This window comes from Cohnella boryungensis (assembly GCF_042651945.1).
Taxonomy (GTDB): Bacteria; Bacillota; Bacilli; order Paenibacillales; family Paenibacillaceae; genus Cohnella; species Cohnella boryungensis.
Genome location: NZ_JBHSED010000005.1, coordinates 170,204 through 269,633, shown reverse-complemented (window position 1 = coordinate 269,633; position 99,430 = coordinate 170,204). Strand labels below are relative to the sequence as shown.

At 56.1% G+C, this 99,430-nt stretch carries 77 protein-coding genes and 1 pseudogene (1 of these 78 only partly in view); 23 read left to right on the top strand and 55 right to left on the bottom strand.

Going from position 1 to position 99,430, the window contains the following annotated elements; translation table 11 throughout:
- From ACFO1S_RS05730 to ACFO1S_RS05685, 10 genes are all read right to left on the bottom strand, one after another.
- The coding region (locus ACFO1S_RS05730; RefSeq protein ID WP_378126389.1) for a condensation domain-containing protein at positions 1-3,516 on the bottom strand (3,516 nt) is incomplete at its 3' end.
- A 12-nt stretch (positions 3,517-3,528) separates the two neighbouring features.
- Positions 3,529-4,254, bottom strand: coding sequence for a thioesterase II family protein (locus ACFO1S_RS05725; RefSeq protein WP_204603195.1), 726 nt, complete (start codon positions 4,252-4,254; stop codon positions 3,529-3,531).
- The gene (locus ACFO1S_RS05720) at positions 4,251-6,116 is read right to left on the bottom strand and encodes a cyclic peptide export ABC transporter (RefSeq protein ID WP_204603196.1); all 1,866 of its coding nucleotides are present in this window, start codon (positions 6,114-6,116) and stop codon (positions 4,251-4,253) included. Before ACFO1S_RS05720 ends, ACFO1S_RS05725 begins: the two co-directional genes overlap by 4 nt.
- Positions 6,113-6,886 (bottom strand): 4'-phosphopantetheinyl transferase family protein, encoded by a 774-nt coding sequence (locus tag ACFO1S_RS05715; protein ID WP_204603197.1) that lies wholly within the window; start codon positions 6,884-6,886, stop codon positions 6,113-6,115. Before ACFO1S_RS05715 ends, ACFO1S_RS05720 begins: the two co-directional genes overlap by 4 nt.
- A complete protein-coding gene (locus ACFO1S_RS05710; protein ID WP_204603198.1) occupies positions 6,873-10,286 on the bottom strand; it encodes a non-ribosomal peptide synthetase in 3,414 nt (1,137 codons plus the stop codon). Before ACFO1S_RS05710 ends, ACFO1S_RS05715 begins: the two co-directional genes overlap by 14 nt.
- Positions 10,286-11,353 (bottom strand): hypothetical protein, encoded by a 1,068-nt coding sequence (locus tag ACFO1S_RS05705; RefSeq protein ID WP_204603199.1) that lies wholly within the window; start codon positions 11,351-11,353, stop codon positions 10,286-10,288. The genes ACFO1S_RS05710 and ACFO1S_RS05705 overlap by 1 nt, the downstream gene beginning before the upstream one ends.
- A gap of 14 nt (positions 11,354-11,367) precedes the next feature.
- Positions 11,368-12,390, bottom strand: a complete 1,023-nt coding sequence (locus ACFO1S_RS05700; RefSeq protein WP_204603200.1) for a hypothetical protein — start codon at positions 12,388-12,390, stop codon at positions 11,368-11,370.
- A gap of 14 nt (positions 12,391-12,404) precedes the next feature.
- A complete protein-coding gene (locus tag ACFO1S_RS05695; protein WP_204603201.1) occupies positions 12,405-16,283 on the bottom strand; it encodes a non-ribosomal peptide synthetase in 3,879 nt (1,292 codons plus the stop codon).
- A 312-nt stretch (positions 16,284-16,595) separates the two neighbouring features.
- Positions 16,596-18,065, bottom strand: coding sequence for a protein adenylyltransferase SelO (locus ACFO1S_RS05690; protein WP_378126386.1), 1,470 nt, complete (start codon positions 18,063-18,065; stop codon positions 16,596-16,598).
- A 36-nt stretch (positions 18,066-18,101) separates the two neighbouring features.
- Positions 18,102-19,166: an ankyrin repeat domain-containing protein gene (locus tag ACFO1S_RS05685; RefSeq protein ID WP_204603203.1), complete on the bottom strand. Its 1,065-nt coding sequence runs from the start codon at positions 19,164-19,166 to the stop codon at positions 18,102-18,104.
- A 151-nt stretch (positions 19,167-19,317) separates the two neighbouring features.
- On the opposite strand from ACFO1S_RS05685, the gene ACFO1S_RS05680 reads away from it, so the two are divergent.
- From ACFO1S_RS05680 to ACFO1S_RS05665, 4 genes are read left to right on the top strand one after another with little or no spacing between them, the layout of a single operon-like run.
- On the top strand, positions 19,318-20,862 hold the full coding sequence (locus ACFO1S_RS05680) for a spore germination protein (protein ID WP_204603204.1): 1,545 nt from the start codon (positions 19,318-19,320) through the stop codon (positions 20,860-20,862).
- A complete protein-coding gene (locus ACFO1S_RS05675; protein ID WP_204603205.1) occupies positions 20,846-21,946 on the top strand; it encodes a GerAB/ArcD/ProY family transporter in 1,101 nt (366 codons plus the stop codon). The genes ACFO1S_RS05680 and ACFO1S_RS05675 overlap by 17 nt, the downstream gene beginning before the upstream one ends.
- Complete coding sequence (locus ACFO1S_RS05670) at positions 21,943-23,166, top strand: Ger(x)C family spore germination protein (protein WP_378126383.1); 1,224 nt, start codon at positions 21,943-21,945, stop codon at positions 23,164-23,166. The genes ACFO1S_RS05675 and ACFO1S_RS05670 overlap by 4 nt, the downstream gene beginning before the upstream one ends.
- A 12-nt stretch (positions 23,167-23,178) precedes the next feature.
- The gene (locus ACFO1S_RS05665) at positions 23,179-23,409 is read left to right on the top strand and encodes a hypothetical protein (RefSeq protein ID WP_204603207.1); all 231 of its coding nucleotides are present in this window, start codon (positions 23,179-23,181) and stop codon (positions 23,407-23,409) included.
- A gap of 316 nt (positions 23,410-23,725) precedes the next feature.
- Here the strand turns inward: ACFO1S_RS05665 and modB are convergent, their stop codons facing one another.
- Both modB and modA read right to left on the bottom strand, forming a co-directional pair.
- A complete protein-coding gene (modB, locus tag ACFO1S_RS05660; RefSeq protein ID WP_204603208.1) occupies positions 23,726-24,388 on the bottom strand; it encodes a molybdate ABC transporter permease subunit in 663 nt (220 codons plus the stop codon).
- A gap of 18 nt (positions 24,389-24,406) precedes the next feature.
- Positions 24,407-25,180, bottom strand: coding sequence for a molybdate ABC transporter substrate-binding protein (gene modA, locus ACFO1S_RS05655; RefSeq protein WP_204603209.1), 774 nt, complete (start codon positions 25,178-25,180; stop codon positions 24,407-24,409).
- A 162-nt stretch (positions 25,181-25,342) separates the two neighbouring features.
- Here modA and ACFO1S_RS05650 point away from each other — a divergent pair, with 162 nt between their 5' ends.
- From ACFO1S_RS05650 to ACFO1S_RS05640, 3 genes and pseudogenes are all read left to right on the top strand, one after another.
- Positions 25,343-26,299 (top strand): substrate-binding domain-containing protein, encoded by a 957-nt coding sequence (locus tag ACFO1S_RS05650; RefSeq protein WP_204603210.1) that lies wholly within the window; start codon positions 25,343-25,345, stop codon positions 26,297-26,299.
- 223 nt (positions 26,300-26,522) lie between these two features.
- Positions 26,523-27,335, top strand: coding sequence for a MerR family transcriptional regulator (locus tag ACFO1S_RS05645; RefSeq protein ID WP_204603211.1), 813 nt, complete (start codon positions 26,523-26,525; stop codon positions 27,333-27,335).
- A gap of 25 nt (positions 27,336-27,360) precedes the next feature.
- Positions 27,361-28,535 (top strand): annotated as a pseudogene (locus tag ACFO1S_RS05640) (MFS transporter).
- 187 nt (positions 28,536-28,722) lie between these two features.
- Here ACFO1S_RS05640 and ACFO1S_RS05635 read toward each other — a convergent pair.
- Entirely contained in the window at positions 28,723-30,414 is a 1,692-nt protein-coding gene (locus ACFO1S_RS05635) for a methyl-accepting chemotaxis protein (RefSeq protein ID WP_204603212.1), read from the bottom strand.
- 213 nt (positions 30,415-30,627) lie between these two features.
- Between ACFO1S_RS05635 and ACFO1S_RS05630 the strand changes: the two genes are divergently transcribed.
- Entirely contained in the window at positions 30,628-31,056 is a 429-nt protein-coding gene (locus tag ACFO1S_RS05630) for a VOC family protein (RefSeq protein WP_204603213.1), read from the top strand.
- 75 nt (positions 31,057-31,131) lie between these two features.
- Here the strand turns inward: ACFO1S_RS05630 and ACFO1S_RS05625 are convergent, their stop codons facing one another.
- The 4 genes from ACFO1S_RS05625 to ACFO1S_RS05610 form a co-directional block, all read right to left on the bottom strand.
- Positions 31,132-33,570: a heavy metal translocating P-type ATPase gene (locus tag ACFO1S_RS05625; protein WP_204603214.1), complete on the bottom strand. Its 2,439-nt coding sequence runs from the start codon at positions 33,568-33,570 to the stop codon at positions 31,132-31,134.
- 29 nt (positions 33,571-33,599) lie between these two features.
- Positions 33,600-33,803, bottom strand: a complete 204-nt coding sequence (locus tag ACFO1S_RS05620; protein WP_204603215.1) for a copper ion binding protein — start codon at positions 33,801-33,803, stop codon at positions 33,600-33,602.
- 142 nt (positions 33,804-33,945) lie between these two features.
- The gene (locus tag ACFO1S_RS05615; RefSeq protein ID WP_204603216.1) at positions 33,946-34,296 is read right to left on the bottom strand and encodes a metal-sensitive transcriptional regulator; all 351 of its coding nucleotides are present in this window, start codon (positions 34,294-34,296) and stop codon (positions 33,946-33,948) included.
- A gap of 73 nt (positions 34,297-34,369) precedes the next feature.
- On the bottom strand, positions 34,370-35,635 hold the full coding sequence (locus ACFO1S_RS05610) for a serpin family protein (protein ID WP_204603217.1): 1,266 nt from the start codon (positions 35,633-35,635) through the stop codon (positions 34,370-34,372).
- Between the two features lie 193 nt (positions 35,636-35,828).
- On the opposite strand from ACFO1S_RS05610, the gene ACFO1S_RS05605 reads away from it, so the two are divergent.
- Both ACFO1S_RS05605 and ACFO1S_RS05600 read left to right on the top strand, forming a co-directional pair.
- On the top strand, positions 35,829-38,651 hold the full coding sequence (locus tag ACFO1S_RS05605) for a glycoside hydrolase family 3 C-terminal domain-containing protein (protein ID WP_204603218.1): 2,823 nt from the start codon (positions 35,829-35,831) through the stop codon (positions 38,649-38,651).
- Between the two features lie 57 nt (positions 38,652-38,708).
- Positions 38,709-39,014 carry a Dabb family protein gene (locus ACFO1S_RS05600; RefSeq protein ID WP_204603219.1) on the top strand — a complete coding sequence of 102 codons (306 nt, stop codon included), beginning with the start codon at positions 38,709-38,711 and terminating at the stop codon, positions 39,012-39,014.
- Positions 39,015-39,230: 216 nt separating this feature from the next.
- On the opposite strand, the gene ACFO1S_RS05595 is transcribed toward ACFO1S_RS05600, so the two are convergent.
- Positions 39,231-39,506, bottom strand: a complete 276-nt coding sequence (locus tag ACFO1S_RS05595) for a CIA30 family protein (protein ID WP_204603220.1) — start codon at positions 39,504-39,506, stop codon at positions 39,231-39,233.
- A 198-nt stretch (positions 39,507-39,704) separates the two neighbouring features.
- On the opposite strand from ACFO1S_RS05595, the gene ACFO1S_RS05590 reads away from it, so the two are divergent.
- Positions 39,705-40,052, top strand: a complete 348-nt coding sequence (locus ACFO1S_RS05590) for a helix-turn-helix domain-containing protein (RefSeq protein ID WP_204603221.1) — start codon at positions 39,705-39,707, stop codon at positions 40,050-40,052.
- 1 nt (position 40,053) lies between these two features.
- Here ACFO1S_RS05590 and ACFO1S_RS05585 read toward each other — a convergent pair whose 3' ends face one another.
- Complete coding sequence (locus ACFO1S_RS05585) at positions 40,054-42,189, bottom strand: sensor histidine kinase (RefSeq protein ID WP_378126377.1); 2,136 nt, start codon at positions 42,187-42,189, stop codon at positions 40,054-40,056.
- Positions 42,190-42,322: 133 nt separating this feature from the next.
- On the opposite strand from ACFO1S_RS05585, the gene ACFO1S_RS05580 reads away from it, so the two are divergent.
- Genes ACFO1S_RS05580 through ACFO1S_RS05570 form a run of 3 tightly spaced genes read left to right on the top strand, consistent with a single transcriptional unit; the run spans position 42,323 to position 45,249 of the window.
- Positions 42,323-43,066 carry a response regulator transcription factor gene (locus ACFO1S_RS05580; protein WP_204603223.1) on the top strand — a complete coding sequence of 248 codons (744 nt, stop codon included), beginning with the start codon at positions 42,323-42,325 and terminating at the stop codon, positions 43,064-43,066.
- A gap of 21 nt (positions 43,067-43,087) precedes the next feature.
- A complete protein-coding gene (locus tag ACFO1S_RS05575) occupies positions 43,088-43,957 on the top strand; it encodes a class I SAM-dependent methyltransferase (protein ID WP_204603224.1) in 870 nt (289 codons plus the stop codon).
- Complete coding sequence (locus tag ACFO1S_RS05570; protein WP_204603225.1) at positions 43,873-45,249, top strand: CapA family protein; 1,377 nt, start codon at positions 43,873-43,875, stop codon at positions 45,247-45,249. Before ACFO1S_RS05575 ends, ACFO1S_RS05570 begins: the two co-directional genes overlap by 85 nt.
- A 132-nt stretch (positions 45,250-45,381) precedes the next feature.
- Here ACFO1S_RS05570 and ACFO1S_RS05565 read toward each other — a convergent pair whose 3' ends face one another.
- Positions 45,382-45,870, bottom strand: a complete 489-nt coding sequence (locus ACFO1S_RS05565) for a MarR family winged helix-turn-helix transcriptional regulator (protein ID WP_204603226.1) — start codon at positions 45,868-45,870, stop codon at positions 45,382-45,384.
- Between the two features lie 196 nt (positions 45,871-46,066).
- Between ACFO1S_RS05565 and ACFO1S_RS05560 the strand changes: the two genes are divergently transcribed.
- Entirely contained in the window at positions 46,067-46,243 is a 177-nt protein-coding gene (locus ACFO1S_RS05560; protein ID WP_204603227.1) for a hypothetical protein, read from the top strand.
- Positions 46,244-46,252: 9 nt separating this feature from the next.
- Here ACFO1S_RS05560 and gyrA read toward each other — a convergent pair whose 3' ends face one another.
- From gyrA to leuC, 13 genes are all read right to left on the bottom strand, one after another.
- Positions 46,253-48,733, bottom strand: a complete 2,481-nt coding sequence (gyrA, locus tag ACFO1S_RS05555; protein WP_204603228.1) for a DNA gyrase subunit A — start codon at positions 48,731-48,733, stop codon at positions 46,253-46,255.
- Between the two features lie 45 nt (positions 48,734-48,778).
- Positions 48,779-50,761 (bottom strand): DNA topoisomerase IV subunit B, encoded by a 1,983-nt coding sequence (gene parE, locus ACFO1S_RS05550; protein WP_204603229.1) that lies wholly within the window; start codon positions 50,759-50,761, stop codon positions 48,779-48,781.
- A 278-nt stretch (positions 50,762-51,039) separates the two neighbouring features.
- Positions 51,040-52,029: an ABC transporter permease gene (locus ACFO1S_RS05545; protein WP_204603230.1), complete on the bottom strand. Its 990-nt coding sequence runs from the start codon at positions 52,027-52,029 to the stop codon at positions 51,040-51,042.
- Positions 52,022-52,987 (bottom strand): ABC transporter ATP-binding protein, encoded by a 966-nt coding sequence (locus ACFO1S_RS05540; RefSeq protein ID WP_204603231.1) that lies wholly within the window; start codon positions 52,985-52,987, stop codon positions 52,022-52,024. The genes ACFO1S_RS05545 and ACFO1S_RS05540 overlap by 8 nt, the downstream gene beginning before the upstream one ends.
- Positions 52,988-53,014: 27 nt before the next feature.
- Positions 53,015-53,833, bottom strand: a complete 819-nt coding sequence (locus tag ACFO1S_RS05535; protein WP_204603232.1) for a GDSL-type esterase/lipase family protein — start codon at positions 53,831-53,833, stop codon at positions 53,015-53,017.
- A gap of 263 nt (positions 53,834-54,096) precedes the next feature.
- Positions 54,097-55,896, bottom strand: a complete 1,800-nt coding sequence (locus ACFO1S_RS05530; RefSeq protein WP_204603233.1) for an ABC transporter ATP-binding protein — start codon at positions 55,894-55,896, stop codon at positions 54,097-54,099.
- A complete protein-coding gene (locus ACFO1S_RS05525) occupies positions 55,893-57,695 on the bottom strand; it encodes an ABC transporter ATP-binding protein (protein WP_204603234.1) in 1,803 nt (600 codons plus the stop codon). The genes ACFO1S_RS05530 and ACFO1S_RS05525 overlap by 4 nt, the downstream gene beginning before the upstream one ends.
- 258 nt (positions 57,696-57,953) lie before the next feature.
- Positions 57,954-61,667, bottom strand: coding sequence for a dynamin family protein (locus tag ACFO1S_RS05520; RefSeq protein ID WP_204603235.1), 3,714 nt, complete (start codon positions 61,665-61,667; stop codon positions 57,954-57,956).
- Complete coding sequence (nth, locus tag ACFO1S_RS05515; RefSeq protein WP_204603236.1) at positions 61,664-62,332, bottom strand: endonuclease III; 669 nt, start codon at positions 62,330-62,332, stop codon at positions 61,664-61,666. The genes ACFO1S_RS05520 and nth overlap by 4 nt, the downstream gene beginning before the upstream one ends.
- A 129-nt stretch (positions 62,333-62,461) precedes the next feature.
- Positions 62,462-65,170 (bottom strand): S-layer homology domain-containing protein, encoded by a 2,709-nt coding sequence (locus ACFO1S_RS05510; protein WP_204603237.1) that lies wholly within the window; start codon positions 65,168-65,170, stop codon positions 62,462-62,464.
- Positions 65,171-65,228: 58 nt separating this feature from the next.
- Complete coding sequence (locus tag ACFO1S_RS05505; protein ID WP_204603238.1) at positions 65,229-66,686, bottom strand: N-acetylmuramoyl-L-alanine amidase; 1,458 nt, start codon at positions 66,684-66,686, stop codon at positions 65,229-65,231.
- A gap of 204 nt (positions 66,687-66,890) precedes the next feature.
- Positions 66,891-67,493 carry a 3-isopropylmalate dehydratase small subunit gene (gene leuD, locus ACFO1S_RS05500; protein WP_204603239.1) on the bottom strand — a complete coding sequence of 201 codons (603 nt, stop codon included), beginning with the start codon at positions 67,491-67,493 and terminating at the stop codon, positions 66,891-66,893.
- A 72-nt stretch (positions 67,494-67,565) separates the two neighbouring features.
- Positions 67,566-68,987 carry a 3-isopropylmalate dehydratase large subunit gene (leuC, locus tag ACFO1S_RS05495; protein WP_204603240.1) on the bottom strand — a complete coding sequence of 474 codons (1,422 nt, stop codon included), beginning with the start codon at positions 68,985-68,987 and terminating at the stop codon, positions 67,566-67,568.
- Positions 68,988-69,109: 122 nt separating this feature from the next.
- Between leuC and ACFO1S_RS05490 the strand changes: the two genes are divergently transcribed.
- The gene (locus ACFO1S_RS05490) at positions 69,110-70,021 is read left to right on the top strand and encodes a LysR family transcriptional regulator (protein ID WP_204603241.1); all 912 of its coding nucleotides are present in this window, start codon (positions 69,110-69,112) and stop codon (positions 70,019-70,021) included.
- Between the two features lie 18 nt (positions 70,022-70,039).
- Here ACFO1S_RS05490 and ACFO1S_RS05485 read toward each other — a convergent pair whose 3' ends face one another.
- Complete coding sequence (locus ACFO1S_RS05485) at positions 70,040-70,837, bottom strand: carbon-nitrogen family hydrolase (RefSeq protein WP_204603418.1); 798 nt, start codon at positions 70,835-70,837, stop codon at positions 70,040-70,042.
- Between the two features lie 249 nt (positions 70,838-71,086).
- Here ACFO1S_RS05485 and ACFO1S_RS05480 point away from each other — a divergent pair, with 249 nt between their 5' ends.
- The 7 genes from ACFO1S_RS05480 (at position 71,087) to mtnB (ending at position 78,484) form a co-directional block, all read left to right on the top strand.
- On the top strand, positions 71,087-72,262 hold the full coding sequence (locus tag ACFO1S_RS05480) for a pyridoxal phosphate-dependent aminotransferase (RefSeq protein WP_204603242.1): 1,176 nt from the start codon (positions 71,087-71,089) through the stop codon (positions 72,260-72,262).
- Positions 72,263-72,619: 357 nt separating this feature from the next.
- A complete protein-coding gene (gene proB, locus ACFO1S_RS05475) occupies positions 72,620-73,747 on the top strand; it encodes a glutamate 5-kinase (RefSeq protein ID WP_204603243.1) in 1,128 nt (375 codons plus the stop codon).
- Complete coding sequence (locus tag ACFO1S_RS05470; protein ID WP_204603244.1) at positions 73,740-74,987, top strand: glutamate-5-semialdehyde dehydrogenase; 1,248 nt, start codon at positions 73,740-73,742, stop codon at positions 74,985-74,987. The genes proB and ACFO1S_RS05470 overlap by 8 nt, the downstream gene beginning before the upstream one ends.
- Positions 74,988-74,997: 10 nt before the next feature.
- On the top strand, positions 74,998-75,870 hold the full coding sequence (gene proC, locus ACFO1S_RS05465; RefSeq protein ID WP_204603245.1) for a pyrroline-5-carboxylate reductase: 873 nt from the start codon (positions 74,998-75,000) through the stop codon (positions 75,868-75,870).
- 57 nt (positions 75,871-75,927) lie between these two features.
- Complete coding sequence (locus ACFO1S_RS05460; RefSeq protein WP_204603246.1) at positions 75,928-77,157, top strand: 2,3-diketo-5-methylthiopentyl-1-phosphate enolase; 1,230 nt, start codon at positions 75,928-75,930, stop codon at positions 77,155-77,157.
- Complete coding sequence (locus tag ACFO1S_RS05455; RefSeq protein WP_204603247.1) at positions 77,154-77,843, top strand: 2-hydroxy-3-keto-5-methylthiopentenyl-1-phosphate phosphatase; 690 nt, start codon at positions 77,154-77,156, stop codon at positions 77,841-77,843. Before ACFO1S_RS05460 ends, ACFO1S_RS05455 begins: the two co-directional genes overlap by 4 nt.
- Positions 77,840-78,484: a methylthioribulose 1-phosphate dehydratase gene (gene mtnB, locus ACFO1S_RS05450; protein ID WP_204603248.1), complete on the top strand. Its 645-nt coding sequence runs from the start codon at positions 77,840-77,842 to the stop codon at positions 78,482-78,484. Before ACFO1S_RS05455 ends, mtnB begins: the two co-directional genes overlap by 4 nt.
- Before the next feature lie 79 nt (positions 78,485-78,563).
- Here mtnB and ACFO1S_RS05445 read toward each other — a convergent pair whose 3' ends face one another.
- The 21 genes from ACFO1S_RS05445 to ACFO1S_RS05345 all read right to left on the bottom strand — a co-directional run.
- Positions 78,564-79,937 carry an ArsB/NhaD family transporter gene (locus ACFO1S_RS05445; protein ID WP_204603249.1) on the bottom strand — a complete coding sequence of 458 codons (1,374 nt, stop codon included), beginning with the start codon at positions 79,935-79,937 and terminating at the stop codon, positions 78,564-78,566.
- A gap of 47 nt (positions 79,938-79,984) precedes the next feature.
- Positions 79,985-80,185: a hypothetical protein gene (locus tag ACFO1S_RS05440; protein WP_204603250.1), complete on the bottom strand. Its 201-nt coding sequence runs from the start codon at positions 80,183-80,185 to the stop codon at positions 79,985-79,987.
- A 238-nt stretch (positions 80,186-80,423) separates the two neighbouring features.
- Complete coding sequence (locus ACFO1S_RS05435) at positions 80,424-81,119, bottom strand: DnaD domain-containing protein (protein WP_204603251.1); 696 nt, start codon at positions 81,117-81,119, stop codon at positions 80,424-80,426.
- A 37-nt stretch (positions 81,120-81,156) separates the two neighbouring features.
- Entirely contained in the window at positions 81,157-82,449 is a 1,293-nt protein-coding gene (gene asnS / locus ACFO1S_RS05430) for an asparagine--tRNA ligase (RefSeq protein WP_204603252.1), read from the bottom strand.
- A gap of 15 nt (positions 82,450-82,464) precedes the next feature.
- On the bottom strand, positions 82,465-83,691 hold the full coding sequence (locus ACFO1S_RS05425) for an acetate kinase (protein ID WP_204603253.1): 1,227 nt from the start codon (positions 83,689-83,691) through the stop codon (positions 82,465-82,467).
- Positions 83,688-84,560 carry a 3-hydroxyacyl-CoA dehydrogenase family protein gene (locus ACFO1S_RS05420; RefSeq protein ID WP_204603254.1) on the bottom strand — a complete coding sequence of 291 codons (873 nt, stop codon included), beginning with the start codon at positions 84,558-84,560 and terminating at the stop codon, positions 83,688-83,690. The genes ACFO1S_RS05425 and ACFO1S_RS05420 overlap by 4 nt, the downstream gene beginning before the upstream one ends.
- A 129-nt stretch (positions 84,561-84,689) precedes the next feature.
- The gene (locus tag ACFO1S_RS05415) at positions 84,690-85,895 is read right to left on the bottom strand and encodes a hypothetical protein (RefSeq protein WP_204603255.1); all 1,206 of its coding nucleotides are present in this window, start codon (positions 85,893-85,895) and stop codon (positions 84,690-84,692) included.
- A complete protein-coding gene (locus tag ACFO1S_RS05410) occupies positions 85,888-86,442 on the bottom strand; it encodes an RNA polymerase sigma factor (RefSeq protein ID WP_378126371.1) in 555 nt (184 codons plus the stop codon). The genes ACFO1S_RS05415 and ACFO1S_RS05410 overlap by 8 nt, the downstream gene beginning before the upstream one ends.
- 151 nt (positions 86,443-86,593) lie before the next feature.
- Positions 86,594-88,093 carry an AAA family ATPase gene (locus ACFO1S_RS05405; RefSeq protein WP_204603257.1) on the bottom strand — a complete coding sequence of 500 codons (1,500 nt, stop codon included), beginning with the start codon at positions 88,091-88,093 and terminating at the stop codon, positions 86,594-86,596.
- The gene (locus ACFO1S_RS05400) at positions 88,086-88,622 is read right to left on the bottom strand and encodes a hypothetical protein (protein WP_204603258.1); all 537 of its coding nucleotides are present in this window, start codon (positions 88,620-88,622) and stop codon (positions 88,086-88,088) included. The genes ACFO1S_RS05405 and ACFO1S_RS05400 overlap by 8 nt, the downstream gene beginning before the upstream one ends.
- A gap of 189 nt (positions 88,623-88,811) precedes the next feature.
- A complete protein-coding gene (locus tag ACFO1S_RS05395) occupies positions 88,812-89,330 on the bottom strand; it encodes a cell wall elongation regulator TseB-like domain-containing protein (protein ID WP_204603259.1) in 519 nt (172 codons plus the stop codon).
- Complete coding sequence (locus ACFO1S_RS05390; protein ID WP_204603260.1) at positions 89,327-90,634, bottom strand: amidohydrolase; 1,308 nt, start codon at positions 90,632-90,634, stop codon at positions 89,327-89,329. Before ACFO1S_RS05390 ends, ACFO1S_RS05395 begins: the two co-directional genes overlap by 4 nt.
- The gene (locus tag ACFO1S_RS05385; protein ID WP_204603261.1) at positions 90,631-91,287 is read right to left on the bottom strand and encodes a redox-sensing transcriptional repressor Rex; all 657 of its coding nucleotides are present in this window, start codon (positions 91,285-91,287) and stop codon (positions 90,631-90,633) included. The genes ACFO1S_RS05390 and ACFO1S_RS05385 overlap by 4 nt, the downstream gene beginning before the upstream one ends.
- Positions 91,284-94,163 (bottom strand): ATP-dependent DNA helicase DinG, encoded by a 2,880-nt coding sequence (gene dinG, locus ACFO1S_RS05380; RefSeq protein WP_204603262.1) that lies wholly within the window; start codon positions 94,161-94,163, stop codon positions 91,284-91,286. The genes ACFO1S_RS05385 and dinG overlap by 4 nt, the downstream gene beginning before the upstream one ends.
- A gap of 59 nt (positions 94,164-94,222) precedes the next feature.
- The gene (locus ACFO1S_RS05375; protein WP_204603263.1) at positions 94,223-94,858 is read right to left on the bottom strand and encodes a hypothetical protein; all 636 of its coding nucleotides are present in this window, start codon (positions 94,856-94,858) and stop codon (positions 94,223-94,225) included.
- Positions 94,859-94,929: 71 nt separating this feature from the next.
- Entirely contained in the window at positions 94,930-95,313 is a 384-nt protein-coding gene (panD, locus tag ACFO1S_RS05370) for an aspartate 1-decarboxylase (RefSeq protein WP_204603264.1), read from the bottom strand.
- Positions 95,298-96,209 carry a pantoate--beta-alanine ligase gene (gene panC / locus ACFO1S_RS05365; RefSeq protein WP_204603265.1) on the bottom strand — a complete coding sequence of 304 codons (912 nt, stop codon included), beginning with the start codon at positions 96,207-96,209 and terminating at the stop codon, positions 95,298-95,300. Before panC ends, panD begins: the two co-directional genes overlap by 16 nt.
- Positions 96,206-97,078: a 3-methyl-2-oxobutanoate hydroxymethyltransferase gene (gene panB / locus ACFO1S_RS05360; RefSeq protein ID WP_204603266.1), complete on the bottom strand. Its 873-nt coding sequence runs from the start codon at positions 97,076-97,078 to the stop codon at positions 96,206-96,208. The genes panC and panB overlap by 4 nt, the downstream gene beginning before the upstream one ends.
- Before the next feature lie 419 nt (positions 97,079-97,497).
- On the bottom strand, positions 97,498-97,647 hold the full coding sequence (rpmG, locus tag ACFO1S_RS05355; RefSeq protein WP_204603267.1) for a 50S ribosomal protein L33: 150 nt from the start codon (positions 97,645-97,647) through the stop codon (positions 97,498-97,500).
- A 36-nt stretch (positions 97,648-97,683) separates the two neighbouring features.
- Complete coding sequence (locus ACFO1S_RS05350; RefSeq protein ID WP_204603268.1) at positions 97,684-98,901, bottom strand: GTP-binding protein; 1,218 nt, start codon at positions 98,899-98,901, stop codon at positions 97,684-97,686.
- A gap of 222 nt (positions 98,902-99,123) precedes the next feature.
- Positions 99,124-99,430, bottom strand: the 3' portion of a protein-coding gene (locus ACFO1S_RS05345) for a Fur family transcriptional regulator (protein WP_378126394.1). The gene runs 101 nt beyond the window's last position; only the last 307 of its 408 coding nucleotides appear in the window; its start codon lies off the right edge, out of view — the gene reads right to left on this strand; its stop codon occupies positions 99,124-99,126.

The following is a 99,430-nucleotide window of genomic DNA, read 5'->3' as shown; positions in this document are numbered from 1 at the left end:
GGCAATGCGATTCGCCCGCGTTTCCAGCTCGCCATACGTCAGCCGCTCCGCGCCGAAGACGGCCGCGATGCGATCCGGCGTCCGCTCCGCCTGCCGCCGGAACAGCTCGGGCAGCGTCAGCTCGGACGGGAACGACGCCTCCGTGGCGTTGAACGTCTCCACCACTTGTCTGCGCTCTTCCTCCGTCAGCAGGCTGATGTCGTCCAGCCTCTGCTCCGGATCGCTTGCCGCCTGCTCCGCCAAGCGCAGGAAGTGGCGTGCCATTCTTTCTACCGTTTCTCTGCGGAACAGCTGCTCATTATATTCCCATACACAGGACAGCGATCCCGTTGGCTCAGGGTAGACATCCAGCTTCAAATCCAGCTTCGCCGTCCCCGTCTCCAGCGGAAGCTGCGTGAACCAGCAGCCGGCTGCCGCGAAACGCGCTTGCGCCTCCTGTGCTTGATTGTGGTAAACCAGCATCGTGTCAAACAACGGATTCCTCGATCGATCTACCCCGCGGCCCGACCATTCTATCAGCTCCTCATAGGAAACGTTCGAATGGTTGAGCGCATCCCAAAGCCGGTCTCCCGTGCCGCTCAGTAATTCGCCGAACGCCGCTGCTCCGTCGACGTTCACGCGAACGGGAACGTAATTGTTGAACATCCCGACCATATTATGCGTCTCGGGGTGAGCCCTTCCCGCCAGCAGCATGCCGATCGAGAAATCGCGCTGCCTGCTGTAGCGGCTGACAATGGCGGCATGAAGGGCCAGCAGTAGAGACGAAATCGTTCCCTTGCGTCCCAGCAGTAGCCTCTGCCAATTGCCCATCAGCTCTGCAGGAAGCTCCAGCCGCACCGTTCCTCCCCGAAAGCTTCGCTTATCCGGCCGCGCCGCGACATCCGGCCAATCCAGCGCTGAGACCGAAGCCTCCAGCTCCTTGCGCCAATAAGCCTCGCTGTCCGGCTTCACGCTTCCGCGCTGCCGCGCCCACTCCGAGTATGCGACATAGGGCTTGCCCGGCGACGGCAGCGTCTCTCCGTTCAACAACGCCGAGAACTCCTTCATCAGCACGTTCATGCCGATTCCGTCGGAGGCGATATGATGTATGTTCAGGAGCAGCACATGCCGATCGTTCCCATCCGTCCACATTCCTGCTCTTAACGGCTGCGGCCGGTCAAGCTCAAACGGAGCCAGCAACGCGTTGGCTTCCGAATTCGCTAACGCGGCCACATCGTTCAGATGCTCGGTTTGAACCGAATACACGCTCAGCTCGAAACGAACCGTTTCCCCGTTGTGTACCTGCTGAACAAGCTTGTCGTCTTCCCAATGATAGGAGGTCCGAAGCGTCGCATGCCGCTGGATCAGCTGCCCGATGGCGCTTTGTACCGCTTCCGGCCGCAGCGTGCCTTCGATCCGGAAAGCCAGGGGAATGTGATAGGCGCTTCCTATGCCTTCCGCCTGCTCGACGAATGCCATTCGCAGCTGCGCCACCGACGCCGGATAATGGCCGTCGGCTGAGTCGGTCGGCTCGGATACCTCGGGCAGAGCTTCCATTATCGGTGAACTCCCCGCTGCCGCGCTTTGCTGGATTCTAGCCAGAAGCAGGCTCGGCGTCGGATGATCGAACAGCTCGCGGATGGTCAGCTCGGCTCCCCATTCCTTCTGAATGAGCGCCAGCAGCCGAGCGGCCTTTAACGAATTCCCTCCCAGCTCCTGAAAATGATCGTGAGACCGCACATCCGCCGCTCCCAGCGCTTCGCGCCAGATTTGCTTGAGCGCGGTCATCTCCGGAGCGTCGTGCTCCTCCGAAGCGGCTTGAGCCTCTTCATTGGCATTCGCGGCCATCAGCTCGGCAAGCTCGCGCAGCGTTTCGTCCCACTCCCCGGACCTTAAACGGTCGGACAGCTTATAACGCTGGATTTTGCCGCTGGTCGTGCGGGGGATTTGGCGAATCGGCAGCACGAGTCCGATATCGAAGCCCGTTTCCCGGGCCAGGCGGCGCTTGACTTTGTCCGCGACCTGAGCGAACTTCTCCAGCTTCCCCCGATGCTGGACGAATATCACGATGTCCTCCTCGCCCGTATCGGGGTGCGGCGCGCCGCACGCCGCCGCTTTGCCGTAGCCGATGCCGTCAATCGCCTCGACCCGCTTCTCCAGATCGTGCGGATAGACGTTCTGTCCCCGAACGAAAATAATATCTTTATGTCGGCCGGTAATGACGAGCCGTCCTGCGCGCATGAAGCCGAGATCGCCGGTTCTCAGCCAGCCTCCGGAGGCGAAAGACTTCTCTGTCTGCTGCGGCGCATTATAGTAGCCCTTCGTCACGTTCAGCCCGCGAATGAGAATATGTCCCGTCAATCCGTCGCCCAGCTCGTCGTCATCCTCGCCGCGTATGGAAACCTCGCAATCCTCGACCGGGTAGCCGACGTCGACGAACACGATTGCCCGCTCATCTCCCTGATCCGCCAGTCGGGTTTCATCGCCGATGCCCAACGTTCGCGGATCGACCCGTACAGGCACAAGGGGCTCTCCAACCGGCGGGAAGGTGACGGCCAGCGTCGCTTCCGCCATGCCGTACACGGGAAACATCGCTTCCTCGCGCAGGCCGAACGGAGATAGCGCAGCCGTGAATTTATCTGCCCATTCGGCAGAGATCGGCTCTGCCCCGTTAAAGATCAGACGGATGCAGCTCAAATCCCAGCCCTCGGCTTCCGCCGGCTTGAAGCAGCCTAGAAAATGCTTGTATCCGAAATTCGGGGAAGCGATGGAGGTAATGCGATGCTCGTTCGCCTTGGAGAGCCATAGCATCGGATCGAGCATAAACTGGGCCGGCTGCATGAGGTACTGCTCCATTCCGGCATAAATCGGGGCGAGATGGAAACCGATCAGCCCCATATCGTGGGTGAGCGGCATCCAGCTTAAGGAAGTATCGTCCGAAGTCGTGCCCGAACGGGTGACGATGGCTTTCATATTCGACAGCAGATTGCTGTGCGTAAGCATAACGCCTTTCGGATCTCCGGTAGAGCCGGAGGAAAATTGCAGGAAAGCGAGATCATCCCCCGAGGCTTTATAAAGCAGGTCATCCGGACGGCTTGGACCGATTTCCGGGAAAGCTGCATCAGGGTCGATACGGTACACGGAGCCGTTCAACCTCTCCGCTCCGATCGTCTCCTCGGCGTCGGCGGCGCCCGCTGCATCCGCGAGCAGCCTTGGCCGGCGCAGAGTCCCCCACACCTGCAGCAGCTTGGTTCGATTTTCTTCGCTGCCGCCCGCCGTCACCGGAACGGGAACCCAGCCCCCGAGCACGCAGCCCCAGAACGCCACGACGAATGTCCGCGGATCGTCGATCCGAATGACCACTTCCTCTCTCGTTTGCCAGCCTTGGGCAAGCAACTGGGCGGCCAAAGCCAGCCCTTCTTCATACAATTGCCGATAGGTCAACCGGGATTCCGATTTCTTATGTATAAACACGATGCCTTTCCCGCTACCCGCCGCGCTTTCCAGCATTTCCGCCAAATGGGTGAACGGCTTCATCGCGCGCCTCCTCTATGCATAATTCGTTTCAACTAAGGGTGATGCCGACAGCTCCTCCCGCAGCAACGCATGCAGCGTCTGCAGCGAATCGGGGCGGTCTTGCCAGTAAAAGTGGCCTCCAGGCAGCCGTACGACACCGCAATCCGCGGACGTATGGCTTCTCCAGCCCTCCACCTCCGCCGGCGTCCACTTCTCCTCTTCTCCCGCAATGGCCGTGATTTCCCATGGCAGCGGGGGCTTCGCTTCGTATTTGTACGTTTCGACCAGGCGGAAATCCGCCCTTAAGATCGGCATAAACACGTCTCTAAGGGGCTTGTTTGCAAAAATCTCCGATGAGGTGGCTCCCATCTCCAATATCCGCTTGGAGAACTCCTCGTCCGGCAGACGATGAATCGGACTGTCCGGGGCGGGAGTTTCAGGAGCGGGACGCCCCGAGAAAACAAGCTTGACCGGGGCCGGAAGCTTGCGGTCACGGATCAGCCGCGCGGTTTCATACAGAATCATGCCGCCCATGGAGTGTCCGAACAGGGCATAAGGCGTTCCGTCCATTCGCTCCTCCAGCAGGCGTAGGACATCCTCCCTTGCATCCTCCATGCCTTCATAGAAGCGCTCTCCCGAACGCGTCCCCCGTCCGGCCAGTTCCAGCGGAACACACTCCAGCTCCGGCGCAAGACTCCTTTTCCACCTGAAATAAATCGCAGCCGACGCCCCTGCGTACGGCAAACAAAAAAGTTTCATGCGATTTTCCCCATTTCGAGTTTGATCAGCTTATCGGCCATCCCGAAATAGCGATCGTCATGGGTGATGACGATCACGCACTTGCCCTTGCTCCGCAGCTCGGGAAGCAGCGCTGTGTAGAAATATTCCCGGTATTCCGGGTCTTGGTCCGCCGCCCATTCGTCGAACAGGCAGATCGGCTTATCGTCGAGATAGCTGACCAGCAGAGCAAGCCGTTTCCGCTGTCCGGTGGACAGCCGTGTCGTGCTGAAGCGGCCGCCCTCTATCGCGACCTTGTCATGCAATCCCAGCACCTGCAAATAGTGGCGCGCTTCCTCGGCCTTGGCTTCGAAATCGATGCCGTACAGCCGATCGAATAAATACGCGTCGCTGAATATTGTCGACACGTAATCTCCAATAGCTCCTGCGCCAATCGGCTCTCCATTAAGCGTAATCCTGCCCGCATTCGGTTCGTATAGCCCCGTGACCAGCTTCGCAAGCGTCGATTTGCCGCTGCCGTTGCCGCCGATGACGAATACGAGCTCGCCGGAGCGGAATTCGTAATCGATCGGCCCGACGGAGAAGCTTCCCTCGGAACCGCGGCTGTACTCGTACACGGCTTGCTCCAGACGAAGCATGACTTCCGCAGCTTCCTTCGACCCCGGTTCCAAGTCGGTTCTTCCCCCCAGCTCGGAGAGTTCTTCGGTAAATTTGCGGATGCGCCTCCAGCTTATGCGGGCTTGGAACAGATCCGGCAGCGTATTCAGAATCGAGGTCAGCGGTCCGGCCATATACAGGAACACGAATACGAAGCTTCGCAATTCTCCATTGCCGATCCCGGGCAAGAGATGCGGAAAAGCAAACACAACGGTTCCGATGACCGATGCGAACAGCAGGTCGCCGATGACGACGACATTCGCCACTTTGACTTCCGCCTGGGAGCGCTTGTCGCGATAGGACGCGCAGCTTTGCTCCATATCGTCGCGAAAGTCGAATGCTTTGCGACGGTTCAAATACAGCTCCTTGAAGCCGTAAATCAAGTCGTGGATGAACTTGAAAAAGACGTTCTGGATGTCCCGGGTCTGCTCCCACAGACGGTTAGCGGAGCGAAGAATGCCGAAGAACGCTCCCGATGCGGCAATCACGACCGCAAGCGAGAACAGAAAGCCCGGCAGGCTCAATACGGCCAGGTACGTGAAGCCCGCAATGATGGTGACCGACCATGTGCCGACGCTGACCATCCGGTTCGCGAAGCTGCTCACCGTCTCCGTATCATTATTCAGACAAGCCTCGATTTTGCCTCTTTCCATCGCTTCCACGTTCGCATAAGGCGCGTTCAGAACGACGGACAGCACTTCCATTCTTTTGTCATATACGATGCCGTTCGTCATGCGTATGAGCCGCGACCTTAGCAGCTTCTGTCCGCAGACGAAGGCAAGCATGCCGAGCACGAAATACGGCAGCAATTCGGTGCTGAAGTTTCCGTTGCCCGCAATTGCCGCATTTACAACGAAGATCATCGAAGCGTTGCCGAAGCCGCTGGCGATACTGAGCAGCAGCATTGTTCCGTAAGGCCGGTCCTTCTTCTTCGAGTACGCGGAAGTCAGCCACAGATATACGCCGAACAAGACAAAGGCCGCATACGCCTCGCCCAGCACGATTTTTTCCGTTACCGCAGCGTCATCCCACAGACGGGTCATGCAATAGCCCAGCCAGCCATAGAACACCGTCGCGAAGATCGCTTGCACTGCAGCCGCGGCTGCAGTGCTGCCCTTCTTCTCCCGAACCCGCGTTTTCCTGCGAACTCCGCGAAGCACCCAGATGATGTTAATAATAGTTCCGACAATTGCCAGCGCCGGTAGTGCGATCCAAAGCGCGCTCACTCCCCGCATTCTCCTCTCATTGCTTCAATCTCATGATCCAGCAGGCTCCAGATGTCGAAAGGGGACAGAATGGCCCACAGTTGCGGAAGCCCCCCCATGGCGCATACCGCTGCCGGATGGCTGTCGTCCAGCCAATATCCGGCTGCGCGGTAAGGCGCTAAAGCGCCGAGAGATGCGGCCGTGACAGAGAACGTGCTCAGCCCGTGGGAGAGCCCCCGTCCCAGCGCTTTGACATAGCTTTCCTTTAATGTCCAGATTTCGTAGAACCGCTTCAACCGGTCATATCCCGTCAGCGCAAGCAGCTCCGCCTTCTCATCGTCGGCCAGCAGCTTGTCCGCCCAATCCAGCTCCTGCTGCCTGATCTGCTCCACGTCAATGCCGACAGCCGACTCCGCAACGGCGCAGACGCACCAATCACCGGAATGCGACAGATTAAACTGCAGGCGAGCCGCGCCTCTAAGACTCGGCTTGCCGTAACGATTCTCCTCGAAATCAAGCGATGCCGGGCTACCGCTCGTCTGCCAGTCCTTGCGTAATGCGGCTCGAAGCAGCATCTCCGCCAGCAAAGAGCGTCTCGCGTCTTCTTCCCGTGCAAAGCGCTGCAGCCTGTCCCTCCTCGCAGGAGAGCATATGGCATAGAAGCGCCGGTGCAAATCGCGAGGGAGCGGGCGATCCGCCCTGACGGCATACAGCATCACCCGTCCCTGCGCCGGATTCCGTTCGTTGTCGGCTGTCGTCTCAGGTTTGGCCCCGGCCTTAGGAAGCCTCATTGCAAGCCCGCGTCGTGTACTGGCTCAGATCGCGAATCGTGTAGCATTGCTGGAAGTCCTCGGGAGAGATGACCAGGCCTCGCTCCTCCATCTCGATCTCCAGCTTGACCGCAAGCAGGGAATGACCTCCCAGCTCGAAGAAATTGTCGTTTACGCCCACCGTATCGATCTCCAGCAGCTGCTTCCAGAGCTCGGCGAGCTCGGCTTCAATATCGTTGGCCGGCGGCTCGTAGGCGACTTCGGAGCGAACCTGGGATTGCGGAGCAGGCAGCGCTGCGCGATCCACCTTGCCGTTGGAGGTCACCGGAATGGCCGGCAGTCTGACGAAATAGGAAGGGATCATATAAGCCGGCAGATCCGCCGCCAGGAAATCCTTAAGGGAGCGGGCGGAAATCTCCTCGGACGCCGCGTAATAGGCGCACAACGCTTTTTGTCCCGACGCGTCCGCGCTATCGATGACCACGCATTGCTCGATTTCCGAGTGGCTCAGCAGCTTAGCCTGAATTTCCCCAAGCTCGATTCGATATCCCCGGATTTTCACTTGATGGTCGACGCGTCCCAAAAACTCGATGTTGCCGTCGGCCCTGTATTTGGCCAGATCGCCCGTTCGATACATCCTTGCCGACGGCTCCGAACGGAACGGATCGGGAATAAACCGCTCTCGCGTCAACTCTTCCGCATGGTAGCCGTTCGCAAGGCATTCGCCGCCGATGAACAACTCTCCTCTGGCCCCGATCGGACAAGCCTTCATGGAGCGATCCAGAATATAGTACCTCGCGTTGCGAATCGGCTTGCCGTACGGAATACTGAGCCAGCTCGGATCGGTCTCGCCCACCTCGTAGCAATTAGACCATATGCAGGCTTCCGTCGCGCCTCCGAGCGCGGCGATCGCGCATCCCGGAAACAACTGACGCAATTGGCCCGGAAGCGGAACCGGAATCCAGTCCCCGCTAAGCATAAACAAGCGAACCTGAGCTTGCTGACCGTCATGCTTCTGGAAGAATGGAATACTCTGGGCAAGCGCGGCCGGCGCGGAATCCCAGATCGTAATCCCGCTGTCCGCCATGCGCTGCGGCCAGGTTTCCGGCTTACGAACGTCCTCCTCCGTAATAATGTCGATCGCTCCGCCAGCCGACAGCATACCGAATACGTCGTATACGGACAGATCGAAGCAGAAGGAAGTAATAAAGAACAGCCTGTCCTTCTCGTTCACGCCGAAGCGCCCGTTGACCCAATCGATGACATTAACGACTGGACGGTGGGAGACGACGACACCCTTCGGAGTACCCGTCGATCCGGAGGTAAACAGTACGTATGCGGTGCGCGATGCATCTTCCACCAGCTCAGGCGCGCGGCTTCCGTCTTCCGCATTCAGATGGGCGCGCGTGATCATCGGCAAGCTCGGCGCCGATTGCTCATCAATGGACTGCAAAGCGCTCGCAACGGAGATAACCACGTCGTAACGGAAGCGCAGCTCGTTCTTGAAGCCCCTCGTGCGCTTGCGTACTTCGACCTTTAATCCCGGATGCCGCTTCTCCAGGCCGGTAAAATAATCCTCGTGGCAGTACAGATGCTGATCCAGATGAACGCGGGTTTTGTAGAATGCGCCGTGATTGCGCTTGAACTCCTCCAGCGAAGCGCGGAACTCCTCCTTGGCCGATTCGTCGGGAATGTCCGCCAGAATAACCGCGCCTCCCGGGCGCACAAGACGAACGGCATCCGACACGACACGGTCCAGGTAAAGATAATCCGGGAAAAATTGAATCGTGCTCGGCAGAAGCACAACGTCGTAGCTTTGATCGGGCATACCGGCGATCTCGTCGGCAAAGCCCGTCATCAACCGGATATTCGCTTCGCGATTGCCCTCCTTCACGCGCCGGAGGTTGCGTTCCTGCGTGACGGCAGAGGCATCCAGGCCGGTATATTGACCGAATGCGTTCGCCAGCTCGAACAGGACAAGTCCCGAGCCGCAGCCGATTTCCAGAGCGCTCTTCCCGTCGCCGGCGAAGGGGCGGGCTAATTCGAGCACTCTGTCGCGGTATTCGTCAACCTCCGCTTCGGTGAAATATAGGCCCGTATAGGAGCTGATGAATCCGCCTGCGGACACTTTGTCCGTCGCATTCTCCGCCAGGTCGTCGAACATTTTCGCCATGGCCTCGCGGTCAAAGCGGGAAGCGGTCGGATCCGCTTCATCCTCGTCCAGCAGCACGACCTGACGCAGCGACTCCGATCTCCACAGCAGATCGGCAATCGGAGCGAACAGCTCCTTCTGCGTGACCATATGGGTCGCTCCCACCTCGTCCAGCACGGTCTGAATTCGACGCTTCGGCCATGACGAGTCCATCGGAACGTACGCGCCTCCCGCCTTCAGAATGCCGATTGCGCCCACGAGCGGATCGAACGAACGCTTGCACAGCAGCGCAACCCGCACCTCCGGCCCTACTCCGCTCTTACGCAGAGCGTTCGCAAGCCGGTTCGACTGCTCGTTCAGCTCGCCATAGGTAATTGAAGCGTCCTTGAATATCGCAGCAACCGCATTCGGCGTCCGCGCCGCTTGCTCCGCGAACAGCAGATGCAGCGTCTTATCCGCCGGGAACGCCCCCTCCGTCGCGTTGAATTCGCGGACAATTCGCTCCCATTCGGAAGGATATAGCATTTCAAGCGAAGACAAGGAAGCATCGGGGGCGCTCAGCAAGCCGTCCATCGCGCGCAGCCAGTGGGAAGCCACCGCTTGAGCGAATTCGCCCGAATAACGAGCGGCGTTGCAGCGAAGGCGCAAATCCCATTCTCCGTCGCGCTCTTCGAACCAGAACAGGAAGTCGGCTTTGGTCTCCTCGAACGAGTCGCCGCTATGAACGCGGCTGCATCCCATCGCGATTGGAACCACGAAGCCGTCGGCGCTGTCCGAGCCGCCCCAGCCCCGATCCAGAACCAGCTGCGAGAACGGATAGTTCTGATGCTCGGAAATTTCGGCAACCCTTGCCTTAAGCGCATTGAGATGATGACGGTAGGAGGCGGTTAGATCGGGCTCGAAGGGGACGACCAGATAACGGTTCAGGCTTCCTTCCTTCTGTTCCCCGTTTCCCAGCACCGGCGTTACGACAAGAGTTTCCGTCGTGTGCGCGTATTTCTGCGCGACAATCTGCACGCCGCTGAGCAGTACGAGAAAAGCCGCCAGGTCCGAGCCGCCCGACAGAGCATTGATCTTGCCCGATAAGGCGGCGCCGCATTCGGTATGCCATTCCTGATACCGCGTCTGCTCCGAATCCGCAGGTCTGCGGTCTTCGGGAAACCGCGTTAATTCGCGGTCTCCCTCCAGAAGAGCCGACCAGAAGTTTTTTTCCTTATCCAATTTACCGCTGGCCAATATTTTCTGGATCTCCAACGCATCCAAGCTCATTAAGCTTCCTCCTTTAGAATGTACAGGTGTTTCTTGCCGCCGCTGCGCGCGTAGTCTTCCAGCATCCGCTCGATTGCGGAGGATTCCTCCTGCTTAAGCGCGGTCAGACGTTCCTTGAGCTGCTCCAGGAACCGATTGTTGAAGCTCATCAAATATTTCAGCTCAAGGTTGCGGGCCAGCAGCGCCGATTGCTCGATCTGTCGCCACTCCTCCTTCGAGCGCTCCGAGACTTTGTAGAACCCGTGCTCCTCCATATAGGCGATTCGGCGATTCATCATCTTCTTGTGCTCCCACAGCACATAAAAAGGCCGATGGTCGATAATCCCCTCCTTGGCGATATGTCGGTCGATTTGCAGCTGCAAACGTCCATAGACGTCCGATCCCCAGATGATCGGGCAAGGCCTGGTTTCCTCGAACGCTTCCATTCTTCTGCTCGAAGGCTTAGCCAGCCAATATTCCTCCAACTGCTCCATCACCCAATGCGTCTTGAATTCGTAGAAGGCTTTATAATAGCTGTTCAGCTTCATCAGCCGGATGAAATTTTCCGGCTGAATCTCGTCCTTCGGCTCGAAGCCGTAATAGGCCTTCTCGAAATCCGCATAGCTGGCTTCGGTCTCTCCGTAGCGCTGATTCTCGAAATAACCCGTGAATTGAAAAGTGCTTCGGGCATCGTCATAGCCATGAATCAACACCGAGTGCGGGTTGGAACGATTCTGATAGGCAACCGTGCCCGGGATGTAAAATTCGTCCAGGAAAGCCCAGACATATTGGCCATCGTCGATGCTGTCCCGCACCAGGCTGACGAAGCCTCCTTGGTACTTCTCCAGCGTTTTGCGCGTCAGCTTCTGGGTCCCGCCCAAGCATGGGATCAGGTGGTGCTCCGCTGTCTGGGTGTAGTGGTCAACCTGAACGGTTTGAACCCAATCCCAGGTGAACAGCTGAACATAATTGCTGTACACCCATCGAAGCGCATCGGGATCCGTATGCATAATGGAAAGCGCGTAAGTCACATGGGTGTAGGACGTGATGTCGGGAACGGCAATCGGTAAAGTTCTGCCGGCTGTCATGCGTAATTCCTCCTTCAGTTGTCCCGGTCATATTGCTCCATCATCTGGCCGATCGTCCTGGACTCCGCTTCTTTTAAGCCGTCAAGCCGTTCAATGATCTGCGTCAGGAAACGGTTATCGCGGGTCATTAAGTATTTCAGCTCCAGATTGAAGATCGTCTGCGCCTTGGCCTCGATCTCCTTGTATCCATCCCTTATCTCCTGTGAAAATTCGAAATGCCCCTTGTCCGCCATATAGGCGAGCCGATTATTCATCGTTTTCTTATGCTCATGCAAGATGAAAAACGGACGGTGGTCGACGAACGATTCCCCTCTGAGCTGCTGGCGCAGCTTCTCCTGCAGTCCGTCGATAACCCCGATGCCCCAATAATAAGGACATTCCTTCCGCTCCTCGAAGATTTCCATTCGGACGTCGGACGGTCTGGCTCCGCCGTAATCGGCGAGCTGCTCCATAATCCAATCGGGCTTGAATTCGTAAGCGTTCGGGCTTCTCTTGAGCAAATGCGTGTTATTCGCAAAATGAATAGGCGGCAGCTGCATCTCCGTGAATGCTTGCTCGACCGTATCGTAAGGAATCGTAGACTGCTTGTAGCGCTGGCTTTCCATGTACCCGCTGATATGAAACTCTCGGTTGTCGTCGTCGTAGCCGTGAATCATGATGGCGTGCTCCAGCGACTGATTTCGATAAGAGCGCGTGCCCGGAATGTAGTACTCGTCCACGAAGGTCCATACGTAAAACTCCTTATCGATGCTGTATCGGACGAAATCGCGAAAGCTTGGGCAATAATGCAGAATCCAGTCTCGACTGATGCGCTGCGTGCCGAACAATCCCGGAAAATGGAACAAGTCCGCATTGGGGATAAAGTAGCGCATCTCGACGGTCGATCCATGATCCAGCATGCAAAGCTGCACGTAGTTGCTGAACACCCAGTCCACTCCCTCGGGAGCCAGCGACAAGACGGACATGGCATACGAAATGTGCGGATAGGAGACGATCTCGGGTACGGCTAACGGAAGAATTCGACGGGCGGCCATCATGTAGCCTCCTCGCTTCAGAATTGAAAATCGAAGGACAATCCGGCTGCCGTAATCGGCCGGAATTCAACCGCCAAGCCGACTTCGGACAACAGCGTATCGGGACGTTCGGCAAGCAGCGCAAGGAGTCTTCGATAATCGTCGGCGATGGCCGACGCGGTCTCCGGCCGGAACAGCGAGTTCGCATAGGTCACCCACAGCAGCATGCCTTCCTCGTTCTCCCAAGCCTGAAAGACGAGATCAAAGCGCGACAGCTTTTCCTTCAGAATGATCGGTATCCATTGCGATCCGCCAATGGCAGTCGGTGCGGATTCGAGATTTTGCAAGACGAACATCGTATCGAACAGAGGATTTCGCGAAGCGTTCCTTGCAGTCTGCTTGCGAGCCAGAAGCTCGAACGGATAATCCGAGTGCTCGTAATCCTCCAATACCCTCAGCTTGACCTGATTGACGAATTCACGAAACGTCAAGCTTCCCTCCGCGCGGTTGCGGTGGGCAAGCGTATGAACGAACATTCCCGCCATGCCCGCGACGTCCGGATGATTCCTCCCGGCATGCAGCGAGCCTACAACGCCGTCCTCCGATCCTGTCAGCTTGGACAGAAGCGTATAATAGGCGGCCAGCATCGTCATATGCAGCGTCGCCTGGCAAGCGTTCGCCAGCTCCCGAACGCTGGCGGTAAGCTGCTTGTCCCACTGAATCGCCAGCGTATCGCCATCGGGACGCCGAACGGTAGGACGAGGGTAATCGATCGGCAAGTCGGCCGTTCCCTGGTAATCGGCGAAGCGGCTTGACCAGAAGCGCTCGTTCTTCGCATCGATCTCCCTCTCGTTGAGCCATTCGCAGTAATCCTTATATTGCAAGCGGAGCGGCTCAAGCGGCTTGTCCGACAGAATCGCGTCGAGGTCGCGAAGAAGAACGCCAAGGGAAAGTCCATCCGCAATAATGTGGTGAAGCTGCAGAAACAGCCTGACTGCTCCCACCTTCTCTTCCACCCAGGCGACCCGGATCAACGGGGGCTTGTTCAGATCGAACGGTTCGATAAGCCGTTCGGCCAGCTGCTCCGGCGTTTCTCCGCAGCCGTCGGCGCGCAAGATGCTAAAGTCTACATGCTCGGCAATGCTCTGGATCGGTTCATTGCCTGCCCAGCCGAAGGATGTCCGCAGCGGCTCGTGACGCTCGATCAGCTTCCTGAACGCGGCTTCCAGCTCCGCGAAATCCGGCGCCGGCTCCAAGCGAAAAACAAAGGGCAGCACATAGAGCGTGTTGTCGGTGCTGACGCTCTCCGCGATGAACACCCGGCTTTGAGCGGGAGACAACCGATATCCGGCCTTTACCGGCGCTTTAGGGATAGCCTCCATCCGATTCAAAGTTCCCTCGCTCTGAATCCACTCGGCCATCGCCGCAAGCGTTGAATAACGGAAAATCAATTCCATCGGCATGTTCGCGCCGAATGCGATGTAGATTTCTCCCGCAAGCTTGGCTGCCTTCATGGAATGGCCGCCCAGCAGGAAGAAGTCATCCTCCCTGCCGATCCGTTGCACGCCGAGAACCGATCGCCAAATGACGGCAAGCGCGAGCTCTATCTCTCCTTGAGGCGTATGCTCGGCCATCAGCTCCTGCTGACCGGCAAGCCATGCTCGCGGCTCCGGGAGTGCGGATACATCGGGTTTGCCGTTGGAGGTAAGCGGAATTGAAGCGAGCCGGATGAGAAAGGCCGGCACCATATAGGCCGGAAGCCGATTGGCCAACTGATCGCGCATAGCTGTCGACGGCTCCGCGTCCGGCTTGTCCGTAACGTAATAGGCGACCAGCGCCGGCTCGTTCTGCGGATCGGGCTTCACCGTAACAGCCGCATCCTTCACGCCGCTTAGGCACAACAAGACATGTCTGACTTCCTCGGTTTCGATTCGATACCCGCGGATTTTAACTTGCCGGTCTATTCTGCCTAGGAAAGTCAGATTGCCGTCGCTTTCCCATCTTGCCAGATCGCCCGTTCGATACGCGCGCGTTCCGTCTTTTGGCAGCGCCACAAATTTCTGTTCGGTCATCTCTTCTTTGCCCCAATAGCCTCTGGACAGCCCGGTCCCGGACACGACCAGCTCCCCCGGGACGCCGGAAGGCAGCGACTGCAGATGCCCGTTGACAACATGAATCCCCGTGTTGGGCAACGGCTTGCCGACCGGGACGAGCGCGTTCGCTTCGACAGCTTCCGGCCTTCCCGACCACGCCGAAGCGCACACCGTCGTTTCCGTCGGCCCATAGGCGTTCACGTACTCGACCCGCTCGCCCCAACGCGACAACAGCTCTCTGCTCGACTCGGAGCCGGCCGTAATCAACAAGCGCAGCCCGCCAAGCCTCTCCGGCTCCAGCTTATCCGCATAAGTCGGCGGCAGCGTAGCGACCGTAATTCCGTTGGCGGCCGCCCAGGCTTCAAAGCGCGTGGGCTCTCCGACAATTGCAGGGGTGGCGATATGAAGCTGCGCGCCCGTGAGCAGCCCCATGGAAATCTCCCAGATGGATGCGTCGAACGAGGCGCTGGCGAATTGCAGCACCCGATCGCTTTCGTTAATGCGAAATGCGGTCTTGAAGTAGTGCCGCAAATTCAGTACGCCGCGATGCTCAACCATGACGCCTTTCGGTGTGCCGGTCGAACCCGATGTATACAAAACATAGGCCAGATCATCCGGTCCGCGGCGAGGAAAATCAGGGATAACGTTTTTCGATTGCCCGCGCAACGAGGACAGCTCTTCGTAAATAAGCCGCTTGCCCTCGAATTCTCGGCTGGCTTCGTTCTCTTCCTGCAGGAGCAAAGCCGAAGCTTCGCTGTCCCCGAGCATGTAGCGGATTCGCGAGGCCGGATAGCTTGGATCGACGGGAATGTAGACGCCGCCGGATTTCAAGACGGCAAGAAACGATACGATCCAGGCCGAGGAGCGCTCCAGCATAACCGCGACGCGATCTCCCTCACGGATGCCTTCTTCGCGCAAGAGAGCGGCCAGATCATCCGCTCTGGCATCAAGCTCGCCATAACTGATATTTTCTTCGCCGCACGAGACGGCAACGGCATCCGGGCCGGCCTTGGCGACTAGCTTGAACATGCTGTGAATCGTCTCGTTCGAAGCGAACTCGGCGGAGGTGTCGTTCCATTCCGCTTGACGGGCCGTTTCCGCACGCGACCGCAGCTCCAGATCCGCCAGCCTGCGATCAGGCTGTTCGACCGCCTGCTCCAGCACGGCAAGGCAGCTCTCGGCGACCGTCTCGGCCAGATGTTTGCTGTATTGTCCGGAATCGTAAGCGATAACGAGGCTCCATTGCCCCGTGTCTTCCGCAGCGATCCGGCACTCCATTAAGATCTCGTTCGTCTGGACGAACGTTGTCTTCATTTCCCTCCCTTGCTTGTCAGGATAGTAGAATCTAAATCGTTCATATCCGATCGGCAGCGCGTCCGTTCGAGCTAACCAATTAGCGATATATTTAGGGTGAGTCTTGAACGTTGCCAGCAGATAGGCAAGCAATTCCTTGAAGCTGGATTGCATCTGCGGTCGTTCGAAGGCGATCGGGACAACGTCCGTATCGTTGTCTGAAGTCGAGCCGCCCAGCCCTGCGGGAACAGCGATTGCAAGCTTGCTTTCCGACTGTGTAAACGCGAGCAGTACCGTCGCCCACGTCGCCAAATAAAAAATCATCCGCAAATCTTCCCGTCCGCCGCAGTACTTGTCCATCTTTGCGACAAGACGCTCCGGTACGCGAATTTCGACTTGCCGCTTGTCTCCGGACTTGCCGTAGCCGTCCGGCTGCAATGGCGGTTCGCCTCCCCACCCCCTCATCACGTTCGACCAATACGTATCGGCCTGACGCTCGAATGAACGCTCCATTAAATTACGGGGTGTCACGAAGGCATCATCTCCTTATTGAAGATTCAATCCTATGAATCTCTTTCGCTTCGCATTTTCCTCCATCGTTCGACAAATTTCGATATACACAACCATTTATAGTAATTAATGTATAAACCAATCATAACGAGTTGTGCTAGATTTGGTCAACAACGATTTTTGTAAAAGAAACCCGGAATCTGACACAAGACTCGAAATTTCTCCGTTTACAAAAAGACACAGAAGAGACGAAAGGTGTCTTCGTCTTTTCTGTGTCTTAATTTGGCGGCTATGGCCCCTCATCTCGTTAGCGCATGGAACTGCGCGGCCGAATTATGTGCCGCAGAAGGTTCGGTAGGGATGAGCCGAGGGCTCCGGGAGAGCGGCGTATGCCTCTTGCTCGGGGGAGTGCGCATACGGCTGGGCAAGCGCCTCAAGCAGCCGTTGCATAGGCGCGTAGTTTCCCTGCTCCACAGCGGCTTCCAGCGCTTCTTCCACCAGATGATTGCGCGGAATGAGCGCGGGATTGCAGCCTTGCATCAACCGGACGGAGTCGGACAACGGCTCCGGCTGTCTGTCCAGCCGCCGCTGCCATTGCTCCTGCCATTGCGTGAATTCCGCACTGTCGGAAAGAACAGCGTCCTTCAGGTCGGCGAAGGACAACGCACGGAACGTATTCGTGTAATCCGCCCGATGCAGCTGCATCAGCCGAAGCAGCTTTTCTACCAGCGCTTCATCCTCGGGCTCCTTGTTGAAAATCCCCAATTTCTCTCGCATGCCGTCAAGCCATTGAGCCTGATACAAACCTGCAAATTCCGCAAGCGTGCCTTCGGCCAATTCAATCGCTCGGACTTCGCTCTCATCCAACAGCGGCAGCAGGCTCTCGGCAAACCTCGCTAAATTCCATGCGGCAATCGCCGGTTGATTGCCATACGCATACCGCCCATTAGCATCAATCGAGCTAAACACCGTTGCCGGGTCGAAGGCGTCCATGAAGGCGCACGGGCCATAATCGATCGTTTCTCCGCTGAGCGCCATATTGTCGGTGTTCATCACGCCGTGAATAAAGCCGACTAGCTGCCACTTGGCAATGAGCGCTGCTTGTCGCTCAATCGCCAGCCGCAGCAGGTCCAGGTACCGATTATCCCTCTTGCCGGCTTCGGGATAATGCCGCACGATCGTATAATCCGCCAAAGCTTTAAGCTCTTCGAAAGTCCCCCATTGCGCCGCATATTGAAAGGTGCCGACGCGTATATGGCTTGCAGCCACGCGCGTCAGAACGGCGCCCTGCTGTTTCTTCTCCCGATAGACCGGCTCCCCGGTCTCCGTCACCGCCAGACTGCGAGTAGTCGCAATTCCAAGCGCATGCATCGCTTCGCTGATGATGTATTCGCGCAGCATCGGTCCAAGAGCCGCCCTACCGTCTCCCCTTCGGGAATAGGGCGTCGGCCCCGAGCCTTTAAGCTGAATATCGAAGCGTTCGCCGCGGGGGGTAAGATGCTCTCCCAGCAATAGAGCCCGCCCGTCCCCCAGCATGTTGAAATGGCCGAATTGATGTCCGGCATAGGCCTGCGCAAGCGGCAAAGCGCCTTCCGGAACCCGGTTGCCCGCAAGCGCCTCCACGCCTTCCGCGCTTTGCAGCGCCTGAACGTCCAAGCCGAGCGAAGTCGCCAACGGGCCATTGAAGATGACCAGCTTCGGCGAGCGTACTGGGGTCGGATCGAGTCGGGTGTACAGCTGGCTCGGCAATTCAGCATAGCTGTTGTCGAAGTTCCAGCCTGCTTGATTAGGATTGTTTGGCATAAGCTTCTCCTTCATTGTAAGACATGGGTACAGAGGTCAGAACATCTTGGCGAGGAAGGCTTCCGGCTCGTTCAGAAAATCTGCGAACATTCCCAAATGCCCGTATTCCTTATGCTCGATATCATAGAAGCCGATGCCCTTCTTCCCCTTATGCCAAACGATCAGCAGGTGAGAATAGGCATCCAGCTCGGCCGATAATCGCAGCAGCTTCTGTCGGCCTGCCGTCAGCTCGACAGTATCCTCCAACGCCAAAAATTCCACGAAGCGAACCTCGAATTCGTTAGGCGGAATTTCGACCCGGCGGTTGTCGCCGCAAAGAAAATCGATGAGCTCGGCAGGCAGTCCGTACCCTCTAAGCGCATGCAGCTTGTTGCTTCGACTGTGAAATTCGACAGGCTCTAACGACTTGAGATATTCGGCCATTTCCGTATTGTGTTGCGTTACGGCAATCGTATACGCACGTTCGCCGTCTTTCTCCGCAAGGGTTACATCCGTGCCGCGCTCCACCAGGTATTGGACCATGGCCATGCTGTTCATTCTGGCTGCCACCGTCAGCGGGGTCGCGCGGTATGGATATACCATATCCGGTTCGTTGTAGTTGATATCCACGCCATGGTCGAGCAAATAGTCCGCCGTCTTCCTGTCAGCGTCCGAAATCGCCTTTCTCAACGTTTTGCCGCCGTATTTCGCAATGTCCAGTCCCAGCTCGCGGATTACCGGAATGTTATGTTTATTCCCATAGTAGGCTTCGTCGTATGCGCTCGATTTGACCCGGCTAAGACGATCCATCTTGGCGCCTTTCCCGTGCAAATAGCGCACAAGCTCCTCATCGCCATAGCGGACCGCCAGCAGGAATGCGGGATTGAGCTTGTCATTCAGCTCGGCGCCGCGCTCGATGAACAGCTTGGCAATTTCCGGCTTGTTCACATAGAGGGCAAGCGCCAAAGGCGTCACCACCGTATATTTGCCGATCGCCAGCTTCTCCTCGACATCCATGCCTGACTTCAGCAGCTTCTCAAGCTCGTTCTTGTTCCCGTTGTAGATAAGCACTGCCAGCTCGGGCAAATTTTCGAATTTTCCGAGATTTGCAATTCGGTACACGCTCTTCAGCTCCTCCGCCAGCTTCTCTCCCCTATTGTAAACGACCTTGCAGGGTTAGTCATCCAAAGGCGCCTTAGGCGATTATTGTTCGCTCAGATGGGAATAATGGCTTGTTACATAACCCCATTCCCTTACACCGGAGCTGAAATAGATGTCGAAGCCGCCCGCTCACTCCCCACAAGACCTCTTGCCGGATTGCGATGTCGATTTCTCGGCCGCATTGGTGGACAATATATCGCTGCTTCGCCGCTGCCTGGACGATTGCTATGATATCGTATTTCATTCCTTTGCCATGGCTGACGGAACCGGCTGCTGCGCCGTCTTCGTTCCGGGCTATTCCGATCGGTCCGCGCTGGAGAAGCAAGTGCTTCTTCCTCTTGCCTCCTCGGCCAAGCGAGAGACCTCGTCTTCGTCCCTCCCCGGGGGGATTGCCGGCAATTCCTATACGGAGCTAAGCAACGTTCTGCTGGCCGTGGACAGAATATGCGCCGGCTATCCCCTGCTGCTCATCGACGGCTCCTCCGCAGCTTGGGCGTTTCATCTCGTAAGACCCGAGCAGAGATCCGTCGAGGAGCCCATTGCCGAATCGACCGTTCGGGGACCGAGAGATGGATTTACGGAAGCGCTCGGCGTGAATCTTCCCCTCCTTCGCCAAAGACTCAAAACTCCCAATCTGAAAATGATCCGTCTCACTCTAGGGCGATTTACGAAAACCGATATCGTGATGGTTTACATGAAAGGAATGGCTCGGCCGGAATTGGTAAGCGAGGTTCGCCGCAGGCTTGAGCTCGTCCAAAGCGACGGAATTCTGGAGAGCGAAATGATCGAGGAATGGATTTCGGACAACCCGTTCTCGCCTTTCCCGCAGATGCTGCCGACCGAACGCCCGGATGTCGTCTGCGCCAACCTGATGGAGGGGCGAATCGCCATTCTCATCGATGGAACTCCATTCGCGCTGGTCGCTCCGATCAGCTTGTTCTCGATGCTGCAATCGCCGGAGGATTATTATCAGAATGTCCTCTCAAGCACGTTTCTTCGCTGGCTTCGCTACGGCTTTTTTATCGTCTCGCTCGTGCTGCCGTCCGCTTACATCGCGATAACGACCTTTCATCAGGAAATGATACCGACCGTGCTCCTCCTCAACATTTCCAAATCCCGCGAGGAGATTCCTTTTCCCGCGTTGATCGAAGCGCTCATTATGGAGATCACCTTCGAGGCTCTTCGGGAAGCTGGCGTTCGCCTCCCCAAGCAGGTAGGGTCCGCCGTCAGTATCGTAGGCGCCTTGGTCATCGGACAAGCCGCAACCTCGGCAGGCATCGTTTCCGCGCCGATGGTCATCGTCGTCGCCATTACGGGAATCTCCTCGTTCATGATTCCGCGCTATTCCTTGGGCATACCGCCCCGTCTGCTCCGATTTCCGATTATGCTGCTGGCCGGAACGATGGGCCTGGTGGGCGTCATGCTGGGATTCATCGCGATGGTCATTCACCTGTGCAGGCTTCGTTCGTTCGGCCTGCCTTACTTGTCTCCCATTTCTCCAGTCCGGCTGCGCGAGCTCAGAGACATTTTCCTTCGTCCTCCGGCTTGGCGAGACTCCCGGCAACCCGAGCTCGCGGGCGAATCGCTTGAACCGGAAAACGCCGATCGAGGCAGCACCAATATGAAAAGGAGGACGGGCAATGATCGAGCAAGGTAAAATTTCCACGCTGCAAATGAACGTTATCCTGTTCCCGACCATATTGGCGACAGCCGTCCTGAGCGTTCCCAGCATTACGATGGCTTTCGCGGGACACGACATGTGGCTGTCTCCGTTGCTGGCCTCTCCGGTCGGATTGCTGGCCATTGCGATCGCTTATCGTCTGAATAAGCGCTACCCTCATCTTTCACCGATCGAGTCGAGCGTTCTCATTCTCGGCAGGCTTCCGGGCAAGCTGTTCGGACTGTTCTTCCTCTTGTACTTCCCCCATCTGAACGGCATTGTTCTGAGAGAATACGGAGAGTTCATCCTGAGCGCCATTCTGCCGGGCACGCCCTTGTTCGTTGTGATGGGCAGTCTGATGTTCGTGTGCGCGCTTAACGTCGTCAGCGGCATTGAAGTGCTAGGCCGGACAGGGATCATCCTCGTCACGCTTATGGCGACGCTGCTGATCCTGATTTTGCTCTTGCTCATACCGGAGATGGATCCGGCCGAATGGCTTCCCTTTGCCGAGAAAGGAATACAGCCCGTGCTTCTGGGCGCTTTTGCTCCGGCGAGCTGGCTGAGCGAATACGTTCTGATCGGTTTCCTTCTCCCGTTCGTCTCGAATCGCCAGCGGGTTTGGAAATCTTCCATGATCTCGCTGGCTGTGACAACCTTTACTATGGTGGCGGTCAATATCTCCTGTCTGCTTCTGTTCGGAGACGTCACGGACAGATTTGTATTTCCGTTCATGATAGCGACCCGATACATTAGCTATGCGGATTTCCTTCAGCATATCGAGGCTCTGATTATTGCGATCTGGATTACGGGGATTTTCATAAAAATCTCGGTGCTTCACTATATCCACGCCCTCACGGTCGCGCAATGGTTGAACCTGAAGGACTACCGTCCGCTGGTGTTCCCGCTGGCCTTTCTCACGGTAGCCTATTCCTTCTGGGTCATCTCCAGTCAAAGCGAGATCGGGAGCTTGCTGGGCTCGACCGGGAATCTGTATACGCTGTTCTCTCTCGTCTTCCTGCCCGGCATGCTGCTTCTCGTCGCTTCCATCCGGAATTCCCGCGCCTCCGCGCTCCGCAGATGATCGGGAACGACAAGCTCCAACGTCTAATTCGAGGGGGCAGACTGGCAACGGCCCTTGCGCTGCTTTTCACCTTGACAGGATGCTGGGACCGGAAGGAAATCAACGATCTCGCCATTGTGCTGGCTACCGGAGTCGACGCCTTCCCGAATGGAACCGTCGAGCTCTCGGCGCAGATCTTTATTCCGAGAGCGGCCGGAGGCGGTCCGCAAGGCAATACCGGCGGAAGCGGAGGCAACTCAACCGGCGATACTCTCGTGCGCAAAGCTCAAGGCCGTACGATCGCAGAGGCGATGACCCGACTGCAGCGTCGTACGTCCCGTCACCTGTTCTGGGGCCACAGCGAGGTAATCGTGTTCGGTCAGGAGGCCGCGAAGGGCGGGATTCGCTCCTACCTGGATTTCTTCCTCAGATATCTTCAATTCCGCGAGCACGCTTATGTCTATGTCGCCAAAGGCATGGCGAGCTCTGCGCTCGACAATCAGCCTCTGCTTGAACGCAGCTCCTCGGAGGAGCTTAGAGAGATGGGCAATCTGAAGCTGGGGATGCTGGTCACACTCAAGAAGCTGACGCAGATGGTGGAGGGAGACAGCCAATCGGCAGTGTTGACCGTGATCGAGCAAGTCTCGCAGAAGCAGAAGAACGGCACCAGACAGATGACGACCTCCATGAAGGGCCTGGCGATACTCCGCAAAGACAAGCTCGTTGCGATCATTCAAGAGCCCGTTACCCGCGGGCTGCTGCTCATTCGCAACGAGCTGGAGACCATGACCTATTCCTTCAGCCTCGCCGGGCTGGATGGAACGGCATCCGTGAATCTGCTGCGGGCGCGAGCGCACCTGTCGCCGGTCATTGCTGCCAACGGAGACTGGAAATTGAACTTGGACGTTCGGACAACCGGGGATCTCATTCTCAACACGACCGACATGGACAATATCGCGGAGACGTTCATGAGCAAGGCTAGGACCGCCTGGGCCGAGCTGCTGCGCGAGGACGTTGAATCGGCGCTGGAACGCATTCAGTCTAAGCTGAAGGTTGACGCGTTCGGCTTCGCCAATCATTTCAGACGCCGTTACCCTCGGCAATGGGCGAGGGAGAAGCGCGATTGGCCAATACTCTTCGATAAAATAAAAGTAAACGTGGTCATTCAGACCAAGATAGCTCGTATCGGCAAGTCCGACCTTCCGCAGGGCATTCCGGAGGACGAAATTCGTAAAAAGTAAGGAGGGACAAGGATGAGGGGGCTTGCGGCAATAGGAATCGTAAGCATGGCGCTGATCCTCTATCTCAGCTATTCGAGAGAGCTTCGAAGATCGAGAACCCGGGAGAAGTATGCGATACTGGTCATTCTCTGCTTCGGATGCACGCTCTCCCTTCTTCTTCTCTACAAGCCGAATCTTCCGGGACCCAGCGATTTGACGATGCCGTTATTTAAGCCGATCGCCAGGCTGATCGGATTGGAATAATCATAGCGCTGCAAGCGGTAACGCCCGAGCCAAATACAAGAAAACCCGTGTCGACGAGACACGGGTTTTTCGAACGAAATAGGCGATTACTTGGCCAGTTGAGCTCTCATCGATTCGTTAGCGATTACGATTTTGCCAAAACCGCTGCCTTTAGTAGGCTTATCTCCAAAACCTTTTGGTGGAATCATTCGACTGCCTCCTTCGACCTGGTGAATTATGTATCATTATGTCAAATTATACGCGAAGAGAGCTGTTTCGTATAGACAAAGTTTGTCTCCTTTAACCTTTTTGCTTCCGGAATCCCCCTCCCGCTTCCTCAAGCCTCTTTCCTTCTTCCAACCAGAAGCAGCAAGATGAAGGACAAGACGATCATGGCTATCGTCCACGACCATGCCATCGTCATATGTCCAGAATCCGATGCGATAAAAATCGCCGTCGGGATCGTCTGCGTCTTCCCTGGAATGTTGCCCGCGATCATGAGCGTAGCGCCGAACTCGCCGAGCCCGCGCGCGAATGCCAGCACGAAAGCCGTGAAGAAGGCCGGATAAGCCAGCGGCAGGGTGATACGAAGAAACGTCTGCCATTCGGTCGCTCCGGCGGATCTGGCCGACTCCTCCAGTTGACGATCGATGCCGCCGAATCCCACCTTCATCGTTTGGTACACCAACGGGAACGAGACGACAATCGAAGCAATGACCGCCGCCCACCACGAGAAGATGATCGGCGAGGAGAATATCCATTCAATCGTCTGCCCGACCCAGCTTCTCCGCCCCAGCAGAACAAGCAGAATCAATCCCACAACGGTCGGAGGCAGCACTAAAGGCAGCATAAAGAAGGTCTCCAGAAGCGTTTTTCCCTTGAAGGCTTGGCGGGACATCCACCAGGCAGCGGCTGTACCGATCGCCATTGCGACGAGGCTGGACAGCGAAGCTACCCGGAGCGACAATACAATCGGCGGCCAAAATTCGGTCCAGTTCATGCTGATCTCCGTTTACAATTATTGGGGTGCCGAAAAACCGTACTTCTTGAAAATATCGAGCGCCTCCGGGGATTGCAGATATTCGTAGAAAGCTTCCGTCTCTTGCTTATGCTTCGTCTCGCTAACGATACCTATCGGATAGATGATCGGCGAATAGTGAGCAGGATTCACGGCAAGCGCGATTTTTACCTTGGATGAAGACAGCGCGTCCGTCTTGTACACGATCCCCGCATCCGCATTGCCCGTCTCCACATAGTTCAGCACCTGCCTGACATCCTTAGCCTGCACCAGCTTGTTCTGCAGCGGCTCCCATAACTGCCCAGCGGTAAAAGCTTCCTTCGCATAGCTGCCGGCAGGCACGCTTTCCGGAATGCCGATTGCGATTTTTTTCAATTCAGGCAATTGCAGGTCGCTCTCGCTGACGATGGCGGCCGTACTGTTCTGAGGGACGACAACGACCAACTCGTTCCCCAGCAGATTCGTTCTGTCGCTCTCGGAGATCATTCCCTTATCGACCAGCGCCTTCATATTCTTCTCGGCTGCGGATACGAACAGGTCAACCTGCGCTCCCTGCTCGATCTGCTGCTGCAATGCGCCGGAAGCGCCGAAGTTGAACTGAAGGTCCACCTTGTGTTGCTGTTTTTCGTAGACGGCTTCAATTTCCTTCAAGGCATCGGTCAGACTGGCGGCGGCAGACACGATCACTTCGGTCGGCTTCGACGAACACGCGGATACCGTCAGCAAAGCTGCAATCGCCAGCAACAGCATACCAAGCTTTTTCCTTAAATTCATGCTCCCCACTCTCCAATTCGTTATATCTAATATGATTTAGTTATAATTAAGCATATTATAGTTAGCAACCCTGAAGAAGTAAACGCTAAAATCCACATCCAAAACGGCATATGCTACAATAAAACAACATAACTATGATCCAGTTTTTTACGGGAGGGCGCTATGTCTGGCGAACACTCACAATCCTATACGACCGAAGAGATTGCCAAGCTGTTGAAAATATCCAAATTAACCGTTTACGATCTGATTAAAAAAGGAAAGCTCCCTTCCTATCGCGTCGGCAAGCAAATGCGGGTAGACGCCGCCGATCTGGAAGCCTACAAGCGTCTAGCCAAAGGTCTTACGGCGGTCCCGAAGCACCCGCACTTGAGGGGAGAAGAGGAGCTTGCGAGCATCTCCCCGTCCCCCGTAGTTCGCTCCGTCATCATCACCGGACAGGATATGGGTCTGGACATTCTCGCCAAGCATTTGGAAGCTACCCTGACCGGAATCCGCCCGCTTCGCTCATACGTCGGCTCCATGGACAGCTTGGTGTCCCTGTATCGGGGAGAAGCCGATATCGTCAGCACCCATCTGCTTGACGGGGACTCCGGAGAATACAACCTCCCTTACATCCGCAAGCTGCTGATCGGCTCCTCCTACGTCGTGATCCATCTGCTGGCCCGCCAGGCCGGTTTCTACGTAAAGAAGGGGAATCCGCTGTCGCTGCGGAGCTGGGAAGACTTGAACAGACAGGGACTGCGTCTCGTCAATCGCGAGATCGGTTCAGGCGCAAGAGTGCTCCTGGACGAACAGCTTCGCTTGCACCGGATTTCTCCATCCGCCATCTTGGGATATGAGCAGACGGATTTAAGCCATCTCGCCGTAGCCGGGAAAGTCGCGAGGGGAGAAGCCGATGTCGGCATCGGCATCGAGAAGGCGGCGGCGGTAGTCGGAAACCTCACCTTCGTGCCGCTCATTCGCGAAAGCTACGATCTTGTCCTCAAGCAATCCCCGCACAATCGCGACCTGATTCAGGCTGTGCTGGATATTCTTAATTCCGCTGCCTTTCAGAGAGAGCTCGGGGCGATCCCCGGCTACGATCTGTCGCATACGGGCCGGATTCTTCACCAAACCTGAGCGGGGATACGAAAACGGCAAAGTGCCGCCCCAAAAGTAGTTAAGTTTCCTTACGGAACGGCTCACTTTGGCCATAATCATGCTTAAACAACAAAAATGTTGGCGCAGGGTTATGCCTGCGCCAACATTTTTAACTATGAGAAGAAGAAACATTCACATCCTTGACTTTCCCCTGCACGGGAAACTGTATACTCCCATTATGCTATAGCTTAGAAGTGATAATTTGTTTAAGATCAGTGAGTTTGCCAGGCTAAGTAAGGTCTCCTTAAAAACGCTACGCTATTATGACCAGATTGGCATATTAAAACCGGGAAAGGTGGATCACGATACTGGCTACCGTTACTATTCCGCAGATCAGCTTCTTGCGCTCAACCGAATCTTAATCTATAAGGATTTGGGCTTCACGTTGCCGCAAATCACACAGTTGCTCCAGGAAGATATCACATTGGAGAATATTCAAGGTATGTTTAAGCTGAAAAGAAGCGAAATCCAGCAAGTCATCGATACGGAACAAGCCAGACTCGTCAGGATTGAGGAGCGCATGCAGGTTATAGAAAAAGAGGGGCAATTCGAAACAGGGCAAGAAATCAGAGTCAAAGCAGAAGATGCCAGGCAGTTTCTTTTTCAGAAAGCATGCGGGAGAGAAGAGGACATTCCAGATTTGTTTCGTAAATTTAATCAGCTATTAACAAAGGAAGTTCGCCAATTGACTCAAGGTCCGCAGGTTGTTTTGTGGAAAGAAATAGACGGAAAAGAGGATGAGTTTGAGTTTGAAGTCGGTTATTTTTTAACCTGTGAGCCGCTATTGTCTTCAGACTCATGTCAGCTACGGATTCTTCCTCCCGAGCCGATGATGGCAACAATGGCTTTTCGTTCGAATTCTAACTTTGCAAGCTCAGCCTGTGTTTATTTAGCTAAATGGATTGAGAAAAATAACTATCAGATTAAGGAAAACGAATTGGGCAGGGAAATATATTTACCCTTATCTCCAGAACAAGATGAACAATTCGTAGAAATACAAATTCCAATTAAATAGATAACTGGAGAAGGAGCGGAGTGAATTGAAAAATAAACTGATCATCTATGTCCTGGCTCTGGCAGTTTTTCTGATCGGAACTATTGAATACATTATTACAGGAGTCATTGAAATGATCGCAATGGACTTGGGAGTATCTACTTCCGAAGCCGGGTTACTGGTGACTGTGTTTGCTCTCGCAGCGGCCATTGTCGCTCCGATTTTGATTGCATTAACGATAAATGCAGATCGCAAGAAACTGCTGATTGCCACCCTTAGTGTATTTATTGCAAGCAACGTGTTTATGTTGATAAACCTTACTTACGAAGCATTATTATGGGTACGAATTAATCAAGGGGCTAGCGGAGGAATCACTACCGTTGTAGCCATGGCCGCAGCGACACGACTTGTTGAAAAAGAAAAAGGGGCAATGCCATCGGTATCATTTTGATGGGTCTTAGCGGTTCGCTAGTGCTCGGTGTTCCCATTGGCACCTTTTTTAGCGAGACGTTTGGATGGAGAGTTTTATTTATTTTGATCGGTTTATTAAGTGTTCTTCCATTACTTATCATCTATAAAAAGGTTCCGGCAATCAAAGAAGAAGAAAAGGTTACCCTCGGAATGCAGCTCTCCATTTTAAGGAATTCAACAATTCTGACGGCCTTGGTTATTACTTTATTTTATGTCGGCGGTTATTCTACGCTGTTCACTTATATTACGCCTTTCTTGCAAGCCGCATCCTCTCTTCCCATAACCGAAATTAGCGGTGTTCTATTCCTGGCCGGAATGTGCAGCTTTGTCGGATCAAAGGTGGGCGGACAATTGGCAGATGCTAAGGGATCGAAATTTACAATTTGTCTCGGGCTCCTGTTACAAGGGGCGACCCTTCTTTTATTCGCTCTAGCCGGAATGAATATCTTTGTATTAATCTTGGTTTTAATGATTTTTATGATAGCAACGTGGAGTATTTCCCCTGCCCAGCAACTCTATCTGGTTACTCTGGCGCCTCGAAATCCGGACATTGCCCTTAGTGTAAATACTTCGTTCATCCAATTTGGTTTTGCACTGGGTTCTGGATTAGGCGGACTTGCCATCAGTCGCACATCTGTCCTGTATTTGAATTGGCTGGGTTTAGCCGCTGTAAGCATAGCCTTAGTTCTTGCCATCTTACTATTTAATAAAACTAGCAGTAGGACAGAAACTCCTATCCTTGCAAAATAAATATAAAATGGACTGAACTAGGGGAAACTAAAATTCCATTCCGTCTCCTTCAAGCGAGGCAATTATATTCCCTGAAGATTATTCTGCTGACAACAAAGTAACGGCCTGTGACCTGCAACTCCATTATGGAGTACACAGATACACAGGCCTAGAACATTTTCATTCAGCTGTTAAATATTGACCGGGCTTAGACCGTAAATTTGCGAACGAGCGTCTGCAATTCCTTGGCGATGCCCGACAACGTCTGGGAAGACTTCGTCATCTCTTCGCTGGAAGCTTGCTGCTCCTCCGTCGTAGCGGCGACCTGCTGGGACATTCCCGCCGTCTGCCTGGCGATATGGCCCATATTGGAGATGGACGCCGCTACCTCCTCGGAGCTTGCCGCAAGCTGCTCGGCGGCGGCCGCAGCTTCCTGAACGCGGGTGGACACCTCGCCGGTTGACGATACTATCTCCTTGAAGGCCTGCTCCGCATGCTCGACGGCCAGAACCCCTTCCTGAACCTCAAGCAGACTCATCTTCATCGCTTGCACAGCCGTGGCCGTGTCCTCTTGAATGGCCGCGATCAACTCAATGATTCCTTTGGACGATTCATCGCTCTGGGAAGCCAGCTTGCGAACCTCTCCCGCAACGACCGTGAAGCCTTTCCCGTGCTCTCCGGCACGCGCCGCTTCTATTCCGGCATTAAGCGCCAACAGATTCGTCCGATAAGCGATATCTCCGATCAGCACGGAAATTTCGCTGATTTGCGTCGATTGCGCCTCCAGCTTCAGAATGGTGTGACTCGCCTGATCCACCGTCTCGGACAGCCTTTGCATCCGCTCGGATACCTCGACGATCTTCTCCGCTCCCGAGTTGGCCCGATGCGCGGCTTGCTGCGACAGCTCGGACACGTCTCCCGTCGTCTCCGCAATCCGTTGAACGCCTTCCGCCATCTCGTCAATCACGCGTCCGCATTCGGTTGCGGTGTTCGCCTGCTCCTCCGATCCGACAGCTACATGGCTGATGGACTCCGATACGTGTCTGGCCGCTTCCGAATTCTGCTCGGAGCTAGCAAACAGCTGTGCGGATGCGGTGGCTACGGAAGTGGAAGCCTCCTGCATATGCTTGACCGACTGCTGGAGCATCTGCAAGGTTTTGTTGACCGCGCCCATCATGACGCCGTACTCGTCTTTGCGGTTTATATTCATCGGATCGATCTTCAGATCGCCGGCGGCAATCCGGTTCATGATCGACGTCGTCGCTAGCAGCGGCCTTGTCAGATTGACGATGAGCAGCCACGCGAGCAATCCGACGACGATCACGATACTGATGCCGATGATGTAGACCATTTTAGTCGTGTCCTTGTAGATCCGATCGCTTTCCTCTTTACTGTTGAACGCTCCGTCTTGATTATAATTAATCAGATCGTCCACCGAGGTTCGCAACGCAGCAAAAGCATCCGCGACTTCCTGCGCAACCTTGGCCTGCTCGTCCTTGCTTAAGCTGCCGGAGGAGCTTGCTTCCATTCCCTTTTGGAATCGATCCCACGCCGCCTCCAGCTTCTCGTAGAGAGCGGCGTCTTCCTTTTCCGTAACCGTATCTTGGTATTTCTTGATGCCGCCGTCAATCGATAGCACGAGCGCATCGCTGACTTCCTTTAATTGCTTCGTTTGACCGGCATCCTTAACGGAAAGAGTTTGATAATAGTTGCCAAGGTAACGCTCGATGTCCAGATTAACCTGGAGAATCGACTCGATGCCGAATAACCAATTGGTCGTGACCTCATTCGTAAAGTGGCTCACTTTTTTGATCTGCGTCAGCCCATTCCAGCCCAAAACCACTACGAAAATGAGTATGATGGCGAATGAACCCAACAGCTTTGTTCTTACCGATCTCATGAACTTCCCCCTGTTCTGGATGCCTGCGGCCGTCTTAGGCTCTGCTACAGATATCATAGAAGGGGTCCTGTCAAATGACTATTAAAAATTCTACTGTTCCTGTAAATTTAAGGGTGTTTTTTCATTTTTATATTTCTTCCAATTTGGATTGAACAAGCCCAAGTGATACAATGAGTCCGGACGCAAATCCAACCCATCCAAGGAGTGATTTCCATGCCGATCTATGCTTATTTGACCTTTAACGGCAATTGTCGCGAAGCTGTCGAGTTCTATGCGCAGGTTTTTGGAGTGGAGAAACCGCAGATCATGGCTTACGGAGACGGACCGCCCAGTCCCGACCACCCTCTGCCGGAGGAAGCCAAGGATCTGGTCATGCACGCCAGGCTGGACATCAATGGAAGCTCGCTGATGTTCTCGGATGCGTATCCGGGAATGCCTTACGTCCAAGGCAACAGCATTACCCTCGCCTATTCGGGGAATGATGTGGAGAAGCTGAAGACCCTGTTCCACAAGCTGCAAGACGGGGGCAAGGTCGTCATGGACCTGCAGGAAACGTTCTGGAGCAAGTGCTTCGGCAGCCTTCAGGATAAATTCGGCATTGAATGGCAGATTAATCATGATGCCGAAGCGCCGTCCGCTTAATTCGGCGTCGAAGGACGGCCAGCTTCATTAATTTACGCCCAAAGAGCCATTCGCCTTCCCGCGAATGGCTCTTTATTACGTCTGCCGGAGCTTTATGCGCTGCAAGCGCAGGGCGTTCAGGACGACCGAGACGGAGCTGAGCGCCATAGCCGCGCCGGCGACCCAAGGGGCAAGCAGCCCGATTGCCGCGATCGGAATGCCCAGCGTGTTATAGCCCAGCGCCCAGAACAGGTTCTGCTTAATATTGCGCATCGTAATGCGGCTCATGAAAATCGCGTCGGGAATGCTGGACAGATCGCCCCTCATCAGCGTAACGTCTGCCGCTTCCATTGCCACATCCGTGCCTGTTCCGATGGCCATGCCGATATCCGCAACAGCCAATGCCGGAGCGTCGTTGATCCCGTCGCCGATCATGGCGACCTTGCTGCCGGAAGCTTGCAGCTTACGTATGGCCTCGGCCTTGCCCTCGGGAAGGACTTCCGCAAGCACTTCATCGATTCCGACCTGGGCGGCAATCGCCCTCGCCGTCCTCTCATTGTCTCCGGTCATCATCACGACGCGTATCCCCATGCTCTTCAGCCGACGAACCGCATTCTGCGAGGTTCCCTTGACCGTATCCGCGACGGCGATCAGACCGGCGTAACGTTCGTCGACGGCTGCCAGCATTGCCGTCTTCCCTGAAACCTCCAGCTGACTCATCGTCTCGAAGGCCCGGCTTGTCTCGATGCCGCGCTGCTCCATCAATCTGCGAGTCCCGACCAGAATTCGTTTGCCTTCCACGACGGCCTCAATGCCGTAACCGGGAAGGGCTTCGAACGTCTCCGCATCCGGAAGCCCGATCCCTCTCTCCCGAATTCCCATCACGATCGATTCGGCAAGCGGATGCTCCGAGCTTCGCTCTGCCGCTCCGACAAGTCGGAGAAATTCGGCCTCGTCCTCTTCTGCGATGACGTCCGTCAGCTCGGGCCGGCCCTTCGTAATCGTCCCCGTCTTGTCCAGAACGACGATCTCAAGCTTATGCGTCTGCTCCAGATGCTCGCCCCCTTTGAACAGAATGCCGAATTCGGCGGCTCGGCCCGAGCCTGCCATAATGGAGGTCGGCGTAGCCAGCCCGAGCGCGCAGGGGCAAGCGATGACAAGAATCGCAATCGTCTTCTCCAGCGCTTCGGCGAAATCTCCGGGAGCGACAAGAAAGTACCATACGAGAAAGGCGGCTGCGGCGATACCGACCACGATGGGGACGAAGATGCCCGATATGGCATCCGCAACCCGCTGGATAGGCGCCTTGGAGCCTTGCGCATCCTCCACAACTTTAATGATCTGGGCCAATGTCGTTTCCTTGCCGACCTTGGTCGCTTGTATCCGCAGCATGCCGTTTTTGTTCAGGGTCGCTCCGATGACCGGATTGCCCGCCTGCTTGTCCACGGGCAGGCTTTCTCCCGTGAGCATCGTTTCATCGACGGAGGACGCGCCCTCCAGAACGATGCCGTCAACCGGCACCTTCTCTCCCGGACGAACGAGCACAACGTCTCCGGCAAGCACCTCCTCGACGGGAATCGCAAGCTCTTCACCGTCGCGAACGACTCTTGCCGTCTTCGCCTGCAGGCTCATCAGCGATTTGATCGCCTCCGAGGTTCTTCCCTTCGCCAGAGATTCCAGCAGCTTGCCCATGACGACCAGCGTAATCAAGATGGCGCTCGTTTCGTAGTACAAGGAAGGCGCATGATGCGTCCCCCCGCCCCCGGCATACCAATCGATTGACAGGTACAGGCTGTAGAAATAAGCGGCAGACGTTCCCAGCGACACAAGCACGTCCATATTGGCGCTGCCGTTGCGCAACGCTTTGTATGCGCCGATATAGAACGGCATGCCGATATAAAACTGCACCGGAGTGGCCAGAAGCAGCTGAAACCACGGATTCATGAACAGCTCCGGCGCATAAATCCAGGAAGTGAACGAGAAATGGGCAACCATGCTCCACAGCAGCGGCAGCGAGAGCAGCGCGGCTGCGCCCAGCTTCCTTTGCTGGAGGCGAACCTCTCTCTTCCTCCGGTCCTCCGCGCTCAGGCTTTCCTGCTCCGCTACCGCTTTATAGCCGAGCTGCTTCACCTTGTTTCGCATATCCTCAACGGATACCTCGCCGGGTCGATAGGCTATGCGCGCCGTTTCCATCGCGTAATTGACCGTCGCATCGGTCACACCCGGCAGCTTGCTCAAGCCTTTCTCGATGCGACTGGCGCAGGCGGCGCAAGTCATGCCTTCCAGCCGCAGCGTCGCGTGTTGTTGAACGGTATCGTAGCCCAGCTTCCGTATCGTCTCCTCCATGCGATCGATGCTGACTTCCTGCGGATTGTAGGCTACACTCGCCTGCTCCATCGCAAAGTTGACATTGACGGAAGCGACGCCATCCAGCTTGGCCAATCCCTTCTCGATCCGGTTCGCGCAAGCCGCGCAGGTCATCCCGGTGATTTGAAGCGTCGCATGTTTGTCTCCTGTCCGCGCGGCTGTTTCCATCAATCGTTCACTCCCCGCCTTTTCTCGGCTTATGACTTGAGCTCGTACCCTTGATCCGCGATCGCTTCTTTAATCTGCTCCAAGGAGACGCGGTTCTCGTCGAAAGTGACCTCGACCGTACGGCTCCCTAGATCGACTTTGCCTTGCGCTCCGATTTGTTCCAACGCGCCTTCGATTGAACGCACGCAATGCTGACAGCTCATACCTTCGACTTGTAACAAAGTTTGATTCATCTTCTCTACCTCCGTGTAGTTATAATCAGCTTTACCACTCAATAATACCCCCCACCCCTATATAAGTCAATCTAAAATTTACGATACCCCTGTACCCTACACAAATTAAAAAGAGCAGCTGATCGCTGCCCTCTCAGTCTCATTATTTCATCATCTTGTTCATCGTCGTCATTAACTCGGTCAGCACTTCCGTATCGCCTTCCTGAATCCGCTCGATTACGCAGCTCTTGAGATGATGCTCGAACAGAAGCTTGCCTACTCCGTTCAGAGCCGACTGAATCGAAGAGATCTGATGAAGAACGTCGTCGCAATAGGTATCCCTGTCGATTAACCCTTTAAGTCCGCGGACTTGTCCTTCGATCCGGTTTAATCTGTTGATGAGGCTGCCCTTCACCTTGTCGGAGTGATGGCTTTTTCGAACCGAGCCTTCGGCTGCACAGCAGCCCGGATCATGCTCCGTTGCTTGATCGAGCTTTTCCGTATCCATGCTCATAGGGCCTCCTCCTTTTTCTTTTAAATATACTCCCATCCCCTATAAAAGTAAATGCGTTCGGCGCTTCTGGAGCTCAGTCGGCCTCCGGATCGTTCACAATTCCCGCGAACAAGAGGCAACCGGTTGCCCGATCGACGATTGCCGTTACGAAGGGACGGTCGACCACCATCCGAAACGGATTGTCGGGCGGCGCAGCTCCCGCCAGCATCTCCACTTCCGTCGCCGCCGACGCGATCGTGCCTTCTTCATTCATTTCCAGCGTCGATTTGTGCTTCACCTTGCTTATATACAAGTTGGGCGGTTCCGGCGCCACTCCGGAAAAATCCGCATTGCCGGGAGAAAAGGCCTCCTGTAACCCCAGCCTTATTAACGGCTCCTCCAGATTCGCTTCGTACGACAGCTTGACCTTGGGCAGCTCGATGCTGCCGCGCCGTTCGCCAATCGCCTCCGTCAGCAGCTCCGGCTTGCTCGCAAGCTTGCGCACCAGCCGTTCCATCGCTCCGGGCTTACGCTCAGGCAGCAGTATCGCCATATAGGCATCACCCTCCTGACCGTAAGTCAGACGGATCATGTCGAAGCCCTCCTGCTCCGCGTATTCGAACATTCCTCCTCTTTTCATGAAGGATGTTCGAATGGATTTCGTCTCATCCGTATAAAAGCTTCCTTCTTGCGTGATCCCCGGCTGAAACGGATCCGTCCATGCTCCGCTAAAGTAAACTGCGTTCAGCACATACATCGCGGCCTCCGCGTCAAGCTCCTCGACCATCTTCGGAATATGGCCTTCCGTAGATTTTGCGACCCACGCGTTCATGGCATCAAGCGTCCTCGATTGGGCAAAATCGACGCGTTCCAATTCCGCCCCGTAGTTAATCTGGCCGCTTGTCAGGAAGCCGTCGTCGAAAGCTTTGCCCTCGCGAAGCCATAAGGAGTTGGCAATCCGCAGCACGCCGCCGTCTTTTCGCGATTGGCCAAGCAGACCGAGCAGCGATCGATACCCTGCCGCAATTTCCTCCTTTGTCATTCCTCCCAGCTTCAGCGTCGTTACAAGCTCCTCTCTCGTTTGCCCGTTCGCTCCCTGTGACAGAAGCGCTAATGCCGTAGATACGCTTATCGGCGACAAGAACAGATTCTGATCGGGCTTGACCTGATAAAGCTCCTCGAACAGCGCCAGACCGAAATCGTTCGAGGCTTGTACGACAGCCGGATTTACATCGCTTGGCTCATAAAGGCTTTTATCAATCGCAGGATGCCGGTTAAGGTTCGGTTCCCCGATCGATTGACCGCAACCCGTGCACAAGAGGGCCAGCCCGAGAAGCATTCCCGCCGTCTTGATTCTCATATCGACTCCCCCTAATCTCTTCCAACTTTATGAACGCAATAGCATCCCCAATTGTTGCACCGCCTCCCCAGCAAGGCTCTTATCGGTTGGGCGCGAAATTCGTTTCCGATTTAGAAACGGTTTTCACACCGGCGATGAGGAGCCTGCATGATAAGATGGGGCAATATCCACTTGATGAGCATAGGAGCTGAATATGTTGTCGCACCCATTGGATTTTCCATTCTCAAACCCCGACTTGCCGCTTGCGGATCGGGTAAGCGATCTGATCTCCCGACTGACTCTGGATGAAAAAATCAATCTCATGTGCCAGTACCAGGACGAAGTTGCCCGCCTCGGCATCAAAGCCTACAAGCACGGGACGGAAGCCGCTCACGGGATGGCTTGGCTCGGCGAAGCCACCTCATACCCGCAGCCCATCGGCCTGGCCTGTACCTGGGACAGCGAGCTGCTGCAGCGCATCGGTAGCGCGATTGGAGACGAAGCCCGCGGCTTTTACCGCCGCAATCCCGCGCTCAACGGCTTGACCCTCTGGGCGCCGACTGTCGATATGGAGCGCGATCCTCGCTGGGGCCGCACGGAGGAAGCCTACGGGGAAGACCCTCATTTGGCAGGCAAGCTGTCCGCCGCGCTCGTTCGCGGCTTGCAGGGCGATCACCCCTTTTATTTGAAGGCGGTAGCTACGTTAAAGCACTTCCTAGGCAACAACAACGAAATCGATCGCGGAGAATGCTCGGTAAGCCTCGACCCGCGCAACCAGCGGGAATACTATTTGAAGGCGTTCGAAATTCCATTCAAGGAAGGTCAAGCGAAGTCGATGATGACCGCCTACAATTCCGTAAATGGGGTTCCGGCGAACGTGAATCCGGATGTGAATCGGATCGTGAAGCAGGAGTGGGCCATGGACGGATTCGTCGTCAGCGACGCGGGAGACGTGCTGGGCACGGTGAACGATCACAAATACGTCGACAGCTACAAGGAAGCGGTCGCGCTGACCATCAAGGCCGGCGTAGACAGCATCACGGACGACCACGAGATTTCCAAGCAGGCGATTCGAGACGCGCTTGCGGAGGGATTGCTTGACGAGAGCGATCTGGATCGCGCGCTTGCGAATACGTTCCGCGTACGCTTCCGTCTCGGCGAATTCGACCCGGACGAGCGGAATCCTTACTCCTTGATCGACGAGTCGGTCATTCTTAAGCCCGACCATATCGCCTTGTCGCTTGAGGCCGTTCGCAAAAGCATCGTATTGTTGAAGAACGAAGGCAATGCCCTGCCGCTTAAAGCTGAAAACCTGAAAAGGGTCGCCGTAATCGGCCCGCTCGGAGGCAAGGTATACCGGGATTGGTACAGCGGATCGCTGCCCTACGCCGTGACGCCGCTGGATGCCGTCTCGAAACGGCTCGAAGCGTTCGGCCACAAGGTTCGATTCGCCAGCGGCAGCGACCAAGCGCGAATCCGTTCGTCGGCGACCGGCCGCTACGTGTCGTTGCAAGGAACGGAGTCTTCGCTTGCCGCCGGCGCACCCGCTTCCGACCAAGCGGAGCTGTTCGAGCTGACCGACTGGGGCTGGGACAGCCATACATTGATTTCCTCCACGAACGGAAAATATGTCACAACCGACGATGAGAAGGTCACGGCAGCCTCGGAGCATATCTGGGAATGGTTCACTCGCGAGGTATTCCATATTCGGCACGAAGTAGGCGGCTCCAGACTTACCTCCTGGAATAACCGGCCGATCCGGGTTGACGAGGCAACCGGCGAATTGAAGGTCATCGACGGCAGCCCTCAAGACGCGGACGCATTCGTCGTCGAGAAGACGATCGACGGGCTCGCCGAAGCGGTTGAAGCCGCCCGCGAAGCCGATCAGGCCATCGTCTTCGTCGGCAATCATCCATTGATCAACGGAAAGGAAACGATCGATCGGCCCGATCTGACGCTTGCCGCCTCTCAGGAGCGGCTCGTCCAAGCGGTTCTCGAAGCGAATCCGAATACGACGGTCGTCATTGTCGGAAGCTATCCTTACGCCATTCGCTGGCTGCAGGATCGCATCCCGGCGATCGTCTACTGCTCGCATGCCGGTCATGAGATCGGAACGGCTCTGACCGACGTGCTGTTCGGCGACTATAATCCGGCCGGACGCGTGAATATGACCTGGTACGAATCTGTCGAGCAGCTTGGCGACTTCATGGATTACGATATTATCAAGAGCGAAAGAACCTACCAATATTTCGCAGGCAAGCCGCTTTACCCGTTCGGACATGGCCTATCGTACACTTCGTTCCGTTACGAGAATCTGGTTTTGGATACCGCTCGCGTATCCGAGGGAGGCAAGCTCACGGCTCGCTTGCGGATTACCAATACGGGGGAGCGAGACGGGGAAGAAGTGGTTCAGATGTATACGCGCCACGGAGCTTCTCGTGTGAAGCGGCCGCTTAAGCAATTGCAGGGCTTCCGCAGAATCGCGTTAAGCGCAGGGGAATCTGCGGAGATCGCCTTCGAACTGCCGGCTTCGGAGCTTCGGTTCTGGGATGTCACTCGGCAACGTTGGTGTCTGGAGAACGGCAGCTGCACGCTTCTGATCGGCTCCTCCTCTTCCGACATTAAGCTAAGCGCCGAGTTTGCCGTCGACGGAGAAACGGTGCCTTCCCGTAATTTACAATCTGTTACCTCCGCCGTCCACTACGACGATTATGCCAGCGTGTTTATCGGCGAAGGAAGCAATGGAGGAAGTTGCGTCGTTGCCGCCGCCTCTTCGGCCTGGATTCGTTTTGACGATGCAGCCTTTACTGCCGATGCGAATGTTATGGAAGCGACGGTTCTGGGGCATTCCGCCGCAGCTCTGGAGGTCAGGCTGAACGAACCGGATGGCCCGCTTGCCGGACGAGCGAGCTTGAATGCAGATCAAACCGGCTGGCACACCATAAGCTTCAATGCCCGCGTTCCGAAGGGTCAATACAGCGTGTATCTTGTCCTTGAAGGAGAAATCAAGCTTCAATCCTTCCATTTTCGACACTGATTGTCCTATACTGATAGAGATGGATTTCGATCTCAACCGCGAAGGAGGACAATAAACGTGGATAAATCATCCATTATTCATTCGGTCATTTTTACGCTCAAGCATGCGCAGGGCTCGGCGGAGGAAGCGCAGTTTCTGGAGGATGGACGGAGAATTCTAAGCTCGATTCCCTCCGTGCGGGATTTCCAGGTATACCGCCAGGTGAGCCCCAAGAACGACTATGCCTTCGGCTTCTCCATGACTTTCGCGGACGCGGCCGCTTACGAAGCGTACAATGAGCACCCTCTGCATGTCGCATTTGTCAATGAGCGCTGGTTGACGGAAGTGGAGCGCTTCCAGGAAATCGATTATCAACAGCATTAATACGTTCAAGAAAGGGGGCTGCCTTAAGACGCGCTTAAGGAACAGCCCCCTCTTTCATTCGCCAATTCTATCGTTTGCCCAGCAGCAGCTCCGTCTGAACCTACAGCCGCTCTCCCTAAACGAAACAAGCCGGCCCGCACCGATTGAGCGCCGATGCCAGCCAGCTTGTTCCCTGCGCATATTCCAACTAGGGACCCGCAATCCGGTTAGGGCCGACTAGGTTGTCGGCTCAAGCGCCGCTTTCGCTGCGGCCACGAATTGCTCGAAGAACGCATCGTCCTCCTCCAGTCTCTCGTCCACCGCTTGAATTTCCTCCTCGCTCCCGGACTGACTGCTGAAATTCAGCGCGTAGCTCCAATTATTTCTGCAGTTATCGCTCTGAATCGTAACCTCGTAGGGCTGCTTATGCCCTGCGACCTCGAACTGAACAATTCCCACGTACCCCGTGTCCTCCGAATGGGACATTCGGGCGTTAAGAAGACTGACTTGCATGTGATCACCCCTTTCCGAGATACATTCAGTATCCAATATTCTTCTTTTCGTGTAGTAAGCCAAAACTGAGAATTTGCTTAAAACGTATAATTTATAAGCATTTTCACAAGAAAACGTTTCCGCAACCCCTTGACATGATACAATATGTATCATAAATTGAAAGTAGCTGATCTATATCTAGGCAAGGAGATATGAAAAATGAGTATGGGAGAGAGACTCAGGGACCTGCGTTTGCGCCGGGCAATATCGCAGGAAGAGGTCGCCCGCCACATCGGAATTACTCGATCTGCGTACAGCCATTACGAAATCAATAATCGCCAACCGGTATATGATACGCTGATCAAACTGGCGGCATTCTTTAACGTTTCCTTGGATTACATTATAGGAGGAACGAGGCCGAACGCCAAGTCCGACGTCCTCACGCCCCCGGATACAAAGGAGATCTTGTACCTTCTTCAAACGATGAACCCTGAGCAGCGTACGAAGTCGCTTGATCTGATCGCCGACTTCATGCGTCGCGAGCTTCGCTCGGGCGGCAGCGGATAGCCTAGTCTACAATCCAGCTCTCCCCTTCGGCCAGCGGCAGCCGAATGCGAAAGACGCTGCCTCCCTCCTCCGAGTTGGATACGTCGATCCGGCCGCCGTGCAGCTCCACGATCTCCTTCGCGATGGCAAGTCCAAGCCCGCTGCCTTCGGATGCCACGCTCCTGGACTTGTCCTTGCGGTAAAACCGGTCGAAAATATACGGCAAGTCAGCCGTTTCGATGCCGGGACCGCTGTCCGCTACCTGGATCTCCACCCCGGCTCCGTCCGGAGATCTGCCCATGGCAATGCGAATCGTCCCCCCTTCCGGGGTAAATCGGATGGCGTTGTACAGCAGGTTGGCGAACACCCGGTCCATTCTGCGAATATCGATATTCACGGCAGCCGAAGCATCCGATGGGTTCGTGAGCGTACAGCTGAAGACCAAGCCCTTGCTCTGCATCTCCAGCCCGTATTGCTCGCGCAAATTATCTATCCACCAGGACAATGTCATTTTCTCCCGCGCCAACTCCACCTTCCCGGCTTCGAGCACAGATAGATCAAACAAATCCTGAATGAGGGAATTTAGTCCGTCTACCTTGGCCAGCATCGAGCGGATCGTTTTGTCCCGATGCGCGGGCTCGGAGATGACATCGTCCTTCAACGCCTCCAGGTACCCTCTCAAGAGCGTAATCGGCGTTCTCAGATCATGGGAAATGTTGCTGATCAACTGTACCCGTGATTGCTCCATTCTCTCCAGATTCGTTTTCGCTTCCTCCAGCGTTAGATAGGAGCGTTGAAGCTCCTCCGTCCGCTCCTCGATTCGCTCCTCCAGTGAACTGTTCCATTCGATCAATTGCGCGGACATCTGCTCGACGCGTTCGTAAGTAAACGAGAACCTCATGGAGATGATGAAGGAATTCATCACGATCAGGAAGACAAGCCCCATCGGCAGCAGGTCGACGGAGTGCCACCAGCCGTTATAGAACAGCATATCGTTAATGATGGTGACAACAAGGCCCACGACTCCGATCAGCGCAAGCCTCGCCCCTTCCCGCCTGCGATGAGTCGCGAGAACCAGGCCGAACAGAATGCGCGCGCACATCAGCAAGATGTAGAACTGATAGCCCAGCAATACTGACGTGAACTGCAAGGGCTCGGCCACGATGAGGACGGCGGTCAGCAGCACAGCCGACACGTTGGAAAATTGATACCAGCGCATCGTGAATTCCAGCGGATACATCGAACGGAAACAGGCCATCCCCGTCCAACCTCCCATGACGAGAGCGAAATATTCCAGCCGGATCGACAGGTGCCAATTCAGATCAAGCCATTGCACGAAGGCGCTTTCTCCAAGCAATCCCATCCGCAACGCAACGAATAGGCACAGCAGAGCAAACATAGCGTTCGGCAGCTCTTTGCGCCGTAAAAGATATAGTCCCATATGATAAAAGCCGATCATCAGCAAGCAGCCCAGAAGTATAAAGTCCTGCGCGGCATGACGAAGCTGAAGCTTCTGAATGTCTTCGGAATTGCCCATGATCAGGGACGTTCGAATGCCCCCTTGACGGTGGTCGTAATTGGCGACGACAAGCCGCACCTCCGTATAGCCGTCATCCGCTTGAAAAAAGGCAGTGGCGGGCGCTTGATACGGGACCGATTTCTTCGGATTAACGTCGGGATGACCGCGAGAAAGCGTAAGCTTGCCATCGAGATAGAGGTCGTAAGACATTGAGATATTCGGCAGACGGATGCCCATCATATCGCTCTGCTGGCGATGCAGGATCTTAAGCTCGTATACGCCGAAGCCGCGGCTGGCAAGCCGGGCGCCTTGATCCGTCATTCGGTCCTCCCACATCTTCGGGACTTCCTGGGTCGTTGAAGCGAATGTCGGCTTGCTCCGCTCGCCGTCATAGCCGTTCATCCAATCAAAGCGCCATTGTCCGTCCAGCGGAACGACGCCCTCCTCGCTCCAATTCCACTCCGTAAGATCGATTACCCCATTCTCCGCCTTGGGAATCCTGCTTTCGGGGGGAGAACCGAATACGATTCCCAGAGCGTAGGTCAGCAGCAGTGCACCCCCTGTGACGACCGTCAACCATGCCGCCGCGCCCTTGTTCCATCGACGCATCGGCTTTAATGCTTTTCGCAGCGTCTCCACTCCGTCTCTCCCCCAGCCCATCTTAATCCGGCGATGCAATTGGCTATCGAACGTCATTGTAACGGTGCATTGATTACTCGTCAACGCTTTCGTTATAATAAAGGCTTAAGACCTTCTTTATTGGAGGATGGTTATGAAGAACTGCAATGGAACGATTCTGGTCGTGGACGACGAGCAGGAAATTACCGAACTGATCGCTTTATATCTTGAAAAAGCCGGATACGAGGTTCATGCTTCCGACAACGGGCCTCACGCTCTAAGGCTCGCGGAGAAGCTCGTACCGGATCTTATCGTACTGGATGTCTCCCTGGGACGAATGGACGGTATTGAGGTGTGCAAAGCCCTCAGACAGGGCGTCTGCGCGGATGTGCCGATCTTGTTCCTGAGCTGCAAATCGGAGGACCAGGATATTATTCGCGGCCTGTCCGAGGGCGGAGACGATTATATTACGAAGCCCTTCAGCCCGAGCCAGCTCGTCGCGAGAATTCAAGCGCATATCCGCAGAAGAAGAACGCGGGAGAAAGGCGCGGAAGAGCAAACCGTTACGCTCAGCTTTACGGGTCTCGACATCGATTTCCGCAGCATGGAGGTGCGTCTGGACGGAGAGGTCCTTCCCCTTTCCGCCAAGGAATTCGAGCTGCTGAGCGTTCTCGCTCGTCAGCCGAACCGCGTCTTTCCGCTTGAGGAGCTGTATCGCCGTGTGTGGCAGTCGGACAGCATGGGCGATACAAGGACGCTAATGGTTCATATCAGCAATCTGCGCAAGAAAATGGAAGCCGATCCCGCGCATCCGCGCTGGATTCAGACTGTGCGCGGCTTTGGCTACCGGTTCAGCACCTCCATCGAAGACGAGGAGCAATCTACAATTCATAATTGACGGCAAAGGAAGAAAATGACGATGAAAACGGCTCAGGATTGGCAGGATTACGAGTTGCTGGACACCGGCAACGGAGAAAAGCTCGAACGCTGGGGAGATGTCATTCTCCGACGTCCGGACCCCCAGATTATATGGCCGCTGAAAGCCGATTCGGCGGAATGGAAACAGGCCGACGGTCATTACCACCGCAGCAGCAGCGGCGGCGGACAGTGGACGTACAAGCGCTCCCTTCCGGAGAAGTGGAGTATCGCCTACGGACCTCTTAAGTTCCATATTAAACCGACAAGCTTCAAACATACCGGCTTATTCCCGGAGCAGGCTGTGAATTGGAGCTGGATGATGAACAAGATCCGCGAGGCGAATCGGCCTATTCGGGTCTTGAACCTGTTCGCATATACCGGAGGCGCAACGGTAGCCGCCGCCTCGGCGGGAGCGGACGTATGTCACGTGGATGCCGCCAAGGGCATGGTGCAATGGGCGAAGGAAAACGCCCAGCTCTCGGGACTCGGATCCGCGCCGATCCGCTACATTACGGACGATGTCTTCAAGTTCGTCCAGCGCGAACAAAGAAGAGAACGGCAATACGAGGCCATCATTATGGACCCTCCTTCTTATGGAAGGGGACCTAACGGAGAAATGTGGAAGCTGGAAGAGAACCTCTTCCCCTTCCTGGAATCCTGCATGTCCATCCTGTCGGACAAGCCGCTCTTCGTGCTTGTCAACTCCTATACGACCGGATTCTCCCCGACCGTATTAAGCAATCTGCTGCAATTGTCCTTCCAGCGCAAGTTCGGAGGCAAGCTGGATTGCGGCGAAGTCGGATTGCCGATTACGCGCAGCGGCATGACGCTGCCCTGCGGCATCTATGGCCGCTGGGAGAGCGAATCGTGAGCCGGCTGGCTGCTTCGCGCGCTCGCGCCGCGAACGGCTTCGTCAAGCGGCCGCCCCTGATCGGGATCGGCCTGCTTGCCCTCTCGCTGCTGACCGCTTGTACGACCGATTCGCCGGGACTCTCCAAGCCTTCCTCCGAACGGCTGCCGAGCGAGTCCGCGCCCCCGTCGCCGCCCATACAGACGGCCTCGCGAACGCCCGAGCCATCGGCAAGCGCCTCTTCGGAGCCCTACACGCAAGAAGCCACGCTTCTCGCCGTTGGCGATATCATGGTGCATATGCCGCAATTGCCGGCATATTACAACAAAGCGGGCGATCGCTACGACCTGCGTCCCTGGTTCTCTCAGGTCCGGCCGATCTTGCAGACGGGAGATTGGGTGGTTGGCAATCTTGAAACTCCGATCGCGGGCAAAGACCTGAAGTATACCGGATATCCGCGCTTCAATGCGCCCGACGAGCTGGCGGCCGCCATTCGGTACTCGGGCATCGAGCTTGTCTCGACCGCCAACAATCACACGCTTGACCGCGGCGTGCCCGGCGTTACGCGAACGCTTGCTGCCGTGCGCAAGGCCGGTCTCATCCCTTTCGGCTCATCGGCCAGCGCGACGGATCAACGCCGCCTAGTCATCGAGGAAAGAAACGGAATTCGCATGGGCTTCCTGTCTTACACCTACGGAACGAACGGGATTCCGATTCCTTCCGGTCGAGCCTATGCCGTTAACCTGATCGACCCGGACACCATCAAGAAGGACATCGCCAAGCTACGTCAGGCCGACGCGGATGTCGTTACGGTCAGTCTTCATTTCGGAGTGGAATACCAACGCATGCCGAATCAGGAGCAGACGAAACTCGTTAAAGAGCTGATTCGATCTGGCGCGGACATCATCCTCGGCTCGCATCCCCATGTCGTTCAGCCTTACGACATGATCGAGATTTCTGCTGCGGAGAGCCGAGACGGCAAGGCGCGTACGGGGATCGTCATCTATTCCCTCGGCAACTTTATTTCCAACCAGACGGGAAGCTGGAAGGATGTCGGCCTGATCTTCGGCGTGCGAATGACCAAAACAACGCATCCGAACGGCGTCTCCGAAATACAGTGGAACGAGATTACGACCGAGCCTACCTGGGTCCATATTATCGAAAAACAGAAAAAACGGCATTATACCGTTATTCCCTTGCGAAGCGAGCTCAAGCAAAGAAGCTTCGCGGAGCTCACCGCCCAGGATTATGCGAAAATGAAGACGATGCTGAAGGGTCTCGATCAACATCTGCAACGGCTTCAAGCCAGTTAAACGGATCGGGACATAGGGCATAGATCATGCAAAGAAGCCCCTCCTTGGTAAAATGGAAGCGACGAGCAACCATTTATCAGGGGGGCTTCTTTTAACTATTCAAACTTCAAGGACGCCTCGTTGCATTTTCTCCTACGAGCGTGCTGCGGCGGCATTGTCGACGACTTCCTCCGCCTGCTCTTCGCCGGACTTTTTCTCCGCCGCGCCTTCCCGGGTGCCGGATACTTTGCCGATCAAGTAGACGAGCAATTGCCGATTATGGCTCGATATGCGCTCCAGCGAACGATTGACGATTTCACTGCGCACTTCAACGCCCCGCTTCACCTCCGAGCGTCCCAATGCCGTCATCGTAATCCAGACGATTCTGCGGTCGTTCACGTCCCGGTTTCTTTCGACCAGCCCCGCGCGCTCCATACGATCCAGCAGCGTAGTAATTGCAGCCGGCGTCGTCTCCAAGTGCGGAAGCAGTTCCGATGGCTTCATCGGCTCGTGCGCCTGAAGCAGCTCCAATACCTCCAGTTGTCCTGCCGTCAGCTGCGGGGCAAGCCCCGCCTCCATCTGCGCGTTCCAATCCTTCGTAAGCTTCATCCAGCTTTTCACGAATTCCCCGGTTTTGTCCATCGGCACGCTCCTTTCTTCCCGAACCTTGCCTTCTCCTTTATTATACTCAGCCGCATTGTCGAATGATAGTTTAATGCAATTAAATATTTACGACACGAATCCGCAAGAGAATGAACAGGACGACAGACGACGACATATACTGGTTACGAAAAATGGGTAAAAGCGGAGAATCGGCTTGGCAAGGAGGCGATACCCCATGACTTCCAACGATCAGAAGATCAAGATGATCGGTCAGATGGCCCGAGAGGCCGGATTAATAGACGACCCACAGTGGCTGGAACGTCTCAATGAGCCGGTGCCCCTGTGGGTCATATTGGACCTGATGCTGCGCTGGGTGGACCGCAGCGAATCGAACAACGGCCCTTATGATTGACAGCCCGCGTTACGGCTGTGTGGACAACGGCTTAATGAAGGCTTCCGTCAGCGTGTCGCCGCGGTCTACAGCGGTCATCAGCTTGCCTTGTCCTCTTCGCTCTTCAATCGGAGAGCTCTCGGATGAAAATTCCGACACCGCGCCGCTCGCGGTGACGGCCAGCAAGGCGACCGATTCCTTGATATGGAATGCGGCAATCAGCTTGGTGCCGTTCGGCCTCACACGCTTGCCTTCCTTGAATTCAAACGTCTGAATGCCTTTTCCGCCGCGCCCCTGCTGCGGGTAATCCAACAGCAAGGTCCGCTTGGCGTAGCCGTAATCGGTCAGCACAAGGATTTCCCCTTCATCCTCCGCCACGGTCAGGGCATCCGTCACTTCGTCTCCGTCCTTCAGTACGATGCCTCTTACCCCGCCGGCCACTCTTCCCTGGACGCTCGCTTCTTCCCGATTGAAGCGAATGCTCATGCCTTGCTCCGTTACCAGCAGCAAGTCCTCGGCTGCATCGGATCGCAGCACCTTCACGATCTCGTCCCCGTCGGACACCTTGCAAGCGGCAATCGCCATGTTGCGCGACGTCGCGTAATCCGCGAGCGCCGTCCGCTTGACTTGCCCGCGCTTCGTGACGAAGACGAGCATCGGACCTTCGACTCCCTCGGAGCCGTCCGTTGCCGGCGCCAGCTCGGCGCTCTTGGCATGGACGATGCTTACGATACGGTCATCCTTGGCAAGCGGAAGCACGTTCACAATCGCGGTGCCCGTATCCTTCCACTTAAATTCCGGAATCTGGTGTACAGGCAGCAGATAATAGTACCCCTTCTGCGTGAACAGCAGCAGCGGATCAAGGGTACTGACACCGAGGCTCCAGCGAATGACATCGCCTTCCTTGACGCCTGCGCTCCCAAGCTCTCCCCCGGATCGGGTGAAGGACAGCAGGCTTGTCCGCTTGACATAGCCTTCGCGGCTAAGCGTGACGATGACGTCTTCGGCCGGGACCATAACTTCGAGGTTCACCTTGATATCTTCCACTTCGCCCTGAATGACAGAGCGCCGATCAATTCCGAATTTGCCGCGAATTTCCGTCAATTCGTCCTTGATGACGTTCAGAAGCTTGCGCGGACTTTCGAGAATGGCGCGAAGCTGGGCAATCTTCTTCTGCGTCTCGCCGAGCTCCTTCTCCAGCTGGTTGATCTCCAGATTGGTCAGACGATACAGCTGCAAAGTCAGAATAGCGTCCGCTTGGCGCTCCGTGAAGCCGAACTTGGCAACCAGATTGTTCTGCGCATCCAAGCGGTTCTTGGAGGCTTTGATCGTCTCGATGATCTGGTCCAGCAGATTCAGCGCCTTAACGAGACCTTCCAGAACGTGGGCGCGATCCTCCGCCTTCTCTAGGTCGTACTTCGTACGATGAGTTACGACCTCCTTCTGATGCTCGACGTAGGCATCAAGAATTTGCTTAATGCCAAGCTGGCGAGGGGCTTTGTTCACGATCGCGACCATATTGAAGTTGTACGTCGTCTGCAGATCGGTTTTTTTCAGCAAATACGCGAGAATCCCTTCCGCATCGACGTCCTTCTTCAGCTCGACCACAATGCGCAGGCCGTTCCTGCCGCTCTCGTCGCGAACCTCCGCGATGCCTTCGACCTTTTTCTCCATGCGCAAAGAATCGATGGCGTTGACCAGTCTGGACTTGACGATCTGGTAAGGAATTTCAGTAATGACGATTTGCTGCTTGCCGCCTCTCATTTCCTCGATGGCGGTTTTGGAGCGGATATAAATTTTGCCCTTGCCGGTCTCATAGGCTTCGCGAATGCCATCTCCGGCCATAATGAGCCCGCCAGTAGGAAAGTCGGGGCCCTTGACGATCTCCATCAGCTCCGGAACGGTGAGCTCCGGCTTGTTCATGATGGCAATACAGGCGTCGATAATCTCGCGCAGATTGTGCGGCGGAATCTCCGTTGCGAAACCGGCAGAAATCCCCGTTACGCCGTTAACGAGCAAATTCGGATAACGAGCGGGAAGTACGACTGGCTCCTTCGTCGTATTATCGAAATTATCCTTGAATAGCACGGTTCGCTTTTCAATATCCCGAAGCAGCTCCATGGCAATTACGGACAACCGGGCCTCGGTATAACGCATTGCAGCCGGCGGATCGTCATCCATCGAGCCCCAGTTCCCATGGCCGTCAACAAGCATATGCGCCATTTTCCAGGGCTGGGCCATCCGGACCATTCCTTCATAGATCGGAGCATCTCCATGCGGATGGTAGTTCCCCATGACATCCCCGACCGTCTTAGCCGACTTGCGGTAAGGCTTGTCCGGCGTATTGCCCGAATCGTACATCGCGTACAGAATCCGCCGTTGCACCGGCTTTAATCCATCGCGGACATCGGGAATTGCACGGTCTTGAATAATATATTTGGAATAGCGTCCGAAGCGGTCGCCTACGACCTCCTCCAAAAACGCCGGCAAAAACTGCTCAAGTAGGCTCACTGCTTACTGCCTCCTAGTCTGTTATGAGTACAATGGCAAATTCAATTACTCCTCGTACTCCGTGAAATCCACGTTCTCGATAATCCAGCGCTTGCGCGGATCGACCTTGTCCCCCATCAGGGTGGACACGCGGCGTTCCGCCTTGGCGGCGTCCTCAATCTGTACCTGCAGGAGCGTCCGCGACTCGTAATTCATCGTTGTCTCCCACAGCTGATCGGGATTCATCTCGCCCAGTCCTTTGTAACGCTGCAGCTCGGCTCCCTTGCCAAGCTCCTTGGTGTATAGGTTCAACTGCTCATCCGTCCAGGCATAGCGAACCGTCTCCAGCTTGCCGGACTTCCTCGTAATCTTGTAGAGCGGCGGCTGCGCGATGAATACCTTGCCCGCATCGATGAGCGGCTTCATGTACCGATAGAAGAACGTCAGCAGCAGCACCTGAATGTGCGCTCCGTCCGTATCCGCATCTGTCATGATGACAATCTTCGAATAGTTGCACTCCTCGACGTCGAATTCCGAGCCGATCCCCGCGCCGACCGCTGCAATAATCGCTTTGTACTCGTCGTTCTTCAGAATGTCGACCAGCTTCGATTTCTCGGGATTCATCGGCTTGCCCTTGAGCGGCAGAATCGCCTGATACTTGGAGTCCCTGCCTTGCTTGGCGGAGCCGCCGGCCGAATCCCCTTCCACGATAAACAGCTCATTGCGCGAGCTGTCCTTGGATTGGGCGGGAGACAGCTTGCCCCCCAGACTGGCGCTCTCGCTGCGCTTCTTCCCGCTGCGGATTTCCTCGCGCGCCTTGCGCGCCGCTTCGCGTGCGCGCGACGCCTGGATGGACTTGCGGATCAGAAGCTGTCCGACCTGGGGATTTTCCTCCAGAAACACGGTCATCTTGTCGGTCACGACCGCATCTACCGCGCTTCTGGCCGTTGCGCTCCCCAGCTGATCCTTCGTCTGGCCGACGAATTCGACCTCCGACATCTTGATGTTGATGACGGCCATCATGCCTTCCCGCAGATCGTTGCCTTCGAGATTTTTTTCCTTCTCCTTGAGTTGGCCGGTCTTGCGCGCATATTCGTTCAGCACGCGCGTGTAGGCCGTCTTGAAGCCGGTCTCGTGCGTGCCTCCGCCTCTTGTGGGAATCGCGTTGACGAACGAGGCGATCGTCTCGGTATAGCCGTCGTTATATTGCAGCGCAACCTCGACCTCGATGTCATCCTTCTCCGCTGTGAAGTGAACGACATCGTGAAGCACCGATTTCTCTTCGTTCAGGAATTGCACGAATTGTCGCGCTCCGCCCTCGTAATGGTAGCTGTCCGACTTGCCGTTGCGCTCGTCCTTAATGTTCACCTTAAGGCCGGAGTTCAGGAACGCAATCTCCTGAAGCCGCTCGGACAGCGTATCGTAATTCATGCTGACGTTGCCGTGGAACACCTTCGGATCGGGCTTGAATGTCACTTTCGTCCCCGTCCGGTTCGTATTTCCGGTGACCTCCAGCCCCGTAACAGGCTCGCCGACATGCTCCGTGCCCTTATCGTCGATCCACGTCTCGAATCTCATTCTATGTATTTTGCCTTCGCGATAAATCTCGACCTCCAGCCACTCGGACAGCGCATTCGTCACCGAGGCGCCAACCCCGTGCAAGCCGCCGGATTTCTTATAGCCGGCTCCGCCGAATTTGCCGCCCGCATGCAGAATCGTAAAGACGACCTGAGGCGTCGGAATCCCGCTCTTGTGTATGCCCGTCGGTATGCCGCGGCCGTTGTCGATAACCGTTATGGAATTGTTGGCATGGACGATCACGTCGATCTTCGAGCAATGCTTGGCCAGATGCTCGTCGACCGCGTTGTCCACGATTTCCCATAACAAATGATGCAGTCCCGCCGTCGTCGTGCTGCCGATGTACATCCCCGGCCTTTTGCGAACGGCGGTCAAGCCTTCCAGAATCTGAATATCATCCGCGCTGTATTCGCTTCCCGCATGAGCCGCGGGAGCCGCGGGAGAAGCGAACAAATCGATTTGTTCGGTCACGAATGGACCTCCTTGCGTAATCTGTTGCGCCATCGTCGTGGACGCACTTCCGTTTAATTCTAATTCAAAAGCGAAATGTTGTCCAAAGTTTCCATCATCACTATCAGGTTACCCTAGTCGTTTGCGTGTTTTTACAATAATGGCCTTTCGCGAAAAACGCAACCCCCAGAGCAAGAACAAGCGTTCCCGTTATTATACCATAAAGCAGCCGATGTTATGATCAATCATACCAAACGCCCAGACCTGGAGCACATAAGGTCTGGGCGTTTCAAGCCATTCTAGTTCATGATATCCTGCTTCGTAAAAACCGCGAACGATACGATCAGCGCAATGGCTCCCGATATGCCCAATACCGCAAGCGAAAATCCGAGCGTCATGCCTTCGATCGGAGGCGGCGTTCCCCTTAAATAGGCGGACAGCTCCAGATTGACATTAAACAAGTATTTGGCGCTTTTCCAGGAGGAGGCCATGTTGGCCAGAATCGTTCCCGCGATAATCGTCGCCATCATGGTCACGAAGCTTGCCGCCGTGCTGCGTACGAGCACGGATACCATAAGCGCGATGATGGCCACGATCATGGAAGAAAACCAGTTCAACCCCGATTGCATGAGCAAGTACAAGCCTTGGGTGATCGCATGAACGTTCGTCGTGTCCACGTCCGCCCCTTGAACCTGAAAGCCGACGAACACCGGCTCTCCCCAGCCTCCGTATCCGAATACGAGTCCGGATATCAAGTAGCACAGCAGCACCGTCGTGACGATAATCATCGAAACGTACAGCGTCACGGTCGCCAGCTTGGAGAAGAGAATGCGCCACCTTCGGACGGGTCTCGTCAGCAGCATCTTGATCGTTCCCGTCGAGCGCTCCGACGACACGAGATCCGATGCGATCGCCAGCACGAGAAGCGGAATGAATAGGGAAACCGCATTGTCCATAAACCGGCGGGTGAACGTGACGGCGTTCGGCGATTCAGGATTGATATCGTGATCCAAGTAATATTGCAATTGCTGGACGAGCGCCTTGCGCCACTTCTTCCACTCCTCCGGAATCCGGTCGCTGCTCAGGGCGTTCGTGTTGTCCGTAATGCGGCTTTGCAATTCGGCCCGCCAGTCGGTATTGAACTTATCCGTCGTGTTCTGGGCGATCTTCATTTGCGCATAGACAAATATCGGAATGAGAATGAGCAGAATGAGCACGATGACCGCGAATCTTTTTTTCTTCCACACCTTCAACGTCTCGTTCTGGATCAGAGCCAGCAGATTAGCCAATTTTCTCCCCCTCCGTCAGCTTCAAGAATAGTTCCTCCAGGGAAGGAGCGACGCGTTGAACGGAAAGGATGCCGATTCCCGCGTCTACCAGACGTTTCACCCATTCCGTAACCTGGCTTTCCTCCATCACCGTCACGATCGGATCGTTCATCGCCGAGAGCAGCGCTTCGTCGATGCGGTGCTCCTTGTCCGGGATGAGCGCAATCTCCGGCTGATTCCGGAACATCTCTCGCGTCGCCACGGGCCGATCGACCTGCCAGATCGTATAGGTGCCCGCTTGCGACACCAGTTCTTCCACTTCGCCTACGGCAATCACTTCCCCGTGCGCGATGATAGCTACCCGATCGCACATGAGCTGAATTTCGCTGAGCAGGTGGCTGGAGATAAACAAGCTCATCCCGCCCTCCGCGAGCATCCGAATAAACTCGCGCAGCTCCTTAATCCCCTTGGGATCGAGCCCGTTCGTCGGCTCGTCGAGAATGAGCAGCTTGGGCTTGCCGAGCAGAGCTTGGGCGATGCCCAAGCGTTGACGCATGCCCAGCGAGTAGTTTTTCACTTTGTCGTGAATGCGCTGGTCGAGGCCGACGATCTCCGCCACCTCCGCGATGCGTTCCTCCGAAATGCCCTTCTGCATGCGGGCGAAATGCTCCAGGTTCTCCCAGCCTGTCATGAAGCCGTACATTTCCGGATTCTCGACAATGCAGCCGATGTGCGACAGCGCCCGTTCCGGGTGCGTGCGCACATTGTCGCCGCAGACGACGATATTGCCTGCCGTCGGCTTGATCAGATCGACCAGCATGCGAATGGTCGTTGTTTTGCCTGAGCCGTTCGGGCCGAGAAAGCCGAATATTTCACCTGCATATACCTCGAATGAAACCTCGCGGATGATCGGTTTGCGCCCGATTTTTTTTTGAAGTCCCTGTACCGACATCACGATCTCTTTCGCGTTGCCGCTCATCGGCTGTTCCCTCCCGTGCGTGGATAATTATTGAAGCGATTCGACGACTCTTCCGGAAATACGCTCATATCCGAGCGCGTTCGGATGAAAATGGTCCGAGGAAAGGTAATCCGTCAGATTGAACTCGAACAAATCGTATGTCGGCACGACCGTTGCATTGCCGTCGGCCAGAGCCAGTCGAAAAGCATAATCGTTCCACTCCGCTACGACCTCGCTGGCGATCGCGCGCATCTCGGCTACGTCGTAGAAGGCGTTGTACAGTCCCACGTAAACGATACGAGCCGTCGGATTGGCCTGCCTGATCTTGCCGAATACCTCTTTCAGCCGGGGCGTCACCTCGGGAAGGCGTTGCTTAAGCGCCTCGGGAGACAGATCGCCGCCTTCCGCCAGCGAGCCTCCGCCCTGAGCCTCCTGAAACAGGTCGTTGCCGCCGATTGTAAGCACGACGATATCCGCCTTGCCGACGGCGTTCACGTAGCCCTTCTCTTCGAGGTTCTTGGCCAATTGATCCGCTTTCAGTCCATTAATGGCCATATTGTTGACCAGATACACCGGCTTGTCCAGCTTGTCCGACAACGCTTCAATCGCGCGGTTGACATATCCCTCTCCCGTGGAATCCCCGGTTCCCTTGGTCAGGGAATCGCCGAGAGCGGTTACGTAAAGCTCGGGCTTGGCGCTCCATTCTCCCCCCGTCGCCTTCTCCGGCTCGCCGACCTCCGGCAGCGCCAGGCTGCTTTGCGGAAACCAGGTATCCTTGATTGCCCAGGCGAAGCCCGACAGCATTACTATCAAGCAGACCAGCATCGTTAAGCCTAAAATGCGCCATAACAAAGAAGATGACCGCATGCTTCTCCCCCATTCGAATAACCGGACAACCGTCCCGTTTTTTTCTGCACGATTCCACGATAACGGTTCTTGCGACATTTTTCAAATTTATGCCTGCCTTTTCGGAGCAAGTAAATAGGGCTTGCCATCTCCGGTACGGCGATGAACGTCTCGTATCACGCCATCGTATGAGATGAGCGGGTCTGTATCTTTCTTTTCGCCCGTGCAAAAAAACCGGCCTGAGGGCGATGGTTTCGCCGACAGGCCGGTTTGCGGAATTCTCGTTAAGCGGATAAGAAGCGATACTGAGCGTCGACTAGATTGCGATAATGGCCCGGACGCTTCATCAGCTCCTCGTGATTGCCGATTTCCTTGATTTCCCCGTGATCAAGCACGACGATTTGATCCGCGTGGCGAATTGTCGATAACCTGTGAGCCACGATAAAGGACGTTCTTCCTTCCAGCAGCGTCGCAAGCGCCTCTTGGATGCGAAGCTCGGTCTCGGTATCGATGCTTGCCGTCGCTTCATCCAGCACCAGTATACGCGGATCGGCGAGCAGCGCCCTTGCGAAGCTGAGCAGTTGGCGTTGTCCGACGGACAGAGCGTTGCCTCGCTCCTCCACCTCGGTATCGTAGCCTCGCGGCAGATCGGCGATAAAATCGTGCGCCCTGACGGAACGGGCGGCGGCTTCCACCTCCGCGTCCGTCGCATCCGGGCGGCCATACCGAATGTTGTCGCGGATCGTGCCGGAGAAAATAAACGTATCCTGAAGCACGATCCCGATCTGCGAACGCAGGCTATCGATCGTTACGTCCCGAATGTCCGTCCCGTCGATCAGAACGCGGCCCTCCACCGTATCGTAGAAGCGGCAGATCAAGTTCACAATCGTACTCTTGCCCGAGCCGGTATGGCCGACCAGCGCAACCGACATTCCGGCCTTCACGTCAAGCTCGACTTCCTTCAGCGCCGGACGATCGGCTTCATAGCCGAAGGTAACGCCTTCAAGCCGTACGTCGCCGCGCAGCTTGGCAATGGGGTACGCGTCTTTCTTCTCCGGAACGGCCGGGGTCTCATCCATGAACTCGAAAATGCGCTCGGCAGAGGACATGGAGATCAGCAGCTGGGAGTACATGTTTCCCAAGCGGGTAATCGGCTCCCAGAAGCTGCCGACGTAAGTAATGAAGGCCACCAGCACCCCGACGGTCATAGCTCCCGATTGAATAAGATAGGTGCCGTACAAAAGCAAAATCAGCGTACCGATCGCCGACGTAATCTCAATGATCGGGCCGAACAGCTGGTTCAGCGCCGACGCGGTGTTCCAGGAGCGAATACTGCTGGAATTCATCCGGTCGAAAAAACCGATGTTCTCCTTCTCCTGCGCGAACGCTTGCGTGACCCGGATGCCCTGAATGCTTTCGTTCAAATGGGCGTTGATCCGGGATTGCTTGATCCGTACGACTTGCCAGGCCATACGGATTTTTTTGCGCAGCGCGGTCGAGACGAGAAACATCAACGGAACCGTAATCATGACCGCCAGTCCCAGCGTCGGCTCCATGACAAGCAGGATAATCGTAATGCCGATTAGCTGCATAATATCGATTGCCGAGTTCACGACGCCGTTGGTGAACATATCCTGCAAGGAGTTGACGTCGTTGGTCACCCGCACGAGAACGGAGCCCGCCGGCCGCTTGTCGAAGAAGCGGAACGACAGCGACTGAATATGGCGGAACAGCGCGGCCCGCAAGTCGAAAATCACCTTCTGGCCGATTCCGTTCGTTTGCTCAATCGTATATTTCTGCGCCCACCAACGCAGACCGTACAACGCGAGCATGACGGCCACGATGGTAATGAGCAGCGACAGGCTGCCGCTTCCCTCTTGCGGATGGATCGCCTTATCGATGGCGAAGCTCATCAGCAGCGGAATGGCCAGCCTCGCCAGCATCCCGAACACCGTCATGACGAACACGACACGAGCGACAGCGCTCTTGTACGGCTTGACGAAGATTAGCAGGCGGCGCATCTGCTTCCAGTTAAACGGCTTCTCTATAAGTTCATCGTCTTGATAGACAAATTGGCGGCTCATCCCGACACCCGTCTTTCTCCCGAAGGCTTTGCCGCCGTCAGAGGCTGGTCCAGCTCATCAGGGCGATCGGCATATTGAATGCGATAGGTTTCGCGATACAAGCCGGGCTGCCGCACGAGCGCGTCGTGCGTGCCTCTCTGCGTCGTATGACCCCGATCCAGCACGAGTATTTCATCCGCCCTTCGCAGCGTCGAAATCCGGTGGGCGATCATGAGCACGGTTCGTCCGGCCATCACCTGGCGAATCGCCGTTTGAATCTCATGCTCGGTCTCCATATCCAGTGCGCTGGTCGCATCATCCAGAATGAGAATCTTAGGCTTGTTCAACAGCGCTCTGGCGATCGCGATACGCTGCTTCTGGCCGCCGGACAAGCCCATGCCCCGTTCCCCCACGATCGTATCGTAGCCAAGCGGAAGCTCGCGAATGAAGCCGTCGGCCTGCGCCAGCCGCGCCGCTTCCTCGATTTCTTCCTGCGTCGCATCCGGGCGGCCGTAGCTGATATTTTCCTTAATCGTCGTCGAGAACAGGAAGGATTCCTGGAACACGATGCCGATCTGGCTGCGCAGGCTGGCCAGCTCGATATGACGAATATCGACTCCGTCCAACGTTATCGCTCCTTCGCCGACGTCGTAAGCTCTCAGAAGCAGGCCTACCGCAGTCGATTTTCCCGATCCGGTGCCCCCAAGCAATCCGATGACCGATCCTGCGGGCGCGTCTACCCGAAAGCCCAGCAGCGCCGAGGGTTGATCGTCGCGGTTCGCATATCTGAAGCTGACATCCTCGAAGCGAACATGGCCTTGCACCCTGTCCCCGTCCAGAACAAGAGCTTTGGGATGGCTTCTGACCGCAATCGGCTGATTCAGCAATTCCAGCAAGCGCTCGCCCGAGGCTTTGGACTGCGTATAGCCGTTAATCTGGAAGCCAAGCGTCCATAGCGGCGCTACGATGAGTCCGAGCATGCCGCTTAGCGCGACCAGATCTCCCAGGGACAGCGTACCTGCAATGACACGCCAGCCTCCAGCGAGGAGCAATGCGGCTACGCTTACGTTCGCGATCATCTCGATCAGCGGAAAATAGCGAGCCCATACCGTTGCGAGCGACAGATGGTTGTCTCTGTAATCCACGTTTTCTTTCACGAATTTGCGAATCTCGAAGGGCTCGCGGGCGAACGACTTGACCGTTCGGACTCCCGTTACGTTCTCCTGAACGCGCACCGTCAGCCTCCCGACCGCCGAACGAATCGAGCGGAATACCGGGTGAATGTTCTGTTCGAAACGGATGGCGACGAACCCGAGCACCGGAACGATGACAAGGGTCATCAGCGTGAGCGGCCAATCGATGAAAAACATCATCGTGAAGCCGAATACGAGCAGCAGCCCGGTATTGAGCAATTGGGCGAAGCCGAAGCCGATGAACATTCTTACGCCTTCGATATCCGCCGTCAGCCTTGACATGAGGTCCCCCGTTCGTGCGGTATCATAGTAAGAGAACGACAATTGCTGCAGCTTCTCGTAGCAAGCATTGCGCAATCGATAAGCCAGTCGGTTCCCCAGTCGCCCGCCGCTAAATCCGTGTACATACTGGAAGCCCGCCTTCACGACGATAATGCCGACAGCCGTCAGCGTTAATCCCAGCACGCCTTCATACCGCCCCGGCACAATCATCTCGTCGATCAGCGTCTTGAGCAGCAGAGGGTACGCCAGACCGAGCGCGGTTGCAATCGCGAGCCCTGCCACAGAGCCCCACAGAAACCCTTTGTCATGCCAATAATAGGTTTTTAATGCCCGAAAAATATCCAATGTCGATCCTCCCGTCGCTGCTTTCTACGGCAGTGTAGCTCAATCGAAATTCCCCGGCAACAGCGCTATTCTCGCCTTTTCGAGCCTAGGGCGGAAGTAAGCGGCTTCATCTCGACGCATGCATCGATTCTCTTCCATATCGTCGCGTATCGTACCCAACATCCCCTTGTTGGCTCGAATATGCAAGGAAAGCTAAGCCATTAGAAGAAAAGGCTCTCTTCCATCTCCTTAAAGATGGAAGAGAGCCGATTTTGGGTCTTATCGCCTGATTTCTCGCCACTCGTCCCGAAGATTCGCGATCAACAGTTCTTCGCCCGGTTCGCGAAGCGCCTGGCTCATGCTCAGAGCAAAAGCCGACAGCTGGCCGGACCATGCCGACGCTGCCGCACGAACGCCCTGCTTCAGCGCCTCCTCCGCCTCGTTCTCCCATCGTGCGCGAAGCGTCGAGAGGCCGGCGTCCATCGTCTGAAACAAAGCCTGCTCCAGCTCCTCGCGCAGCGTGGCCGAGCCTTCCTTCTCAAAGAAGTGCTTCGGCGATCGGAACGCGCTCCACAGCTGTCTCTGCTCGAAATACGGCCCTGCGGCAAATACGTCGGGAAGCGGCAATTCAAGCCCGATCCGGTCGACAGGCTCGGGGGTGAAGCCTTCGCGCTCCATCTCTCCGAGTCCGGACAACGATCCGAGCGCCTTCTCCGCCAAAGCCTGAATCGTTCCTTCCAGACGCAAGCCCGCGGCGCGAAGCTCTTGAAGCAAATCCTCGTTCAGCGAGCGCTTCAGATCCTCTCCGCAAGCTTGCAGCAGCTTCTTCAGGTCTCGTCCGTCGTCCTGCAGGATAGAAGGATGGAATGCCAATTGATAGTGCTCCTTGAATCGGAACTTCAACCGCTGACGCAGATGATACAGCTGCTCGCCGACCTCCTGCAGCAGCGGCTGCGCGGCCGCCGGCACGCCGGCGCCGCTCTCGCCCTGCCATCGTTCGGCTTGCTCCTTCAGACGCACCGCCTTCGCTTCCCGGGTGGCCGCATCCGCGTTGGCGGACGCCAGCCAGCTATCCAGCAGCTTATCGACGCGGTCCAGCTCCTTGTTCGCCGACGCAAGAGCGAGGCCCCCCAGCTCCTCCTCCGAGAACTTCCGGAAAGCCGTCTCGAAGGCGGACAGCCCGGAGGCCTCCATCGAGGCTTGATTGCGCGCGAGCTTCGCTTGCAGACCGTTCAGGCTGGACACCGCGAACAGCCTCGGCTTGCGAATGCCATGCTTAAGCAGCTGAGCGCCGACATGCTCGCGCACGTGATCCAACTCCGCTTCGGAGGAAGCCAGGTCCGCGGCGTTAATGACGAAAAACATTTTGTCCAGCTCGAAGACGTCCTTCACGCTGCCGAGCTGGTTAAGAAACTCGCGGTCGGCCTCGGTGAACGCATGATTATAATAAGTCACGAACAGCACCGCGTCCGCATTTTTAATGTACTGAAATGCGACGCCGGTGTGACGGGCGTTGATGGAGTCGGCTCCCGGCGTATCAACGAGCACGGCTCCGCTTCGCGTGATCGGAGAGTCCACGTAAAGATCGATCTCCGAGACGAAGCAGGACGCCTGCTCCTCGGCAGCGAATCTTCTATACTCGCTCTCGCCTGCCGTCAGCTGGCTGCCGAGCAGCGGTCCGAACTCGCTCCAGCCTTTGGCGGCAGCCGTCAGGAACGCCAGATGCGGGCCGCCGCGAGGGTGAAGCTCGCTCGCAACGATCGGGTCCTTAAGCGCCAGCAGCGCATCAATGTCCGAGCCCGCCGCTTCCAGCTTCTCCTTGGCCACGCCGATCCGCTTAAGCGAATGGCGCAAGTCTTCGAGGAATTCCTCGGGCGTCTTCATCGTTACGAGCGCAGTGCCGTCCGGCCGTTCCGGCGTAGCCGCGACGATCCGATTGATGGTTGCGGTCGTTGGATTCGGAGACACCGGAAGCACGGATTTGCCAACCAACGCGTTCGCAAAGGAAGACTTGCCGGCACTGAATGCGCCGAAGAGAGCAATGGTAAAGCTCTTATTCCTGAATCGCTCGGCTTTGGCATAGAGCCCGTCGGCCACGCTGCGAAGCGCGCCGACCTTCGCCAGCAGCGAGGCGGAGCGTTCCAGCTTCTCCGCCGCTCCCTGCGGCGCGCCCAAGCGGACGACGCCCTCGGACGGCTGAGCCGGGGCGTTCTCGCTCTCGGCCTGCATTTGCTCGTTCGCGCCTGCCTCAGCAGCGAAAGCTTCCGCAGCAAGCTCCCGACTCTCCTCTGCGGCAGCGCGAAGCCGCTCCTGTCCCAGCGGCTCAGGGGCGGGCAAGACCAATTCTGCCGCATCAGGCGCGTGCGGCAGCAACGCTATCAATTGCTGCTCCTCCGCCCGCTCCTCTTCTTCCAGAGCGGCTACGGCCTCTGCCGCCGCTTCTCTCTTCGCAAGCTCCGCGAGCTGCGCCTTCAGTTCTGCGAGCTCTTGCTCCTGCGCCGGAAGCTCTCGTTCCTGCAAACCGTCGCTCCATTGAAGCGCCGCCTTGCGATAGAGCGACTTAAGCGCGGAGCTGAGCTCGTCGGAGTAGTGCAGTGTAGCTTGCCCGTCCGCTCCCGCTCCCGGCTTCACAAGAGAACGAACCCAGTCGGACGAGACGGGCTGAAAGCATGAGGCCAGCGACTGCTCCATCTCGTCCCCGGAGTAGCCGACCTGTTCGGCCTCTCTGCGAAGCAATTCCATAAGATGGCCTGTCACATGCGCGGATACCTGCCGGTTAAAGTCGTCGGACAAGCGACCCAGCCTAGCGGCTCTCTCCGCTTCCGTCTTGGCCGCCCCGGACAGCCACCCCGCCTTGAAGCCCGGCTGCATGGCAGCGAGCACCTCGCGGGCCTTCTCCCGGGTTTCGGCGGGCGTCAGGTTTGCGCTGGCCAGCAGCTTATCCGCCTCCGTCCGCACGCGTTCCCTTCGCGCGTCTCCCGCGTTCTGAAGCTTGGCCAGCCCGGCCTCCAATGAGGCTCGTAGCGCCTGTCGCCGCTCCGGCTCCTCCTCGCCAAGCTGCGCCTCAAGACGTTCTCTTTTTCCTTGATTGCGTTGGTGCAGCGACTCGCGGTACTGGTCCGCCAGATGCAGCGCCGATCTCGCCGCGCTTCTGACCATTAAGGAGTCCGCCAGCGGCTGAAGATCCGAGATCAGCTCAAGCAATTGCGGCCACTGGGATAACGGATGCCCCGGCTCTCTTAAGGACAGAAATAAAGTTGCGCCCGTTTCAATATCCCAATTGGCCAACGCTTGCCGGAGACTCTCGCGAAATTCCGCGAACGCGATCTGCTCCTCCCTATGCTTATCGATCTGATTCACGATCAGATAGGTGGGCTTGCCCCAACGCGTCAGGCTGCGAAGAAAGCGAAAGTTCACCTCGGATTGCACGTGGTTATAGTCCGTCACATAGAACACGACATCGGCCAGGTGCAGCGCCGATTCCGTAGCGGCGCGGTGCGCCCCGTCCGTGGAATCTACGCCTGGCGTGTCTACGATGGCCATGCGGTCGCCTAAGAGCGGGATCGGGTAGGAAACCTGAATAGAGGTGACGCCTTCCCCGTCTACGGCGAAGTCATGAAGCTGCTCTACGGCGATGCTTCGGGCCGGGAACACCGTTCCGTTCGCATCGCGAAACACCGTCTCCGCGGAGGGGGCTCCGTTGACTACCGTTACCACGTTCGCGCTGGTCGGGATCGGCGAAGCGGGCAGCAGCGTCGCCCCGCACAGCGTATTGACCAATGTCGATTTACCTGCCGAGAAGTGTCCGCAGAACGCCACGGTCAGTCTGCCCGAGCGGAGCTTATCGGACAGCTCGAACAGCTTCTCGGCCTGCGTCGGGTCTCCGCCTGCCTTCGCTCTGGCGGACATCTCTTGCAAAGATTTAACATAGGGAATCAGTTCCGGGGACAATGGCGCGGCGGCGGCCGACGCTCCAGTATCGATTGGGTTCAAGAGGTTACTCTCCTTTTTTTCAAGGAGGCTTTCAGGCGGGACTTGCCTTCCTTGCAGTGTTCCAGTACAGGACATAGCTCACATTTTGGGTTCTGGGCCTTGCAATGATAACGTCCGAAAAAAATGAGCCGATGATGCGTAATCGTCCACTCCTCGCGCGGAACCTTGCGCATCAGCTTCTTCTCGACCTCCAGCACGGTATCGTCCGGCTTCGCAACGCCTAGACGCTTGGAGACGCGCTCTACGTGGGTATCGACGGCAATCGCCGGCACGTCGAACGCGTTGGACATCACTACGTTAGCCGTCTTTCTTCCAACGCCGGGAAGCTCCGTCAGCTCCTCGTGGGTGCGCGGAATTTCTCCGCCGTGCTTATCGATCACAAGTCGGCACAGCTTCTGGATGTTGGACGCCTTGTTGCGAAACAGTCCGATTCGGCGTATATCGTTCTCCAATTCCTCCAAAGGCACGTTCAGATAGTCTTGCGGAGCTCTGTATTTATCGAACAGCGTAGCCGTCACCTTGTTGACGGTCTCGTCCGTGCATTGGGCGGACAGCAGCACGGCAATCGTCAGCTCGAACGGATTGCGGTGATTCAGCTCGCATCTTGCATCGGGAAACATCTCCGCTATCGTATTCAATACTTGCTTTAACGTTGCAGCGTTCATAGGCGCTCCTTCATGATTGAAAAGTCATACCCAAGTTTACCGGAAGATCGGGGTTGCGGCAATATGCCGAGACATGCAATAGCTCCCCGGTCCACTGGACCGGGGAGCTGCAAATCAAGAAACGCCGTGTTATTTTGCAATCTCGATGACTTTGCCGCGAAGGACATATAAGATGATGTCATCGTTGTTCTTCAAATCCGCAAATGTCAGGGTTTTCGTGCCTTGATGAATGTATACCTGCGAATGCAGCAGATACGTATTGTTTTCGTTTAAGCTCGCCCTTTGAACGAACAAGGTATCGGCATTGTTATTCAAGTACTTCTTGTTCACGGCCGGGATAATGTCGATAATCGGGCGATCGTTATCGTCCAGGCGGATTTCAACACGGTCATCCGCTTTCACGGAGGACAACGAACCGATTACGGTTCCGTTCCTCATGACGGTTGGCGTAGACTGGAACGATTTTGTCACGACATTGCCGGCCGAATTCACGACGTCGATGGACGAATTGGCCGTATTGACTGCGGAAACGCGGCCGTATGTCGTCGCTATGGCTTTCACCTTGATCGGCGACTTTCCTTTGAACGTGACGTTCAGAAGCGTAGCGCCGGATTGATTCAGGGTCGTAAGGCTTAGCGGTTCTTCCTTCTCGTTGACGATCGGGAGAGTCAAGCCGGTCAAGCTCCAGTCCTCCACGACGCCGTCCGAGCGTTTGGCGCGCAGCCTGTTGCCGGTCAAGTCCGTGCTGACAAGATCGAATTGAACCGTCTTCTGAAGCTGCACGGAGATGACTTTATCTTGCGTCACATAGTCCATAATGGCCGTAACCTTGTCTCCGACACGCAGGTCCAGATAGGTGGCCGAGGTTTGACCATAGACGTCCACAATCGGCACGTAAGTCGAATAGGAGAGCGTTACCGAGTTCGTCGTATCCAGGCTCAGCTTAAGCGTTCTGGCCGTTACATTATTCTCCAGAATCGTTCCCGTATACTGGGATACGATTGAGACATACGCAGCATTGGAGTTGGTATAGCCTACATTGACCTTTTTGCCCTTGGCAATATAGTTAGCAGCTTCCCTCTGCGTAATGACCGTGCCGTTCAAGTCAAATCTCGTCGATTCGCTCAAGATCAACGGCACCTTCTTGTTCGTCGAATCGGTAACGATCAGCGTGTTATCGTCCGGCAAATAGTTCGAGACGGTGACGCCGTTCAAGAAGCTGACGGAGCGGCTCGTAATCGTAATCACGGAAACCTTGCCCGCTTCGTTAAGCGTCATGGAGACGGTATCTCCTTTGAACAGATCGTCCAACGTAACCCCGGACATTCCTTCAAGCTTAACGATGACGCTGTCCGCCAGATCCTTCGCGCCAAGCTCGTTGTTCACCCGGTACTGAATCGTCTTGCCGGCTTTGTCCACCAGGTTGAGCACGCCCGTAATCGGCGGCTGCATTTTTTTCGTGATCGTAATGCTCGTCACCGAGCCCATCTTCACTTCGTAGGAGATCGCATCGCCAGCCGCAAGCTGATCGAATGTGTAGCTCGTCCCGTCTGTATGCTTGATGGCCGCATTCGAAGCGACAGGGTACGTCTCGGAATTGCCTGCAGCGTCCTTCACCTGAAGGGACAGATCGGCAACCTTCCAGGCTTCCACCGTACCTGCGCCCGTTTTGTTCGTGACCGCTTTGCTCAATGTCAGCGACAGCAATTTGCTCTCGGTTGAAATGTCCACTCCGAGCTTTACCGGCACGTTAAGCGGGAGATCGGCGATTTTCAACACTTGTCCATTGATGTCTTTGGCTGTGAGCGTCTGAGCGTCGTAGGAATAAGTCTTGGGCTCGCCGTTAATCGACACAGTGAGCTTATTCTGAGCCTCCGAGATGAGGATGATCGAGCCTTCATAGTTTTTCACCTTTGGCGTCTCGCTCGTTTGCTCCACATAGCCGATGGTGCCGTCGCTGTTGCTGATCATGACTACTTCCCCGTACGGGACCAACTTGGAAATATCGGACGTTTGCTCTGACTGAAAGCTATAGACCGATGCGCTAGGAGAAAGGGTGTACTCCTTCACCGAGCCGTCGGAATGAAGCAAGGTCACTTTGCTTCCCGACGACGACACCAACGCCCCGGTTACTTGACCGGAGTATGCGACGCTCATATTCGTTTGAGCCCGGCTGAACAATGTGGAAGCCATCTCGCGCGTGACCGCGCCCGCAGGATCGAACTTGTTGCCGGTTACTCCGGTAACGAGGCCGGTTGAAACGGCGTAATTGACATACCCTTTCAGTTGAGCGTCGATCTGCGCGTCATCCGCGAAGGAGCTTGCCTGACCGGCCACCGCCTTGGCTGGTTCCTCCTTGCCGATCGCGCGAACGAGCAGCTTGGCCATCCACTCTCGCGTTGCCGGGCTGCTGCCCCACTCCTTACCTTTCTCTTTCTCGGCAAGCGCAACTTCCTCATCGATCAGCAATATTTTTTTCTGCACGGCTAGCTTTATGTATGGCTTGTAATCTTCCTTAATGACCAAAGCGCTTGGAAATACGAGCACATCGGAGGGCTTGATCTCGTCGGTGACGCCCATAAATCTTAATGCAATGATAACGGCTTCCTGACGAGTCACTTTATTCGCGGGGCTGAAAGTGCCCGAAGCGGAACCGGTTCCGCCCTTCAATATGCCCTGCAAGGCCAATTTCGTAATGTGCTTGTCCGCCCAGCCCCCGACCTTAACATCCTTAAAGGGCGAAGCGGCGGAAGCCGCCGAGTTGGTGTAGGAAACCCCCGATACGACAAAAGATGCTGCGATCAATCCGGTAACGCCTTTCGATAACCCCTTCTTCATCGGCATAAGTCCCCTTCCCAATATATGCGCATACCGGCCCCCAAGAGGGCCGGATCGCTTAAATTAATTTCAATTGCATTTTAATGCCTTGGGCGATAGCGGCGGCTACCCGATTCTGAAAATCGTCCGTCCAAAGCTTCGGCTCATCGATCTTGCTGGACAGATAACCCGCTTCCAGCAAAATAGCCGGCATCGTCGTCTTTCTTGTTACACTGAGGCTCTTCGTCCGGACCCCGTTATCCTTAAGACCGGTCGCCGCCACCAGCAAGGGATGCATCAAATTCGCAAATTCCTTGCTGTCCTCGCGGGTGTAGTAGGTCTCAGTCCCATTGGTCGTTGGCGTAAAGCTGTTGGCATGCACCGAGACAAACAGGTTCGCTTTCAATGAATTCGCGAGCTCGGACCTCGCGTCCAAGGAAGGATAAGTATCGTCCGACCTTGTCAGCACAAGATTGATTCTTTCTTCGCTTGCCAGTAGCGCTTGTACTTTAAGCACGACCGACAGGTTGAAATCTTTTTCCGGGCGCTTGCTGAGGCTCGAGGCCCCAGGGTCTGTACCTCCGTGACCCGCATCGAGCACGACAGTGTAAATCGAGTTGTCGGGAATCGGCTTATAGAGCACGATCCGAAGCTCTCCCGCAATGGCGTCGTTGACCAGTTGATAGTCCCAGGCCTGATTCAGATCGAGCACGAAACGGGGAGCCTTCGTTACCGTTCCGAACATCGAGTAGCGAACGGATTGAAGCGCTTCATGGCCTTCTACGGCTAAACGGCCTTCGTTGATTTGAGTATAATCGACGAACGGCGCGAAGCCTTCCGCATATTGCGTATTCGGGATGTCTACGACGATTCGCTTCGGGTTGTCCAGCTTAAATGCGTTAGGAACGATAAATCCGTCGTACTTGATGACTATCGCGTCCGGCTCGTATCTGACTTCGTGAAGAGTGCCCGTAGGCGCAGCCGGAGTCTCGGGATTCGGCGTCGTCACTGCTCCGCCCCCGTCCGTTCCGTCGGAGGGTTTGTCCGTTCCGTCGACAACCCCGATCAAGCCGCCGCCCGTATTACCGCCGTTCGACAGGTTCGGCGAGTAGAGAAAAGCGGATTTAATTTGATTATCCCAGAAGACTTGAACATCGAGAGATTCGCTGAGAAATCTTAGGGGTATAAGTAGGTTATTGGACTTTGCCGTTGGGGGCACCGTCATCTGAACCGGTTCGTTATCGAGATAAGCCGTGGGATTATCCATGGTCATCACGAGCTTCTTGCTGCTGTTCGATACCGTAACCTGCTTCTTGCTATTGTCGTAATCCACTTTGTAGCCCAAACTTTCGGAGGCGATCCTCAACGGGATCATGACCGTCTGGTTGATGACCACCGGTGGAACCTTGGGCTCAAGCGCCTGACCGTCCAGCACCAGCTTCGGCGTCAACGTCTCCGCTTTCGCGGCATGAACGAGACCCGCGCTGAGGAACAGCATGCCAGCGACGACGAACAACAGGGAAAACCACTTCTTCATGCTTCACCTCGATGTTGTAAAGATTTGGCGAACATTGCCGGATTATGTAGGGATTTCAGCAGCTTGTCCACGAAACATTAGACGCTGAAAAGCAAGAAAAGTTGCGTATTCGAGGAAAAAAAGACCCTTTGTCCCGATAATTGCCGAATCGGTGACAAAAGGTCTTTTTCAATGGGCCGTTCGGGCCGCAGCCCGACCATACGCTTAGACAGTTGCGCTTGCGGCGCGTTTCTGCTCGTAAGCCGTAATCGCGGCTTCGTGCTTCAACGTAAGTCCGATGTCATCCAGGCCTTGAAGCAAGAACTGGCGGCGATGCTCATCCAGATCGAACGGAATGTTCAAGCCGCTCTCGTCGGTGATGACCTTGTTTTCCAGATCGACGTTCAGCTTGTAGCCTTCCGTGGATTCCGTACGCTTGAACAGGTCGTCTACCTGCTCTTCGCTCAGCTTGATCGGCAGAATGCCGTTCTTGAAGCAGTTGTTGTAGAAAATATCCGCGAAGGACGGAGCGATGATACAGCGGAAGCCGTAATCCATAATCGCCCAAGGCGCGTGCTCCCGGGAGGAGCCGCAGCCGAAGTTGGCACGAGACAGCAGAACCGATGCGCCTTGGTAACGGGGCTTGTTCAAGTTGAACTCCGGAATGACATTGCCTTGCTCATCCCATCTCCACTCGAAGAACAGGAACTGGCCGAAGCCGCTTCTTTCGATTCTTTTCAAGAATTGCTTAGGTATGATGGCGTCCGTATCGACGTTAACCCGGTCGACCGGCACGGCGAGTCCGTTTAATTGTGTAAAAGCTTCCATGTTCGAGATCCTCCCTTGGTGCCGCCGCGGACGTGCAGCGCGAGCTGCGCCGCAGTCCCGGCAGTCGTCCTCTTACGCATTCGCTGCGCTTTTGAAATCCCATGTGCGAACGTCGACGAAACGGCCTTGGACAGCCGCTGCCGCCGCCATTTCGGGCGACACGAGATGCGTGCGTCCGCCGCGACCCTGACGGCCTTCGAAGTTCCGGTTGGACGTCGATGCGCAGCGCTGGCCCGGCTTCAGAACGTCCGGATTCATCGCAAGGCACATGCTGCAGCCCGCTTCGCGCCATTCAAAGCCCGCTTCGGTAAAGATTTTATCAAGGCCTTCCTTCTCTGCTTGAATCTTTACGCGTCCCGAGCCCGGAACGACAATCGCCGTGACGTTAGAGTTGACCTTATGGCCGCGAGCTACGGAAGCCGCCGCTCTCAAGTCTTCGATCCGGCCGTTGGTGCAGGAGCCGATAAACACGTAATCGATCTCGATCTCGGTCATTGGCGTACCCGGCTTGAGATCCATATACTCCAGCGCGCTCATCGCCGCTTTGCGTTCGTTCTCGGTCGGCAGGCTCTCAGGAACCGGAACCGTAGACGTAATGCCCGTTCCCATCCCTGGGCTCGTGCCCCAAGTCACTTGAGGAATTAACGAGTCCACGTCGAAATCCAGAACCGTATCGAACGTCGCGCCTTCATCCGTGCAGAGCGCCTTCCATTGCTCAACCGCAGCATCGAAAGCAGCGCCTTGCGGAGCGTATTCGCGACCGCGCAAATATTCGAAGGTCGTCTCGTCCGGGGCAATCAGACCCGCGCGCGCGCCGGCTTCGATGGACATGTTGCAGACGGTCATGCGCTCTTCCATGGACAGCTCGCGAATCGCTTCGCCTGTGTACTCCATAACGTAGCCGGTGCCGAAGTCCGTGCCGTATTTCGCGATCAGACCCAGAATCATGTCCTTCGCGGTAATGCCCGGCTGGCGCTTGCCGTTAAAGCGAATGACCATCGTCTTCGCCTTGGCTTGCTGCAAGCACTGCGTAGCCATGACATGCTCGACCTCGCTCGTGCCGATGCCGAATGCCAGAGCGCCGAACGCGCCGTGCGTAGACGTATGGCTGTCGCCGCATACGATCGTCTTGCCCGGATGAGTCAGACCCAGCTCGGGACCCATAACGTGAACGACGCCTTGATCGATGGTGTTCAGATCGTACAGCTTAACGCCGAACTCCTGACAGTTGGTCGTCAGCGTGTCCACTTGCTGCTTGGAGATCGGGTCCGCGATGTTGAAGCGGTCTTTGGTCGGAACGTTGTGATCCATCGTAGCGAAGGTCAGGTCGGGACGTCTGACCTTGCGGCCGGACAGACGCAGGCCTTCGAACGCTTGCGGAGACGTCACTTCGTGCACAAGGTGCAGGTCGATGTAAAGGATGCTTGGCTTTCCTTCTTCGGAGACGATGACGTGGTTGTTCCAAATCTTTTCGAACATAGTTTGTTTGCTCATTGTCAGTTCACCCCAATAGTTCTCTTTATCTTGCTCTTATCTTATCATTTCGTCTATCATTGTTCCAAGATATAATTTCTATAAGGTTAATTGTTCCAACCTATAACGAGAGGAGCTTTGCAATGGAATTCCGCCAATTGCTGTATGCGATCCAGATTGCTAGCGAAAGAAATTTCTCGCGCGCCGCCGAGAAGCTGCATATCGCCCAGCCTTCGCTGAGCCAACAGCTGTCCAAGCTGGAGAAGGAGCTGGGCGTTCTACTATTTAAGAGAAGCACGAATTCCGTCGAGCTGACCTATGCGGGCTCCGTGTTCGTAGAGAAGGCGCAGCAGATCGTCGATATGGCGGACCAGCTCCGGCGTGAAATGGAGGATATCGCCGACATGCGCAAGGGCCGTCTTGTCGTCGGCAGCTTGCCGATGACCGGCTCTCACGTGCTGCCTCACGTGCTTCCCGCTTTTCGCGAAGCTTATCCGAATATCGAGGTCGTGCTGACGGAGGAATCGACCCGAAGACTGGAGCAGCTTACCGCAAGCGGAGGAACGGACGTCAGCCTGCTGTCGCTCCCGCTGATCGAGCCGTCTCTGGCCTACGTGCCGGTTCTCGAGGAAGGCATCTGTCTCGCCGTCCCGCCGGATCATCCGCTTGCGGAGCCGCAATACCGGGATACCCTCATTTCGGTAGCGCGCCTGAAGGACGAGCCTTTTATTCTATTGAAGAAGGGGCAAGGCTTCCGCGCCATTGCGCACGATCTTTGCACAGCAGCGGGCTTCTCGCCTGCCGTCGTGTTCGAGAGCGGCAACATCGAGACCGTTCAATCCCTCGTAGCCGCAGGCATGGGGATTGCATTTCTGCCGGAGATGGTTGTTCGCAGGGACTGGCAGGGACGCGCGCCCGTATACCTGAAGCTGCGGGACAATCCGACGAGGACGCTTGTGATCGCTTATCGCAAAGGTCGGTATTTGTCCAACGCGGCGGAAGCCTTCATCTCTACCTTCGTTGCGACGATCGACAAGATTGGGATGGGCAAGTAGCAGGCCCATCCCCTCCGCTTACTCGTACAGAGACGGCCGACGATCCGCGAATACCGGAATGCGGCCGCGCACCTCGTCCACAAGCGATAGATCGATATCGGCCGTCAGAATCGTCTCCTTCTCTTCCGCTTCCGCCAGCACCTCGCCCCAAGGGTCGATCACCATGGAATGGCCGAAGAAGCTGCTCCCTCCGCTTTCCCCGACCGTATTGCAGGAAACGACGAACATCTGGTTCTCGATAGCTCTGGCTTGCAGCAGCGTTCTCCAATGATGGAGGCGAGGATGCGGCCACTCGGCGGGAACGAACAGGATTTTCGCCCCGCCGAGCGCCAGCTTGCGCGCCAGCTCGGGAAAGCGGATATCATAGCAGATCATCGCCGCCGCAGGCGAGCCCTCCAGTTGAAATACGCCGGCCGCCTCTCCCGCCTGAAGATGCAGATGCTCGTTCATAAGCTGAAACAGGTGGATTTTGCTGTATTCCGATATCTCCGCGCCCGTCCGGTCAAACACATGGATCGTGTTCGTCACTTGATCCCCTCGCAGCTGCGCGATCGATCCCGCCAGCACGTTCACGCTATGGCTGCGGCAAAATTCGGACACGAGCTGCTTCGTCCGCGTGCCGTCAGGGTCGGCAAGCTTGCCGATTTCCGTCAAGGCGTATCCGGTATTCCACATTTCCGGCAGAACGATCAAATCCGGCTTCGGATCAAGAGCCGCAGCCTCCAGCAGCTTCGCTTCCATCTTCGCGAAATTCGCATCCGGGCTGCCCGCTTCGATGTTCATCTGTACTATAGCTACTCTCAACCGGGTTGTCATCGGTATCCCTCCGCTTCGTATTTCGCCGTTGCCCCGCTCCGGCCATCCGGTTGGCGCAGGCACCGCCATTCTGCTTCCCATCGTACTCTATCGTTCGATTCCCGGCAACCGCAACGCCACTCTTCAACAATTCCGCCCTATTAACACGGATTTTTTTCGGGAATATGTTCGTTTCCGTTGCCGGGAGAGGCACGTTATGCTACATTCATCCTAGCTTAAATCCAAGCATGACGGAGCGTGACGTTCAGCATGTCTTTTACGATTACCCCGGCCCGGCGGATGCAGACGCTGCCCGAGCAATTTTTCGCGGCGCTTGTCGCCAAAGCCAATGCGCGAGCCGCCACCGGCCGTGATGTGATCAACCTTGGGCAAGGCAATCCCGACCTCCCCACGCCGCAATCGATCGTCGACCGGCTGAAGGACGCGGCGGACAATCCGGCCTATCACAAATATCCGCCCTTCCGGGGGTTTCCTTTCCTGAAGCAAGCCGTCGCCGAGCGCTACCTGGCCGATTACGGAGTCGAGCTCGATCCGGACAAGGAGGTCGCGGTGCTGTTCGGCGGCAAATCGGGGCTGATCGAGATCAGCCAAATCTTGCTTAATCCGGGCGACGTCTGTCTCGTTCCCGATCCCGGCTACCCCGACTACTGGTCCGGCGTCGCCTTGGCAGGCGCCGAAATGGAGTTCATGCCTCTTAAAGAAGAAAACGCGTTTCTGCCCGACTACGAAGCCCTCTCCGGGGAGGCGGTCCGTCGGGCCAAGCTGATGTTCCTTAACTATCCCAACAACCCGACGGCCGCAACCGCCACGCCGGAGTTTTACGAGCGCACCGTCGCTTTCGCCCGCCGGAACGGCATCGTCGTCGCCAGCGACTTCGCCTACGGCGCGATCGGCTTCGACGGCCAGCGGCCGGTCAGCTTCCTGGAGACGCCGGGCGCCAAGGAGGTAGGCGTGGAGTTCTATACGCTCTCCAAAAGCTACAACATGGCCGGTTGGCGCGTCGGCTTCGCCATCGGGAATCGGCAAATCGTCGAATTGATCAACCTGATCCAGGATCATATGTATTGCAGCTTGTTCGGAGGCATTCAGGAAGCCGCCGCCGAGGCGCTTACCGGCTCTCAGCAGTCCGTGCGCGATCTTGTTGCCGTCTATGAGCGCCGTCGCAATGTTTTATACGAAGCGCTGGACGCCATCGGCTGGAAGGCAGGCAAGCCGGCCGGCTCCTTCTTCTGCTGGCTGCCAGTCGCCCCCGGGCACACCTCGATGAGCTTCGCCGATCTTCTGCTGGAGCAGGCTGACGTCGTCGTAGCGCCGGGCTCGGGCTTCGGAAAAAGCGGCGAAGGCTATGTTCGCCTGGGCTTGCTGACATCGGAAGATCGGCTGCGCGAGGTTGCGGTCAGAATCGGCCGTCTCGGATTGTTCTAGCCCCCTGCCGCGCGCCGCCGTTCCTTTACAAGCCTTGCAGCGCATGGTATCCTTAACGTATTCGAGCGCCATCGCGGATTCGGCGCGATCATAGTAACGCAACGACGGGAAACGAAGCGGACCCGGACACGAACAGAGAGTAAATTTCCTGGCTGAGAGAATTTACCTTGTCCCCCGCTTCCCCCATCCCCGAGCGGACGGCGAAGAGCCGGACAGTGCCCGCTGTTATCGGGAGCAAGAGAGGACGGCTGCCTCTGTTTACAGGTGCCGTCAACGAAGGTGGTACCGCGGAAGTGAGACTTTCGTCCTTTAGAAGGGCGGGAGTTTTTTTTATGGCTGGATAAGGGGTTGAAAGACATGGGCAAACGAATCGTAGTGAAAATAGGAAGCAGCTCTCTCACTTCCGAGGAAGGCGGTCTTAACCGCACTCAGGTGCGTTTTCTGGCGAACGAGCTGTCGGCCATCCATGCGGACGGGCACCAGGTGCTGCTCGTCACTTCGGGAGCGATTGCCGCGGGGTTCCGCAGGCTAGGCTACTCGACAAGACCGAAGCTCGTGCACGAGAAGCAGGCGGCGGCAGCCGTTGGGCAGGCTTTGCTTATGCAAGCCTATCAGGAAGAGCTGAGCCACAACGGAATCATTGCCGCGCAAATTCTGCTGACGCGTCCGGATTTCAGCAACCGGGGGCGCGCGCAGAACGCCACGCGAACGATTGAAGAGCTGCTGAAGCAACAGGCGATTCCGATCATCAACGAGAACGACACCGTCGCGGTCGACGAAATCAAATTCGGCGAGAACGACTCCCTCTCGGCGTTGGTCGCCAATCTGGTCAAAGCCGACGGCTTGTTCATTCTTACCGACATGGACGGCGTATATACGGGCGATCCCCGCAAGGTGCCGGATGCCGTTCGCATCGAACGCGTCGAGACGCTCACCGAGGACCTCTACCGGGTGGCCGGAGGAGCAGGCTCCGCCGTCGGCACGGGCGGCATGCGCTCTAAGATCGAGGCGGCGCGCATCGCCATGCAGGGGGGCGTTCCGCTCTTCGTCGGCCGCGTCTCCGAGCCCGGCGATCTGCAGGCCGCTGTGGCAGGCGCGGGCAAAGGCACTTATTTCGCCTCCTCCCTTCATTCGTTGTCGGCGAAAAAGCATTGGGTCGCTTTCCTTTCAGACCCGCAAGGAAAAATCGTGGTCGACGCAGGCGCCGAGGAAGCCTTGCTTCACAAGGGGCGCAGCCTGCTCCCCGCCGGCATTACGGCGGCCATCGGAGACTTCCATCCCGGCGAGGTAGTCGAAGTCGTGAATGCCGAAGGACGAATTCTCGGCAGAGGCGTTACGAATTATTCAGCATGGCAGGTTACCGCCGTCGCTGGATTATCCAGCGAGGAAGCGCACAAGCGCATTGAGGTTTCCCGCGTCGAAGTCGTTCACCGCGACGAATGGGTCGCATCCGCTATTATAAAGGAGGCACATGCCAATGAGTGAAGTCGTATTGAAATCGCAAGCGGCCAAAGCTACGACAGGCGCGCTTAACAAATTAACGACCGCGCAGAAGGACGCCGCTCTACTGCGCGTCGCCGACGCGCTGGTCGCAGCGCAGGAGCGGCTGCTGGCCGCTAACGAGGAAGACATCATCCGGGGCAGACAGCAAGGCACGTCGGAATCTCTGCTCGATCGGCTGAAGCTCACGCCGGAGCGGCTGGAAGCCATCGCGAACGGCGTGCGCGAGGTAGTCGCGCTGCCCGATCCCGTCGGAGAGACGCTGGCCGCCTTTACGCGTCCCAACGGTTTGTCTATCGAACAGCGGCGCGTTCCGATCGGCGTTATCGGCATGATCTACGAGGCTCGCCCCAACGTTACCGTCGACGCTGCCTCCCTGTGCCTCAAGACCGGCAATGCCGTCGTGCTTCGCGGAGGATCGGCTGCGCTGTCCTCCAACCGCGCTATTGTCGCCGTCATGCGCGAAGCGCTGTCCGGCTCGGACATGCCCGAGGATGCTCTTCAGCTGATCGAGGATTCGGATCGCAAGTCCGTCGACGAGATGCTCAAGCTGAACGGCTTGCTGGATGTCATTATCCCGCGCGGAGGCGCTTCGCTGATTCGCAACGTCGTACAGAACGCGACGGTCCCCGTCATCGAGACGGGCGCCGGCATCTGCCACACGTTCGCGGACGAAAGCGCCGATTACGCCATGACAGAGGCCATCGCACTGAACGCCAAGGTTCAGCGGCCCTCCGTGTGCAATTCCATGGAGACGTTGCTGGTGCATGAAGCCTTCGCCAAGCAGCACCTTGCCGCGCTCGCCGAACGTTTTCGCGAGGCTAACGTGACCCTTCGCGGCTGCGATTCCTCGCGCAGGCTCGCGCCTTGGATCGAGAGCGCAAGCGATGAAGATTACGCTACGGAATACAACGACTACATTTTGAATATCAAAGTCGTCCAAAATGTAGACGAAGCGCTGAACCATATTAGCCGCTTCGGCACCCAGCATTCGGAATGCATCGTCACGGAAAACGCAGGCAATGCGGAGCGCTTCCTTCAAGAGGTCGATGCCGCCGCCGTCTACCACAATGCCTCCACCCGCTTCACCGACGGATTCGAATTCGGCTTCGGAGCCGAGATCGGCATCAGCACGCAGAAGCTTCACGCGAGAGGTCCAATGGGACTCCCGGCGTTGACCACAACGAAATACCGCATCGTTGGCTCCGGCCAAATCAGAACCTAGGAGGTTCCTTATGTCTAATCCTGATCTCGCCTCCCTGGGAGGCGCGGCGATCTGCTTCTACGGCGCCGGTTCGATGGCCGAGGCCATTCTGCGCGGGTTAGTTGAAGCCCAGCTTGCCAAGCCCTCGAACATTACCGTTCTGAATCGCAGCAACGCGGAACGACTCGCGGAGCTTAGGGAACGTTACGGCGTCATCCCGGCCGATACGGATGTCAAGAAGGAAGCGGCTTTGTCCTCTGCGGACGTTGTCATTCTCGGAATGAAGCCCAAGGACGCCGCTAACGCTATCCGGACGCTCCGGCATATTCTGCGTCCGAATCAGCTTATCATCTCGGTTATCGCAGGCCTATCCATCTCCACCATTCAGCAGCTGCTGGGACGGGATCAGCCGGTCGTGCGCACTATGCCGAACACCTCCAGCACAATCGGTCTCGGCGCGACGGGCATCAGCTTCTCCTCCTCCGTATCGGCGGAGCGCCGCGAGCTGGCGCTTGCGATGTTCAACGCTGTCGGTATGACTGCCGTCGTCGAAGAGCCGTTGATCGAAGCCGTCAACGGCGTGTCGGGAAGCGGTCCGGCTTATGTCTACTACCTGATGGAGGCTATGATCGAAGCGGGCGTGCAGCTCGGACTTTCGCCCGACGCCGCCAAGGCGCTCACCGTTCAGACTGTGCGGGGCGCCGCGGAGATGGTTTACTCCACGGGGGAGAATCCAGGGGAGCTTCGCCGCAAGGTCACCTCGCCGAACGGAACGACTCAAGCTGCGATCGAGACGATGGCCCGCTTCGACTTCCAGGAAGGCATGAAGCAAGCCATCGTCCGCTGCGCGGAGAGAGCGCGCGAGATGGGCGAGGACATTCGCAGAGAAGCTGCGCAAGACTGAATTCCGTCGCTAAGTCTTTATCGTTCAGCTTACACTGAGAAAGAAGGTTGCCCCAGCATGAATCAGACATACAGCCAAGCCACCTATCGCTTGCATGACGACAAGGCCGACTTTGCCAAGAAAGCGCAGAGCATTGCGGTCGGCCTTACCGTCGGAAGCTGGACGGAGCTGCCGGAGGCCGCGAAGGCGCAAATGCAGAAGCATCTCGGCCAAGTCGTCTCCGTTGACGTATATGAGCCGGAGGGCCTCCAGCCCGGCGAGCGTTACGCGGATATTACGATCGCTTACCCCGACGTGAATTTCAGCCGGGATATTCCGGCCTTTCTTGTCACCGCGTTCGGCAAGCTGTCCATGGACGGCAAAATCAAGCTCATCGACATCTCGCCCTCGGATGATTTCCTGAGCGCTTTCCCCGGACCTAAATTCGGTATTCAGGGCGTTCGCGACCTGCTCGGCGTTCAGGACCGTCCGCTCGTCATGAGCATCTTCAAATCCGTCATAGGCCACGATCTCGACAATTTGCGCGAGCAATTCCTCCAGCAGGCGCTGGGCGGCGTAGATCTCATCAAGGACGACGAGATTTTGTTCGAGAATCCCCTTACTCCGCTGGAGCGGCGAGTCGAGGCGTGCGTCTCTGCGGCCCGCGAGGCCGAGCGCGCGACAGGACAGAAGCTGATCTACTTTACCAACCTTACGGGCTCGACCTTCGAATTGAAAGCAAACGCCAAGCGCGCGATCGCAGCCGGAGCGAACGGTCTGCTGTTCAACGTGCTCGCCTACGGCTTCGACGCTTTGGCCGAGCTGGCGAAGGATCCCGATATTCACGTTCCGATTGCGGCTCATCCCGCGATGGCCGGGGCGCTCTACCCTTCTCCGCACTATGGCGTGGCTGCGCCGGTGCTGCTGGGCAAGCTGATGCGAATCGCCGGCGCCGACCTATCGTTATTCCCGTCGCCATACGGCTCGGTCGTTATGCCGAAGGCGGAAAATCTGGCGGTTATGGAAGCACTGCTCGCGCCGACGCTTCCGCAGAAGCCGTCGTTTCCCGTTCCGTCCGCAGGGATACATCCCGGACTGAGCCCGCTGATCATGGGAGATTTCGGACCCCACGTTGTCGTAAACGCTGGCGGCGGCGTACATGGGCATCCGGGAGGGGCCGCCGCCGGAGGCCGCGCCTTCCGCCAAGCCGTAGATGCCGTAAGCAAGGGGATCGCTCTTGAACAATACGCTAAAGATCACGAGGAATTGCGCATCGCGATCGAACGCTGGGGGGTACGCACATCTTGAGCCACTCAGCAGCCGGTTTTTCGCGCCCTCCGGTACTCTTTTGCGACTTTGACGGTACGATTACGCTCAGCGACAATATCGTCGCCGTGATGAAGCACTTTAACCCGCCAGGCTGGGAGGCCATCGTCGGAGACATCGTGGCGGAAACCAAAACGGTAAAGCAAGGCGTCGGGGAGATGTTTGCGCTGTTTCCCGTCTCGATGAGGGAGGAAGTCACGCAATACATTTTGACGAATGCAGGAATCCGGGACGGATTTCCCGAGCTTCTCGCCTGGTGCAGGCAGCATGATGTGCCTTTCTATGTAACCAGCGGGGGGATCGACTTTTTCGTCTATCCGCTGCTGAAGCCGTTCGATATTGCCCCCGATCATATTTACTGCAACGGAAGCGACTTTACTGGCGATACCATACGTATTACATGGCCGCATGCTTGCGACGACGAATGCGCTCACGGGGGCTGCGGCATGTGCAAAACGGCGGTGATTCGCAAGTTTCCGCAGGATCGCTACTTCCGCATTCTGATCGGGGACAGCGTGACCGACTTCCCGGGCGCGAAGATTGTTGATCTGGTCTTCTCCCGCTCCCACCTGACGGATAAATGTGTGGAGCTCGGTCTCCCGCATATTCCGTTCGGCACGTTTCACGACGTCATTCAGCACCTTGAACAAGGAGGCTTGCGGCCATGAGTTTCGCCCACATCACGACAGAAGACAAGCAGCGCGTGCTTCAGGAGCTGTCCGCCGTCAAAGCAGACTTCGCCTCCCGCGGCTTCTTCCCCGGGACGAGCGGCAACCTGTCCATGCGCGTAGGTCCTTATAAGTCCGATCGCTTCTACTTTGCCATTACGGCGAGCGGCAAGGACAAAACCAAGTCGACTCCAGAGGATTTCCTCTTCGTCGATCAGAACGGACAGGCTTGCGAAGCTACGACGCTTAAGCCATCCGCAGAAACGGTCATTCATAACGAAATCTACCGATTGACGGGCTGCGGCGCTATTTTCCATATCCACTCCGTCTTTAACAGCCTTGTCTCGGAGCTGTTCTGGGAACGAAGAGCGGTTCCCGTAGAAGGCGTGGAGCTGATCAAAGGACTGGGCATCTGGGAGGAAGAGGCGGTCATCGACATTCCTATTCTGTCCAACTTCGCCGATGTGCCGCGCATCGTACCCGAGATTTCCGAACGGATAGCCGAACGGATTCCCGGCATATTGCTGCGCAAGCACGGCATCTACGCCTGGGGCAACAACGCCTTCGAGGCCAAGCGCCATCTGGAGGCATTCGAATTTTTGTTCGAATACGTCTATCGCTGGCAATTGCTGAATAAATAAGCCTGAAAGCATGCCTTAATCCACTCTTTGCCTGCCCCCACAGCAGGAAAGAGTGGGTTTTTGTTTCCAGTCGAGCCTCTTACAGTTGCACGAAGCCGGACATCCAACTCACCCAGTAATAAAGAGCGATCAGAGTAAAGACAACGGTCGGCGGAATAACGAGTACTGTAAAACGGACATAAACCTTCCAGGATATCTTGACGTTATGCTTATGCAAAATGTGAAACCAGATGAGCGAAGCCAGCGTGCCTATGGGCAGCAGGAGCGAGCCTACATCGCTGCCGATCACGTTGGCCAGATAAGCGACCTTCAACGAGATCGGATCCAGATTCATATTCGTCAGCGTCAGCGTGCCTACCATCAACGCAGGATGATTATTGAACAAAATAGAGAGCAGCGACATTAGCAAGCCCATGAGCAGGCTGGCGTTCAGCAGATCGCCGGAGACGATCGGCCTGAATCCCTCGACAAGCCACTCCGTCAACCCGATGTTGTGCAAGCCGTAGATCAGGACATACATCCCGAAAGCAAAGGCAAATATCGACCAGGGCGTTTTCCTCAGCATATCCGTCGGCACGACTTTCATCGACACCCACCGCCACACCAGCAGCGCAAGAGAGCCTCCAACCGCGACCCATTCCACCGGTATTCCCGCATAAGAGGCGATGAACAGGCTGATTCTGACGAAGAAGACGAAGATGAACACGTTTCTCATAAGACGATTGCGCTTGGCAAGCTCTTCGTCGGACAGCTTCGCGCGCAGCGGATGGTTACGCGGATGGCTGTAGCCGTACCCGCTGCCCATCGCCGGTAACGGCAGCTTGCGGGGAATATCCTTGCGCGCTACGAGAAACAGCAAGCCGAACATAAGCAGCAGCCCGCAGACGGACGGCACGAACATCATCATCGTATGGAGATACAAATCCATGTGAACGATCTTTAGAGAGATCAGATTGACAATGTTGCTCACTCCGATCGGAGCGCTGGAGGCTGTTGCGATTAAAGCCCCGGACAGCAGATATGGAATCTGCTGTTTGTTGCTCAGTCCGAGGTTACGAAGCACGATAATCAGAATCGGCGTCGTGATCAGAATGCTTCCGTCGTTATTAAAGAACAGCGTCATCAGAAAACAAAGCAAATTGACATACACGAAAAGCTTATAACCGGAGCCCTTGGCCCTTGCGGCCAAGCCCTCGGCTGCCCAGTAGAAAAATCCGATGCTCTCAAGCACCATGGCGATGACGATCGTAGCAATGATCGTCATCGCCGCTCCGCTGACCGTCTCGGCGATGACGGACAGATCCGCCAGAGATACGCTTCCGATCAGAAGAACGGCCAACGCGCCCCCCGTAGCGGGAATGTACTCCTGCAGGCCTCTGGGACGCCATAAAATAAGAATCATGGTAAAAACAAACGTAAGGATCGTCAAGCTGTCGGCAACGGGTCCAATCATTATGTCCCCCCTAATGAAGCGAATTTCAAAGTAAGGATAGAAGCCGGCTACTCGTTTACGGTTTGATTGCGGATTAACGCGGCAGACCCTTTTGCCGAAGCAGACGCGTCTTCAAACCCTTTGAACGAGGCCTTCACCGGAGTCGCAGTCCGGGGATCGGCTTTCGCTGTCCGGTCGACCGGAGGCTTAAGCATATAATAGATGCCGACTCCGGAAGGGATAATGACCAGAAACAAGAGAAGCAGCATCCGAGCGTTCCCTCCTTCCCGCAACGAACCTCCCGTATCGTTGTCCTGAGAGGTTGTCTATACTGCATGTTTATGAGACCGGTAGCGCTACGGTTCTAATGTCGATGCCCTATTTACGCACAAATGTTCTATTGTACGGCGACAACCGTCCGATGGATGAATGACTTCCGTTGAATACGCCAAAAACCCGCCTGACGGCGGGCTGGGTTGCGATTATTGTGTTGGGGGTGTCGTCCATCTAGCGTCCGGCGCGGAACTTCTGGGCGTGCATGCGGGCTTCTTCTACATTCGTAACCCGATTGCGGCTCCATTCAAGAAGAATCCGGTCGATATAGCGAAAATGGAGCTTGCCCGCGAATACGGATTCCTTAAGCGCGAAACGAATCAGCTCCTCGGCATATTGATCCTGATCGAGCCAGCCGTTCATAATCTCGTATTCGGTAGGCGTCAACGGACGGCCGAATTCCTGCTCGAACAACGCAAACAGATTGTTCGGACTACGCGCAGCCGCCGGACGCGAGGCTGCGGGAGACTCGCGTCGCTCGGCATCCTCTCCGCTCCGCAAGGGCAGCTCTCCGGCGGTCAGCAGGCTTCCGATTTCATGGAACAATCCGGATAGGTTGTACTTCTCCGATTGAACGCCCGTTCCCGCATCGAACACCTCGTCGATGGAGACGATGCCTGATTTCATCAGCTTCTGAAGCGTCTGTCCGACGAGGGAGGGTGAACAGCCCAATCTTTCCTGAAGCTGCTCAATCGTCGGAAAATCATTCTGCTCCAGTTGCCGGAAGGCCATCAGATGAAACAGCAGCATCGCTTCGGTATCGCTTAATTTAAGCGCTCTATAAGTGCGCAGCAAGGCATAAGGAATGCTAACGGCTCCGTCCATATACGCCTCCGCCATTCCTCTTGCCATTGACTTGCGATCATTCATTCCCGACTTCCTCCTTATATCTCCACCCGGAACGGTTCTACGGATATAGCCGATACAACGTACGCGGGAAGGCAATCGTCTCCCGCACGTGATCCAGCCCGCAGATCCAGGCGACGACACGCTCCAGTCCCAGGCCAAAGCCCGAGTGCGGAACCGAGCCGTACTTGCGCAGATCCATATACCAGCCATAGGCTTCTTCCGACAGTTCGTGCTGCGCGAATCTTTGCTCAAGCAGAATCGGATCGTCTATCCGCTGTGAGCCGCCGATAATTTCTCCATAGCCTTCCGGAGCGATCATATCCGCACAGAGCACGACCTCGGGACGATTCGGATCCGGCTTCATGTAGAACGCCTTAAAGCTGGCCGGATAGTGCGTAATAAATACCGGGCGATCGAATTTCTCGGCGATCGCGGTCTCATGCGGAGCGCCAAAATCCTCGCCCCACGGCAGCTCCATGCCGACAGTCTTCAGCAAGTCAAGCGCTTCATCGTACGTAATGCGCGGGAACGGCGGCTTTACCCTCTCCAGCGCAGCAAGGTCTCGCTCCAGCACAGCCAGCTCCGCGCTGCACCTGGACAGCACCTGCTCCACCACGTAACCGATGAACTGCTCCTGAATGTTCAAGCTCTCTTCGTGGTCTACAAAAGCCATCTCGGGCTCGATCATCCAGAATTCGATCAGATGTCTTCTCGTTTTGGATTTCTCCGCACGGAAGGTCGGTCCGAACGAGTATACCTTGCCTAAGGCCATCGCCGCCGCTTCCATATAGAGCTGCCCGCTTTGCGTCAAATAAGCGTCCTCGTCGAAATACTTGGTATGAAACAGATTTGTCGTGCCCTCGCAGGAGGATGGCGTTAAGATCGGCGGGTCGACGAGCGTAAAACCCCGCTCGTCGAAAAATCGCTGGATTGCAGCGATAATCTCCGCGCGGATGCGCAGGATAGCCCTCTGGCGAGGCGCGCGAAGCCAAAGATGCCGATGGTCCATCAAGAAATCGACGCCATGCTCCTTGGGTGTAATCGGATAATCCTTGGCAATCTGAATGATCTCGATTCCCGTAATCGACAGCTCGAAGCCGGACGGGCTGCGGGGCTCCTCCCGCACGATTCCCGTCACGTAGAGGGAGCTTTCCTGCGTCAGCTGTCCCGCTCGCTCCCACACCGCCTCTTCGACCTCGGCTTTGACGAGCACGCCTTGGATGAAACCCGTACCGTCGCGAATTTGCAAGAATTGGATTTTGCCGCTGGACCGCTTGCGCGTAAGCCAGCCGCCGAACGTTACCGTCTGACCGACGCAGCTGCCGATCGTTGCCAAATCCACCTTTGCCATGGACGATCCCCTCTCTTATAGCTCGCTTGAATCCCCTGCCAGCTTGTTCCTGACAAGCCGATACGTATCCCGCGCGATCAGCAGTTCCTCGTTCGTAGGCACGACGAGCACGCTGACTGCGGAATCGTCCGTCGTAATGGTTCTCGGTTCGGATGACCTTACCGCGTTGCGTTCCTCATCAAGCGTCACGCCGAAGAAGGTCAGATGCCGGCAAATTTCCTTCCGCAGCACATCCGAGTTCTCCCCCACGCCCGCTGTAAAGATGATCGCGTCGACCCCATCCATCGCTGCGATGTAGGCGCCGATATATTTGCGAATGCGATAAGCGTACATCTCGAAGGCCAGCTTGGCATTCTCATGCCCTGCCTTCATCGCCTCCACCACCTCGCGCATGTCGCTGCTGATGCCGGAGACGGCCAGCAAGCCGCTGTGCTTGTTCAGCATCGAGTTCACTTCATTCAGGGTCAAGTCCTCTTTGTTCAGCGTAAACGGAACGACGGCCGGATCAAGGTCTCCGCTGCGGGTTCCCATCATTAGCCCTTCGAGCGGCGTCATGCCCATGCTCGTATCGTAGGAACGGCCGTTCAGGATCGCGGTGCAGCTTGCTCCGTTGCCGATATGACACGTAACGAGCTTCAAGCTCTCCAGCGGTTTGCCCAGAAACTCCGCGGCGCGTTTGCTGACGTAGTCGTGAGATGTTCCGTGGAAGCCGTAGCGGCGAATTTGATGCTTCTTGTACAGCACGGTCGGGATGGCGTACAAGTACGAGCTGGCCGGCATTGTCTGATGAAAAGCGGTGTCGAATACGACCGCCTGGGGAACTTCAGGCAGGTTCGTCTCTACGGCCGTGATGCCCATCATATGCGCCGGATTGTGCAGCGGAGCCAGATCGAACAGCTTGCGAATTTCCAGCTTGACGGCTTGATCCACAAGCACCGATTCGCTAAACGATTCCCCTCCGTGAACGACGCGGTGTCCAATCGCCTGAATGTCCTGAATGTTGCTCAGTACGCCGAATTTCGCATGGGTAAGCATGTCGAGCACTTTTCTTATGGCCGTCGTGTGATCAAGAATCTCGCTGACCTCGCGCACCTCCGGCTGCTGCTCCACCTCGTGCGTCAGGATGGAGGAATCCATGCCGATTCTTTCTACGCGGCCTTTGGCCAGCACCTGCTCCGTGGACATATCGTACAGCTGATATTTAAGCGAGGAGCTCCCCGCGTTGATTACAAGTATATTCATAAGAAACGTTCACCATCCTTGTCGTACTTGAAAAAGCCCACGCCGCTCTTGATGCCGAGCTGTCCTGCGCGAACCTTCTTCTTCAGCAGGAAGGAAGGCCGGTATTTCAGCTCGCCGTATTCGCGGAACATCCGTTCAAGCGCCGCGAGAACGGAATCCAGTCCGAAGCGATCCGCCATCTCGAGCGGCCCATGCTCGAACCGGTAGCCCATGCTCATCGCGGAATCGATATCCTCCGGCGAAGCGACGCCCTCTTCCAGCAAATGAAGAGCCTCGTTAATGAGCAGACAGATCAGCCTTGTCGTAACGAATCCGGGCGACTCGTATACCATAACGCCCTTCTTGTCGAGAATATCGTCGATAAAGGCTTTCGTTTTGTTGAAGGTGTCATCGGAAGTCTGCAGCCCGAGTATAATTTCTACGACATCAATCCGGATGGCCGGGTATACGAAGTGCATTCCGATCACCCGTTCCGGGAATCGGCAAATGCCCGCAAGCTCGGTCAAGCTCAAAGTCGAAGTGTTGCTGGCGAGTACGGTATGGGAAGGAACGATACTGTCCAATTGCTTGAAAATTTCCTTCTTGCTGTCCAAATCCTCGCTGATCGTCTCGATAACCAGATCGCAATCCGCTAACTGCTCCAGTGACGTCGTCATATGTATCCGATTAAGCGTCAATTTCTTTTCTGCGGCCGTAATCGCCCATCTCTCCAGCTGACGGTCCAGTCCCTGCTCCAGCAATTCCTTGGCCTGTTGCAGCTTCTCCGGCGTTTTCTCGACCAAGTGCACGTCCAGTCCCTTGACGGCGAGCATTTCGGCAATGCTCTGCCCCATCGTTCCAGCGCCTACGACGCCGACGATTTTGAACATGTGAATCCCTCCAGCGGCTCCTATGATTTAACGCATGTCCTCTATATATAATAAAACGAGAATATCCGGCTTCGCATTGAGATTTCTCACATTGCGAAAGTTTAGCGGATATTCTCATCTTATCATAAACTAAGGCTGCCGTGCCGGGAGGCTAAACCATTCTCCGAACATCTTCTTCCAATTGTCGACGTATTTTTGTTGGATGGCCCATTGCACCATCACTACAGATTCGCCGGACTGCAGATCGACGCTTACAGCCTCCCTCTCGTCTTCGGGCAACTGGTAAGGAACAACCTGTAAGCGGTCCGGGGTTACGAATATCGCGACATCCTGATCCGGCGAGGCAAACGCGTCTACAGCCGTCGGCTCCAATCTCAGTACGTCATCCCATGCGATCGGCAATACAGGCTCCTTGACGACATCCGTCTGCTCCAGATGCACCTGCGCATTCGGCCACTTCCGAACATCGGTTACCTGTATTAAATCCGTAGAGGGAACGAACTGCTTGGCCACCCATGCGTTCCCCTCTCTTGCGACCGCCCATTGATCGACATTCGCCATCGGATCATTAGAGGAGAGCGCCTTGTACAAAGGAATGTTCTCAAGCTCCAGAGCTTCCACATTGGCTGCCCGGTTCTTGGCGGTCAGCGTCGTCAGCAGATTGACATGAACCCGGCTCTTATAACGGGATACGCCCTTCTCGTTAACCTGGGTCGTCTCCAGAATGGAGACGTAATGGTCTCCGGCATACAGCAGCTTTTCCGTCCGTGTGGAGGCCTCGGCCTTGGTCCTCCCTGCCGAAATACCGGAGCTCTTGCCCTCCTTGTTCGCAATCAGGCGCTGCCCGCCGTTGCCGAACTCGTCGTCTATCGCTTCGATCTGCCAGAAGTTGATGCCGTAAGGCATCCAGATTCCCGTTCCGGAGCCTACGACTTGCAGCCGATTGTCTTCCGGAGCGACTACGATCGTGCGATAGCTGCTCCGCAAACTATCCGTTTCGTCCTTGCGAAGTCCGATAACGACGGCAGAATGCGGAACCGGATCGATCACTTCGTCGTTGGCGTTCGTTCCGCTTGACAAGGCGCTCTCTGTCGGAAGAGACAGCCTCTGCTCCTGGCCCGACCGAATCCCCTCCCAGCGCCACAAACCGACGGCGAGCACCGCAAGGATCAGGAACGACGCTCCGAGTATGCCCATGCGAAGAAAGGGAGCTTTCTTCTGGCCGCGTCTCGGATTGTCGAGATTGCTGTTGATTCTTCTGCGCAGCTCTTCGTCGAATCCCGTCCGAGGAAGCGGACCGCTTCTTAGCTGTTCGAATAATTCCTTGTCATCCATCGCGGTTCGCCTCCTTCATTTTGGATAGTTTCTGCCGGGCATGGAACATTCGCGATTTCACGGTTCCTTCCGTCACATCCAGCACCTGAGCGATTTCTTTTAACGACAATTGATGATGAGCGAATAAAATGATGACCTCCCTATACTTCTTGGGCAATCCCAGCACCATTTTCCACATTTCGCTCATTGCCGAGCTTTCCAGCACTTCCTGCTCGACGGAGCGCCGCTCCCCGTAGTCCTCGACAAAATCGGAAAGCGTCACCTTGCGGAAAAAAGCCGATCTCTGAAAATCAATCGCGGTATTGCGGGTAATTGTCAAAAGCCAGGTTTTCACTGAAGCGTCCCGGCGGAACGCATGCATATTGCGGAACACCTTAATAAACACTTCTTGCGTAATATCATCTGCCAAATCCCACTTCCGCGTCATACTGTATGCATAATTCCATACGTCCTTGCCGTAAGCGGTCATTAGCTCGTTAAGCAAGCCTTTTTCGTCATCGCTCTCAACCATATATTTAAGGAAATCGAAATTTCGTTGGGACTCCAAACTTGCCACCTCTGATCTATTAGACGATACAAATCCGAACTAAGTTCAATGCTATCATATTTCTCATCTAATTTCCTTCCATGATCGATGTAAAATATGCAAAAAGGGCCGAACAGCTTCACCGCTGCCCAACCCTCTAGTCGCTATGCATCTATGCGGCGTCCTGCTGCAGAATAGCTCTCAATTGCTGGCCGGACAGCGTCTCTTCGCTGACGAGGCGGTCCAGCAGCAGTTTAAATGCCTTCTTCTGTTCTTCCAGCATCGTCCGGGTCTTCTTTGTAAGCTCCTCCAGAATCGCCGCGTTCTCGGCCGACCATTGCTCCTGCGTTAATGCCTGCGGGTGAATAATGCCGAGCTTCGACATCCCCGATTCGATCATCGTTCTTACGATGGAGGTCGCTTGCTCGAAATCCCCCTTCGAGCCCGTGCTTCGCTCCCCGTAGAAGATTTCTTCGGCCGCGGCGCCACCAAGAGCAATCATAATCTGCTCCTCCAGCACCTTCTTGGTATACAAATAGTTGTCCTGTCGCGGATGATGGCGCACATAGCCGAGCGCTTGCCCCCGCGGCGTCAGAGAAACCTGCGCGACGCTCTTCGGGCGAACCTGCTCCGCAACAATCGCATGTCCCAGCTCATGGATCGCCACCCGTTCCCGCTCCTCGCGGGTCGTCTCGCGATCCATCCGCTCGCCCATCATGACCTTGTCGATGGCTTGCGTAAGATGAGCCGTCGTAACCGTCTCCGACGCTTCGCGCATGGCATAGATCGCCGCCTCGTTCATAACGCTCTCCAATTGGGCGCCGGAGAAGCCGAACGTTTCCTGCGCCACCTTCGAGAGGGAGGCTGCCGCATCCAGCGGTTTGTTGCGGGCATGCAGCCGCAATATATGCTCCCTTCCGGCTTTGTCCGGAAGATCGACCTGAATGTGCCGATCGAAGCGTCCCGGACGCAGCAGCGCCGGATCCAGCAATTCCTTGCGGTTGGTCGCGGCGATCAGCAGCACCCGAACCGACTCGTCTCCCTGCACTCCGTCCATTTCCGTAAGCAGCTGGTTCAACGTCTGATCGTATTCGCGATGCTGTCCGCCGTCCCTTTTCCCGCCAATGCCGTCGATCTCGTCGATAAAAATAATCGCGCTGTCGCGCTTAAGCTTCATCGCCTGCTGTCGCGCTTCCTTGAACAAATCGCGAATCCGGCCTGCTCCGACGCCCACGTACATCTCCACGAATTCGCTGCCGGAGGCTGCGACGAAAGAGGAATTCGTGTATTGGGCGGCCGCTTTGGCAAGCAAGGTTTTGCCCGTTCCCGGAGGTCCTGTCAGCAGAATGCCCTTCAGCGGACGAATGCCCAGCTTCTCGATCTTGTCCCGATAGACGAGGAAATCGAGCGCTTCCGTTAATTCTCTTTTCGGCTGATCCTGACCTCCGATATCCTCGAACGTGAGATACTCCGGCTTGCGTATGACGGATTTCTTGCCGGCAGCCCCCACTGCCAGTCCACCTCTGGAGCGCGTGAACAAAAAAATCGCGCCGAACGTCAGAAGTCCCATGACCAGTATGGAAGGAGGCAGCCCGACGAATACTAAAAAGACAAGCAGGACAACGAAGAAGCCGATCGCCATCTCTTTGCGGTGTTCGCTTAATTTACGCATTCGGCCACGCTCCTAACGTTGCAGGCTGTCTAGGCAGCACGACGAATTTGGCCGAGTCGCCATCCTTCATGGAAATGTACACGTTGCTTTCATCCATGTCCGTCGTCGCGACAATGCCGGGAAACTGCTGCGACATCTGCGACATCGCCTCTCGAACGCCGGAATAATGGCGATTCTCCATCGCCTCCGCCACGTCGAACAGCGAATAGCTCCATGCTTGCTCCAAGCGCTCGCTGCTCTGCCCCGAAGCCAGAAGCTCGAGCTTTCGGCTGCCGATTTCGGAAGCTCCCTGCTGCTTGATCGTGCGGTACACGGTTCCCAGATCGGCATCAGGGTCTAGTTGAACCTTGACGGTGACCAGGCTTCCCGAGAAATCAATGCTGGCCGAGTCCACGCCGGGCACCGAATGAGCAACCTTGTCCAGCGGCTTCTCGATGCCATAGTGATTGTAGGCGAACCATCCGCCGAATAAAATTGCGGCCGTCACAGCCGCCGTTATCGTGATTGGAATCAATTTAAGTTTATTCATCTACCGTTCCTCCTCTAGTGTTGACCTCGGACGGCAATCGTCGAGAAAAGTCAGGAAAGGTCAAACGCAAGGCTCGACCTCGCTTACAACTAAGAGTATATCAGGTTTAGATAGACGAATCGTTAGACGATCGCTGGCAATCCAACAAAAAAACGCCTTTACGGCGTTTTCCTGCCCAATAAGCAGCGCTTATTGCAGCGTGTATGTTTTGAGCATCGAGCCGTCAGCCAAGGCGTAGAACGACAGCGATTGATGCTCTTCGCCGGCATCGTTCCAATAACGAATTTCCCAAGCTGGCTGGCCGTTGAACCAGCCAGGCATCATGCGAATCGGTTTGCCTTCATGATCCCGGGCGAACAGGTCAAGCATTTGCTCCCTGCTGAGATTGTCATCCAGCTTCGCGCGCAAAACACCATCCTTGTGCTCAAACACCATCCACGATTGACCTTCCGCATCCTTGCCGGTTACGACCCACACGGTTTCCTCCCAGGTATGGCTTACCGCTTCGGTCACTTCCGTCAAGCCGCCCTGCTCCTTCGCCAGACGAACGGCTTTGTTCTCCTCTTTGCGGTATTCGGAATCCGCCGTTCGCACGTATAGAACGAAGGAAACGAGGACAAACAGCACAAATCCCGCGATCAGAATGATCCATTTCCCTCGAGTGAGGGAAGGAAAGAACCGCTTTCCTTCGCCCCGAACCGCGCTCATGCCCGCAGCCTCTGATAGCAACGCTCGGCTTCCGCCATGATCTTCTCTTCATCCAGCGTTGTCAACTGGCCGTCGCGCAGCAGCGGCTTGCCGTCTACCCAGACATGAACGACATCCGCGCCTCTTGCGGAATAGACAAGATGGGAGACGACATCCGTACGCGGCACAAAGTGGGCCTTGCCGATATTCAAGGCGATAATGTCCGCCTTCAAGCCTGTCTTCAACTGCCCGGTGACGCCCTCAAGGCCGATGGAGCGGGCGCCGTATAGAGTGCCCATCCGCAAAGCTTCGGCTGCCGGTATCGCGGTTGGATCGCCGGAGACCCCTTTGTGAATCAAGGCCGCCGTCGAGATCTCCTGGAACAGGTCCAGGTTATTGTTGCTGGCAGCACCATCCGTCCCGAGCGAGACGGTCACGCCAGCCTTGAGCAACTCAGGCACTCTTGCCACGCCGCTGGCCAGCTTCAGATTGCTGACCGGGTTGTGGGATACCGCAACCTTGCGCTCAGCGAGCAGGGCAATCTCTTCGTCGTTCAGATGTACGGCATGGGCGACCAAAGTAGGTCGGCTGAACATTCCGAGACGATCCAGATGCTCTACGGGACGCACGCCGTAATCCCTAACGTTCTGCTCCACTTCCGCAAGCGTCTCGGACATGTGGGTATGCATCGGCAAATTCAATTCGTGCGCCGTCTCCACGAACTTGAGAATGTAATCCGGCGGACAGGTATAAGGCGCATGTGGTGACATCATGACGCTGATGCGGCCGTCCGCCTTGCCATGCCATTCCTTGGCGAAGCGGATCGCGTCCTCCAGCTTCGCCTTCTGGACGTCCTCCGGGCATAAGCCGATAACGCCTCTCGTCAAGCTCGCTCTCAGACCGGAGGTGTCAACCACCTCGGCCACCCGATGCATGTGGTCGTACATATCGACGAATGTCGTCGTACCGCTTTTAATCATCTCAACAGCGGCCAGAGCCGATCCCCAGTAAACGTCGTCTCCGGTGAATTTGGCCTCGGTAGGCCACATATGATTTTGCAGCCAGTCCTGCAGAGCCAGATCGTCAGCCATTCCTCTGAGCAGGGACATCGCCGCATGACCGTGCGTGTTCACCAGTCCCGGCATAAACAGCAAGCCGGAGCCGTCAAGCGTCTCGGTCGCGAGCGCGGTTTCCTCTGCCGGCGCTTCGCCTTGTCCCATCGCGGCAATCTTGCCGTCTTCCATGGCCAGCCAGCCCTGATATACAGGCAGCTGTTCGTCAATTGTAACAAAAGTACCCCGTTGGATTAATCGTCTTTGCTTCATCTCTCTCCGTCTCCCTCATTCAACGCTTCATGATGATCCATATAATAAGCCAGGCTAAGCAGCTCTGCGGTAAAATCGGCATTGTGAATCCGAACCCCCGGCGAAGTCTTCAGCACGACCGGGGCGAAATTAAGGATGCCCCGTATGCCCGCGGCAACGAATTCATCCGCTACCTTCTGGGCTTCGCTCGCCGGCACCGTAATAATCCCCACGGAGATGTCCAGTTGGCGTACAGAGTCCGCCAGCTCCTGCATCGGCTGAACGACGAGGTGGTTCAACAGCGTGCCGGATTTGCTAGGGTCCGCATCGAAAACCGCTACGATTTTCATGTTATCTTTAATATACATGCTATAGTTGCATAAAGCACGTCCCAAGTTGCCTGTTCCGACCAGAACGACATTCATCGTTTTGTCCAGCTTGAGAATCTGACGAATTTTCTCGATCAAATAATCTACGTTATACCCGACGCCCTTGCGGCCGAATTCTCCGAAATAAGCCAGATCCTTGCGAATCTGCGCAGGATTGAGATCCAGCTTTTCCCCCAAATCCTGAGAGGAGACGGTCTGAATGTTGCTCAAGCTCAGCTCGTTAAGAAATCTCAAATAGATCGGAAGCCTTCTGACGACAGCTTCGGAAATTTTAATAGGTTTCATCTCGCTTCTCCTTCCTCCAATGCTGCCTGTGGATGCAGCCACTCATTGATTCTTGAGGTCATGCCCGAGGTGGGCAGGTGCTCCATCTTGGGGCCGGGCAAGGAATACAGAAAGTACTTTCCGTAATTCGTATCGATCACCCGGGTATCGTACAGTATGACGATCCCCTTGTCCGTAGAGGTTCTAACGAGACGCCCGAAGCCTTGCTTGAACTTGATAACGGCTTGGGGAAGCGAGAGCTTCATGAACGGATTTTTGTTCTCGGCCTGCAGCTTCTCCGACTTGGCCTCCGCGACCGGATGATTGGGCGGCTGGAAAGGAAGCCTGACAATGGCCAGGCAGGTCAGCGCGTCTCCCGGCAAGTCGATGCCTTCCCAGAAGCTGCTCGTGCCCAGCAGCACGGAAGCCGGCTGCTTCATGAACTGCTGCGTGAGCCGGCTGCGGCTGCCGTCGTCCATTCCTTGACCGAGCACCTGAATCCCGTGCTGTTCAAGGTTCTCCTTCAACGGGTCGTATACCGCCCGAAGCATACGATAGGAGGTGAACAGCACAAGCGTTCTTCCGCCTACCGTGAGGGCGGTTTCCTGCAGCGAGGAGATCAGCGCTTGAATGAAAGCCTTCTCTCCGTCCCTGCCCTTAATGGCCGGGAAATCTCTTGGGATCAGCACGAGCGCCTGCTCCCGATATCGAAAAGGCGAAGGCAGCATGGCCGTTTTGAGACGTCCGCCCTTCTCGGCTTCGTCGAGACCGAGCTGTTCGGTAACATACTTGAAGGACTTGTCGATCGTCAGCGTTGCGGAGGTCATCACGACGCTCGCCTTGTTCTCGAATACCCCTTCGCGCAGTAAGGCGCTCACATCCGCAGGGGCGCCTAAGACCTGGATCGATCGGCTGCGATATTGCGAGTGGCCTTCGATCCAGTAGACGAATTCGGGCTTGCCAAGCGTAACAAACGACTGAGTATCGGCGCGAACGTTCGTAAAATCCTTCAGCACGCCGCCGAGATCCGTCAGCAGCCCTTGCATGCCGAGCTCGTCCGTATCCTCGCGAATTTCGACAGCCAGCTTCTCCAACGGTCGGATAAAATCGGAAAGCAGCTGAATGACATTGTTCCCGTCGATGCCAAGCGCATCCCACTGCGCGGGAAGATCATCGGGTTTAAGCCGCAGCGTTAGACTGCCGGTCTCGTCTGCAGCCGCTTGGCTGGACAGCAGCTGGAATAACGCTTCCATCCAGCGTTCCCATGCTTCTCGGATGTCATGAAGCTTGGGAATGACCATTTCCAGCTTTTCCGACCAGACGGAAGCCTGCGCCAGGCCCGATTCGGACACAGTCGAGAGCAGCTGCGGAAGCAGGCCCGTTCTGGCATCCTTCCAGGCCCGTTGCATGGGGATCATCAAGGAAGCGTATGAGGTTTTCTCGCCCAGATGACTGTTTGCCACCTCTTCCAGATGATGAGCCTCGTCGACGACAAGGCGGTCATAGGCCGGCAGCAGCCGATGATCCGCCCGCATGTCGGTGAACAGCAGGGCATGGTTCGTGATGATCAAATCCGCTTTGCCCGCCTCTTGGCGAGCGCGATGATAGAAGCATCTTCTGAACCACGGGCACGCCCGATTCAGGCAGGAGGCCGCATCGCTTGCCACAGCGCTCCACTCTTCGCGACCTCGACCGCCGGTATTCAGCTCCTCGGATTCTCCGCGAAGCGTCTCGCCCAGCCACACCGTCATACCGGCCCGGGTAACCGCTTCCTCTCTGCTGAAGGCATGGGCGGGAAGCTGCTGACGATGCTCGAATTTCCTCAAGCACAAATAGTTGTTTCTGCCTTTGAATACCGATGCTTTGAAGGACATTGGCAGCACCTGCTGAAGCAAGGGCAGGTCCCGCTCTCGCAGCTGCTCTTGAAGCTGAATCGTATGCGTGCTGACGACGATTTTTTTGTCTTCCTTCAGTCCATAATATAGGGAAGGCAGCAAGTAGCCCAGAGATTTGCCTGTTCCAGTACCGGCTTCGACCAGCAGATGGGCGTCCTCTTCCAAGGCATCATAAACCTGCTTGAACATGATGTCCTGACCTTCTCTTGCCTCGTATGCGTGGAAGGCTGATTTCAGGTTGCCCTGCACGGCGGCCAAATAGCTATCGAAATCCATATTCTGCAAAGCCAGGGAGGCTCCATCCTCCCGTCGGCCATTCTGCTCTTCGCTCCAGTCCCCGACGCTCATCGCGAACTGGCGAAAATAAAACAGACCGTCTTCGGGCATATGCGGCTGCATCTCTCTCCATGACAAAGTATCCGCGATCAACCATCCAAGATCGTCCTGATCGGACTCAAACATGCCATGAAGTCTTTGCAGCGTCAACAAAGGCAATTCTCGCAGACGGCTTCTGCATCTCAAGAACAGCTCGGCCGTAGCCAGAGCATCGCTATCTGCCTGATGCGGACGATCATGAGCGATTCCCAATGCCTGAGTAAGCGAAGCAAGCGCGAAGGACGACTGCGTCGGAAACGCGATTCGGGCCAGCTCGACCGTGTCCAGCAATCTTCCGCCGAACGGCAAATAGCCGCTCCGATCAAGGGCGGCTTGCAGAAAGCGGAAATCGAACTCAACGTTGTGGCCGACCAGTACGACATCCTGAAGCAAAGGCACGATGTCGTTAAGCATCTCCTCCGGCTCGGGCGCGCCCGCCACATCCTTGTCGGCAATCCCTGTCAGACGGGTGATTTCCGGCGGTATAGGCTTGGAGGGCCGCACGAAGCTGGCATAAGTCGAACAAACGGTCCCCGTCTCGTCAATGAAGGCGAGTCCCGCTTGAATAATTTCATCTTTGTCGGACGACATGCCCGTCGTTTCAAAGTCGAGCACGGCAAATTTCATTCCTGAGTTCCTTTCCTTCCCGGTACGCTATTCCGTTCATATCCGTACAGGAATCCGAGTCAAGCCTGAACGAGCGCATTCAGCTCTGCGCTGCCGAAATGCAATTGAATCTGTTCATGGCCCTGGCATACCGATTCCAGATTATGCCTTGCATCCCCGAAGCCGGGATCGGCGTCGAGCGCCTTGGCGAAGTAAGCTTGCGCTTTATCCAGATGCGCATAAACCGCTTGTATGCAGCCTAAAGCATTAAAAGCGATCGCTTGGACCCGGCTTTCATCGGCCATGGCCGCTATAAGCAGGAAGTGCCTCTGCGCTTCTCCCCACCGCGACAAATGCATAAGGGACATCGCCAGAAACAGTCGGCCGCAGAGAAAATCGGGGTAAGCGGCAAGCACTTCCTCCAGATGCGCAGAAGCCTGACCGAACATCTGAAGCTTGAAGTAGCCATGTCCCTTGCTGAACGCATCATGGGACATGCAGGGCTCGGGAGCGGCTGCAGAGGCCTGCTGCAAATCCCTGAAGTGTCCCATCTTGTCCTCGAACTGAAGCCATAGTTCAATAATATCATCACTTAGCGATTTGAGCATGTCCCATTGTTGCCGAAAATCGGATTTTTGATCATTAGAGGCTTGGGAATAATGCAAAATAAGTTCGTCCAGCACCTCATTCATGGTCGCGAAGCATTGTCGGATCATTGTCGTTCCCCCTTGTTCGCAAGTCAGACTGTACTGCTCATTCTGCGTTTCGGGGGAAGCTTTCATACGCGTTACAAAACGGTCGAATGCGGCTCTTCCGCCAACAATTTGACAACGCGGTTGGCTTCGTCCATGATGGCGACCCGCGGATGATGACGGCGGGCTTCCTCATCCGAGAATAGTCCGTAATTGATAATAATTACCTGGTCGCCGGGCTGAACAAGGCGAGCGGCCGCTCCATTCAGGCAGATAACTCCCGAGCCCCTTGGCCCCGGAATAACATACGTTTCGAAGCGGGCGCCATTGTTGTTATTGACGATTTGCACCTTCTCGTCGGGCAGAATGTCGACAAGCTCCATCAGGTCCTGATCAATCGTTACGCTGCCAACATAATTCAAATTGGCTTCCGTTACCGTAGCGCGATGGATTTTGGCTTTCATCATTTGGCGAAACATAAGTCAGCACCTGCTTCCGTGAGATTTAAAAGCCGATTGTCGATCAATCGGGTGCGGCCGAAGCGAACGGCCAGCGCGACGAGAAAGGTCTCGCGCATCTGCCGTAGGGGCAAGCTCCCTTCGGGAGCAGCCAAGTCGGGATAGGTCACGACTTCCGCATAATCAATGTCTGCCAGCGCGGATAAGGCGATCTCCTGCCTTAGCTTCGCCGTGAGCTCGCTGGCGTTGCAGCCTTCCGCGATCCATGGCTCCACCTTCGACAGCGCTCTGGACAACGCAAGCGCTTGTTCGCGCTCCTGCGGATTCAGATAAACGTTCCGCGAGCTCAAGGCCAGACCGTCCTTCTCGCGCACGATCGGACAGGGCACAATCTCCACCGGCACATTCAAATCCTGCGTCATCCTCTCGATCACGGCAACCTGCTGCGCGTCCTTCAGACCGAAATAGGCGCGATCCGGCTGCACGATGTTGAACAGCTTCATCACGACCGTCGCAACGCCGTCGAAATGGCCGGGCCGGCTCGCCCCGCATAATCCGTCCGTCACTTCGGACACCGTCACCGTCGTAACCCTGCGTCCGGCATACATCTCGTCTACTGTCGGAAGAAAAACAAGATCTGTTCCGCTTTCCCCAGCGATGCGAATATCCCGCTCCTCGTCGCGCGGGTATTTGTCTAAATCCTCTCCGGCGCCGAATTGAATCGGATTCACGAAAATGCTGAGTACGGTCAGCCCGTTCTCCGCCGCGGAGCGCCGCAGCAAGCTGGCATGCCCCTCGTGCAGATAGCCCATCGTCGGGACGAATCCGACCGTGCCGCCTCCCGCCGTGCGGGCGCTTCTGTATTCGGCGATCTCTCGCCTTAATTGCGCAATTGTGCGTACAATTTTCGGTTTCATTTTCTGTCGCTCCCATAGAGCTTTGAGGCTGCTTCGTTCGAAGCCTCCGCAGAATCCTGTTTCAAAGTGAAGGCATGCTTTTCTTCCGGAAAAGCCTTTGTCTTGACTTCATCGACATATTGGGCGATGGCCTCCCGTACGGTGTCTCCGATGTTCGCATAGCTCTTCACCATCTTCTTGTCCCGAATGCCGGACCCGTACTTCAACAAGTCGTGATAGACGAGCACTTGTCCGTCGCATCCCCGCCCGGCCCCGATGCCTATCGTCGGAATGCCGATCGAATGCGTTACGGCGGCGGCCAGCTCCTCGGTGACCAGCTCCAGCACGATGCCGAAAGCGCCTGCCTGCTCCAGCGCCTTGGCGTCCTGCAGCAGCCTCTCGGCTTGCTCGCTGCTCTTGCCCTGCACCTTATAGCCGCCGATCTGATGAACCATCTGCGGGGTAAGCCCGATATGTCCGAGCACGGGAATGCCGGCCGAGGCAAGCAGCCTGATCTCGTCGACGAGCTCCGCTCCGCCTTCCAGCTTTACCGCATGGGCGCCGCCCTCCTGCATGAGACGCGCGGCGTTCCGAAGCGTCGCTTCGGGACCTAGCCGATAGGTCGCGAACGGCATATCCGTCACGACCATCGTGCCGGGGGCGCCGCGTACAACCGCGCGGGTATGATAGATCATATCTTCAAGCTTCACCGGAACTGTCGTATCGTATCCAAGCACCACGTTTCCAAGCGAGTCGCCGACCAGAATCGCATCGACACCCGCCTCCTCCGCCAGCATGGCCGACGGATAATCGTATGCCGTTAACATAGCAATCGGTTTGCCTTGGCTTTTCATTGCCTTTAACCGCGGGGTTGTCAGTGCTTGTTTCATAGGAATTCCTCCTAGCGATGATGGGATTACGCAACAAAAAAACCCATTTTGCCCATAAGCAAAAAAGGTTCCCATTCAACATAGAACGTCCTTCACGTCCTTCTGTCTCGGTCCTTTCGGCTCAGAGCAGAATCCGCCGCGAATCACTGACGGTATAGAGTTGCGGTTGCAGCTTGATTGAATCGTCTCTTGCGCGAAGTGCGGTTCGCAATCGGGCGATACCGCCTTGCAGAGAAATTATAACAGAAAAACAGTCTGACGTCTATGAGCCGACACCATTCGTAAAGCAATGGACAGGACATCGAGGATGACGGTCCCCTCCTGCATTAACAGAAAAGCGCAAGTCGCGGAGCAGCAGCTTCCGGGACTTGCGCTTGTGAGAGGCGGCTCCGCCGATTCGTCTCGTTAGGCGACAGGCGCTAACGTGTTTCCCTGTGAAGGGTGTATTTCCGAAGTCGCGGGCTGTATTTCCGAAGCTCCAGCCTGGAAGGATGGGTGCGTTTGTTTTTCGTCGTCGTATAATTGCGATCTCCGCATTCGGTGCAGGCTAGCGTTACTACCACTCTCATTCTTATCCGCTCCTTTCTCCCGTCGCCGCCGACGAATTATTGAAATTGCTCTTCCAGCTGATCTCCCGCGTGATTCGGAAAATCATCCTTGAAGAGGCTCCAGTCCATGCCCATCTCTTCGTCGCTCAGCAAGCATTGATCCAATTGCCCGGTTAAGCGCTGCGGATCCAAGGCTTGTCCGATAAATACGATTTTGTTGACTCTGTCTCCGTGCTCATCGTGCCATTTCGCCGCAATCTCCGGTTCGTCGCGCAGAATTTGTTTTCTTTCAGCAGAAGGCAGCGCGGCAACCCAATAGCCGGCCGGGCCGAATTGAATGGAAGGGCCCGCTTGACTGAAGCTTTGGGCCATCGTATTGCGCGTCGCCAGCCAGGCTACGCCCTTCGCCCGTACGATCTCAGACGGCCAGTCGCTCATCCATTTCATCAGCCTCTCCGGGTGAAAGGGGCGCGTAGACTCGAAGACAAAGGAGGAGATTCCGTACTCCTCCGTCTCCGGGGTGTGATGCCCCTTCGTGAGCTCCTGAATCCAGCCGGCCGATTGGCTTGCCTCTTCAAAATCGAACAGCCCCGTATTCAGGATGGCTGACGGCTCGATTTTCCCATAGGAAGCGCGGAGGATTCTGGCCCGAGGCTGAAGCGCCCGCAGCACCGTTTCCAATTGCTCCAGCTCGGTTTCGTTCACTCGATCGCACTTATTCAGCACGAGCACGTCGCAAAACTCGATCTGATCGATCAGAAGATCGACCACCTCGCGATGATCGTCCGCCCCGACTTCCTGTTTGCGGTCCATCAGCCTGTCGCCCGAAGAGAAGTCGGCCCAGAATCGATAGGCGTCGACAACGGTGACCATGCAATCCAACCGGCAAAACCGGGACAAATCGATGCCCTGCTCTTCATCGATGTACGAGAAGGTCTGGGCGACCGGCAACGGTTCGCCGACTCCGGTGGATTCAATCAGGATATAATCGAAGCGCTGTTCGCGGGCCAGCCTCTCCACCTCGCGCAGCAAGTCCTCTCTGAGCGTGCAGCAGATGCAGCCGTTGGACATCTCCACAAGCTTCTCGTCCGTTCGGGACAGCCCGCCGCCTCCCTGAATCAGCTCGGCGTCTATGTTGACCTCGCTCAGGTCGTTCACGATTACGGCAACCCGAAGGCCGTCCCGGTTGTTCAATACATGGTTAAGCAAGGTCGTTTTTCCCGCTCCCAAATAACCGCTCAGCACCGTAACGGGAAGTTTAGTATTGTCATTCATGGTTAAGCCCCCTGACTGGACGTCCTTTTTTGTGTAAAGAACGTGCTCAAATCGTAATATTTACTTTTTATATAGTAATAATTACGATTTATATTGTCAAGAGGTTTGCAGGATAAAAGGAAAAGCTGCCGACATCGTCCCTTGAAGGAAAGATCGGCAGCCTGGCGCATCTAAAGATAAAGCGTAAATAAAGAGAGATCGCGTTCTCTCGCAGAACCGCAGTTACGCCTGTTGAGATTGGCAGGATTCGCAAAGACCGTATACTTCAAAGCGATGCCGCAAAATCTTGAAGTTGCCGGGAAGCTTGACTCCCTGGTCCATCGGACAGTCTTCGAAGGCCAGCGTCTTTTCGCAATTGACGCATATGAGATGGTGATGATGGTGAGCAAGGCAGCTTTCCCTGAATTTCAACCCGCCCTCCATAAAATAAAAATGCTCCAATACGCCCATCTCGCTCAGCATGCGAAGATTGCGATAGACCGTGTCGAAGCTGACGCTCGGATAAGACACAGACATCTGATCGTAGACA

What these genes read in the sequence shown, in the direction of transcription:
- ACFO1S_RS05725 (WP_204603195.1), bottom strand. Translation starts at nt 4,254, where the DNA reads ATGAAACTTTTTTGTTTGCCGTACGCAGGGGCGTCGGCTGCGATTTAT.
- ACFO1S_RS05715 (WP_204603197.1), bottom strand. Translation starts at nt 6,886, where the DNA reads ATGAGGCTTCCTAAGGCCGGGGCCAAACCTGAGACGACAGCCGACAAC.
- ACFO1S_RS05710 (WP_204603198.1), bottom strand. Translation starts at nt 10,286, where the DNA reads ATGAGCTTGGATGCGTTGGAGATCCAGAAAATATTGGCCAGCGGTAAA.
- ACFO1S_RS05705 (WP_204603199.1), bottom strand. Translation starts at nt 11,353, where the DNA reads ATGACAGCCGGCAGAACTTTACCGATTGCCGTTCCCGACATCACGTCC.
- ACFO1S_RS05700 (WP_204603200.1), bottom strand. Translation starts at nt 12,390, where the DNA reads ATGATGGCCGCCCGTCGAATTCTTCCGTTAGCCGTACCCGAGATCGTC.
- ACFO1S_RS05690 (WP_378126386.1), bottom strand. Translation starts at nt 18,065, where the DNA reads ATGCCAAACAATCCTAATCAAGCAGGCTGGAACTTCGACAACAGCTAT.
- ACFO1S_RS05680 (WP_204603204.1), top strand. Translation starts at nt 19,318, where the DNA reads ATGTCGAAGCCGCCCGCTCACTCCCCACAAGACCTCTTGCCGGATTGC.
- ACFO1S_RS05675 (WP_204603205.1), top strand. Translation starts at nt 20,846, where the DNA reads ATGATCGAGCAAGGTAAAATTTCCACGCTGCAAATGAACGTTATCCTG.
- ACFO1S_RS05670 (WP_378126383.1), top strand. Translation starts at nt 21,943, where the DNA reads ATGATCGGGAACGACAAGCTCCAACGTCTAATTCGAGGGGGCAGACTG.
- ACFO1S_RS05665 (WP_204603207.1), top strand. Translation starts at nt 23,179, where the DNA reads ATGAGGGGGCTTGCGGCAATAGGAATCGTAAGCATGGCGCTGATCCTC.
- modB (WP_204603208.1), bottom strand. Translation starts at nt 24,388, where the DNA reads ATGAACTGGACCGAATTTTGGCCGCCGATTGTATTGTCGCTCCGGGTA.
- modA (WP_204603209.1), bottom strand. Translation starts at nt 25,180, where the DNA reads ATGAATTTAAGGAAAAAGCTTGGTATGCTGTTGCTGGCGATTGCAGCT.
- ACFO1S_RS05650 (WP_204603210.1), top strand. Translation starts at nt 25,343, where the DNA reads ATGTCTGGCGAACACTCACAATCCTATACGACCGAAGAGATTGCCAAG.
- ACFO1S_RS05635 (WP_204603212.1), bottom strand. Translation starts at nt 30,414, where the DNA reads ATGAGATCGGTAAGAACAAAGCTGTTGGGTTCATTCGCCATCATACTC.
- ACFO1S_RS05630 (WP_204603213.1), top strand. Translation starts at nt 30,628, where the DNA reads ATGCCGATCTATGCTTATTTGACCTTTAACGGCAATTGTCGCGAAGCT.
- ACFO1S_RS05625 (WP_204603214.1), bottom strand. Translation starts at nt 33,570, where the DNA reads ATGGAAACAGCCGCGCGGACAGGAGACAAACATGCGACGCTTCAAATC.
- ACFO1S_RS05620 (WP_204603215.1), bottom strand. Translation starts at nt 33,803, where the DNA reads ATGAATCAAACTTTGTTACAAGTCGAAGGTATGAGCTGTCAGCATTGC.
- ACFO1S_RS05615 (WP_204603216.1), bottom strand. Translation starts at nt 34,296, where the DNA reads ATGAGCATGGATACGGAAAAGCTCGATCAAGCAACGGAGCATGATCCG.
- ACFO1S_RS05610 (WP_204603217.1), bottom strand. Translation starts at nt 35,635, where the DNA reads ATGAGAATCAAGACGGCGGGAATGCTTCTCGGGCTGGCCCTCTTGTGC.
- ACFO1S_RS05605 (WP_204603218.1), top strand. Translation starts at nt 35,829, where the DNA reads ATGTTGTCGCACCCATTGGATTTTCCATTCTCAAACCCCGACTTGCCG.
- ACFO1S_RS05595 (WP_204603220.1), bottom strand. Translation starts at nt 39,506, where the DNA reads ATGCAAGTCAGTCTTCTTAACGCCCGAATGTCCCATTCGGAGGACACG.
- ACFO1S_RS05590 (WP_204603221.1), top strand. Translation starts at nt 39,705, where the DNA reads ATGAGTATGGGAGAGAGACTCAGGGACCTGCGTTTGCGCCGGGCAATA.
- ACFO1S_RS05580 (WP_204603223.1), top strand. Translation starts at nt 42,323, where the DNA reads ATGAAGAACTGCAATGGAACGATTCTGGTCGTGGACGACGAGCAGGAA.
- ACFO1S_RS05575 (WP_204603224.1), top strand. Translation starts at nt 43,088, where the DNA reads ATGAAAACGGCTCAGGATTGGCAGGATTACGAGTTGCTGGACACCGGC.
- ACFO1S_RS05565 (WP_204603226.1), bottom strand. Translation starts at nt 45,870, where the DNA reads ATGGACAAAACCGGGGAATTCGTGAAAAGCTGGATGAAGCTTACGAAG.
- ACFO1S_RS05560 (WP_204603227.1), top strand. Translation starts at nt 46,067, where the DNA reads ATGACTTCCAACGATCAGAAGATCAAGATGATCGGTCAGATGGCCCGA.
- ACFO1S_RS05540 (WP_204603231.1), bottom strand. Translation starts at nt 52,987, where the DNA reads ATGAGCGGCAACGCGAAAGAGATCGTGATGTCGGTACAGGGACTTCAA.
- ACFO1S_RS05535 (WP_204603232.1), bottom strand. Translation starts at nt 53,833, where the DNA reads ATGCGGTCATCTTCTTTGTTATGGCGCATTTTAGGCTTAACGATGCTG.
- ACFO1S_RS05530 (WP_204603233.1), bottom strand. Translation starts at nt 55,896, where the DNA reads ATGAGCCGCCAATTTGTCTATCAAGACGATGAACTTATAGAGAAGCCG.
- nth (WP_204603236.1), bottom strand. Translation starts at nt 62,332, where the DNA reads ATGAACGCTGCAACGTTAAAGCAAGTATTGAATACGATAGCGGAGATG.
- ACFO1S_RS05510 (WP_204603237.1), bottom strand. Translation starts at nt 65,170, where the DNA reads ATGAAGAAGGGGTTATCGAAAGGCGTTACCGGATTGATCGCAGCATCT.
- ACFO1S_RS05505 (WP_204603238.1), bottom strand. Translation starts at nt 66,686, where the DNA reads ATGAAGAAGTGGTTTTCCCTGTTGTTCGTCGTCGCTGGCATGCTGTTC.
- leuD (WP_204603239.1), bottom strand. Translation starts at nt 67,493, where the DNA reads ATGGAAGCTTTTACACAATTAAACGGACTCGCCGTGCCGGTCGACCGG.
- leuC (WP_204603240.1), bottom strand. Translation starts at nt 68,987, where the DNA reads ATGAGCAAACAAACTATGTTCGAAAAGATTTGGAACAACCACGTCATC.
- ACFO1S_RS05490 (WP_204603241.1), top strand. Translation starts at nt 69,110, where the DNA reads ATGGAATTCCGCCAATTGCTGTATGCGATCCAGATTGCTAGCGAAAGA.
- ACFO1S_RS05485 (WP_204603418.1), bottom strand. Translation starts at nt 70,837, where the DNA reads ATGACAACCCGGTTGAGAGTAGCTATAGTACAGATGAACATCGAAGCG.
- ACFO1S_RS05480 (WP_204603242.1), top strand. Translation starts at nt 71,087, where the DNA reads ATGTCTTTTACGATTACCCCGGCCCGGCGGATGCAGACGCTGCCCGAG.
- proB (WP_204603243.1), top strand. Translation starts at nt 72,620, where the DNA reads ATGGGCAAACGAATCGTAGTGAAAATAGGAAGCAGCTCTCTCACTTCC.
- ACFO1S_RS05470 (WP_204603244.1), top strand. Translation starts at nt 73,740, where the DNA reads ATGAGTGAAGTCGTATTGAAATCGCAAGCGGCCAAAGCTACGACAGGC.
- proC (WP_204603245.1), top strand. Translation starts at nt 74,998, where the DNA reads ATGTCTAATCCTGATCTCGCCTCCCTGGGAGGCGCGGCGATCTGCTTC.
- ACFO1S_RS05460 (WP_204603246.1), top strand. Translation starts at nt 75,928, where the DNA reads ATGAATCAGACATACAGCCAAGCCACCTATCGCTTGCATGACGACAAG.
- mtnB (WP_204603248.1), top strand. Translation starts at nt 77,840, where the DNA reads ATGAGTTTCGCCCACATCACGACAGAAGACAAGCAGCGCGTGCTTCAG.
- ACFO1S_RS05445 (WP_204603249.1), bottom strand. Translation starts at nt 79,937, where the DNA reads ATGATTGGACCCGTTGCCGACAGCTTGACGATCCTTACGTTTGTTTTT.
- ACFO1S_RS05440 (WP_204603250.1), bottom strand. Translation starts at nt 80,185, where the DNA reads ATGCTGCTTCTCTTGTTTCTGGTCATTATCCCTTCCGGAGTCGGCATC.
- ACFO1S_RS05435 (WP_204603251.1), bottom strand. Translation starts at nt 81,119, where the DNA reads ATGAATGATCGCAAGTCAATGGCAAGAGGAATGGCGGAGGCGTATATG.
- asnS (WP_204603252.1), bottom strand. Translation starts at nt 82,449, where the DNA reads ATGGCAAAGGTGGATTTGGCAACGATCGGCAGCTGCGTCGGTCAGACG.
- ACFO1S_RS05425 (WP_204603253.1), bottom strand. Translation starts at nt 83,691, where the DNA reads ATGAATATACTTGTAATCAACGCGGGGAGCTCCTCGCTTAAATATCAG.
- ACFO1S_RS05420 (WP_204603254.1), bottom strand. Translation starts at nt 84,560, where the DNA reads ATGTTCAAAATCGTCGGCGTCGTAGGCGCTGGAACGATGGGGCAGAGC.
- ACFO1S_RS05415 (WP_204603255.1), bottom strand. Translation starts at nt 85,895, where the DNA reads ATGGATGACAAGGAATTATTCGAACAGCTAAGAAGCGGTCCGCTTCCT.
- ACFO1S_RS05405 (WP_204603257.1), bottom strand. Translation starts at nt 88,093, where the DNA reads ATGCGTAAATTAAGCGAACACCGCAAAGAGATGGCGATCGGCTTCTTC.
- ACFO1S_RS05400 (WP_204603258.1), bottom strand. Translation starts at nt 88,622, where the DNA reads ATGAATAAACTTAAATTGATTCCAATCACGATAACGGCGGCTGTGACG.
- ACFO1S_RS05395 (WP_204603259.1), bottom strand. Translation starts at nt 89,330, where the DNA reads ATGAGCGCGGTTCGGGGCGAAGGAAAGCGGTTCTTTCCTTCCCTCACT.
- ACFO1S_RS05390 (WP_204603260.1), bottom strand. Translation starts at nt 90,634, where the DNA reads ATGAAGCAAAGACGATTAATCCAACGGGGTACTTTTGTTACAATTGAC.
- ACFO1S_RS05385 (WP_204603261.1), bottom strand. Translation starts at nt 91,287, where the DNA reads ATGAAACCTATTAAAATTTCCGAAGCTGTCGTCAGAAGGCTTCCGATC.
- dinG (WP_204603262.1), bottom strand. Translation starts at nt 94,163, where the DNA reads ATGAAATTTGCCGTGCTCGACTTTGAAACGACGGGCATGTCGTCCGAC.
- ACFO1S_RS05375 (WP_204603263.1), bottom strand. Translation starts at nt 94,858, where the DNA reads ATGATCCGACAATGCTTCGCGACCATGAATGAGGTGCTGGACGAACTT.
- panD (WP_204603264.1), bottom strand. Translation starts at nt 95,313, where the DNA reads ATGTTTCGCCAAATGATGAAAGCCAAAATCCATCGCGCTACGGTAACG.
- panC (WP_204603265.1), bottom strand. Translation starts at nt 96,209, where the DNA reads ATGAAACCGAAAATTGTACGCACAATTGCGCAATTAAGGCGAGAGATC.
- panB (WP_204603266.1), bottom strand. Translation starts at nt 97,078, where the DNA reads ATGAAACAAGCACTGACAACCCCGCGGTTAAAGGCAATGAAAAGCCAA.
- rpmG (WP_204603267.1), bottom strand. Translation starts at nt 97,647, where the DNA reads ATGAGAGTGGTAGTAACGCTAGCCTGCACCGAATGCGGAGATCGCAAT.
- ACFO1S_RS05350 (WP_204603268.1), bottom strand. Translation starts at nt 98,901, where the DNA reads ATGAATGACAATACTAAACTTCCCGTTACGGTGCTGAGCGGTTATTTG.